Below are 115,343 nucleotides of genomic sequence, written 5' to 3' on the forward strand. Positions count from 1 at the left end.
ACCCGATCCGCCGTGTTCACCGACGCGCACGGCGTCGCCCACCCGAGCCAGCCGAACTACCTCGCCCTGTTCTCGGGCTCGACCCAGGGCGTCACCGACGACCACTGCCCGGTCCGGGCCGGCGGGGCGCCGAACCTCGCCCAGCAGTTGCAGGCGGCCGGGCACACCTTCGCGGGCTACTCCGAGGACCTTCCCGCCGCCGGATACCGCGGCTGCTCGCGCGGGCGGTACGCCGCCAAGCACAATCCCTGGGCCGACTTCGACACCGTCGCCGACGCGGCCAACCAGCCCTTCACCGCGTGGCCCGCCGACCCGGCGAAGCTGCCCACCGTCGCGTTCGTGATCCCGAACCTGTGCGACGACATGCACGACTGCGGGGTCGCGACCGGCGACGCCTGGGCGCGCGAGCACCTCGACCCCTACGTGCGGTGGGCCGAGGCGAACGACAGCTGGCTGATCGTGACGTTCGACGAGGACGACGGCGGCAGCGGTAACCAGATCCTGACCCTCGTCGCCGGGGCGGGCATCACCCCCGGCAACCGCTCGGGCCGGGTCGACCACTACTCGGTCCTGCGGACCATCGAGGACCGGTACGGGCTGGCCCCGCTGGGCGGCGCGGCCGCGGCGACCCCGTTGCCGCTGGGGCGCTGAAGGCTCAGCCGCCAGACTTGCCGGCCCGCGCGCCGGGGCCGCCCTCGACCGTGATCGGGCCGGGCTCGAGGCTCCGGCAGGCGGTGTCGGCCCGGCGCCAGGCCGGGTCGTCGTCGGGCGGCACGGTGGCGGGCCGGAACACCCCGTCGCCGCCGGGATCGGGCCAGTCGGGCAGGCCGTTGTCGCGCACGCACGCGGCCCAGGCGCGCAGCTTCGCCATCTCCGCGACGCTCAGCGGGCGCTCGGTGCGGGCCGGGATGGCGCCGATCCGGGCGAACTGCTCCTGGCACTCGGCGGCCGGCTGCTTGACGAGGCCGTTGACGGAGGCGGGGAAGCCCCACCGGCCGTCGGTCTCGACCGGGTCGGGGAAGTCTGGGAAGCCGTTGGCGCGCATGCACGCCGCGGCCGCGGCGTAGACGTCCCGGTCCGGCGCGGCCGGCTCCGGGGTGCCGGAGCCGCAGCCGGCCAGGCCCATGATCCCCGCGCTCGCCGCGGCGAGCAGGCGCATACGCATGCCCCAACGGTCGGCCCCGGGCGTCCTCGGCGCTTCCCCCGAAGGATGCCCGGCCCCGACCCGAATTCGGGGGAGGTGCGGTGACAGGGCGTGGACGGCCGTGAGTATACCGAGTATGCTACCGGGCATGATATCGAGTGGAGTGGCGCGATGAGCATCCGATATGCCCTGCTGGCGCTGCTGAAGGAGGGCCCGAAATACGGGCTGCAGCTGCGCGAGGAGTTCGAGGCGCGCACCGGCGAGGTGTGGCCGCTCAACGTCGGGCAGGTCTACACGACCCTGCAGCGGCTGGAGCGCGACGGGCTCGTCGAGTCCGACGACGACGCCGAGCCCGGCCCGCAGAAGGGGTTCCAGATCACCGCGGCCGGGGCCGACGAGCTGGCCGTCTGGCTGAGGACGCCGCCCGACCTCGCGTCGCCGCCCCGCGACGAGCTCGTCATCAAGATCCTGATCGCGGTGCGGCTGCCGGGGGTCGATGTGCACGAGGTGATCCAGGAGCACCGGCGGTACATCGTGGAGCTGATGCAGCAGTGGACCCGCCTCAAGGAGGAGGAGGGCGAGCTCGACCTGGGCCTCGCGCTCGTCGTGGACGCCGAGCTGTTCCGCCTCGACTCGGTCGTGCGCTGGCTCGACACCGCCGACGGCCGGCTCAAGCGGGCCGCGCTCGACCCGCCGGCCCCGGCCCGCGCCACGGGCCCGCAGATCCGCCGCCGCGCGGGGGTGCGGCGATGAGCGGGGTGCTGGAGCTGCGCGCGGTGTCGAAGACCTATGTGGACGGTGCCGACGAGGTGCACGCGCTGCGCGACGTCGACCTGACCGTCGAGCCCGGCCGGATGGTCGCGGTCATGGGGCCGAGCGGCTCGGGCAAGAGCACCCTGCTGACCATCGCGGGCGCGCTGGAGTCGCCGAGCGCCGGCGAGGTGCTCATCGCGGGGCAGCCGCTCTCGGCGATGTCCCGCCACGACCGGGCCCGGCTGCGGCGGCGCGCGATCGGGTACGTCTTCCAGGACTTCAATCTCCTGCCCGGCCTCACCGCCGCCGAGAACGTGGCCCTCCCGCTCGAGCTCGACGGCCTGAAGGCGGCCAAGGCGCGGGCGGCCGGCCTGCGCGCCCTGGACGAGCTGGGCCTGGCCGACCGGGCGGAGCGCTTCCCCGACCAGCTCTCCGGCGGCGAGCGGCAGCGGGTGGCGATCGCCCGGGCGGTCGTCGGCGATCGGCGCCTGCTGCTGGCCGACGAGCCGACCGGCGCGCTGGACACGGCCAACGGCGAGGCCGTCATGCGCCTGATGCTGGCCGCCTGCAAGCGCGGGCTGGCCGCGGTGATGGTGACCCACGACGCCCAGCTGGCCTCGTGGGCCGACCGGGTCGTGTTCATCCGCGACGGCGCCGTGGTCGACCGCACGGCCCCGCGCCCGGGCCCGGACTCGCTGCTGACCGGCGAGGCGGCCCGGTGAGCGCCGCCGTCGCGCAACGCCCGCTGGTGCTCGGCTCCGGCCACGGCGGCCTGCCCGCGCGGCGCGCCGTCGCACGCTGGGCGTGGCGGCTGTTCCGGCGCGAGTGGCGGCAGCAGGCGATCGTCCTGGCGCTGCTGGTGGTCGCGGTCGCCGCCACCACCGTCGGGCTCGCCGTCGCCGCCAACGCCCCGACCGAGGCGGGCACCTTCGGCACCGCCGACCACCTGATCGCCCTCGACGGCACCGACCCGCAACTGGCGGCCGGCCTCGCCGAGCTGCGCACCTCGTTCGGGACCGTCGACGTCATCGAGCACGGCAAGAAGCTCCCGCTGCCCGGCTCGGCCAACGGCTTCGACGTGCGCGCCCAGGACCCGCACGGGCCCTTCGGCGCCCCGATGCTGCGCCTGACCCAGGGCCGCTGGCCGCAGGGCCCCGGCGAGATCGCGCTCACCGGGCGCGTGGCGGCGGCGCTCGGCCTGGGCGTCGGCGGCGCCTGGAACCAGGACGGGCGGCCGCGGACGGTCGTGGGCCTCGTCGAGAACCCGCTCGACCTGCGCGACGCGTTCGCCCTCGTCGCGCCCGGGCAGGCGGCCGCGGTCGACCGCGTCGACGTGCTCATCCGGGCCTCGGCCGACGAGTTCCGGGCCCGGCCGAGGCCGAGCGGGTCGACGCAGGTCCGCTCCGCAGATGCCTCCGCGAGCGCCGTGGTGCTCGTGCTCGCCACGATCGGGCTGGTGTTCGTCGGCCTGCTCGCGGTGGCCGGGTTCACCGTGATGGCCCAGCGGCGGCTGCGGGCGCTCGGCCTGCTCGGCGCGATGGGCGCGAGCCACCGGCACATCCGGCTCGTGCTGCTCGCCAACGGCGCGGTCGTCGGCGGCGTCGGCGCGGTCGCGGGCGCCGCCGCGGGGACGGTTGCGTGGGTCGCGCTGGGCCCGCTGCTGGAGTCGCCGCTCGGGCACCGCATCGACCGGTTCGCCGTACCGTGGCCGACGATGCTCGTCGCCGTGCTGCTGGCGACGATCACCGCCGTCGTCGCCGCGTGGTGGCCGGCCCGGGCGGCCGCCCGCATGCCGGTCGTGGCCGCGCTCAGCGCGCGTCCGGCGGCGCCGCGCCCGGCCCACCGCTTCGCGGCCCTCGGGGGCGTCCTGCTGGCGGCGGGGACGGCCGCGCTGGCCCTGGCCCAGCAGACCAGGGCGCCCTTCATCATCGGCGGCGTTCTCGCCACCGCGGTCGCGCTGCTGCTGCTCGCCCCGGCCGGGGTCGCGATCGTCGGCCGGCTCGCGCGGCGCGCGCCCCTGGCGCCCCGGCTGGCCATGCGCGACCTGGCCCGGCACCGGTCCCGCTCCGGCGCGGCGCTGGCCGCGATCGCGCTGGCCGTGGGCATCGCCGCCGTCGTCACTCTGGGCGCCGCCGTCACCGTCGCCCGGGCCGCCGCCCCGACCGGCGGCAACCTGCCCGCCGACCAGCTCGCCGTGTGGGTGTCCCCGGAGGCGATGGCCGGCCCGGTCCCGACGCTTCCCCAAGAACAGTTCGATGCGGTACGGACCGAGGTGGCCACGATCGCCGCCGACGCACACGCCACCGCCGTCGCGCTGACCGGCGCCGTGGACCCGAACCAGCCGCTGGAGCGCAACGGCCGCCAGCCCGCGGTGTACGCGAAGCCGCACGCACCCGGCCCCGGCCAGCCCGGCGACGTGATGTACAACAGCCGCGACATGATCGGCCTGTTCGTCGCGATGCCGGAGCTCCTCACGCACTTCGGCATCGACCCCGCGAGCGTCCACGCCGACACCGATCTGCTCCTCGGGCGCGACAGCATCGACGGGTACGACCTCATCCCCGGCCGCAACGCGCGGTGGCAACCGGTCCAGCAGCACGTGACGCTGCCCGCCTACGGCTCCCTGCCGAGCGTCCTCATCACCGAGCACGGCCTGGCCCGGCTGCACCTGACGCCGATCCCGGTGGGCTGGCTGGTCGACGCGCCCGCCGCCCTGACCGCGGCCCAGATCGAGCACGCCCAGCGCTCCGCGGCCGCCGCCGGCGTCAGCGTCGAGTCCCGCCCGACCGGCGCGGACCAGGCCCGGCTCGCCGGCTGGTTCACCGGGGCCGGGATCGCGGTCGCCCTCGGCGTGCTCGCGATGACCGTCGGGCTCATCCGCAGCGAGACGGCCCGGGACCAGCGCACGCTGATCGCGACCGGCGCCCGCAGCGGCACCCGGCGCGCGCTCACCGCCGCGACCGCCGGGGCGCTCGCCCTCGCCGGGGCCGTCATCGGCACGGCGTGCGCCTACGTGTCGATGCTCGCCTGGTACCACCGGGAGGCGCACTGGCTCGCGCATCCGCCGGTGCTCAACCTCGTGGCGCTGCTCGTGGGCCTGCCGGTCGTCGCCTACCTCGGCGGCTGGCTGCTGGCCGGTCGCGAGGCCCGCGGCATCGCCCGGCGGCCGCTGGAGTGACCGGCGTGCTGCTTATGGGCCGTCGCCGCCCGGTGGGGAGCCGGAGGGCTGTGGCCGGACGGAATCGCGCGGACGCGGGCGCAGCACGATGCCGAGCACGGTCAGGACGGAGCCCGCGAGCAGCCAGCCGCCGAGCACGTCCGTGGGCCAGTGCGCGGCGAGCGCCACGCGGCTGATGCCGACCAGCCCCGCCCACAGCCCGGCGACGGCGGCCAGCACGGCGCGGGCCCGGCCGCTGGGCAGCAGCGGCCACAGCAGCACGACGAGGATGCCCGCCGCGATGGTCGCCGAGGTCGTGTGGCCGGACGGGAACGCCCAGCCCGCGGCGGCGGTGAGCCGCTCGGGCGGGCGGGGGCGGTGCACGAGGGTCAGTACCGTCAGACGCAGCACGGTCGCGGTGGCCGCCGCGGCGAGCAGGAACACGACGCCGGCCCGGTCGCGGCGCCACACCGCGAACGCGACGGCGAGCAGCAGCGCCGGGAGCAGGACCCGCTGGTCGGCGCTGTGCGTGATGGCCGACATGACCGCCCGCCACACGTGGTGCGACCGCGCGAAGCGCAGGGCCGCGTCGCTGAGCGCGGTGTCGAGGCGCAGCAGCGGCCCGAAGCGCACGGCGACGAGGGCGGTCAGCGCGGCGAATCCCAGCGGCAGGACGACGGCCACGACCCGGCGGTCAGCCGCCATGCGGGTCCAGCCGGTAGCCGACGCCGCGGACGGTCTGGATCGCGCAGCGCCCGTACGCGTGGTCGATCTTCTTGCGCAGGTAGCCGACGTAGACCTCGACGATGTTCAGATCGCCCTCGAACCCGGCGTCCCACACGTTCTCCAGGATGGCGGTCTTGGACACCACGTCGCCGGCCCGCCGCAGCAGGAACTCCAGCAGCGCGAACTCGCGCGGCGTCACCTGGATCGGGTCGTCCCCGCGGCCCACCCGGCGGCGGGCCGGGTCCAGGTGCAGGTCGCCGGCGGTGAGCACGACGGGCCGCTGGGGCGCGCCGCGGCGGATCAGCGCCCGCAACCGCGCGGTCAGCACCACGAACGGGAACGGCTTGGTGAGGTAGTCGTCGGCCCCGAGGTCGAGGGCGTCGGCCAGGTCGTACTCGCCGTCCTTCGCGGTCAGCATGAGGATCGGCGTCCACACCTCCCGCCGCCGCAGCTCCCGGCACACCTCGTAGCCGTTGAGCCCGGGCAGCATGATGTCGAGCACGATCGCGTCGTAGGCGCCGTTCGGCGACTCGGTCGCCGCCCACAGCCCGTCGATGCCGGTGAAGGTCAGGTCGGTCGTGAACCCCTCGACGGCCAGCCCGTCACGAATCGTCTCGGCCAGCCCGACCTCGTCTTCCACCAGCAACAGCCGCATGGATTCACCTCCCACCGCACAGCCTCACACGGTGCACCTGAATGCATCCTGAAAGGCACCTACATAGTGTAGGAGTGAAAATTGGTCATTCGTGTTACCGGGTGCGCCGCGCGGCGTAGACCACGTTCACGGCCCACGCCCCGCTGCCGGGCAGGCGGCAGGCGAGGGCGTCCAGCGGCGCGGCGGCCCGGCGCAGCAGGGGCCGCTCGTACCAGCCGGGCGTCAGCATCGAGAACCCGCGCCGCGCCACGATCGTGAACCCGTGCCGGTGCAGCAGCGCCCTCCACCTGGGCGTGCGACAGCTCCGCGAACCATCGCCGGCCCCGGTGCCGGCGCGCCCGCAGGTGCCGCAGTGAGCGCCGGTTGCCGTGGTTCTCGACGATCAGCAGCCCGGACCCGGCGCTCGGCAGCGCCGCCGCGGCGAACGCCAGGGCCCGCTCGCGCACGTCGTCGTCGACGTTGAGCAGCAGCCGGAACATCGTCACCAGCGCCGGGCCGTCGCTCGCCGCCGGCTCCGGGACCGGGCCGCCGGTCGCCACCACGTGCAGGCCCGCGTCCGTGCCCAGCTCGGCGGCCTTGGCCAGCATCTGCGGCGAGGTGTCGTAGCCGTGCGCCCGCCGGACCAGGCCGTGCAGGTTGCGGATCGCCCGGCCGGTGCCGCAGGCGAAGTCGTGCTGCGTCAAACGCGCGTCCGGGAACATGCGGCGGATCAGCCCGCGCAGGAAGGCCCGCTGCCGCCGGTTGACCCGCGAGGCGTAGCTTCCCGGCGCATATGTGACGTGTTCGTACTTGTCGACGGACCCGGCATTCCGGAACGCATTCGCGTAATTGTCATCCACCATTCTGCTTCAACGCCGGTGACTTTTCCCGAGTGACGGCCGGGGTGGCGCCGGGCCGGTGTATAACCCGGGTGTATGTACTCGGTGTATATCCGTGGTGTATGGTCGTCGGCATGAGCGTTCCTCTCACGCTGCTGGGCCTCCTGGAGCGCCAGCCGAGCCATGGTTACGACCTCAAGCGCGACTACGACACGTTCTTCGGCCGCGGCCGTCCGCTGCCCTTCGGCCAGGTGTATTCGACCCTCGGCCGCCTCGCCCGCGACGGCAAGGTCGTGATCAGCGAGGTCGAGGCGGGGGAGGGGCCCGAGCGGAAGCGCTACGTCATCACCGACCTCGGCGCCACCGAGGTCGACGCGTGGCTGACCCAGCCGGTCGAGCCCGAGCCGCACCTGCAGACGGTGCTGTTCGCCAAGGTGATGCTGTCGCTGATGCTGGAGCGGCCCGCCGCGGAGTATCTCGACACCCAGCGCGGCGCGCACCTCAAGCGGATGCGGGAGCTGCACGAGATCAAGAAGGGCAACGACCTCATCGAGGCGATGCTCGCCGACCACGGCCTGTTCCACCTCGAGGCCGACCTGCGCTGGATCGAGCTCACCGTGGCCCGCCTGGACCACCTGGCCGGGCTGGTGCGCCGATGAGCGCCGTGATCGAGGCCCGCGACATCGAGCTGTCCTTCGGCGAGACCGCGGCGCTGCGCGGGGCCACGTTCGACGCGGGGCCGGGCGAGATCGTCGCCGTCATGGGGCCGTCCGGCTCCGGCAAGACCACGCTGCTGCACTGCCTCGCCGGGATCCTGGTGCCGAGCGCCGGCGAGGTCCGCTTCGACGGGCAGCGCATCGACGGGCTCAACGAGCACCAGCGCAGCACGCTGCGCCGGGAGCGCTTCGGGTTCGTGTTCCAGTTCGGGCAGCTGGTGCCGGAGCTGACCGTCGAGGAGAACGTCGCCCTGCCACTGCTGCTCGGCGGGTCGCGGCGCGGCGAGGCCCTGCGCGAGGCGCGCAGATGGCTGGACCGGCTCGGCCTCGCCGGGATGGAGGGGCGCCGGTCGGGGGAGCTGTCGGGTGGTCAGGCCCAGCGCGTCGCGCTGGCACGGGGAATGATCAACCGGCCGCGGGTGCTGTTCGCCGATGAGCCCACCGGCTCCCTCGACTCGCTCACCGGCGAGCAGGTCATGGACCTCATGGTGGCGGCGGCGCGGGAGCACGGCACGACCGTCGTGCTCGTCACCCACGAGCCGAGGGTCGCCGTCTACGCGGACCGCGAGGTGATCGTCCGGGACGGTCGCGTGCACGCCCTGGCCGCGTCGTGATCCGGTTCGGTCTGCGCCTGGCCCTCGCCAACGGGCGCGAGGCGCTGCTGCGGTTCGTGGTCATCGCCGTCGCCGTCGCGCTCGGCACCGGGCTGCTGCTGGCCACCACCGCCGGCGTCCGCGCGCTCGACGCCCAGGTCGGCCGGGGCGCCTGGCTACGCGGCCAGCAGGCTCCCGGCGGGCCCGCGGCGGACCCGGTCGTCTGGGCCGGCCGCGAGGACTTCTTCGGCGGCAAGTCGATCTGGCGCATCGACGTCGGCCTCAAGGGCGCCAACCCGCCGGCCGTGCCGGGCATCCCGCGGCTGCCGGCCCCGGGGCAGTACTACGTCTCGCCGGCCCTGCACGACCTCATCGCCACGCACCCGGCCGACCAGCTCGCCGCGCGCTTCCCGGGGCACGAGGCCGGCATCATCGACGAGAACGCGCTGGAGTCGCCGGACTCGCTCGTCGCCGTCATCGGCCGCACCCCGGGCGAGGTCGGCGGCATCCCGAGAGCTCACGAGGTCACCGCGGTGTCCACGTCGCCGCAGAAGATCCCGACCGCCGCCATGGACCTGGTGCTGTCCGTCGTCGCCGGGGGCCTGCTCTTCCCGCTGCTCGTCTTCGTCGGTACGGCCACGCGCCTGTCGGCCACCCGCCGGGAACAGCGGTTCGCGGCCATGCGGCTCATCGGCGCCACACCGCGCCAGGTGACCCAGCTCGCCGCAGTCGAGTCCGGCGCGGCCGCCGTGGCCGGCACGATCGCGGGCTTCGCGCTGTTCCCGGCGCTGCGGGCGGCCATGGCGGCGGTGCCGCTCACGACCGAGCGGTTCTTCCCCGCCGATCTCTCGCCCGGCCTGCCCATCGCCGTGCTCGTCGCGCTCGGCGTCCCGCTCGGGGCGATCGCCGCGGCCGCGCTCGCCATGCGCCGGGTCCGGATCTCGCCGCTGGGCGTCGCCCGCCAGGTGACCCCGAAGCCGCCGCGCGCGTGGCGGTTGATCCCCGTCGTCGCGGGGCTCGTGGAGCTGGCGTACTTCGTCGGCCGTAAGCCCGAAACCTCCAGCGGACAGACCGCCGCCTTCCTGCCGGGCTTCCTGATCACCATGGTCGGCCTCGTGATCGCCGGCCCGTGGATCACCATGGTGGGCGCCCGGCTGATGGCCCGCCACGCCCGCCGGCTGCCCACGCTGGTGGCGGCGCGGCGGCTCGCCGACAACCCGCAGGCCGCGTTCCGCGCGATCAGCGGCGTCATGCTCGCCCTGTTCGTCGTCAGCGTCGCGACCGGCGTCATCACCACGATGCACTTCGAGCGCGGCGTGCGCTACGGCGACCTCGCGGCGGTGACGCTTGAGCAGCACCTCGGACCGGAGGGCACCCTCCCGGACGACGTGTCCGACCGGCTGCGCCACGTCCAGGGCGTGACCTTCGCCCTCGTGCTGCACGACAACCCCGACGACGGACCGGCCAGCCCCTCCAGCATCGTCGCGTGCGCCGATCTCGCCCGGATCCCGCAGTACGGCACGTGCGCCCCCGGCGCCGAGTACGCCCAGATCTGGAGCAACCTCGTCGGCTTCGACCGCACGCGCACCGGCACGGGCACGGCGACCGTCTGGCCGACGGCCCCCGTCACCGCCGCGCAGGTCACGGCGCTCCCGCTCGACAGCGTCGTCGTCGGCCTCGACGGCAGCGCCGCCGCCCACGAACGGGCCCGCACCGCGATGGGGCTGGCCTACCCGGACTACGAGGTCCCGGCGCTCACCGACCTCGAGCGGGGCAGCAACTCCCGCACCCAGATGGCGCTGTTCCAGCGCCTGGCCGACGTCATCATGCTCTTCAGCCTGCCGATCGCGGGCTGCAGCCTGGCGGTGAGCGTCGCCGCCGGCATCGCCGACCGCAAGCGCCCCTTCAGCCTGCTGCGCCTCACCGGCGTCCCGCTGCGCGCCCTGCGCCGCGTCGTCGCCCTCGAGTCCGCGGTGCCGCTGCTGGCGGTCGCGGTGCTGGCCGCGGTCACCGGGTTCGCCGCGGCCCAGCTGTTCCTCCGCGCGCAGATGGGCTACACCCTGGCCGCGCCGGACTGGTCCTACTACGCGCTGGCCGGGCTGGGCCTGGCCGTCTCACTGGCCATCATCGCCGCGACCCTGCCGCTGCTGTCGCGCATCACCGGACCGGAGACCGCCCGCAATGAATGACCTGTCCCGCCGGCTCGACGGTTCGAGCCGCGCCTTCCCCGAGGGCTGGTCGACCCCGCGACCGGCTCACCGGACGCCCTGCGCAACCGCCGGCGCATCACCGACCTGCTCGCGTGACCCGCTCCGGGCGGGACCGGGGCGCCAGGTCGTGACCAATGCGAACGCGAGCAGCAGCTCGGCGATGTCGCCGGCGTAGTACATGAGCGCGGCCCCGCCGTGCCGCTGGGCGGCGGGCACCGCCGCGCCGGGCAGGAACAGCCCGGCGTAGAGGAGCTGGGCCAGGCTCGCGTGCACGGCGATCGCGACGCCGAGCACGACGAGCCGGAGGCGGACCGAGGGGCGGAGGGGCGCCAGGTCCGGGCCGGCGATGACCCAGGTGAACAGGCATCCGGCGAGCAGCATGTGGGCGTGGACGAGCTGGTGCAGGCTGGGCTCGCGCGTGGTGGCGGCGTAGAGCGGGGTGCCGTAAAGCACGATCAGGCCGCCGGAGGTGACCGTCAGCGCCGTCCACGGGCTGCCCAGGAGCCGGACCGGGCGGGTGCGCAGCAGCCGGGTGAGCCGCCGGCCGGTCGGGGCGGGCACGGTGCGCAGCAGCAGCGTCCCCGGCGCGCCGAGGACCAGGCCGAGCGGGGCGAGCATGCCGGTGAGCAGGTGCTGCAGCACGTGCGTGCGGAAGTCGCCGGGCGGCCACGGCGATACGGCCGGGTCCAGGCCGGCCGCCAGCAGGCCGGCGCCGGTCAGGAAGAGTGCCGAACGCCACCAGGGCCAATGGCGGCGGCCGAGGCTCGCCATGGCGTCGTAGCCGACCGCGCCGGCGAGGACCAGGACGGGCAGCAGGCCGACGGCGGGATGGGCGTGGCTCACCGGGCGCGGTCTTCCGGCCGGGCCGAGTGCTGCAGCAGCCAGCCGGCGGCGACCAGGACGGCGCCGAGCGCGAGGAAGCCCAGATCCCACCAGCGCTGGTCGGGGCCGCCGTGGACGTGGTGGATGCCCAGGATCTGATGGTCGACCGTGCCCTCGACGAGGTTGAAGCCGCCCCACCCGACCAGCATCCAGCCCCACAGGGTGCGCGAACCCCACACCCGCGCGCGTCCGGCCGCGATCCGGGAGTACAGCAGGGCGAGGCCGATCAGCACGGCCAGCCAGGTGCAGGTGTGGAACAGGCCGTCCCACAGTGTGTTCACCCGCAGGCCCGCGAGCGTGTCGGCCGGATACCTGGTGGTGCTGCTGAGCATGTGGTGCCACTGCAGCAGCTGGTGCAGCAGAATGCCGTCGACGAACCCGCCGAGGCCGGCGCCGAGCACGACGCCGGGTAGCACGATGCCGCGATCCGCCCGGGTGGCGTCCGTCTGCGTACCCGTCATGGCGACGCGAACTACCCACCGCCCGGCACCTGACACAACCGCCTCCGGGCCCGCACCGGTCGCGCCGGTGCGGGCCTTCGCGGGTCAGGTCCTGCGCAGAGCGTCCCGGATCTTGTCGAAGACGGCGATCGGGGGACCGGCGAGCAGGTTCACCGCCGCCGACTCACCCGCGGCCGGGTGCGGCCGGGTCGGCGCGACCTTCTCGGCGGCCTCGAACACCGAGGCCATCCGTTGCAGCTTGTCCGGCTCGACGGTGCGCCGCAGCTGCTCGAACTCCTCGACTTCCTCGCTGGCGGCGTGCTCGCTGACGTCGGCCGCGAACGCGCCGAGCCGCTCGTCGAACCCCGGGTGGTCGACGCCCAGGTCGTACAGTTCCGACAGGACCTGCTTGGCCTCGGACTCCTCGCGGAGCCGGGCGTCGACGACCTGGTCGCCGCGGTCACCCAGCGCCCGGCGGGCCTCCGGGTGCACGATCTGCTCCTCAGCGCTCTCGTGCACGGCGAGCAGCCGGACCAGGTCGAAGAACAGCGTCCGCTTCTGGTCGCCCTGCGCGCTGGCGACCCGGTTGAACAGCGCCTTGATCTCGACGTGCTGGTTCATCAGGACGTCGACGACGTCCCGGTGCTGAGTCTGGGTCACGCGCCACCTCCTTCGTCTCCGCAGCCGACTACCCGCCGCCCCGGCCGCCTAACAACCCCGGGACGTGGGTGGATCACGGCACGGCGGTGACGATCTGCTCGGCGAGCGACTGCCACTGGGCGTAGGCGTCCGGGAACGCCGACACCTGGACCGTCTGCGCCGCCACGGTGATCGCCATCTGCTGCCAGCCGGAGACGTCCACGAGCGCGTTGTAGAAGCGGCGCGCGGACTCCGCCGGGTTCATCAGCTCCGTGACGGTGCCCCAGTTCGGCCGCTGCTGGAACAGCCCGACGGAGTCGTGGTCGCTGCCCACGCCCTCGTTGGGCAGGTTGAGCGACTCGGGAACGTTGGAGTTGGCGAGGTTGTGCAGGTGGCTCTCCTGCAGCGCGGTGGAGATGGCCACGACGAACGCGCGGCTGGGCAGGCCCATCTGCTGTCCGGTGCGGATGATCGTCACGGCGTTGTTCATCTCGGCCTGGGTCAGCTCGCCGACCGCGGCGATGACCGCCGGCGTCGGCGCGGCGGTCGTCGGCGCGGCGGTGGCCGTGCTCGGCGGCTGTGCCGTGGTGCCCGCCGTCGACGGCTTCGCCGGGGCGCTGGCCGCCGCCGACGGTTGCCGGCTGGGCGTGTCGCCGGTGCGTGCCTCGCCGCGGGATGCGCGGTTCTCGGCGTCGGCCGCCCGGTCGTCGGCGCGCTGGGTCGCCGACTCGTTCTGCGCCACGGCCAGCGCGCTTGGGCCGTGTGAGTTGAACAACAGCAGCGCGCCGATGACGGCGAACGCTACGACGGCGGCCGCGGAGTACAGGGCGATGCCCCGGCGGACCGGGAGGCGCCGGCCGGACGGTTCCTGCCGCCGGTGCCGCCCGGTGGTCTCATCGGCCGGCACGGGCGCACCTCGTCCGGAGCGAACGGTTCAGATTGTCGGGATGGTTGGGTTTGTTCGGGTGCTGCACGGAAACCTCGACAGGGTTCGACTCCGGGCCGGGGGGTCCGGTGCGGAGCAAGGGAATGCGCAATCGACCGTCCACTCGGGACAGTGGCGGTCGGGGCGTTGCGGTGGGGGCGGGGTCCGGGGCCGGAGGGTCAGCCGATGTGGCGATCCGGGCGCGCCGGCGGGTCCGCTGGGCGATGGGCCGAGGTATGGCTCCGCGAGAGGGCGTGCATGTACTGCTCCTTCCGGTGCCGCCTACCGGGTTAGCTGACGGATTCGGGCGGGAGGATCGCCCTACCGCGCGGCGCGTGGCCACGCGGATTCACCCCAGTGATGCTTGGGTCCCCGGCTCGTTCGAGTACGACTCGGCGGGCCGCCGCGCCGTCACCGGAACGGTGACGATCACTCGCGGCGAGCCTCATGACCATAGCGGCTTCTCAAGCGCAGGTGAACCCCTCGATCGGAAGTGCCGAGATGCGGCGTGCACCCCGGCCACCTGCGACTTTGCTCAGGAAACGGCGCCGATCGAAGGGAAGTTGATCGATGTATGCGTCAGACGGCCTGCACCACCGGCACCACGTCGGGGGCCTCGCGGCGGATCCGCTCGGCCGTGCGGTCGTCGGGCTGGGTCTGGGAGGCCCGCTCCGCCTCCACGCGCAGCCGGTAGCTGTCCACCTCGCGATCGACCTGCTCGGCGGTCCAGCCGAGCGCGTCGGCCATCAGCATGGCCACGGGGCGAACCGCCGTCATGCCCCGGTCGAACGTCTCGATCGAGATGCGCGTGCGGCGGGTGAGCACGTCCTCGACGTGCCGGGCGCCCTCGGCCAGCACGGCGTAGCGCACCTCCGCCATCAGGTAGTCGTCGGCGCCGGGCACCGGCCGCGCCAGGTGCGGGTCGGCGGCGAGCAGCTCCAGCACCTCGCGGACGAGGCTACCGTAGCGGCCGAGGAGGTGCTCGATCCGGGCGACGTGCAGGCCGCTGCCGGTCGCGAGCGCGGCGCGCTGGTTCCACAGGGCCGCGAAGCCGTCCGCGCCGACGAGCGGGGTCTGGTCGGTGCACGATGGGGGTACCGCCCTGTCCAGCCCGTGTACCGCGGCGTCCACGGCATCGGCGGCCATCACGCGGTACGTGGTGTACTTGCCGCCCGCGACCGCGACGAGCCCGGGCACCGGCGTGACGACAAGGTGCTCGCGGGACAGCTTGGAGGTGGGCTCCGACTCCCCGGCCAGCAGCGGGCGCAGGCCGGCGTAGACGCCCTCGACGTCGTCGTGGCGCAGCGGCGTGGCGAGGACCTGGTTGATCTCGCTCAGCAGGTAGTCGATGTCGGTGCGGGTCGCGGCCGGATGCGCCTTGTCCAGGGTCCAGTCGGTGTCGGTGGTGCCGACGATCCAGTGCCGGCCCCACGGGATGACGAACAGCACGCTCGTCGCGGTGCGCAGGATCATCCCGGTGGAGGAGCGGATCCGGTCGCGGGGCACGACCAGGTGGATGCCCTTGGAGGCGCGGACGTGGAACTGGCCGCGCTCGCCGATCATCGCCTGGGTGTCGTCGGTCCAGGCCCCGGTCGCGTTGACGACCTGCCGCGCGCGCACCTCGAACTCGCGGTCGTGCTCCAGGTCGCGCACCCGCACGCCGGTGATCCGGCCGCCCTCGCGCAGGAAGCCGATGACCTGCGCGCGGGACAGCACGTGCGCGCCGTAGGCGGCGGCGGTGCGGGCCACGAACAGGGTGTGCCGGGCGTCGTCGACCTGCGCGTCCCAGTACTGCACGGCGCCGACGAAGCTCTCCGGGCGCAGCGCGGGGCAGGCCCGCAGCGCGGCGCGGCGGCTCAGCTGGCGGTGGCGCGGAAGGGCGCCTCGTTCGCGCCCGGCCATGGTGTCGTACAGCGTGACGCCCGCGCCGACGTAGCCCCGCTCCCACACGTGGTGGGTGAGCGGGTAGAGGAACGGGACCGGCCTGACCAGGTGCGGGGCCAGGCGCCGCAGCAGCAGGCCGCGCTCGCGCAAAGCCTCGCGCACCAGCCGGAAGTCGAGCATCTCCAGGTAGCGAAGGCCGCCGTGGACGAGCTTGCTCGACCGGCTCGAGGTGCCGCTGGCGAAGTCGCGCATCTCCAGCAGCCCGGTGGTCAGGCCGCGGGTGACGGCGTCGAGGGCGCAGCCGGCCCCGACCACGCCGCCGCCGATGACGACGACGTCGAGCTCGGTGCCGGTCAGGGCCGCGACGGCCTCGTCCCGGGCGGTCGGTGACATGGTGCCGGTGTCGTACACGCTCAGGCCCCGATCTCGATCCAGTCCATGGTCCGCCGGACGGCGTCGTGCCAGTGCCGGTAGCCCTCGGCCCGCTGCTGCGGCGACCAGGTGGGCTCCCAGCGGTGCGATTCCTGCCAGTGGGCCCGCAGCTCCTGCGTGTCGCTCCAGAAGCCGGACGCGAGCCCGGCGGCGTAGGCGGCGCCCAGCGCGGTGGTCTCGGCGACCACGGGTCGGCTCACCGGCACGCCGAGGATGTCGGCCTGCAGCTGCATGCACAGGTCGTTGGCGGTGACGCCGCCGTCGACCTTGAGCACGTCGAGGGCCACCCCGGAGTCCTGCTGCATCGCCTCGACGACGTCGCGGGACTGGTAGCAGATCGCCTCCAGGGTGGCGCGGGCGAGATGGGCGTCGGTGTCGTACTGCGACAGCCCGACGATCGCGCCGCGCGCGTCGGCCCGCCAGTAGGGCGCGAAGAGGCCGGAGAAGGCGGGCACGAAGTACATGCCGCCGTTGTCGGCCACCCGGGCCGCGAGGGTCTCGCTCTCGGCCGCGGTGCCGATGATGTGCAGCCGGTCGCGCAGCCACTGCACGGCCGCGCCGGTGACGGCGATCGAGCCCTCGAGCGCGTAGACCGGCGGTTCGGAGCCGAACTGGTACGCGACCGTGGTGAGCAGCCCATGCCGCGAGCGCACCGGTTCGGTGCCGGTGTTGAGCAGCAGGAAGTTGCCGGTGCCGTACGTGTTCTTGGCCTCGCCGGGCGCGAAGCAGACCTGCCCGACGACGGCCGCGTGCTGGTCGCCGAGCGCCGCGGTGAGCGGGATCCCGTCCGCCGTGCGGCCGAAGACGGCGGGGTCGCACGACGGGTGGATGCGCGGCAGCATCGCGCGCGGCACCCCGAAGCAGGCCAGCAGCTCGTCGTCCCAGTCCAGCGTCTCCAGGTCCATCAGCATGGTGCGGCTGGCGTTGGTCACGTCGGTCGCGTGGACCCGGCCGCCGGTGAGGTTCCACAGCAGCCAGGTGTCCATGGTGCCGAAGAGCGCGTCGCCGCGTTCGGCCGCCGCCCGGGCGCCGTCGACGTGCTCGAGGATCCACTGCAGCTTGCCGCCGGAGAAGTACGTGGCCGGGCGCAGGCCGCTCTTGCGCCGGACGAGCTCGCCGCGCCCGTCGCGGTCGAGGGCCTCGGCGATGCTGTCCGTGCGGGTGTCCTGCCAGACGATCGCGTTGCCCAGCGGCGTGCCGGTACGCCGGTCCCACACCACCGTGGTCTCGCGCTGGTTGGTGAGGCCGAGAGCGCGGATGCGGTACCCCTGGAAGGCCTTGCCCGCGACGAGGAGCGCGTTGCGCCGGATCTCGTCCGGGTCGTGCTCCACCCAGCCGGCCCGCGGCAGGATCTGGCGGTGCTCGACCTGGTGCTGGGCCACGACCGCGCCGTCGTGGTCGAACACCATCGCCCGGGTGCTCGTGGTGCCCTGGTCGATCGCCCCGATGTAGTCAGCCACTGCTGATGTCCACCCTTCCCGGCTCGCGCCGCCGGACCGGCAGGTAGCGCCCGATGGCGAGCCGGTACGCCCAGGCACCGAGGATCCCGCCGGCGATCGGGGCGACGATCGGCACCCAGAAGTACGGATAACCGGTCTGGTCCTCGAACGCGCCGCCGTAGCCGGTGAGGAACGACGCGACCCGCGGCCCGAAGTCGCGCGCCGGGTTGATGGCGTATCCGGCGGCCGAGCCCCAGGCCATGCCGATCACCACGACGATGAGCCCCACGAGCAGCGGCGCCAGGTTGGCCCGCGGCGCGTTGTTGCGGGCGTCGGTCACGGCCATGATGAGAAACAGCAGGATCGCCGTGCCGATGATCTGGTCGAGGAACGCGTTGCGCACGTCGACCGGCAGGGTGCCGTTGCCCGGCAGGGTCGAGAACACGATCTGCGTCTTGATGGTGTGCCGCGGGTCGGCGGCGTGCAGGATCGACCCGTAGTTCCAGCGCACCAACAGGGCACCGGCGAACGCGCCGAGGGTCTGGGCCGCGGAGTAGGGCAGCACCTTGCGCCACTCGAAGCCGCCGAACACCGCGTACGCCACGCTCACGGCGGGGTTGAGGTGCCCGCCGCTGAGACGCCCGGCGACGTACACCCCGAACGTCACGCCGAGGCCCCACGACCACGCGATGCTGTCGTGTCCGCCCAGCCCGCCGGCGATGACCTGCGCGACGGCGCCGCATCCGAAGAGGATGAGGACCATCGTCCCGGCGAACTCCGCCGCCAGCTCCCCGGCCAGCCCGCTCTCGCGCAACCAGCGCACCGCAGCCATGCGCCGCGGACTACCCCGCTGCACCGGGCCTACACCACGCCGACACCGGTGTGCCGAACCCCGCACCGGGGGCCTACAGCGCCGGGGTCGTCCAGATCGGGAACCAGCGGCTCAGGTCCGACTCGACCGGAAGCTCGCCGCCGAGCTGCGCGCGGACCTGGAGCTCCAGGGCGTTGTCGCGGGACTGCGCCCCGGAGGGCGCGAACGGGTAGAAGGTGCCGCGCTTGAACAGGTAGACCAGGCCGAGCCGGCGGCCGTCGGCGCCGGTGAAGCCGGTGACGGTGCACAGCAGGCTGGGGCCGTAGCCGGCGTCGGCGAGGGTGCTGTTCACCGCGTGCAGGTCGGTGACCAGGCCGGCCAGGTCGTCGCGGTCGCGCCGGCCGGCGATCCAGGTGTAGCCGTACTCGTCTCGGCTGGTGGCCACCCGCGCGGCCTGGTCGGCGGTGAGCAGCGACAGGGCCTCGGACTCGGCCCGGGCGGCGGCCGGGCCCTCGGCCGTCTTGAAGCAGACGGCGCCGACACCGGTCGGCTCGAGGTCGAGGGCCGCCTGCAGGGTGGTGGCCGCGGCCGGCACCGCGAACAGGGCGTCGAGGTCGGGCTGGACCGGTCTGGTGCGCCCCAGCAGCGCGTCGAGGAATCTCATGCCTCCGGTGCCGCCCTCTCGAGTTCGGTCGAGATCTCGGCCAGCTGGTCCAGGCGCCGCTGCAGGGTCGGATGCGTGGAGAGCAGGGTCGCCAGGCTCGGCCGGGCCCCGACCGCGGGGGTGAAGAAGAACGCGTTGAACGCCTGCGCGGTGCGCAGGTCGCGGGTCGGGATGCGGGCCATCTCGCCGGTCACCTTCGTCAGCGCGGAGGCGAGCACCGAGGGCCGGCCGGTCAGCGTCGCGCCGGCGCGGTCCGCGGCCAGCTCCCGATAGCGCGACAGGGCACGGATCAGCAGGAAGCTCAGCGTGTACACCACCGCGGAGACGGCCATCACCAGTACCAGCAACAGGTATGTCTGGTTGTCTCCGCGCCGGCGGCCGCCGAAGAGCTGCGAGTAGAACATGAAGCGGGTGACCATGCCGGCCACGACGCCGAGGAACGCGGCGAGCGTCATGACCGCCACGTCTCGGTGGGCGATGTGGGACAGCTCGTGGGCCAGCACCCCCTCCAGCTCGTCGGTGTCGAGCCGGCGCATCAGGCCGGTGGTCACGCACACCACCGCGCGGTCGGTGTTGCGGCCGGTGGCGAACGCGTTGGGCAGGTCGGTGTCGGCGACGGCGACGCGCGGCTTGGGCATGTCGGCCGCGGCGCACAGCCGGTCGATGACGCCGTGCAGGCGCGGCTGCTGCTGCGGGTCGACGATCCGGGCGCCCATGCCGGCCAGGGCGATGCGGTCGGAGCACCAGTACTGCACGGCCATTACACCGCCCGCGATGACCACGATCGCCACCCACGAGCGCAAGAGGGTCACGAGGACGGCGATGAAGGCCACGTACACCAGCCCGAGCAGGAACACGGTCAGCGCCATGCGCGCGGTCAGGCGGCGGTCGGGGCGGAATCGGGTACGCATCGGGTGCTCCTCAGCCCGGGATGAGGCCCTCGTCGCCCAGCAGCGCGGCCACGTCGGCCAAGTCACTGTCGGGTGCGGGCAGGACCAGCCCCGAGGCGGTCAGCTCGTCGTCGGGCACGCCGGTGCCGCGCGCCCGGACGGCGGCGAGCAGGTCGCCCAGCCGGTCGTGGAACGCGGCCCGGTCGCCGGTGTCGACGGCCGTCTGCACCGCGGCGTCGAGCTCGTTGAGCTCGACCAGCGCGGACTCCGGCACGCGGTACTGGCCCTCGCCGAGAATTCTGATGATCATCGCCGGGCCTCCTCGTCCGACGGCCCCGCCTCAACCGCGCGGGGCTGCGGTCCGCTGCCGACGGCCGGCACCGACCGGCCCGCCTTGAGCGCGGCGAGCTCGCGGTCGACGCCCTGGTCCCCGCGCGCCGCGTCGAGGGCGGCCTGCAGGTCGTCGCGGCCGGCGGTCGTCGCGGTGGCGTCCTGCAGCGCGCCGGAGGTGAGCAGCTCGTCGATCGCGCCGGCGCGGGCCTGCATCTGCGCCGTACGGTCCTCGGCGCGCTGCACCGCCATGCCGACGTCGCCCATCTCCTCGGAGATGCCCGAGACCGCCTCGCCGACGCGGCTCTGCGCCTCGGCCGCGGTGTAGGTGGCCTTGATGGTCTCCTTGCGCGTGCGGAACGCCTCCACCCGCGCCTGCAGCCGGGTGGCGGCCGTGGTGAGCTTGGCCTCCTCGCCGGTGAGCGCGTCGCGCTGGGCGCCGATCTCACCCATCTGGGTGGCGACGGCGGCCCGGCGCGTGAGGGCCTCGCGGGCGAGGTCGTCGCGGCCCATGTCGACCGCCTCGGCGGCCTGACCCTGTAGCCGGTCGGCGGCCTGCTGCAGCTGGGCCAGTTGCAGGTCGAGGCGTTTGCGGCTGGTGGCGACGTCGGCCACGCCGCGGCGCACCTTCGTCAGCATCTCGAGCTGGCGTTCGTAGGAGTAGTCGAGCACCTCGCGCGGGTCCTCGGCCCGGTCGAGGGCCTTGTTGGCCTTGATCCGGAACAGATCGGCCAGGCGGCGGGAAATACTCACGGCACCCGTCCTTTCCTCTCGATGCCGTTCGGCCCGGTCGCACGCCGCGCTCCGCGGGCGGGACGACGGTGCGACCCCATGTGCGACCCCATCTCCAATCTTGCTTCGCCGCCGGCGCCGATCGGCCCCGGTTTCGGTGCCACCGCCGCGGGTAGCGGCCCGTCCCGATCGTTCCCGGCCATGTGGAGGAGTGCATGAGCAGACGGCTCCTGGCGGTGAGCGTGTCCGCGGCCGCCGTCGTGCTGCACGCGGGCCCCGCGGTGACGGCGCTGCCGCCGGTCCGCCGGCACCTGCCGGCGCTGAACGGCGCCGGTCGGCCCGGCACCGTCGCGCTCACCCTGGACGACGGCCCGGACCCGCGTTCCACCCCGCACTTCCTCCGGTCGCTGGCCCGGCTGGGCATCCCCGCCACCTTCTTCGTGCTCGGCGGCATGGCGGCGAGGTCGCCCGGCCTGCTGCGCCGCATCCACGAGGAGGGGCACGAGATCGGCGTGCACGGCTGGACCCACCGCAGTCACCTTCGGATGAGCCCGGGCCGCGTGCACGGCGAGCTCGCCCGCACGGCCGAGCTGATTCTCGGCGCCTGCGGAGCCCCGCCCCGGTGGTTCCGCCCACCGTACGGCGTGCTGTCCGCCGGAAGCCTCGTCGCGGCCGCCCGGCTCGGCCTGCGCCCGGTGCTCTGGAGCGCCTGGGGCCGCGACTGGGAGGCGGGCGCCACCACCGCCACCGTGCTGGCCCACCTGCGCGCCGGCGGCATCAGGGGCGGCGCCACCCTGCTGCTGCACGACAGCGACTGCGCGGCGGTGCCCGGCTCCTGGGGCTCGGCCCTCGGCGCGCTGACGTCGATCGTCGGCGACGGCGAGCGGCAGGGGCTGCGATTCGCCCGCATGAGCGACCACCTCCGGTGGGGTGAGCGACGGCCGGGCGTGCCGGATGCCGGACCGCCACCAGGAACTGCCGCGAAGGTTACGAGCGCGGATCGCGGGTAGCGCGCCGCCATGCGCGGCATGACGACCCAGACGGCGCTGCCTGACGGGCCCTTGGCACCGCAGCAGCGGGCCGGCGGCGAGAACTTCCCGGTGGCGCTTCGCATTCTTCCCAGGGCGACACGCGAGCACCTGCTGGCCCTGTACCGCTACGCGCGGTTCGTCGACGACCTGGGCGACGAGCCGGTGCCGGGCCTGAGCGCCCGGGCCCGCACGGCGGCGCTGGACGCGTTCGAGGCCGAGGTCCACGAGCTGTACGACGGGCGTGCGGTCCGGCACCCGGTGCTGCGCGGGCTCGCCCCGACGGTGTCCGCGTGCCGGCTGCCCGCCGGGCCGCTGCTGCGCCTGATCGAGGCCAACCGGGTCGACCAGACGGTGAACCGCTACGAGACCGTCGGGCAGCTCATCGAGTACTGCTCGCTGTCCGCCGACCCGGTCGGCGAGCTCGTCCTGCACGTGTTCGGGCGGCCCGAGCCGGCCCTGATCGCGCTGTCGAACCGCGTCTGCACCGCGCTGCAGGTCATCGAGCACCTCCAGGACATCGCCGAGGATCACCGGCGCGGGCGGGTGTACCTGCCCGCGGCCGACCTCGACCGGTTCGGCGTGACGGAGGCCGGCCTGGCCGCGGCCACGGCGAGCGGAGCGCTGCGCGCGCTCGTGCGGTTCGAGGCCGGCCGCGCCCGGGCATGGCTCGACGCCGGGACGCCGCTGGTCGAGGCGCTGCACGGCTGGGCGCGGGTGGCGGTCGCCGGATACCTCGCCGGCGGCCTCGCCACGCTGCGGGCCCTGAGGCGCAGCGGCTACGACCCGCTGCCCGGTCCGCCCCGGCCCCGCCGGCGCGACATCGCGAGATCCTGGCTGGGCGTGATGATCAGGAGCGCCGGGTGAGCGCGACCGGTCCCCTCGCGGCGGCCTACCGGCACTGCGAGGAGATCACGCGCCGGGAGGCGCGCAACTTCTCCTACGGCATCCGGCTGCTACCGAGGGACCGGCGGCGCGCGCTGTCCGCGGTGTACGCCACCGCCCGCCGCATCGACGACATCGGCGACGGGGTCCTGCCGCCGGACGAGCGGCTGGGCCGGCTCGACGAGGTCCGCGACGCGCTGCACCGGCTGCCGGAGACGGCCGGGCACGACCCGGTGCTGCTGGCCCTGCACGACGCCGCCCGGCGGCTGCCCATCCCGCTGTCGGCCTTCGACGAGCTCATCGACGGCTGCGCGGCCGACGTGCGCGGCACCACCTACGCGACGATGGACGACCTGCTGTGGTACTGCCGCTGCGTGGCCGGCTCCGTCGGGCGCCTGTCGCTGGGCGTCTTCGGCACCGGCGCACCGCCGCGGGCCGCCGCGCTCGCCGACGCGCTGGGCATCGCGCTGCAGCTGACCAACATCCTGCGCGACCTGCGCGAGGATCGACTGGCCGGCCGGGTGTACCTGCCCAAGGACGACCTGGACCGCTTCGGCTGCAACCTGGAGCCCGACGGCGACGGCTTCGCCGACCCGCCCGAGCGCTTCGCCGCGCTCGTGCGCTTCGAGGCCGAACGGGCCGAGCGGTGGTACGAGACCGGCCTGCGGCTGCTGCCGATGCTGGACGCCCGCAGCGCCGCCTGCACCGCCGCGATGGCCGGCATCTACCGCCGGCTGCTGGCCCGCATCGCCGAGGACCCGCTGGCCGTCACCCGCACCCGGCTGTCCCTTTCCCCCGGCGCGAAGGCCATGGTCGCGGCCCGGGCCCTCGCGCTGCGGTCGGCCTGATGGCGACGCCATCGAACACACCATCAGCCCCGGTCGCCGGCCGTGACGTGTGCGTCGTCGGCGGCGGGCTCGCGGGCATCACCGCCGCGACGCTGCTCGCCGACGCCGGTGCCCGGGTGACGCTGGTCGAGCGGCGCACCGAGCTCGGCGGGGCGACGTACTCCATCGACCACGACGGTCTCGTCGTGGACACCGGGCAGCACGTGTTCCTGCGCTGCTACGAGCGATACCGGGCCCTCCTGGACCGCCTCGGCAGCGCGGACCTGGCCCGGATACAGCCGCGCTTCCGGGTCCCGGTCCTCTCGCACGGGCGGGCCCCGCACGTGCTGGCCCGCACGCCGGGGCTGCCCGCCCCGGCCCACCTGCTGCCGGCCCTGGCCCGCTACCGCCTGCTCGACGCCCGCGAGCGCCTGCGCGCGATCGGCGCGGCCGGCGCGCTGCGCACGGTGGACCCGGACGACGCGGCCACCGACCAGCGGTCCTTCGGCCAATGGCTGGCCGAGCACGGCCAGGGTTCCCGGGCGGTGCGCCGGCTGTGGGACCTGATCACCATCGCCGCGCTCAACACGCCCGCGCAGGACGCGTCACTCGCGCTGGCCGCCCGGGTGTTCCGGACCGGGCTGCTGGAGCGCGCCGGCGCCGGCGACATCGGGCGCCCGCTCGTGCCGCTGGCCGACCTGCACGGCCGTCCCGCACACCGGCTGCTGACCGGGCTCGGCGTGCGGGTCGCCACCGGCAGCCGGGCCGAGCGGATCCGGCCGGACGGCACCGGGTTCCGGGTCGTGACCGGCGGCACAGGCGGCCGCGCGGCCCAGGACGAGATCCTCGCCGACGCGGTCGTGCTGGCCGTTCCGCCGCAGGCCGCCGCGCGGCTGGTGCCGCCCGCAGCGGGCGCCGCCCGGGACGACTGGGACCGGCTGGGCAGCTCCCCGATCGTGAACGTCCACCTGCGCTACGACTCGGCCGTCACCCGCCTGCCGTTCGCCGCGGCCGTCGAGTCCCCGGCCCAGTGGATCTTCGACCGTACGCCGGCGTCGATGTCCGGCGAGCAGTACCTGGTGGTGTCGATCTCCGCCGCGGACGACACCATCGCGGCCCCGGCCGCGCGCCTGACCGCCGTCTGCGCCGACGCCGTCGCCGGGCTCCTGCCCGCGGCGCGCTCGGCGCGGCTGCTGGACGCGTTCGTCACCCGCGAGCCGCGGGCGACGTTCCGGCAGGCTCCCGGGACCCGTGCGCTGCGGCCCGGCGCGGCGACCCGCGTGCCCGGCCTCGTCCTGGCCGGAGCGTGGACCGACACCGGGTGGCCGGACACGATGGAGGGTGCGGTCCGAAGCGGTCACCGCGCCGCCGACGTCGTGCTCGCCCACCTGGCTTCTGCCGACCGAACCCTGGAGGGCACACGTTGACCATCGCACCCGTCGGCTTCCTCGACCAGGTTCCCGCCCTGGTCGAGCCGCGGATCAGGGAGCTCCTGGGCCGCCTCGATCCCCGCAACCAGCGGGTCACTGCCTACCACATGGGCTACTGCGAGGCCGACGGCTCGCCGTCCGCCGCGGGCGGCAAGGGTATCCGCCCCGCCCTGGCCCTGCTGTCGGCCCGCGCCGCGGGTCATCCGCCCGAGCGGGGCGTCGCCGCCGCGGCGGCCGTCGAGCTCGCGCACAACTTCTCGCTGCTGCACGACGACGTCATGGACCAGGACGCGGTACGCCGGCACCGGCCGACGGCCTGGGCGGTCTTCGGCGTCCCCGCCGCGATCCTCGCCGGCGACGCCCTCATGCTGCTCGCGCGCGACGAGCTCAGCGGCGACACCCGGCCGGGCACCGTGCGGGCGGCCCGGCGGCTGGACGCCGACGTCCACCGGCTCATCGCCGGCCAGGTCGCCGACCTGGAGTTCGAACGGCGCGACGACGTCACCCTCGCGGAGTGCCTCGCGATGAGCGCGGACAAGACCGCGGCGCTGATGTCGTGCGCCTGCGCGCTGGGGGCACTGCTGTGCGACGCCCCCGCGGCCGTGACCGAGGCCCTGACGCGCCTCGGCACGCACCTGGGCATGAGCTTCCAGCTCGTCGACGACGAGCTCGGCGTCTGGGGCGAGCCGGCGCGCACCGGCAAGCCGGTCGGGTCCGATCTGCGTTCCCGCAAGAAGTCGGTGCCGGTCGTGCACGCGCTCACGTCCGGCACCGCCGCGGGCGAGGCGCTGCGGGAGCTGTACGCGTCGAACGGCGACCTGCACGACGCCGACCTGCGCACCGCCACCGGGCTGCTGGAGGAGGCCGGCTCGCGCGACTGGGTGCGGCAGGAGGCCGACCGCCACCTGCGCCACGCGCTCGCCGAGCTCGACGCGCTCGGCCTGCCCGCGGACGTGCACGACGACCTGGCGGACCTCGCCCGCCTCGTGACGGGACGCAACCACTGATGGCCGGGGTACCGACGCGGGCACCCGCGCGCGACGAGCTCACCGACCGGCTCCGCGACGGCCTGGAGCGGGCGACCGATCACCTGCGTGCCGGGCAGGACGCCGCCGGCTGGTGGAAGGGCGAGCTCGAGACCAACGTGACGATCGAGGCCGAGGACCTGATGCTGCGCCGGTTCCTCGGGATCCGCGACGAGCGCCTGACCGCGCAGACGGCCCGCTGGATCCGCTCCCGGCAGCTCGACGACGGGGCCTGGGCGACGTACCACGGCGGCCCGGGCGACCTGTCCACCACCATCGAGGCGTACACGGCGCTGCGCCTGGCCGGCGACGCGCCCGAGGCACCGCACATGACGGCGGCCGCCGCGTTCGTCCGCGACCGGGGCGGCATCGAGCGCAGCCGGGTGTTCACCCGCATCTGGCTGGCGCTGTTCGGCGAGTGGCCCTGGCGGCGGGTGCCCGCCGTCCCGCCCGAGCTCGTCCTGCTGCCGGCGTGGATGCCCTTCAACGTGTACGACTTCGCGTGCTGGGCCCGCCAGACCATCGTGCCGCTGTCGATCGTGCGGGCGCTGCGGCCCGTGCGCTCGCTGGGCTTCTCGCTGCCGGAGCTGCGCACGGGACTGCACCCGCCGCCACCGCCGCCGCTGACGCGCCGATCCGGCTGGCTGCACCGCCTCGACCTCGCCGCCCGCGGCTACGAGCGCGTCGCCGCCGGGCCGCTGCGCCGCCACGCGCTGCGCCGCGCCGCCGAGTGGATCATCGCCCGGCAGGAGGCCGACGGCTCCTGGGGCGGCATCCAGCCGCCGTGGGTGTACTCGCTCATCGCCCTGCACGCGCTCGGCTACCCCGTGACGCACCCGGTGCTGCGAGCGGGCCTGGTCGGGCTGGAGCGGTACACCGTGCGCGAGGAGACGCACGGCGGGACCGTGCGCCGCCTCGAGGCGTGCCAGTCGCCGGTGTGGGACACCGCGCTCGCGGTCACGGCCCTGGCCGACGCCGGGCTGCCGGCCGACGATCCCGCGATGGTGCGGGCCGGGAACTGGCTCGCCGCGGAGGAGATCACCGCGCGGGGCGACTGGGCCGTCCGCCGCGCGCACGTCCCGCCGAGCGGGTGGGCGTTCGAGTTCGACAACGACGGATACCCCGACACCGACGACACCGCCGAGGTGATCCTCGCGCTGCGGCGGACCCCGCTGCGGGGCCATGCCGTGCTGCACCGGGCGACCCGCTGGCTGGTCGGCATGCAGTCGCGCGACGGCGGCTGGGGCGCCTTCGACGCCGACAACGACCGCACGCTTGTGGCCGACCTGCCGTTCTGCGACTTCGGCGAGGTCATCGACCCGCCCAGCGCCGACGTCACCGCGCACATCGTCGAGGCGCTGTGCGCCCAGGGCCTGACGGACTCGCCCGCCACCCGCCGGGGCGTGCGGTGGCTGCTGCGGGCGCAGGAGACGGACGGCTCCTGGTTCGGCCGGTGGGGCGCCAACCACGTGTATGGCGTCGGCTGCGTCGTGCCCGCGTTGACCGCCGCCGGCGTCGCGCCCGGGCACTCCTCGATCCGCCGCGCCGTGCGGTGGCTGCGGGAGCACCAGAACGACGACGGCGGCTGGGGCGAGGACATGCGCTCCTACCGCGACGCGGCCATGCGCGGAAACGGGGCCTCCACCGCCTCGCAGACGGCCTGGGCCCTGCTGGCGCTGCACGCCACCGGCGAGCACCACACGCCCGCGGCGCGCCGGGCACTGGCCTGGCTGCTCGACACCCAGCGCCCCGACGGCACCTGGGACGAGCCGCACTACACCGGCACCGGCTTCCCGGGCGACTTCTACATCAACTACCACCTGTACCGGCTGGTGTTCCCGGTCAGCGCCCTGGGCCGCATCCTGCGCGACAGCGCCGAGGAGGAGCGATGAGCACACCGGCCCGGACCCGCGCGGACGGCGACTGGCTGCTGTGCGCGCCGATGCGCACGGAAGCCGCGGCGCTGCGCCGGGGCCGGCCCGGTCCGCTCGGCACCGTCCTGCACACCGGGGCGGGGCGCCGCCGCTCCGTTCGGGCCGCCGGCTCGTCCGCCGTGACGGGTGCCCGAGCGCTCGCCGTGGCCGGCGTCGGGGGCGGGCTGGACGCGGCCCTCGAGCCCGGCGACGTCGTCGTGGCCACCGAGGTCCGCGCCGCCGTCCGGACCGGAGCCGCGGCGCCGCCCGTGACCGTGCTCCCCGCGGCCGTCCTGCTCGCGGGGACGCTGCGCCGCCAGGGACTCACCGTGCGCGCCGGCCCGGTGCTCAGCACCGACCGGCTCGCCCTGGGCGCGGCGCGCAACCGCCTCGCCGGCACCGGCGCGCTGACGGTGGACCTGGAGTCGGCGTGGCTGCTCGCCGCGGCCGAGGACCGGCCCGCCGCCTGCGTGCGGGTCGTCGCCGACACCGATGCGGTGCTCCGGCCGGGCACCGTGGGGCGGCTGCGCACGGCGCTGGCGGCCCTGCCGGCCGTCGCCGCCGGGCTGCGGGAGTGGGCGGCGGCCACCACGGTCCGCCGGGTCGTGCTCGCCGCGCCCCGCTCGTTCTGCGCCGGCGTGGAGCGCGCCATCCTCGTCGTGGAGCGGGCCCTGGAGCAGTACGGGCCGCCGGTGTACGTCCGCAAGCAGATCGTGCACAACACGCACGTGGTCGCCGACCTGTCCCGGCGGGGCGCGATCTTCGTCGACGAGGTCGACGAGGTGCCGGAGGGCGCGATGACGGTGTTCTCCGCGCACGGCGTCTCGCCCGCGGTCCGCTCCGCGGCCGCCGACCGGCACCTGCCGACGATCGACGCCACCTGCCCGCTCGTGACGAAGGTCCACAGTGAGGCCCGGCGCTTCGCCGAGCACGGCGACACCGTGCTGCTCATCGGCCATGCCGGGCACGAGGAGACCGACGGCGTGCTCGGCGAGGCGCCCGAGCGGGTCCGCCTCGTCCAGGACGTCGCCGACGCCGAGCGGGTGCGCGTCGACGACCCGGGGCGGGTGTCCTATCTGGTCCAGACGACCCTCGCCGTCGACGACGTCGCCGACGTCCTCGCGGTCCTTCGGGCGCGCTTCCCCGACCTGGCCGCGCCGCCGTCCGACGACATCTGCTACGCCACGACGAACCGCCAGCGTGCGGTGGCCGAGATCGCGGACGCCTGCGACGCCGTGCTCGTCGTCGGCTCCGTCAACTCCTCGAACTCCAAGCGCCTCGTCGAGGTCGCCGAGCGCACGGGGACGCCCGCGTACCTGATCGACGGCGCGGGCGGCATCGACCTGCGGTGGCTGGCCGGCGTGCGCAGCGTCGGCGTGTCCGCCGGTGCCTCGGCCCCGCCCGCCGTCGTCGACGAAGTGATCGCCGCGCTGTCGGGGCTCGGCGCCCGGACGGTGCGGGAACACACCGCCGTGCTCGAAGACGTCCGTTTCATGCTGCCCAAGGAGGTACGGCAATGAGCATCCCGCTGCGGCAACGGCTGCGCATCGGCCGGTATCTGCTGTCCCAGAAGCTGCACCACCGCGAGAAGTTTCCCCTGCTGGTCGAGTTGGAGCCGCTGTTCGCCTGCAATCTCAAGTGCGCCGGGTGCGGCAAGATCGAGCACCCGGCCGACGTGCTGCGCCAGCGCATGCCGGTCGAGCAGGCGCTGGCCGCGATCGACGAGTGCGGCGCGCCGATGGTCTCCATCGCCGGCGGCGAGCCGCTCATGCACCCGCAGATCGACGTCATCACCGCCGAGCTCCTACGGCGCAAGAAGTACGTGTTCCTGTGCACCAACGCCCTGCTGCTGCCGAAGAAGCTCGACAAGTTCCGGCCGTCGCCGTACTTCGCGTTCACCGTCCACATCGACGGCCTCCGCGAGCGCCACGACGCCTCGGTGTGCAAGGAGGGCGTCTTCGACGAGGCCGTGGCGGCCGTGCGGGAGGCGCAGCGGCGCGGGTTCCGGGTCACGACCAACACCACGTTCTTCAACACCGACACCCCGCAGACCGTCATCGAGGTCCTCGACCACCTCAACGACGAGCTCGGGATCGACGAGATGATGATCTCCCCGGCGTACGCCTACGAGAAGGCCCCGGACCAGGAGCACTTCCTCGGCGTGGAGCAGACCCGTGAGCTGTTCGCCAAGGCGTTCGCCGACGGCCGGCGCCGGCGCTGGCGGCTGAGCCACTCGCCGCTGTTCCTCGACTTCCTCGAGGGCCGCATCGATTTCCCGTGCACCGCCTGGGCCGTGCCGTCGTACTCGCTGTTCGGGTGGCAGCGGCCCTGCTACCTGATGGCCGACGGGTACGTGCGCACCTACCGCGAACTGGTGGAGACCACCGACTGGGAGCAGTACGGGCGGGGCCGTGACCCGCGCTGCGCCAACTGCATGGCCCACTGCGGCTACGAGCCCACGGCCGTGCTGGCGACGATGGCGTCGCTGCGGCAGTCGATCCGCGCCCTGCGCTCCGGGTAGCCTCAGCCGAACCGGGCGGCCAGCCGGCGATACAGCCCGGGGGCCGCCCCGCGCACCGCGACGGGCAGACGCAGCCAGCCCGGCGCGTAGCGCTCCGCACCGCCGGCCGCGATCGCCCCGACCAGCAGGTCCGCGACCCGCTCCACGGGCAGCGGCCGCGGGCGGCGCCGCTCGTACGGCCGCCCGCGGCGCTGGAAGAACTCCGTCTGCACGACCCCCGGCACGAGCACGCCGATCCCGACGCCCGTGCCTCGCGTCTCCAGCCGGAGGCTCTCGGCGAACGCGTCCAGCCCCGCCTTGCTCGCCGAGTAGACCGCCTCGCCGGCCACGCCCGTGCGCCCGGCGATCGACGTCACGAACATCACGTGCCCGTCCCCGCGGTCGCGCATCCCCGGCAGCAGGGCCCGGGTGAGCCGCATCGGCGCGACCAGGTTGACCGCGACCAGCCGCTCGATGTCGGCGGGCGCCATCTCGCCGAACGGCCCGGCCCAGCCCACGCCCGCGTTGTTGACGAGGATGTCCACGCCGCCGCCGAGCCGGTCCGCCTCGGCCGCCAGCCGCTCGACCGCACCAGGTTCCGCGAGGTCGCCGCTCACCGCGAGGCCGCCGGTGCGCTCGGCCAGGGCCGACAGCCGGCCGCGGTCCCGGCCGTGCAGGACCAGCCGCGCGCCCGCGCCGGCCAGCCGCAGCGCCGTGGCCTCGCCGATGCCCGACGAGGCGCCGGTGACCAGCGCGACCCGGTTCGCGATCCGCATCGGACCACCCCTTCCCGCCCGCCTCCGCGGGCGGGCCGAGCGTTAGAACCAGGCGTGGTGCGGTAGTGCGCCTGGCGTGTCCACTCTCGAGTCTGCTGCGCCGCGCGCCGACCTGCGCCGCCGCGTCGTGGTGATCTCGGCCAGCGTCGGCGCCGGCCACGACGGCACGACCCGCGAGCTGGCCGAGCGGCTGCGCGCGCGGGGCCTGCGGGTCGACTGCCTCGACGTCACCGACGTCTTCCCGTGGCGACTCGGGCGGCTGCTGCGCGGCTCGTACCACAGCCTGCTGCTGCGCCTGCCGTGGATCTACGACGGGCTGTTCGCGATCGCCCGCCGGTTCCGCGGCGCCGCGCCGATCACGCGCGCCCTGCTGCGCCCGGTGCGCGCGCGGATGCGCCGGGCGCTGCCCGCCGACGCCGACGTGGTCGTGTCGACCTATCCGATCGCCAGCCAGCTGCTCGGGCCGCTGCGCCGCGACGGGCACCTCGCCGCGCCGGTGGTCACCTACGTGACCGACTTCGCCGCGCACCCGATCTGGCTCTCTCCGGGCGTCGACGTGCACTACGTGGCGCACGAGACGAGCCGTGCGCAGGCGCTCGCCCACGCGGCGGCCGGCGTGCGCGTGGCGGGCCGGGTGGTGTCGGCCCGGTGCGCCCCGGCGTCCGCGGCGCAGCAGCGGCGCGCCCGGGAGCGCTTCGGCCTGCCGCCGGACGCCCCGCTCGCGCTGGTGGTCGCCGGTGCGTGGGGGGTCGGCGAGGTCGCCGCGACGGCGGCCGACATCGCCCGGACGGGCGCCGCGATCCCGGTCACGGTCTGCGGGCGCAACGAGGCGCTGCGCAGCCGGATGCTGCTGGCCGGGACCGGGCCCGTCCTGGGCTGGGTGGACGACATGCCGGAGCTGCTGCGCGCCGCCGACGTGCTCGTGGAGAACGGCGGCGGCCTCACCGCGCTCGAGGCCATGGCGTGCGGGCTGCCCGTGCTCACGTACCGTCCGCTGCCCGGCCACGGCCGGGCGAGCGCGGCCGCCATGGACGAGGCCGGGGTGAGCACGCTGGTCCGCGGGCGCGACCAGCTCGGGCGGGCGCTCGGCGAGCTCACCGGCGGCGAGCGCGGCCGCCGGGCCCGCGCCGCCGGGCTCGCGCTGTTCGCCGGCGATCCGGCCGCCGGCATCGCCGACCTCGTCGCCGGGTCCGGCCGTCGCGCGCCCGGTGGCGATGACCGCCGCCGGTGACCCCGCCGCCGCCGACAACCTCGTCGCGGTGGTCGCGGCACTGGGATCGGCGGCCGCGTTCGCCGTCAGCGCCGCGCTCGAGCAGAGCGAGGCCAAGCTCGAGAAGCGGGCGCCGCCGCTCGACCCGCGGCTGCTGCTGCGCCTGATCCGCCGGCCCAGATGGCTGCTGGCCTGGGTGCCCGAGACCATCGGCACCGGCCTGCAGGCCCTCGCGCTGAGCTTCGGGCCGCTCATCCTCGTCGAGCCGCTGCTGATCACCGGCCTGTTCCTGGCCATCCCGCTGGCCGCCGCCCTCAACCGGCGCCCCGTCCACCGGCGCGACTACGCCGTGGTGGCGCTCGGCGGGGCCGGCCTGGCCGCGTTCCTGCTCGCGGCCCAGCCCCGCCCCGGCATCGCCCAGCCGTCGGTGGCCGGTTGGCTCGGCGTCGCGCTGTGGGCCGGACCCGTGCTCGCGGTGTGCCTGTTCTTCGCGTGGTGCGCCGGCAACTCGACCCGGGCGGTCCTGCTGGGCGTCGCCAGCGGCCTGCTCTACGGCATCGCCGCCTCCCTGCTCAAGGCGCTGACCGCGGAGCTGTCCTTCGATCCGGCCGCGATCTTCGCCCGGGGGCAGACCTACGCGCTGCTCGTCACCGGTCTGGCCGCGGTGATCCTCAACCAGAACGCGCTGCAGAGCTCGCGCATCGCCGTGCCGCTCATGGCGATCGCCATCGCCGACCCCGCCGTCAGCATCGCGGTCGGCGTCACCGCGTTCCACGAGCAGATCGACACAAGCGGGGTGCGGCCGTGGATCATGGTCTGCGCCGGCCTCGCCATGCTCGCCGCCATGTGGCTGGCCAGCACCACCCAGTCGGACATCCGCCAGTCCCCGCCGCCGAGCCGGAACAACGGGGCCCGCTGACGGCCGGGCGCGGCGCCGTCCGGGCGTGTTGCTGTCTCACAATTGCTGTCTCACACCCGCCACTTGGCTGGCCGACGTCCGGCTCGCGGCCACACTGGGCGACGTGGCGCTCACCTGTACGGTGCTGGTCCGGGACGTCAACGGCCTGCCGATCGCCAACGCCCTGGTGACCCTGGGCGGGGCGAGCGGCGGCACCGACACGGCCGGGCGCTTCAGCACCGTGCTGGCGTCGCCGCCGCCGATCCCGCTGATCGTCGTGGCCCACCCGGCGTACGTGACCGAGCACATCGCCGTCGCCGGGGACCTGCGCACCGAGCCGTGGAACAACGCGCTCGCCCAGCGGTCCGTGGCCGGCGACGACGTCACGTTCACGGTGACGCTGGGCCGGCTCGACACGTGCCCGGTGGTGGAGCTCAACGCCGAGCAGGTCAAGGCCGTGATGCGCCAGCCGGGCCGCGACCCGCACGCGGCGCTGCTGTGGCGGCCGCCCAAGTACCCCGCCGTGCGCGCCTACACCGGCCACTGGAACGACCAGCTCGACTGCTACGTCGCCGAGGAGGATCTGCTGCCCGCGACCCCGGTCGCCGACGGCGCCCGCGGCTGGGCCCAGTTCCGCCACCGGCTCGTGAAGAACCAGGTCGACGCGCTCGGGCGGTTCTACTGGCTGCGGTACCCGGCGCCGCAGACGGACCAGATGCTCACCGTCGCCGTGTTCTCGCCGAACCTCGGGCGCCCCCGGCCGGTGTCGCGGCTGGACTTCGTGCTGTTCTACAGCCCGAACACGAGCTCGTACTCGGCGACCTACCCGTACGGGCTGATCAATCAGGACAGCCCGTTCCAGCAGTACTTCGACCTGGGCAAGAAGTACCTGCTCGACGAGTTCTACTTCGTCGCGCAGCTGCTGGCCCGCCGCAGCCGCGCGATCACGGTCATGCCGATCGTGCACGGCACCGACCTGGGGCCGCTCGTGACGGGCGAGGGCGCGCTGCGGCTGCTGCGCGAGGTGGCCGCGTTCCTGCACCGGCAGTGCCGCACCAGCTCGGCCGGGGTACGCCCGCCCGCCGACAATCCGGACGAGCTGTGCGGGCCGAACCTGCGCTCGCTGGCCCGGGCCGTGTTCAGCACCGACTTCGGGGCCGTGCCCCCGGTCGGGGCGGTCGCCGTGAGCGGGTTCAGCACCGGCATCGCCCCGGTGAAGCAGGTCATGAAGACGTTCCCGGTCACGCAGGGCACGACGCTGTGGGGCGTGCCGTCGACGGGCGGGACGGACGCGCTGCGCGTGTGGAACACGGCGTTCCGGGAGCTGTGGGACCTCGACGGGTTCCACCCGGACACGGGCGGGTGGCCGGCGTACCTGCAATTGCTGCGCACCTGGTTCACCTTCGACGGCACCCGGGTCGTGCGCAGCTACCACTCCTCCGGGCGGGTCCCGCCGGATCCGCTCGTCGACCCCGACCCGGTCTGGAAGGACCTGCGCGGGGCCGGGCTGACGCTCGACCGGCAGCAGACGCCGCCGGGCCGCTGGGCGCGCATCCTGCAGAACGCCCGCTGGACGAGCGTGCGCATGTCGGACTCGTACGTCGACTACGGACCGGGCGACGACCGGCCGGTCTTCCTCGACGCGCACCACACCACGCCCCGGATCGGCTTCTCGCACGCGGCCGGGATCACGGGGATCGGCAAGGTACCGCCGGGGGAATGACAGCGGAGGGGGACCCATGTACACCGTCAGCCTGATCGGCACGACACCATTCCCGCGGATCGCGGGCGGCGGGTTCGCCCTGTGGCGATACCGCGTCGACATCGACCATCCCGCGCACGGCGGCCCGATCGGCCTCGGCTTCGGCACGGCCGTGGACATCCGCGACCCGTCGGCGTTCCCGGACGTGGCCCAGCTGCGCGGCACCCGGCTGCTGCGCCCGGGCGGCGAGGCGGCGGCGCTGCAGTTCGTGGTGCACGACGCCGACGACCTGTCCGACGGATCGCTGGAGATCGCCTTCGTCGCGCCGGCCGTGCAGGACCGGTTCACCGCGGCGGCGCTGGTGACGCTGTCGGGCACCGACGCCGAGCACCCGCGCTTCCTGAACTACCGCACCCAGCCCAGCGGGCCGGACAACGTCGTGCAGGCGCTCACCGGCCCGGCGGTCGCCGCCGCGGCGCCGGCCCCACAGCCGGCGGGGGAGCCGGCGGGGGCGGAGCCGAACAAGGGCGTGCTGCCCTACGCCAGCGAGCTGTTCGGGGTGTACCAGCCGCTGGTCGGATGGCGCTCGACGCTGCAGCACGAGCACCTGGCCGAGGCGACGTCGAGCCGGTTCCGCCAGGCGGCCCGGCTCGTGGATCCGGCGATGTTCGAGCCGCCGGCGCCGAGCCCGGCCACGCCGCCGGCCGAGCCGCGGGGGCCGGTGGTGCGCCTCGCCCCCGAGCAGGAGGACGAGCGCACCGTGGCGATCAATCTCCGCGAGGGGCTGGTGCTCGACCCGGGCATCCGGCCGGGGACCGCACCGGCTCCGGCTCCGGCGCCCGTGCGCGAGGAGGGGGCGGCCGGGGCGTTGCTGCAGTACCTGCGCCGGACGTCGCCCCAGACGGTCCAGCAGATGCTGACGCCGAAGGTGCCGGCCTGGCAGCGGGTGCTCGCCGCGGCCACGTGGTTCGCCGAGGACCACCCGGCCCGCTCGGCGTTCCTGTCGCCGATCGGTCTGCTGCACATGTTCCGCGAGTACTTCTTCGAGATCGGCACGTTCCTCGGCCCGCCGGTCGGGCACGTGTGGATCAGCCCCGGCGGCCAGGTCGAGCTCGTCGAGGTCAACACCCGCCGGCAACTCGTCGAGCGCACCGTCGAGCAGTCCGTCGAGACCACCACGAAGACCGAGGTGGCGCAGACCGACCAGGACGAGCTGTCCGACGCGGTGAAGGTCGAGAACGCCAACGACACCCGCCTCGGCGTGACCGCGAGCGCGAGCGGCGGCGTGGCCGGCATCTTCCAGGCCAGCGGCAGCGGCAGCTTCAACCTCGACAGCTCCCGCAAGCAGGCCCAGGAGCAGACCCACAAGCGGATGCGGGAGCAGAGCTCAAAGCTGTCCAGCGAGGTCCGCCAGAACTACAAGACGACGTTTCGCACCGTCACCGAGACCACCGACACGTCCAGCCGCCGGTACCTGCTGCAGAACACCACCGACAGGCTCGTCAGCTACCAGCTGAGCCGCAAGATGCGCAAGGTGGCGGTGCAGGTCCAGGATCTCGGTGAGCAGCTGTGCTGGCAGCTCTACATCGACAACCCCGGCGACCCGCTGGGCCTGGGCGAATTCGTGCACGCCACCTCCTCGGCCCTGGACCCGGGCGTCAAGGTCCCCGACTACAAGCCCTACCCGGCCAACATCGAGAAGACGCACTCGCTCGCGATCCCGTTCATCCTGTACCAGGGCGCCGACGACGAGGCCGAGAACACCTACGAGCTCTCGGGCGACAACGCCGACCACGGCATCTTCAAGCCCGACGCCGGCAAGGACGACATCATCCAGTTCAAGTTCGAGTTCAAGTGCCCGCCGCCGCCGGCCGGGTTCGTGCTGAACGGCATCAGCAGCCTCGACTTCCACGGCGCCCAGGTCAACTTCAACGTCGACCCGCCGGACGTGAAGAACAACAGCTTCGTCGTGCACCTCACCCACGCGAGCTTCGGCGGCCGGCCGGCGATCCCGTTCGACGCCAACCTGGTGTACGCGCCCACACCCGAGGCCCGCGCCGCGATCGACCGCGCCAACGCGGACCTCAAGACCGCCTACGACGACGAGGTGGCGCTGAAGAAGGAGCAGCTGTTCTACGACACGCTGCGCAGCCGGCTCAAGCTGGTGAGCCAGGTCCGGCCGCGGCCCCAGGAGGATCTGCGGGCCGAGGAGCGCAGCATCGTCTACCGCTCGCTCATCAAGCGGCTGTACGGCAACGAGAACGGCTGGAGCAACGAGGACTATCACGTGGCGTCGGAGCTGATCCGGTACCTGTTCGACGTCGACTCGATGCTGTACTTCGTCGCCCCCGACTGGTGGCGCCCGCGCGAGCAGCGCCTGGCCACCAAGGACGACCAGGGGGAGCTGCAGCCGACCATCATCGCCGAGCCTGCGCTCAGCGACCGGGTCGCGGGGATCGGCAAGGGCCGCCCGCGGGTCATCCCCGGGCACCGGCCGTACTACCTCATCACCGAGGAGACCGCGCCCGCGCCGCAGGGCGCCTCGCTGGGCTGGCTGATCCAGCTCGACGGCGACGTGCACCGCAACGCGTTCCTGAACTCGCCCTGGGTCAAGGCGGTGCTGCCGATCCGGCCGGGCCGCGAGCGCGAGGCGATGGCGTGGCTGCGCCGTCCCGAGGTCGCGGGCAGCGACGGGCTGGACGAGCCCTATCCGTTCGATGCCACCCAGGATCCGCCGGAGTACCGCGGGCAGAGCATCGGCCAGGTGCTGCTGCTCATCGCCGACCGCATCCGCGCCGAGCACGAGGCCTCCCTGACCCCGGTCCCGGCCGACCCCGGCCGCGTCGGCAGCGCGCTGACCCTGCCCACCGAGACCGTGTTCAGCAAGGGCTTCGACCCGCTGGAGGGCGGCATCAAGTTCGGCGCGGCACCGTTCGCCGTGTTCAGCCAGTGGATGGAGATCCTGCCCACCGACCAGGTCGTCGCCACCGAGTACACCGTGCCCTAGCGGATCGCTCAGCCGACCCCGGCGAGCTCGCTGGTGCAGTGCGGGCACCGCTGCGCGCCCGTCGGCAGGTCGGCGAGCTTGCAGCGCGGGCACTGCTTGGTCGGCGGCGGGTCGCCGAAGACGGTCTGGCCGCGGTGGCTCATGTACGCCCGGTACGGCACGACGATCAGGAAGTAGATGACCGCCATGAAGATGATGAAGTAGATGAGTGCGCCGACGAAGGCGCCGACGTCGATGCGCTGACCGTTGATCGTCCAGCCGAGGCCCTTCCCGGCCGTCCCCCCGCCCCCGATCGCGCCGATCAGCGGCGTGATGATGCTGTCGGTGAACGCCTTGATCAAGGTGCTGAACGCCAGCGCGACGACCAGGCCGACCGCGACGACGATCAGGTCGCCCTGCATGAGAAAGTTCTTGAAGCCCTTCAACATCTCGCAATCCCCTGCGGTGAAGCGGGCCGCTGTGCCCCCGGTCGCCCCATGCAACCATCGCGCGGGCCGGGCGGGGGCGGGAGCGCGGCCACGTCACCTCGCGTGCGCCCCGGGGATCACCCCGGTGCCCGGTCCGGCGGGCCGGGCACCGGTCGACGCTGTCAGCTCGCGGGCGCCGGGCCGGACGGCTCCGGGGAACCCTTCATGCCACCGCCGTGCATGGTGTGCATCAGGATGTAGGTGGCGGAATACGTCGCCGAAGAGCCCGTGCCCTGGACCGTGCCGGCCACGAAGACGGCCGATCCCATGCCGATCTGCCCGGACTGCAGGCCGGTGCGCATCGACACCACCTTGGTGTCCGATCCCACGCTCCAGGTGCGGGTGAAGCCGTCGGACGACTGCACGGTCACGTTGGACCCGCTCACCTGGCTCACGGTGCCGTGCTGGATGGCCACGCGGACCTGCCCCTGCTCGGTCTGCACCGTGCCCTCGCCGTGCAGCACGCCATGGAGCCCGTGCATGCCGCCGCCCGGCTGTTGCTGTGGCGGCGCCGTCTGGGTTGTGCCTGGGCCGGGAGCACCCGGGCTCGGCTGCTGGGCGGACGCGGCCACCGGGACACCGGTTGCGATGGCGGTTGCGGCGGTCGCGGCCATGATTACTCGCCGTATGCGATACATGATCCCTCCTTCGCTCACCTCACTTCGGGCCTGCTACCAACCGGGCCAGCCGACGTAACCCGACCAGGGCGAGAAATTCGCGCTTCGCCCTCGCGCGTCACCCTCCGCGGACCTGGCAGCGTCGGCGCGCAGCGCCCAGCGGTGTCTGGCGGGAGCGACGGTCCGCACCACGGCGGACCCGAGTCATGTTCTGGCACTGCTCGTTGCGTCACGGGACTCCGAGATCAGCACGGGCGTCGCGTCGACGGCCAGGCGGAGGCGGCCGCCGTCGACCGTCACCTCGTGCCGGTCGCCGAACGCGTCGACCGCTTCCGCGCCGCCGTCCCACGGCCAGGTGGCGGCGGCGGGCGGCTCGTCCTCGCCGGAGAACGTGTCGCGCCGTTGCCACAGGACGAGCAGCGGGCCTCGTGCGGGCCGCTCGATGCGGAACGCGTACAGCTCGGGCTGGTCGGGCGCATCGAGGCGGGTGACCCGGGTGGCGCCGTTGAGGTGCGCGGCGAGCAGGGCGAACGTGTTCGCGGCGGGGTGCCGCACCGCGAGCGTGGTGCCCTCGTAGTCGAGCAGGGCGAGCTTGCCGGTGAGCAGGTGCATCATCTGCAGGTGGTCGGGGGTGCCGGGCACCTCGGGCGCCAGGCACCAGTACGCCATGCGGCGCACGCCGCAGGACAGCGCCAGCAGGGTGCGCATGACCAGCTGCCGGGCCGCGATCCGGTGCCGTCTGGCCTCCAGCGCGGGCGCACAGCCGGCCATCAGCATCCGCAGCTCGGCGGGCAGCTCCGGCATCCGGGCATACAGCGCGCGCATGGCCCGTCGCTCCGGCGTCTCCTGGGCCATCCGGGCGCGCAGCTCGCCGGTGTCCTGGGTGTCCAGGGTCGCGGCGGTCATCACCTGGTGCAGCGCCGCCTCGACCGCCGGGAACTCGAACAGCATGGGGCCGCCGTGCTCGCCGGCCACGATCTCGGTGCCCTCGCCGGCGATGGCGCGGGCCTGGGCGATGTCGTCGGGCACCCGGTGCGGGTCGCCGTAGAGGTTGACGCTGAACAGGTCGAACGCGTCGCGCCCGGTGCGGCAGACCTCGTCGAAGAACTGCCGCTGGGGGCTGCCGGGCGGACTGGACAGCACGTCGTACCCACAGCCGCCGAGCACGACCTCGGCGCGGGGGTCGGCGTCCCTGACCGCGGCGTGCATGGCGCGCAGCTGGGTCACGTATTCGGCGGCAGTGCCGGCCCAGGTCAGCCCGATGTTGCTGGGTTCGTTGTCGCACTGCCACATCCGGACGCGGCCGCCGCAGCGATGGACCAGCCGCCGGATGAACTCACCGTAGGCGGCGGGGTCACGCGCGGGCGACGGGGGCAGGAAGTCCGTCGGCGTCCGGGTCGCCCAGCGGGAGCTGGACACGACCGTGATCCAGACCTCCTCGTCGCCGTTGAGCTGCCGCATCAGCGCGTCGACGGTGTCCCAGGTGTACTCGCCGGGGCGCGGCTCGACCTGCCCCCAGTAGACGTACGCCCGGACCAATCCGGCGCCCACGGCCCGCGCCTGCGGTCCGAACTCGGTCGGCGGCCCGAACAGCCCGTAGCTGACGCCGCGCACGACTCCGAGTCTCATGTCGCCTCCTCGTATATGTCGTATACGCGAATGTACCCCGTATACTTTTGCTGTGTCGATCACGATCTGGAACCAGCCCCCGCCACCGCCCCGGCAGCGCGCGCTCGGCCGCCCCGAGATCGTGGCGGCGGCCATCGCGGTCGCCGACGAGTCCGGCGCGGCCGGCCTGACCATGAAGGGCGTCGCCGCGCGGCTGGGCGCCTACACCCCGATGGCGCTGTACCGTTACGTGCACAGCAAGGACGGCCTGGTCGACCTGATGCTCGACGCGGCCGCCGCGCAGGTGCCGGTGCCCGCCCGGCCGGGCCCGGACTGGCGCGCCGACCTGGAGCGCATCGCCAACGACACGCACGCGATGATCGGCCGGCACGGCTGGTACGCCGAGCTCGTGCACACACGCCCCCCGGCCGGCCCGCACCAGATGCGCCGCCTGGAGTTCATGCTCGCCGTCCTCGTCGGCCAGGGCGCCGGCGTCGCGGACGCGATGACCTGGACGGCGCTCATCGACCGGCACGTGTTCGGCGCCAGCCGCCAGGAGGCCGAGGAGTCCCACGCGGAGCAGCGCGCCGGGCTGACCGACCCGCGCCAGCAGCACGCCGCGTTCGCCGAGATCCGTGACCTCGTCGTCGGGTACGGCGACCTGCCGCACCTCACCGAGTGGCTGGCCGCACCGACCGGACCGGACCCTCAGGCGCAGTTCGCCCTCGGCCTCAGGTACCTGCTCGACGGCATCGCCGCGGATCTGCGGTACCGCGTCCGGAGCACCGCATAACCGCCGGATCGCCGGGTAGCGTGCCGCCGTGAACGAACGGACGAGCGAGCCACGCGTCGGGATCACCCCGAACCTGTTCGGAATCGCGTACGGCCTGACCGGCCTCGCCGGCTGCTGGGGCTACGCCGCGATGCTGCAGTTCGCGCCCGCGCTCGTCTCCGACGCCCTGTGCGTGCTGGCGGCCGCGGTCTGGCTGACGCTGCTCGTGGGCTACGTCATGCAGGTGTCGCGGCGGCCGGGCGGCTGGGGCGCGGAGTTGGCCGACCCGGTGCTGGGGCCCTTCGTCTCGTTGATTCCGATCGTCGGCATGCTGCTGGCCATCGGCCTGATGCGCCACGATCGCGCGGCGGGGCAGTGGCTGTTCGGGGTGTTCGTCATCCTCACGATCGCGCTGGCCGGGTGGATGGTCGGCCAATGGATCGCCGGCGGCCTCGTCCTGGACAAGCTGCACCCCGGATACGTGCTGCCGACCGTCGCCGGGGCACTCATCGCCACCATCGGCGCGAGCCTCGCCGGCTGGACCGACCTCGCCCGCGTGTTCTTCGGCCTCGGTCTCGTATCGTGGATCGTCATCGAGTCGATGGTGCTGGCCCGGCTGTTCTTCCGGCCCCCGCTTCCCCCGCAGCTGCAACCCACCCTCGCGATCGCGTCGGCGCCGCCCGCCCTCGCCGGCCTGGCGTACCTGGCCACCACGCACGGCAAGGTCGACGCCATGGCCTTCGGGCTCGCCGGCTACACGCTGCTGGCCGTGCTGGTCCAGCTCCGGCTCATCAGCGTGTACCGCCACCTGCGCTTCACCTCCGGATTCTGGGCGTACGCCTTCCCCTACGCGGCGGTCGCCACGTTCACGCTGCACTGGATCGCCTACGCCCACCCGCCGGGGTACCGGATCTGGGCCTGGGTCGTCATCCTCGCGATCACCGCGTTCGTCGTCGCCCTCGCGGCCGAGACGACCGCGGCCCTCGCCCGGCACCGGTTCCTGCCGCAGCTGCCCTGAGCGCCGCCGGGGTTCAGTGCCGGCAGCCCGCCGCCGCGTTGCCGACGGTGCTGAAGAAGTCCCAGGTCACCTGCGCGGCCGACGGGGTGAGGTCGTCGCCCGCCGGCCAGTCGTGGCTGCCGCCCTGGTAGACGGCGAGCCGCACGCACCGCCCGGTGCCGCAGCCAGACCACGTGCTCGTGGTCAGGCTGCCCTGCGCCCGGATGGTCGGGGTGGCGGGGCAACGGTTCGCCCGGCGGTACTGCTCCACCTGCCCGTCGACGGTCGGCTGGGTGTAGCCGTCGACGGTGCGGGGAGGTCCGCCGGGGCCGATGGTCAGCTCCGGGTCGCCGGTCGCGGCGATCTCGAGCAGCGACACCGGAGCCGGATCGGGGCACGGCATGGAGCCGACGGCCGCGTAGGACGCGACGGCCGCGAAGTGCCGGGGCGCCGCGCAGGCCATGCGCAGGGCCATCTTGCCGCCGTTGCTGTACCCGACCAGGAACACCCGGCCGGAGTCGGCGTCGGTCTGGGTGTCGAGCACCTTGTCCACGACGGCGGTGAGGAAGGCGACGTCGTCGACCCCGGCGGCCCGGGCGGGGCCGCAGCAGGAGCCGGCGTTCCAGGACTGGCCGACCCCGGTGGGGTACACCAGAATCGCCGGCCCGGTCACGTCGGCGAACCCGCTGCGCTTCTGCTCGTACTCCGGCGTGACGCAGCAGCCGTGCAGGTCGACGAGCACCGGCAGCCGGGCCTCACCGGGCGCCCACGGGCGGGCCAGCAGGTAGCTGCGGGGGAGTCCGTCCACGACGATCGGGACGGTCGCCTGCGTCCACCTGACGGGCGGTCCCGGCGATGTTCGGACGGCCGGCGAGCGCGAGGAGGTCAGGGCCAGACACGTGACCGTGACGAGCGCCGCCGCGGCGTTCAGCCGTCGCCTCCGTCCGGTCAGTACTGCAGCCTCGGGTCGTCGTACTGCTTGAACTCCAGCACGTTGTTGGACGGGTCGACGAGGAAGATGGTGCGGTGCTGCTCGGCGGTGCCCTCGAACCGTGTCGCGGGGCCGGACAGGACGCGCAGCTTGCGGTGCTCGACCAGCTGGAGCAGCCGGTCGAAGTCCTCGGTGCGGGCGAACGTGACCCCGAAGTGCCGGGGATACTCGACGGGCTGGGCGGCCACGGCGTCGGCGTCGAGGTGACAGACGAGCTGGTCGCCGAAGAAGTCGAACGTGACGCGGTCGTCGTAGCGGCGGGCCAGCTTGGCGCCGAGGCCGAAGACGTAGAACCGCACCGCCTCGTCGAGATCGTGGGTGGGCACCGCGACGTGGAAGGCGTCGTGTGTGGATCGCATGGGATGGTCTCCTCGACGGTGTCAGGGAACGGGTGGGATCAGGCGCCGGAGGACGGGCTCGACGGGATCGTGGCCACGTGCAGCAGCGTGTCGCCCCGCAGCCCGCGGCGCAGCGTCTCCGCCCCGAGAACGTCGGACGAGGCGACGTTGCCGAGATTGACGTCCGGGCCCAGGGCGGTGATGAGCTCCACCTGCAGCGTCTTGGTCGGCGCCTCGAACATCACCTGCGCCGTGGGGAGGTTGTCGATCACCGCGTCCAGGACGTCCCTGCGCAGGTGCCCGTCGGGCCGGGCGATGCCGCTGAGGCCGCTCTCCCGGGCCTCGGTGACGACCATCATGGCGCCGGCGTCGAGGTCCTCGCCCATCGCGTCGACCCACTGGGCCGGGGTGAGCCGCGCCGAGCGGTCGGCGTCCTTGTACCCGACCTCGGACAGCACGGGGCGGTACTGCGACATGCGCCGCACGTGTTCGGCCTTGGCGCGCTGGTCCAGCGGAATGGTGCCGTTGGACACCTCGATGTGGGTCGCGCCGGTACGCCGGACCAGCTGGAGGTACTCGTCCAGCCGCCCGGTCCACAGCTGGTGCTCGAACAGCGTGCCGCCGAAGTAGAACCCGATCGCGGCCTCCCGCAGCACCCCGGCCTTGCGATCGAGGTCCCGGGTGACCAGCGCCGTGCCCCAGCCGAACTTGACCAGGTCGATGTAGTCGCCGTGGCTGGTGACGAGGTCGGTGAAGGCGGCGGTGGGCAGCCCGCCGTCGATCACCATCGTGATGCCGGGTGACGTTCGCATCGCATCCTCCTGAAGGGTCATTCCCGGGTACCGCGCCGAGCTCGGCCGGTCAGCGCCAGGCTCAGCGGCGTGCGCAGCGTCACCGCCACCGCCGACCAGCACGCCAGGTAGATCAATGGGACGACGGCCGTCGCAGCCCCGGTGACGAGCGGGCCGGGCTGGCGCTGGGCCACGGCGGCCAGGCCCGAGGCCGCAACCACCGCCAGCAGACCCTGCAACAGCAACGGGTGAGCCAGGTAGACCCCGAACGAGGCGTCCGAGGCCGAGCGCACCAGCCGCCGGCCCGGTGCACCCCGGCGCTGCCAGGCGGCGCCGCACGCCAGGAACGCCCACGCGACCGCGACGCTCTCCACCACGACGACGGGCTGGAACACGGCGCCCGCGACCAACGGGGGCTGCCGCAGGACCGACGCGCGCACGAAGAAGACCACGACGCCCGCGGCGACGGCGAGCGCGCATCCGGCGAACACCCACGACATCCGCTCGAGGGTCCACCGCATGAGCGCCTCCGCGTGCCAGGCCGCGACGCCGCCGGCCACGACGAACCCGAGGTAGCTGGGCAGGTACGCGCTGGGGTCGCCGAGCCCGGGCACCGATCCGCGCTGCACGGCGGTGTAGCAGCCGGCCTGGTAGACGGCCGCGGCGGCCAGCAGCCAGCCGTGCCGGCCGCGGGTGGCCCGAAGCAGGCGGCGCAGCAGCGGGAACACGAGGTACAGCTGCATGGTCACCAGCAGGAAGTACAGGTGATAGCGGGCGCCGCCGGTCAGCAGGTCGCGCACGAGCCCCGGCAGCAACCGGCCCGCCGGCCACAGCGGCCCGCCGCCGGCGACGTAGTACACCGCGGTCCACACCACGTACGGCACGCCGATCAGCAGGTAGCGCCGGCGCCAGAACGCCCACCAGCTCGACGGCGCGCGAGCGCGGCGGCTGTAGACGAGCACGAACGCGGTGAGCAGGAAGAAGACCTCGCGGCTGACGTGCAGGACGATGAGCGGCGCACCGTTGGACAGCCCCACCCCGCCGGGCTGCTGCGCGAGCACGTGGACGGCGATGACGAGCCCGACGGTGAGCACCCGGACGACATCGAGCGCGTCGAGGTGGGCGGATGCGCGTGCCCGCTCGTGCCGGGCCAGCGTGGCGGCGCCGGGCGGCGGCCCGCTCACCGGCCGCCGCCCAGGGCCGCCACGTCGGCTCGGAGGGCACGGCGGAGCACCTTGCCCGTGGGGCTGGTCGGCAGCTCGGCGGTGACGGTGATGGCGGCGGGGCACTTGTGGCGCGGCAGCCGCTCGGCGCACAGCCGCCGCAGCTCCTCGACGAGACCCGCCGGCGCGTGGGACGGCCGGAGCATGACGAAGGCGACCGGGACCTGACCGAGCCGCTCGTGCGGCGCGGCGACCACGGCGGCCGAGCCGACCGCGGGATGGCCGAGCAGGACGTGCTCCACCTCCTGCGGGTGAAGCTTCTCCCCGCCCCGGTTGATCACGTCGTCGGCGCGGCCGACCAGGTACACGTAGCCGTCCTCGTCGCGGAACCCCAGATCGCCGGTGGGCAGCCACCCGTTCGCGTCGCGCGCCGACCGGCTCGCCTCCGCCCCGTGCCGCGTCAGCTCCAGATACCGGCGGGTCACCGGCCGGCCGTGCAGCATCACCATGCCCTGCACCCCCGGCGGGACGGGCCGGCCGTCCGGGTCGGCGACCGCGAGCCCGACGCCGACCGGCAGCCCGACGGAGCCGGCTCGCCGGGCGGAGGCGTCGAGCGGGTTGGCGGTGATCTGGCCCGCCGCCTCGGTCATCCCGTACGTGTTCAGCACCGCGACGCCGGTGCGCGTGGTGAACGCGTCGTGCGTCGGGCCGGGCAGCGGCGCCGACGCGCAACGCGCGAAACGCACCCGGGCCAGGGTCGCCTCGGGCGGCGCCGGCTGTGCGGCGAGGGCGTCCAGGATCGCCGGGACGGTGTTGAGCCAGGTGGGTGACCACTGCGCCACCCGCGACCAGTACGCGTCGGGCTCGAAGCGCCCGTCCAGCACCAGCGACGCGCCGCTGACCAGCGCCGCGAGCAGCCCCATCACCTGGGCGTTCACGTGGAACAGCGGCAGCGGGCTGTAGCCGCGCTGGCCCGGCCCGAACCGGTGGTGCCGGGCGACCCGCCGGGCCGCGTGCAGCAGCTGCGCCTCCGACAGGGGAACGCCCTTCGGCTCACCCGTCGTGCCGGACGTGGCCAGCAGCACGGCCGGACGCAGGGCGGCGCCGGCGCTGGGCCGCGCGCCGGTCGGCGGCGCGCCCATCGGCACCGGCGCGGCGCTCCCGGCCACCCAGATCTCCACCCCCGCCCCCGGCGCGGACAGTGGCGCGTCGGTGACGACGACGTCGACCCGCAGCCGGGCGAGGAAGTCCTCCAGCGCCGGCGCCGGCAGCCGGGGATCGACGGGCACCACCGTGAGCCCGGCGGCCAGCCCGCCGAGGTAGGCGGCGGCGAAGCGCAGCGGGTCGGCGACGACCAGGCCGATCCGCGCGCCCGGCGGCACCCGGCGCGCGGCGGTCAGCCCCCGGAGCCGTTCGGCGTACGCGGCCAGGGCCGGCCACGAGACCGAGTGACCGTCCGCGCCGGCGATGAACGCCGGCTCCCGCGGCGGCTCCTGCGCGCGTGCGGCCAGCAGCCGAGTCGCCACCGTCATGCGCCTCGCCTTCCCGTACTTTTCTGTTGGCACACAAGGGTTTCCGGTTCAGTCGGCCCTACCCAGCGACGGGCGGCGCAATCGCCGGACGCCTCACAGCAACCTCACGGCCGGAGGCGGCGGTGCGGAACGGCGGGCTGGCTACCGTGGAACCATGTCCACGGCTCGGCCGCTGCCGACCGCCCGTCGCCTGCTGCGCGGCCGGGACGGGGACCCGATCTGGGCGAGGCCCGCGCTCGCGCTCCTGCTCGTCGTCGCCGCGCTGCTGTACGGCTGGGGGCTCGGCGCGTCCGGGTGGGCCAACGCGTTCTACTCGGCGGCGGCGCAGGCCGGCTCGCTCAGCTGGAAGGCGTGGTTCTTCGGGTCGTTCGACCCCGCCGGGTTCATCACGGTCGACAAGCCCCCGGGCGCGCTGTGGCTCACCGGCCTGTCGGTGCGACTGTTCGGGCTCAACCCGTGGAGCATCCTGCTCCCGCAGGCGCTGGAGGGCGTGGCCACGGTCGCGCTGCTCTTCGCGACCGTGCGCCGCTGGTTCGGGCCGGGCCCGGCGCTGCTGTCCGGGGCGGTGCTCGCCACGACCCCGGTGGCGACGCTCATGTTCCGGTACAACAACCCCGACGCGCTGCTCATGCTGGCCCTCGTCGCCGGCGCGTACGCGATCGTGCGGGCGCTGGAGGACGCGCGCACCGGCTGGGTGGTGCTCGCCGGCGCGTGCGTCGGCTTCGGCTTCCTCACGAAGATGCTGCAGGCCCTGCTGGTCCTGCCCGCGTTCGCCCTCACCTACCTGGTGTTCGCGCCGGCCCCGGCCGGGCGCCGGGTGCGCCAGGTGCTGCTCGGCGGGGCGGCGCTGATCGCGTCCGCAGGCTGGTGGGTGGCGATCGTCGAGCTGACGCCGGCGCGGCACCGCCCGTACATCGGCGGCTCCACCGACAACGACGTCCTGCAGCTGACCCTGGGGTACAACGGCCTCGGCCGGATCACCGGCAACGAGATCGCCGGCAATGAGTTCGCCGGCATTGCCGGGCGGCGCTTCGGCCTCGGCTCCGACGGGCCCGGCTGGGGCCGGATGTTCGACGCCGCGACCGGTGGCCAGATCGCCTGGCTGCTGCCCGCCGCCGCGCTGCTGGCCCTGGCCGGCCTCGCCCTCGCCGCCCGCGGCGCCGCGGCTCCCGAGCGGGCCGGACGGTGGCGGGCCGCCTATGCGCTGTGGGGCGGATGGCTGGTGGTGACCGCGGTGGTCCTCAGCCTGATGCACGGCATCTTCCACCCGTACTACACGCTGGCGCTCGCCCCGGCGGTGGCCGCGCTGGCCGGCATGGGCGCCCACACCCTCTGGCGGCTGCGCTCCGACCGCGCCGGCGCGTCCCTGCTGGCCGCCGTGGTCGCCGCAACCGCCGTCTGGTCCTGCGTGCTCCTCGGGCGCAGCGCCGCCTTCCAGCCGTGGCTGCGCGTGGCGGTCGCGGCGACGGGACTGCTCGCGGCGGCCGCGCTGGTCCTGTCCGGACGCCGGGCTCGGCGGGGCCCGGCGGTGCCGTCGCTCGCGCCGTTCGCCGGGGCCGCCGCCCTCGTCGCCGTCCTCGCCGGCCCGGTGGCGTACTCCCTGCAGACCGTCGCGGCGCCACGGTCCGGGCCGCTCGTCTCGGCGGGGCCGGCGCTGCCCACCACTCGCGCCGGACGGCCCGACGGCATGGACCTGGCGCGACTTTTCGCCGATCGCGCGCCCGACCCGCGGGTCCGCGAGCTGCTGACGCGCGACGCCGCCGCGTGCACGTGGGTCGTGGCGACCGTCGGCTCCCGCGGTGCGGCGACCTACCAGCTGGCCACGGGCCGGCCCGCGATGGCGGTCGGCGGCTTCAGCGGTACCGACCCCGCCCCCACGCTCGCGCAGTTCCAGCGGGACGTCGCCGCCAAGCGGATCCACTACTTCGTCGACGATCCGTTCGCGCGCGCCTTCGCCGGCACCCGCATGCGCGACAGTGCCCGGATCGCGGACTGGGTGCGGCGCGACTACCCGGCGACCACCATCGACGGCGTCACCATCTACGACCTGTCGAAGTAACCACCCGCGGACCGATCGACAGGCGTCCTGCCACATGGCCTATCACGTGGTAAATCTCTGCTATGTGGCCAACATCTACGGCGGCGGCCCGGTCCGCGGCACCCGGACCTACTGGCCGTCTTCCTGTCCATGCAGCGCTTCTTCGTCCGCGGCCTGCTCGCCGGCAGCGTGAAGGATGACCCACTCATGACCGACTTCCCCGGCCAGCGGCGCCGCTGGATCGCCGAGACGGTCCGCGGCCGCGGCGCCGTCACCAGCCGCGAGGTCTGCGTGCGCTTCCGCGTCTCGATCTCCACCGCCATCCGCGACCTCGACGCCGTCGCCCTGCACCTCGGCCACCGGGTCCACGGCGGCCTCGTCCGCGACGCCCTGGTCTGACCCCGCAAGGACCTCGACGGCCGATTGAGTCTCCGATACTCATGAACGCGTATCGGATTACCTCGATGCTGCTCATGCGATAACCCGCTGAGCAGGAGGTACCCGTGCTCCGCCGACCGTTGCTCGTCCTGTCCGCGATCGCCGTCGTCCTGCTCGCCGCGGCCCCCGCCGGGGCCCGGCCCGCCGCGGATTCCGCCGCCGCGTCGGCCGGATGCGGCACGAAGCAGGCCCCGTCCGCCGTGAGCGCCAGCGACTACGAGGCCGTCAACCCGCCGCGCAACGCCGTCGACGGCAACCCGGACACCCGCTGGTCCGGCTACGGCTTCGGCGCCTACCTGCAGCTCGAGCTGCCCGCCCCGGCCACCCTGTGCGCCGTGCAGGTCGCGTGGTTCCGCGGCGACGAGCGCTGGAACGACTACACCGTCTACACCTCGGCGGACGGGGTGAACTACCGCAACGTCAACGCCGGCCGCAGCACCGGCACCACCCGGGCGCCGGAGACCTACGCCTTCACCCCGCACCAGGCGCGCTTCGTGCGGATCGCGTTCTGGCAGAACGCCGAGCAGCACCTGTGGGCCAGCATCACGGAGGCGACGGTGCTCGGCGCCGCCCCGGCCGTCTCGAACGTCGTCGTGGCCGTCGGGGACATCTCGCAGACCTGCGTGGCGGCCACGTGCCCGACGGCCCGCACGGCGGCGCTGAGCGCGCAGATCGACCCGGCCCGCATCCTGGGGCTGGGGGACCAGCAGAACGGCAACGACACCTACGAGGACTTCCTGCGGTACTTCGACAAGACGTGGGGGCCGCTGCGGGGCCGGTTCCATCCCACGCCCGGCAACCACGAGTACGAGGTGGCCGGAGCCGACGGCTACTTCCGCTACTTCGGCGCGGCCGCGAAGCCCCAGGGCACCAGCTGGTACAGCTTCGATCTCGGCAACTGGCACATCGTCTCGCTCAACTCCGAGTTCGACCGCAACGAGGGCGGCGCCCAGCTCGCCTGGCTGCGGGCCGACCTCGCCGCGACCGCCAGGCCGTGCGTCGCCGCCTACTGGCACCGGCCGAAGTTCAGCTCCGGCAGCGAGCACGGCAGCTTCCCCAACGTGAAGCCGTTCTGGGACGCGTTGTACGCCGCCGGCGCCGACGTGATCCTCAACGGCCACGACCACGACTACGAGCGGTTCGCGCCCCAGCGCCCCGACGGCGTCGCGACCCCGGCCGGCATCCGCGAGTTCGTCGTCGGCACCGGCGGTGCGGGTCTGCGCCCGTTCGGTACCACCGTCGCCAACAGCGAGCGGCGCATCGCCGACACGCACGGCGTCCTGCGGCTCGACCTCGGCGCGAACGACTACGCGTGGCGCTTCGTCGACATCGACGGCGCCACGCGGGACCAGGGCGGGCCGGTCGCCTGCCACTGAGCCGGCCGGCCTCTTCGACATCGAGCACCCACACTGAGGAGGTACCCCCGATGACATCACGATGGCGGCCGGTCCGGGCGCTGCTGGCGTGCGCACTGGCCACGGCCGGGCTCGCGCTGGCCGCGCCAGGGTCCCCGGCCCACGCCGACCCGGCCGGTGTGACGAGGACCCTGGACTGGGAGAACCCGGCGGACCGCACGGTGCCACCGCCCGGCTTCTACAAGCAGTCCTGCTGCGGTACCACGTCCACCCGGATCGTCAGCGACGTCAAGCGCGACGGCGGATACGCCGCCCGCTTCGAGCTCAACAAGACCGACACCGCGGTCTCCAACGGCAAGCGCTCCGAGCTGACCCAGCCCGACACCCAGCCGGCCAACGCCGAGCGGTGGTACGGCTTCAGCATCTACCTGCCCGCCTCGTGGGTGTACGACCAGTCGCCCGAGATCGTCAGCCAGTGGCACCAGTGCGACCAGTCCCGGTGCGGCGGCGGCTCCCCGCCACTGGCGCTGAAGACCGAGAAGGGCCACTGGAAGCTCGACATGCCGCTGCGCTCGCAGACGGTGGACCTCGACGCCTACAGCACCGGCACCTGGACCGACTGGGTGTTCCACGTCAAGTGGAGCACCGGCGACTCCGGGCTGCTGGAGATCTGGCGCAACGGCGTGTACAAGTTCGGCTTCACCAACAGCCGCACGCACGCCGACACGCAGGGCTCGCCGTACTTCAAGTTCGGCATCTACAAGTGGGACTGGAACAGCGGCAGCACCCACGCGTCGGACACCACGCAGCGGGTCATGTACTACGACGCGCTGCGCCTGGGCGACCAGCGCGCCACGTTCGCCGACGTCGACCCGGCCCGCTCCGGCGGCGGCCCCTGCAACCGTGCGCAGCCGGTGGTGTCGACGTCGGCGAGCACGTACGAGGACGTCAACCCGCCGCGCAATGCCGTGGACGGGAACCTGTCGACCCGCTGGTCCGGGTACGGCTACGGGGCGTACATGACCGTCGATCTGGGCACCCAGCGCACCATCTGCGGGGCCGGGGTGGCCTGGCACCGTGGTGACGTGCGGTGGAACGACTACACGATCTACACGTCGGTCGACGGCGTGACGTACACGAAAGCCTGGGAGGGGCGTAGCAGCGGTACGACACTGCAGCCCGAGGTCACGACGTTCCCGGCCCGCTCGGCTCGCTACGTGAAGTACGCGTGGTGGAACAACGCCGAGGCCAACGGCTGGGCGAGCATCACCGAAGCGACCGCCCTCAGCGCGTGAGGCGGCCGGCCGGCGGCGGGTCTCACCCGCCGCCGGCGGCCAGCGGGGCGAGCGCGAGCCGCTCGGCGAGGTGCCGGCGGCTGCCGATGGCCAGCTTCGTGTAGGACAGCTGCAGCAGATTGCCCACGGTTCGCACCGAGATGCCGAGCCGCTGGGCGATTTCGCCGTTGCGCAGGCCCGCGGCGGCGAGCTCGCACACCTCCCGCTCGCGGGCGGTCAGCCGCGCGGGGGTCGTCAGCGACGGCAGCCACGGCGGCAAGTGGCCGGCACAGCGCTCGGCCGCCCGTCGCCGGGCCCGTGCGGCCGCCGGCGGCGCGGCCGGGTCGCACGCGGCCGCGGCGGCGGCCTCGAGGGCGAATCCGTGGTAGCCCAGCGCGTCGAAGCGCTCGGCCGCGCGCAGCAGCGGCGCGGTCCGGCCGCGCAGCAGGGCCTCGGCGTGCTCGGCGAACAGCTCGAACAGCGGGCTGTCGCAGCGCCCGGCGATGGTCCGCAGCCGCCGGACCGCCGCCGCGGTGCGGGCCGGGGCCAGCCGGACATGCAGGTACGCGCACTCGACGGCGGTGGTGAGCCGGCCCGCGGCGAGGTACCGCTCGGCCAGCCGGTCGGCGCGGTCGGCGGCGTGGGCGTGCCGGCCGCCGTGGGCCAGGACAAGGACCCGGTCCAGCTCCACCCGGTCGCTCAGGGTGCTGCCCGGGGCCACTTGATCGCCGAGCTCGGCGAGGATCTGCCCGGCCCGGTCGGCCTCGCCGAGCGCGGCCAGGCACACCGCGTACTGCCCGGCGATGAACACCCGCAGCGGGAACGGTGTCCGCTCGTCCGCCAGCGCGTACGCCTCGCGCAGTGCCGGGAGGGCCCGCGCCGGCCGGCCCGACCACCACTCGGCGACCCCGACGGCGTACGCGGCGGGCGCGGCGTCCTCGGTCCGGGAGCCGCGCAGCACCCGCGCGTAGTGCCGCCGGGCCACCGCGAGCCCCTCGCGGAGCCGGCCGGTCAGCACGAGCGCGTGGGTCTGGCAGGTCAGGGCCGCCATGCGTACCGCGGTCCAGGTCGCGGGGGCCGGTCGCGGATCGCGTTCGGCGCACACCTGGCCCGGCCGGCCCCGGAAGGTCAGCTGGTAGGTCCGCAGCGCCTCCCCGACGTCCCGGGTCAGCGGCCCGCCGCCCGAGGCGTCGACCGGTGCCAGGGCCCCGCCGGTGAACAGCGCGACCGCCTGCGCGGCGACCGTGAGCTCCAGCGAGTCGTCGGGCCGGTCCACGTGCCGCCGCGCCCGCTCGACCTCGGCCGCCGCCTCGTCGGTGCGCGACAGTCCCCAGAACAGGTTCAGCGCGCGAGCGGCCGCGGCCCGCGGGTCGTCCGGCCGGTCGAGGCACAGCCGCCGCAGGATCCGCTCGGCGTCGGCGGCCCGGCCCAGCGCCACCAGCGCCTCGGCGCGCAGCAGGGCACCGTCGTGGCCGGGCACGGGCCGGGCCAGCCGGGCGGCGAGCACCGGGCGCCCGGCGCCCAGCGCGGCCCCGGCCGCGGCCAGCAGCGTCTCCGGCGGGACGGGCTCGGCCGCCTCGAGCCGCCACCACGCGCGCACCGGACCGTCGTCGGGCCGATCGTCGTCTTCGGCGTGGGCGGCCCGCACAAGGTCGCGGAAGAGCCGGCGGCGCCGCAGCGAGCCGACCGACGGCAGGACGCCCTCGACCTGCAGCGGGTGCGCCGGGCGCAGGACCGCACCGGCCGTCCGCACGACCTGCCCGGCCCCGACGAGGGCGTCCAGCGCCGCCCCGGCGACCACCGCGCGCAGGACCGCCTCCGGCAGCGGGCCCGCCACCGCCAGGTACTCCAGCACCTCGGCCCCGCCCTCCGGCAGCGGCTCGGCGTCGACCGCCCCCAGGTCGCACCAGCGGCGGGGATCGCCGACCGCACCGCGCCAGGACCACACGTCCCGCACGGCGACGAGCCGGCCGCAGGTGAGCCCGACGCCGACCAGCCGGCGCAGCACGAGCGGGTTGCCCCGCGCCGCCCGCCACAGGCCGCGGACCGTCATCCCGTCGACCGGGCCGCCCAGCGCGGCGGTGAGCAGGGCCGCCGTGGCCGCCAGCGGCAGCGGGCGCAGCGGCAGCTCCGTGATCGGGCGCCCCTGCCACCAGGGCGGGGCGGCAGCGGCGGCGGGCCGGGCCGTGAGCAGCAGGCCCGCGCCGGTCCGCTCCGCCAGGTCGCGCACGAGCGCGGCGTCCGCGGCGCTCAGCCGGTCCGCGTCGTCGACACCGAGCACCGTCGGGCGATCCCCGGCCAGCTCCCGCAGCGCCCGCGCGGCCGCGTCGAGCGACGGTGCCTCGCCGACCCCGGCGTCGGCCAGCAGTGCTGCGACGGCCGGCGGGGCGAGCGGGGAGGCGCCGGCGGCGGTACGGGCGACGAGCGCGCCGCTCGCCCCGCAGCGGTCGAGGACCAGGCGGGCCAGCCGCGACTTGCCGAGCCCGGCCGAGCCGATGACGACGACGGCGTCCGAGCGCCGCAGCAGCGTGACGGCGAGCCGGGCGGTGTCGGCGCGGCCCACGAGCGGCCAGCGCTGCTCGGCCGCGGCCCCGCCGGGTTCCGGGGTCACCGCGGGCTCCCGGCCGATGGGGCTCGGCGGTTGAGTACGGATCGCTCATGACCGATGGCCGATGGAGGAACGACCGTGAATGCGTTCAGCCCACCCGAACGGAGGCCGTAACCATGTCCGTACCCATGTTCAAAACCGCACCCGGCTTGGCCCGGGCGCTGCTCGCGATGACCGCCCTGGCGCTGCTCGCCTCGACCGCGCTCATCGCCGTGGCGGCCCGGCCCGCGGCCGCCGCGGGCCCGATCGGCAACGACGCCGACGGCATCGCCATGATGTACCCGACGAAGGCCGGCGGGCAGGTGTGGCGCCTGGGCTCCAACCCGGCCGGCGACTCGCGGCTCGACGGGCCGGCCCTGCGGCGCAACTCGGACGGCACGTTCAAGGTGACCGAGGCGAACACGCGACTCGGTGTCCTGAGCGCCACCTACGACCACGGCGACGAGAACAGTCTGGTGTGGTCGCAGCCGACGCTGCGCAAGGTGGGGTATCAGCACGACGCGTCCGACTGGCGCGATGTGGAGATCACGGGATACGTACGGCTCAACACGACCTCCGACGCCGATCAGGAGTTCACCTGGTATGCCCGCGGCGCCCGGCACACCGGCAGCGGCGCCACCCCGGAGACCTGCTGGGGCACCGCGTACAAGGCGAACCTGCGCTTCCGCGACGGGGCCACCCGATGGCAGAAGGAGCTGTTCCACGACGGCGGCGACGGCTACGCCAGCCGGCCCTGGCAGAACGCCGGCGCGTCGGTGCAGGGCCGGCTCGTCGGCTTCAAGGCGGTCATGTTCAACACCGCGGCCGGGGTGCGGCTGGAGACGTACCTCGACCGCAACAACACCAACACGTGGACCCAGGTCGCGTCCTACGACGACCAGGGCGGCTGGGCGATCGCTCAGGACAACCGCTGCGGCGGCACCCGCGACGAGGTCGTGCGCTGGGGCGGCCCGATCGCCACGTTCCGGTGGGACCTCGCCCAGGACGTCGACGTGACCCGGCTGAGCATCCGGGAGATCAACCCCGGGGCCACCTGCAACCGCGTGCAGCCGGTGGTGTCGGCGTCGGCGAGCACGTACGAGGATGTGAACCCGCCGCGCAACGCGGTGGACGGGAACCTGTCGACGCGCTGGTCCGGGTACGGCTACGGGGCGTACCTGACCGTCGACCTCGGCACGCAGCGCACCATCTGCGGGGCCGGGGTGGCCTGGCACCGTGGTGACGTGCGCTGGAACGACTACACCATCTACACATCCGTCGACGGCGTGACGTACACCAAGGCGTGGGAGGGGCGCAGCAGTGGTACCACATTGCAGGCCGAGGTGACGACGTTCCCGGGCCGGTCGGCTCGCTACGTGAAGTACGCGTGGTGGAACAACGCCGAGGCCAACGGCTGGGCGAGCATCACCGAAGCGACCGCACTCAGCGCATAAGGACGCGCATAAGGATGGGCTCGCGTCCCGGCCGCTGGTCACCCCACGGCCGCCGGTCGGGACGCGGGCGCGGCCAGCACCCGGGCGAGGCCGTCGCGGCCGGTCACGCCGAGCTTGCGGTACACGCGGTAGAGGTGGTTGCCGACGGTGCGGACCGACAGCCGCAGCCGCTGGGCGATGGCCTCGTTGGGCAGCCCGGCGGCGGCCAGGTCGGCGATCTGACGTTCCCGGACCGTCAGCGCGGCCGGCCGGGCGACGCCCTCAGCCCAGGGCGGCACGAACCCCTCGCACCGCTCGCCGAGCGTCGCGAGCAACGGCCGGAACCGGCTGTCGCGAACCTTCCCCTCCATGCGTACGCCCGACGCCGCGGCCTCCAGCGCCACCGCCGCGTAGCCCCGCCCGGCCAGGTCCTCGCAGGCGGCGGCCAGCCGGTCCACGTCGCGGTGCACCAGCGCGTCGACGTGGTCGGCGAAGACCACGAACAGCGGGCTGTCGGCGCGGTCCGCGGCCTGCCGCAGCGCCGCGGCCACCTCGGCACCCGGCCGCAGCCGACCGGCCAGGTACAGGCTGTCGGCGGCGCTCGTGAGCCGGTCCAGGGCCAGGTACCGCTCGCCGAGCGCCGCCGCGATCCGGGCGCCGCCGGCGGCGTCACCGCGATGGGCCCGGCACCGAGCCTCGGCCATGTCCAGATGCCCGCCGAGCACCGAACCGGACGGCAGCCGCGCGCGCATGTACCGCACCGTCGAGGCGGCCGCCGCGCCGCGGCCGAGCGCGGCCAGGCAGGCGGCGTACTCGCTGAACACGTACGCCTGGATGGGGAACGGGGTGTGCTCGTCGATGAGGGCCCGCGCCTCCCGCAGGTAGGGCAATGCGCGCACGGGCCGCCCGGCCCACACCTCGCAGACCCCCAGCTCCAGCGACAGCATCGCCACCTCCGACGCGGCGCCGCGGGGGAGCGCCGCCCGGTGGTACGCGCGCCCGGTGGACAGGGCGGCCGGCAGCTCGCCGGCCATGGCCAGTGCGTGGACGTGGCAGGCCGCGGCCGCGCCGCGCATCGACGCCCACGCGCGGGGCGCCGCCAGGTCACCGTCGCGGAACCCGGCCACGACCCGGGCCGGGGCGCCGGCGAAGACCGCGGCGTACGCGCGGATCGCGGACGCGGCCCCGGCGACGACGCTGTCGGTCACCCCGTCGGAGAGGGCCCCGTCGCCGCGGCCGTCGCCGAAGACGGACAGCGCCAGCGCGGCCACGCCGAGCCGCGGGTCGGCGCGCTGCTCGGCGGGCAGGGTCCGGCGGGCCCGGTCGACCACCGCCGCGGCCTGCTCCGGGCGACGCAGGCCCCAGAACAGGTTGAGGGCCCGCAGGGCGGCCAGCCCGGCGCGGTCGGCCGGCGGCAGGTGCTCGTGGCCGGCGTCGAGCAGCGCCTCGGCCGCGACCGCGTTGTCCTGCGCGACGAGCGCGCCGGCCAGCACCTCCACCCCGGCCGCACCGGCGCTGCGCGCCAGGGACTCGGCGCGGACCGCGTCGCCGCGGTCGAGGGCGTCCCGCGCGGCGCGCAGGATGTCCGGCACGGGCACCGGCTCCCGGGCCGCCAGGCGCCACAGGACCGAGCGCAGGTGTGCGCCGGGGCCGGGCATGCCGGCGGCGTCGACCGCCGCGGCCAGCCGCCTGTAGACCGCCCGGCGGTCGCGGTCGGAGACGGTGGCGCGCATCAGCTCGCCGTACAACGGGTGGCCGCACCGCACCAGCAGCCCCTGGGCGACGCGGTCGACCCGGATCAGCTGCCGCCGCTCCAGGGCCTCCAGCACCGGCAGCGGGGCCAGCGTCTCCAGCGCGTCGGCGGACATCGGCTCGCCGTGCGCCACGTACCGCAGCGCGGCGCGCTCCTGCGTGTCGAGGCGGCGCAGGACGTCGGCGACGAGGTCGCGCAGGCCCTCGTGGGAGCAGATCGTGCCGTGCCAGCGCCACAGCCCGTCGACCGGGCGCAGCCGGCCCGCGGCGAGCCCGGCGTCGACGAGGTGCCGCAGGAACAGCGGGTTGCCGCGGGTGATCCCGGTGAGCCGGCGCAGGGTGAGCCGGTCGAGCGGGCCGCCGAGCACGGCGCGGATCAGCGCGTCGACGGCCGCCGGTCGCAGCGGCCCGATCGACACCCGCTGCAGCGTCGGGCGGGCCTGCAGCGCCCGCAGCGCCGGGGCGTCCATCGCCTCGGGCCGGGCGGTCACGAGCAGCTTGGCGGGCACGGCGCCGACCAGGTGCTGCACGAGGGCGGTCGACGCGGCGTCGAGGTGCTGGGCGTCGTCGATGTGCAGCAGCACCGGCCGGTCCGCGGCCCGCTGCCGCAGCGCCCGGGTGGCCGCGGCGAACGCGCGGGCCAGCCCGTCGCCGCCCGCGGCCGGCAGCAGCGGGGCCGCCGCGGCGAGCGGCAACCCGTCGGCCGCCTCCCAGCCGGACAGGGTCGACACCAGCATGCCGGCGTCCGTACACCGCCGCGCAACCTCCTGCGCCAGCCGGGACTTGCCGACGCCGGCCTCGCCGGTGAGCAGCACGCCGGCCTCGTCGGACCCGCCGAGCAGCGCGGACAGGTGCTCCACCTCGGTCGATCGGCCCACGAGCGGCCAGTGCACCGCCGGGGTGGCAAGGGTCGTCGCAGTCACCGTGGCTCCCACGCGTGTCGGCGGCGACGCGCGGTCGTGCGACACCATCCGTGCGGTGCCGGGACGTCGCCGCGCCCCTATGCTCACCGCCCCGGCCGACCGGCGCAACTGTAGGGGCGGATTCGTGTTGAGCAATGACTACTCATGCGCGCGGCCCGGGCGGCACCTACGGTCCGCTCGGGAGGCCCTCCGCCCGGCCGGGCCGGCGTCACCGCGCGGGGAGCGCCGGCCGGGGTGCGGCGTGCATCCGCCGGTCGACGATCAGGATCAGCACCGCGGCGGCCACGGCGGCCGCGGCCAGCACGAGCCAGAGCGGCACGCTGCCGCCGACCAGGAACACCGCGATCGGCGGGCCGATGGTGTTGCCGACCTGGAACACCGCCCACGCCGCGCCGGAGGAGCGGCCGAGGGCGCCCTTCGGGGCGATCCGCTCGACGAGCGTGTAGAACGCGGGGCTGTACGCGCACTCGCCCAGCGCGAACGTGACCATCATGACGGCCAGGAGCGCGACCTGGGGGCCGCCGGTGAGCGCTCCGGCGGTGTAGCCCAGCAGCCAGGCCACCGCCCACATCAGTCCCATGGTGATCAGGGCCCGGGTCTTGTGCACCCGCTCGACCCAGCGGGACACCGGCAGCTGCCCGATCAGGACCACGGCCGTGGCGACGGCGTAGAGACCGCCGACCAGCGTGGTGGAGCCGGACATCTCGGTGCGGACGATCAGCGGCACGCCGCTCTCCACCTGGGCCAGCCCGAAGGTGACCAGCAGCAGCTGCGCGACGAGCAGGAGGACGTAGTTGAGGCCCGGCCGGAACCGCACGAGCCGCGCCCGGTCCTCCGCCGCGTCGCCGTCCGGTCGCGGCAGCGGCACGCGGAGGAGGATGATCAGCGCGTACACCGCGCAGCTGACCCCGTTCGCCGCGCACATCCACCGATAGCTCGCGGCGGAGCCGAGCAGCACACCGCCGAGCCCGGCCCCGGCCCCGAGGCCGAGGTTGAGCAGCAGGTAGCGCAGCGACATCGTGCGAACCTTGGCCTCGGCGGTGGCGCTGAGCGCGGTGATGATCGGCACCACGGCCGGCAGGAATGTGCCGGTCCCGACCCCGATGACGAGGACCGCCGCCAGCTCGGCGGCGTAGCCGGACCCGAGCGCGACCAGCAGCCAGCCCGCCGTCTGCACCAGCAGCGCGGCGATCGCCACGACCCGCGGCGAGTGCCGGTCCACGAGCCAGCCCCCGGCGACCGACATCGGCACGGCCGCACCGGCCAGGATGAGCAGCAGCAGCGCTATCGCTCCGGCGGACAACCCGCGGAACTGGCTGAGATAGATGGCCAGAAATGGATAGCACAGCCCGGTGCCGACCGCGGACACGCCGTACCCGGCGACGAACCACCATGCCGGAGCGCTGAGCCGCCGTGCCGCTCCTTCGGTCCGATCAACGCGCATGCCAGCCCCTCCCGTGTCGCCTTGCCGGCAGTGTCGAAGATGCCCTCGCCGCCGGAGCGGGTCAACGGCTTCGGCGCGACAGGGCAATCCGCGCCCGCGGGCCCGACCGGCGTGCAACGATCTTGAAATGGCCGCGGCCGCGGCCGCCCGGCGGTGGACCTGTCACAACGGCGCCGGCCCGCCGTGGTCGCGGCGGCGGCCGGCGGGGCGGTGGGACACCGTCAATGGCCTCGGGAAACGCGCCGCCGAGCGCGGCGCAACAGTCCGGTAACTTGATGTTGACGATGCCGAGACAAGCGGCTAGCTTACCTGCTAGGCGGCTGTCGAAGCGCTTCGACAGATGCTTCGGAACGTTGTGAACAAGACGGAGCTGACATGAAGCGAATCATGGCAACGGCCGCCGCGGCGGCCTTACTTCTGACCGGGTGCGGTGGCGGCGGGAACCAGGGCGCGGACGCCCCGGCGAACTCGTCCAAGGACGTCGTCATCGGGTGGATCTCGCCCGACGCGACCTCGTCCACCCGGTGGGACACGCAGGACCGGCCCGCGTTCGAAAAGGCCGTCCAGACGCTGGCGCCGGGCGCAAAGGTCATCGCCAGCACCGCCCCCAACGACCAGGCGATGCTGCAGCAGGCGGAGTCGGCGATCACCCAGGGCGCCAAGGTCCTGGTGATCAACCCGATCACCGCCGAGGGGGCGCTCCCGGTCGTCGACCTGGCGAAACGCGAGCACGTCGCCGTGATCTCCTACGAGGGGCTGATCGCCAAGGCGCACCTCGACGGGTACATCACCTTCAACAACCTCGAGGTCGGTCGCCTGCAGGCGAAGTACATCGTCGACCACGCCAGCCCCGGGGCCAACATCGCGGTCATGAACGGCGCCCAGGTGTGCGAGGCGTGCATCGCGTTCAAGAAGGGCGCGCACGAGGTCTTCGACCCGGCGGTCCAGTCCGGCAAGATCAAGATCGGCTACGAGGCGGACACCCCCAACTGGGAGGCGACCAAGGCCCAGGCCCAGACCGACCAGGCGCTGACCAAGCTCGGCGACAAGGTCGACGGCATCCTCGCCGCCAACGACGGACTGGCCGGCGGCGTCATCGCCTCGCTGAAGTCTCGCCAGCTCAACGGCAAGGTCGTCGTCACGGGCCAGGACGCCACGGTCGCGGGGCTGCAGGAGATCCTGCTGGGCAACCAGACCATGACCGTCTACAAGGACCTGCACAAGCAGGCGCAGGCCGCCGCCAAGGCCGCCGTGGCGCTGGCGATGGGCAAGCCGAACGAGACGGGCCTGACCGACACCTACGACAACGGCGGCAACGCGGTTCCCGCCCTGTTCCTGCAGCCCATGGCGGTGGACCGCGCGAACATCAAGCAGGTGTTCGACGACGGCTTCGTCACCAAGGCCCAGATCTGCACCGGCGACGTTGCGAGCAAGTGTGACTTCTGAGCGCAGCCGCGGCTCCGGCTCCGACCTGCGCCTGGAGATGCACGGCATCCGCAAGAGCTTCGGCAGCGTCGACGCGCTGCGCGGGGTCGACCTCGAAGTGCGGCCGGGCGAGATCATGGCGCTGGTCGGTGACAACGGCGCGGGCAAGTCGACGCTCGTCAAGACCCTGTCCGGGGCGCAGCCCGCCGACGCGGGGACCATCCGGGTCGACGGCGAGCCGGTCAGCATCACCAGCCCGCAGGACGCCGTCCGGGCCGGGATCGAGACGGTCTACCAGGACCTCGCGCTGTGCGACAACCTCGACGTCGTGGCCAACCTGTACCTGGGTCGCGAGCTGCGCAGCCCGCGGCAGGGGCTGTTCGGGCGGTTCCTCGCGCGGGGTCGGATGAGCCACCACGCGCGGCAGGTGCTCGACGAACTGGCGGTGACCCTGCCGGCGTTGAGCACCCCGGTCGCCGCGCTCTCGGGCGGCCAGCGCCAGGCGATCGCGGTCGGCCGTGCGGTGCTGTGGGGGTCGAAGGTCGTCGTCCTCGACGAGCCGACGGCGGCCCTCGGCGTGCAGCAGACCGCCACCGTCTACCGGCTCATCCGCACGCTGAGCGAGCGCGGTGTCTCGGTGGTCCTGATCTCGCACAACATGGTCGACGTGTTCGAGCTCGCCGACCGGATCACCGTGCTGCGTCTGGGCGAGGGGGCCGGGGTCTTCACCCCGGCCGAGTCGACCCCACAGGACGTGATCGCGGCGATCACCGGCGGCAACGTGGTGCCTCTCGGGGGGAAACGAGCATGAGTACCGAGGTGTCGATCGCACCGTCCGCGGCGCGATCCCGTGCGCGCCTGACCAGGTTCAGCGGCGATCTCGGCCCCTGGCCGGTGCTCGTCGGCCTGGTGTGCATCGCCGTGGGCTTCCAGGCGGCGAACTCGGCGTTCCTGACGCCCCGCAACCTGTCCAACCTGATCCTGCAGACCGGCACCCTGGTGGTGCTGACGCTCGGCATCATGCTCGTCCTGCTGATCGGCGAGATCGACCTGTCGATCGGCGCGGTCAGCGGCGTCACGGCCTGCGTCATGGGCATCATGTCGGCGTTGCACGGCTGGCCCGCGTGGGCGGCGATCGCGCTCGCGATCGCCCTGGGGGCCCTGATCGGGCTCGTCCAGAGCTCCTGGATCGTGGCCTTCAAGGCGCCGTCGTTCATCGTGACGCTCGCCGGCATGCTCGTCTGGCAGGGGGCGCAGCTGATCCTGCTCTCCGACCAGAACGGCCAGCTGCGCATCGAGGACTCGGTGATCACCAGCATCGCCTCGAACTACCTGCCCCGGCCGGTGGGGTGGACCCTGACAATGCTCGTCGCCCTGGCCGGCGCGGGATGGGTCGTCGTGCGCCGGTACCTGTCCCAGCGGGCCGGGTACGGCACGAACTCCCTCGCGGCGGACCTGGGCCGGGTGCTGGCCATCGTCGCGGCGCCGATCGTGGTGATGCTCGTCCTCGACAGCTACCTCGGCGTGCCGTACATGCTGGTGGCCGTCCTGGCCGTCACCGTGACCCTGGCCGTCGTCACCGGGTTCACGGTGTTCGGCCGGCACATCTACGCCGTCGGCGGCAACGCGGAGGCGGCCCGGCGCACCGGAGTCCGCGTCGGTTCCCTGCGGATCACCGTGTTCGTGATCGCCTCCGCCCTGGCCGCCTTCGCCGGCATCCTGGAGGCCTCGCGCGGGTTCGCCGTGTCCGTCAACTCCGGCGGTGGCAATGCCGCGCTCAACGCGATCGCGGCCGCGGTCATCGGCGGCACCAGCCTGTTCGGCGGGCGGGGCCGGGTCGTCGGCGCGCTGCTGGGCGCGCTGGTCATCAGCAGCGTTCAGAACGGGCTCGCCCTCATCGGCCAGACGGCGGCGACCCAGATCATCGCGACGGGGCTGATCCTGCTCGCCGCCGTGACGCTCGACATGAGCGCGCGCCGCAAGAACAAGGGGACACGGACGTGACGATGCCGGAGCACTCGAACAGCGTCGGCCCGGAAGCCCTGGCGGCACTGCCCGCGGACTTCCGGTGGGGCAGCGCCACGGCCGCCTACCAGGTGGAGGGCGCCGCCCGGGAGGACGGCCGCGGCCAGTCCATCTGGGACACGTTCAGCCACACGCCGGGCCGCACGTTCAACGGCGACACCGGGGACGTCGCGGCGGACCACTACCACCGGTACCCCGAGGACGTGCGGCTCATGGCCGACTTCGGGCTGAACGCCTACCGGTTCTCGATCTCGTGGCCGCGGATCCTCCCGCAGGGCCGGGGTACGGTGAACCAGGCCGGGCTCGACCACTACGACCGGGTCGTGGACACCCTGCTCGAACACGGCATCGAGCCGATGGTGACGCTCTTCCACTGGGACCTGCCGCAGGCCCTGGAGGACGAGGGCGGCTGGTTCAACCGCGACACCGCGCACCACTTCGCCGACTACGCCCAGGTGGTACTCGAGCGCCTGGCCGACCGGGTCCCGCTGTGGCTGACCCACAACGAACCCTGGACCGTCATCGGGCAGGGCTACTCGCGGGGGCTGCACGCGCCCGGCTACCGCGACTACCACAAGGCCGGAACCGCTATCCACCACATGCTGCTCGGGCACGGGGAGGCCGTGCAGCGCTTCCGGGCCCTGGCGCCGGGCTCCGCGCAGGTGGGCATCACGCTGTCCATGGCGGTGGTCCGGCCGTGGTCGGACGCGCCCGCCGATGTCGCGGCGGCCCGGCTCCTGGACGGCGAGCAGAACCGCGTGTACCTGGACCCGCTCCTGCGCGGGTCCTACCCGCAGGACCTCGACCAGCTCTTCCCGACGCTGTCCGACCCGGCGGTGGTCCGCGAGGCCGACCTGGAGGTCATCGGCACCGGGATCGACTTCCTCGGGGTGAACTACTACCTCAACCACATCGTGAAGGCCGATCCGGCGGTGCCGGTGCTCGGCGCCCGGCTCATCGACCCGCCCGGCCCGATGATGAGCGCCGGCATCGCGGCGAAGCCGGCCGGCCTGTACGACTGCCTCACCCGGGTCCACCGCGAGTACCGTGAGCTGCCGATGTACGTCACCGAGGTCGGCGCCTCGGTGCACGACTACGTCGACCCGGACGGCAGGGTGAAGGACCAGCCCCGCATCGACTACCTGCGCACGTGCGTGGAGTCGATCGCGCGGGCGGTCGGCGAGGGGGCCGACGTGCGCGGCCTCTACGTCTGGTCGCTGCTGGACAACCTGGAGTGGGATCTGGGCTACTCGATCCGGTTCGGGCTGTTCTACGTCGACTACCGAACCCAGGAGCGCGTGCCCAAGGACAGCGCGTACTGGTACCGCCAGGTCATCGCGGAGCACACGGCCGGCGAGGGCCCCCGGTAGTGGTCACCATCGCCGACGTCGCTCGGCACGCGGGGGTGTCGGTCAGCACGGTCAGCTACACGCTGTCCGGCAAGCGGCCGATCTCGGCGTCGACGCGCGAGCGGATCGCCCGCAGCGTCGCCGAGCTCGGCTACCGTCCCAACGCCACGGCGCAGGCCCTGGCCAGCAAGCGGACCAACACCCTCGCCCTGATGGCGCCGTTGCGCGCGGACAACAACGTCCCGGTCATCATGCAGTTCGTCGCCGGGATCGCCGCGGCGGCCCGGGACCACGACCACGACATCCTCCTGCTGACCCAGAGCGAGGGCGTGGAAGGGGTACGCCGGGTCAGGGAGACGGCGCTGGTCGACGCGGTGATCGTGATGGACATCGAGGCCGACGACGCCCGCCTGCCGGTGCTGCGAGCGCTGGGCCTGCCGGCCGTGCTCATCGGCACGACGCAGAAGGCCGGCGGCCTGGTCTGGGTCGACCTCGACTTCGCCCGGGCCGCCGAGGCCTGCGTCGAGCACCTGGTCGAACTCGGGCACGGTTCGGTCCTCATGCTCGGGTCACCCGGCGCCGTGTACGAGCGCCGCAGCGGCTATGCCCTGGCGTTCGCGGCCGGCTTCGAGTCCGCCGTCCGGCGGCACGGCATCGACGGCCGGTGGTGCCCCAGCGAGCCGGCGTACCAGGCCGCGAGCGCGCTCCTCGAACGGGAACTGGCGAAGCGGCCGCGGCCGACGGCCCTCGTCGTGCACAACGAGGGCATCCTCGGGGCGGTCCTCGGCACGCTGCGCCGCCTCGACCTGCGGGTGCCCGAGGACATCTCCGTGGTGGCGCTCTGCCCGGAGCAGACGGCGGTCAACCAGGTCGTCGAGCTGACCGGGGTCGCCGTCCCGGCCGAGCAGATCGGCCGGGCCGCCGTCGAGATGGTCCTGCGGCAGGTCGACGGCGACGGCACCGCGCAGACCCGACTCATCGCCCCCGAGCTCACGATCCGGCAGAGCACGGCGGCGCGCCATGCGTAACCCTCCCACCCCGACGACTTCTTGGGACAGATCGCGATGAAGTTCAACGACGGCTACTGGCTGCTGCGCGAGGGCGTCACGGCGCGGTACGCGACCGACGCGCTGGACGTGCGCACCGGCGAGGCCACCGCCTCGATCGCGGTGCTGACCAAACGCAACGAGCACCGCGGCTCCGTGCTCAACACGCCCACGATCACGGTGGAGCTCTCCGCGCCCGCCCCGGACGTGGTGCGCGTGCGGGCCAGCCACCGCGCGGTGCTCGAACGCCCGTCGGTGCGGTTCGAGATCTCGCCGGCCCCGGTCGAGGTGCGCGTCGAACGCGACGACGCGGCGGTCCGGCTGACCGCCGGCGACCTCAGCGTCGAGGCGGCGGCCGCCGGGCCGTGGGGGCTGCGGTTCCTCGGCGCCGGTACCCCGCTGACGTCCTCGGGCTTCAAGTCGCTGGCCTCGATGACCGATGCCGCCGCCGGCGACTTCATGATCGAGCGCCTGACGCTGCCGGTGGGGGCCAACGTCTACGGGTTCGGAGAGCGCTTCACGCCCTTCGTCAAGAACGGGCAGGTCGTCGACAGCTGGAACCAGGACGGCGGGACCGCCAGCGAACAGGCGTACAAGTCGGTCCCCTTCTTCCTGACCGACGCCGGCTTCGGGGTCTTCGTCAACTCGCCGGCGCGGGTCTCGTTCGAGGTGGCGTCCGAGATCGTCTCCGCCGTGCAGTTCTCGACCCCCGGCCCGCAGCTCGAGTACCTGGTGATCTACGGCCCGACACCGGCGGAGATCCTGCGCAAGTACACGGCGCTGACCGGCCGCCCCGCCCTGCCGCCGCGGTGGTCGTTCGGCCTGTGGCTGTCGACCTCGTTCACCACCGACTACGACGAGGCGACGGTCACGCACTTCGTCGAGGGCATGGCGCAGCGGGACCTGCCCCTGAGCGTGATCCATTTCGACTGCTACTGGATGCGCGCCCTGCACTGGTGCGACTTCGAGTGGGACCGGCGGGTGTTCCCGGAGCCGGACAAGATGCTGCGCCGGCTCGGCGACCGGGGGCTGCGGCGCAGCGTCTGGATCAACCCGTACCTCGGCCAGCGCTCGCCCGTGTTCGAGGAGGCCGCCGCGGCCGGCTATCTGCTGCGCCGCCCGGACGGCACCGTGTGGCAGTCGGACCTGTGGGTCGCGGGCATGGGCATCGTCGACTTCACCAATCCGGCCGCGCGCGAATGGTTCGCGGGCAAGATCCGGACGCTGCTCGAGTCCGGGGTGGACGCCGTGAAGACCGACTTCGGCGAGCGGATCCCCACGGACGTGGTGTGGTTCGACGGGTCGGACCCGCAGCTCATGCACAACTACTATCCGTTGCTGTACAACCAGACGGTCTTCGACGAGGTGCGCCGGCACCGGGGCGAGGGCGAGGCCGTGCTCTTCGCCCGCTCCGCCACCGTCGGCAGCCAGCAGTTCCCCGTGCACTGGGGCGGCGACTGCGAGTCGACGTACACCGCGATGGCCGACTCGCTGCGCGGCGGGCTCTCCCTCGGCCTGGGCGGCTTCGGCTTCTGGAGCCACGACATCGGCGGATTCGAGGGCACGCCGTCCGCCGCGCTCTTCAAGCGCTGGGTGGCATTCGGTCTGCTCTCCTCGCATTCGCGGCTGCACGGCTCGGAGTCGTACCGGGTGCCGTGGGCGTTCGACGAGGAGGCGGTCACCGTCACCCGGCAGTTCGCGCAGCTCAAGAATGCCCTCATGCCCTATCTGTGGGCGGCGGCCGTGGACGCGCACCGGCGCGGGATACCGGTCATGCGAGCGATGCTGCTCGAGTTCCCGCAGGATCGCACGTCGTCGTTCCTCGATCGGCAGTACATGCTCGGCCCGGACCTGCTCGTCGCGCCGGTCTTCAGCGACGAGGGAGACGTCGAGTTCTACCTGCCCGGCGGGGCGTGGACCAGCTACCTCGACGGCACCACGGTGAGCGGGCCCGGCTGGGTCCGGCAGCGGCACGACTTCTCGTCGCTTCCCCTGCTGGTGCGGCCCGGATCGGTGATCGCCCTCGGCGCACGCACCGACCGGCCCGACTACGACGACGCGCTCGCCCCGGTGTTCGAGGTGTTCGGGATGGCCGACGGCGACCGGCGCGTCGCCACGCTCTTCGACGCGGCCGGCGAGGAGCGTGTGGTCGTCGACGTGACCCGGACGGGATCGCAGCTGCAAGCGGTCGTGACCCGCGGGCTGGAGCACCTGACCGAGGGCTGGACCGTGTGCTGGGTCACCGGGCCGCGCGGCCCGCGGCGAGGGCCCCGCGTGTCCGGCTCCGCCACCGAGCACACCCTGACCCTGGCCCTGGACTGAGCAACCGTCAGCCGCCGGCCCACGGATCTGACGGTCCGTGGGCCGGCGGCTGACGGCATGTCACGTCCTGATCGGACAGTGCGGGCAACGCCGCGTTGCGTAGTTGCGCGGAGAGCAGTTCTTCCGGCTAGCAGGTGTTTGCAGGGCCTGTGGCCTTGCGTAACGTCATTGATCGCTCGACCCGGTTCGTGCCCACAACAGGTGGCGCCGGGACGGGCCCGCTGAGTCGTGCCATGCACGAGCCGGGGACCCACCGCACGTCTGGGGTGAATCCGTGGGCCGAGTGCCCGCGGTAGGGCGACCTTCGCGCCCGAATCCGTCAGCTAACCCGGTAAGCGGATGCGTAAGGGAGATTCGCCTGTGCACAGCCGCAACCCCAGCTGCAGCCAATCTCGCCCGGAGCGTGCGCGCCCGGGTCTGCGTCGATCATCGGCGGCCGAGCGCTAACCACACGTAGGGCGGACCGCCGCCGCGCGGCGCCGACTGCGCTGCGGGCGAGCCGGGACGCGTTGCTCCGCGCTGCCACGCCGTGTTGCGGTGGCCGGCCCATGCGGCCTGCCCCGAGCGCCGTGCTGCGCGCACAACCCCCGATGCTCAACCCTGATCGATCGCCCCTGCGCGGGGTGTTGAGGAGAGTCGCAATGCATGCTGAACCCGTACGTGAGCAGGCCGGCCGCATCCGAGGCATGCGCCGGGTGCGAGCGGTCGCGATCTCGGGCGCGCTGCTCGCCGCGACCGCCGCGGCCGTCAGCGCGTGTGGCCAGGCCGCCGACACGTCGTCGGCCCCCGCTGCCGCGGTGGGTGCGCCGGCGGGCGGGCTTGATGCCGCCCGGGCCGTGCCCGACCCGTCCGCTCCGGCGCCGACGCAGTCGACGCCGGCGGCCCCCGCGGCCCCCGCGGAGAAGGTGCTCGCCTATGACTTCCAGTTGCAGCCCAACTTCTACTACTGCGGCCCGGCGGCCACCCGGATCGCGCTGACGGCGGCGGGTCACGCCATCACCCAGGACCGGGCCGCGTCGATGCTGGGCACCACCACGAACGGGACGAACTCGGCCCTGGACACCACCCGGGTGCTCAACAGCGTGATCGGCGACGGCAAGACGGTGTACCGGACCAGGGAGATCCCGGCCTACCCGGCGACGTCGGCGCAGGCGAAGCAGCTGCAGGCCGACGTGGTGTCCACCATCAGCAGCGGGCGGGCGGTCGTCGCCAACATCGCCGGGCACCTCACGGACAACGCCGGTGTCTTCCACTCCTACGAAGGCGGGCATTACCTCACCGTCGTGGGATACCAGGACGGTGGCAGCACGGTGAAGATCGCCGATCCGGCCAACCCCCGGGGCGACGGCACCTACTGGGTCAGCGCCCCGAAGCTGGCCGACTGGATCTCCCAGCGGGGCTACTCGTATTGATGTTTCCGACCGCGAACGTTCACCGGGGGCTCATTGAGCCCGACGCCGAGTACATGACATAGATGAAGGCCGACGTGCCGGGGTGGCGCGCTCCGGGTTGGAGGCCTTCACATGACAGCTCTGCGTCTCGCGCGTGGACGGCGATCGTCCGCGGCGGCGGTCGCGCTCGCCATCGCCGGCGCCGTGGCACTCGCGGCGCCGGCGGTGAGCTTCGCCGCCACGCCGGGCGACAGTCTGCCCTTCGCGTCGGCGGTGTTCCGGGCCACCCACAACAGCTACTCGGGCAACGTCGGTGGGAGCAGGGGCTCGATCACCGCTCAGCTCGACAGCGGCGTGCGCTTCGTCGAGTTCGACGTCCACGACAACGGGTACGCGACGAACCACGACTACTCGATCGGGCACAACGGCCCCGGCGACGCGGTCGACCACACCGGCAACCCGGCCTCCAACCTGCTGCGCGACTGGCTGCAGAGCGTCTCGGCGTGGTCCGCGGCGCACCCGTCGCACGCGCCGCTGGTGGTGATGCTCGACCTCAAGGACGACCTGACCGACAACCCGTCGTTCGCGGCCGGGAACCTGTCCGCGCTCAACCAGGAGCTGCGCGACGTGTTCGGGTCGCGGCTGCTGATGGCCAAGGACGTGCCGGGGGCGCTGGGGACGATCGGGTCGCTGCGCGGCCGGGTCCTGACGCTGCTGTCCGGCGACGCCGGGAGCCGCACCGAATACCGCCGCGATGCCGGCTTCCACCCGGCGGTCGCCATCAACGCGCGCGGCCAGGTCGTCGAGGTGCACGACTCGGGATCCGGCGCGCTCTGGTACTGGACCGGCACCTACGGCGCCGACGGCCGGATCACCTGGCTGCGTCACGGCCGCTACGACTCCGGGACGACCCCGGCGGTCGCACTCAGCGACAACGGCCAGCTGGTCGAGGTGCACAAGTCGCAGACCGCCGACACCCTCTGGTACCACGTCGGGACGATCGGCGACGACGGCGACATCACCTGGTCGCCCAGCCGTCAGTACGACACCGGCGTCCTGCCGACGATCCGGTTCACCGGCGGCGGCACCACCGTTCGGGAGGTCCACCGCAGCCAGTCCAGCAGCCAGAACTGGAACTGGACCGGCACGCTCAGCGCCGGCGCGATGACGGTCGCGTGGAGCGGCAACGGCAAGACCTCGGACGCCCTGTTCGACACGGCGACCGCGACGGCCGGCGGCGCCCGGGTCTCGGTGCGCACCGGCGCCGACGGTGCCGCCCCCGCGCAGACGCTGCTGTACTCGACCGGCCTCGTGAGCACCGAGCGGATCCGGTACGTCCAGACCGCATTCGACGAGTTCCAGGCCGGGGACGCCGCCGTCCTGCAGGAGGGTGCCCTGTTCTACGCCTCGACCGCGAGCAACAGCGCCTTCATCACCGCGGCCCGGCAGGGTGGGCACATCGTCCGCGGCTGGGACTTCGACAGCGCGAGCTACGCGACGAACCCGCCGGCCAACTATCCGGCGACGAATCACCCGTCGGACGGCTGGTACACCACGCTGCTCACCCAGTCGGGCGCGGTCTCGTAGGCAGTCGGGCGGTCGGCGCCGGGTTTCTCCTGGACGGGCGGGGGTAGCTCGGTGCCGACGGTGGTGAGCGTGCCGCTCCGCCTTACGGCCAGTCGCAGCCGCTCGCCTTACGGCCAGTCGCAGCGAGGAGGACGCCATGACAAGCCTTCCCAAGCGTGACCCGGCGAAGGACCACCTGCTGAGCCCGGGAAACGCGGCACTCGTGATCATCGACTACCAGCCGCCGCAGATCTACACGGTACGGTCCATGAACACCGGGCGGATGCTCAACAACATGGTCGCGCTCGCGCGCCTCGCCCGGGTGTTCAATGTGCCGACCGTGCTGTCGACCGTGAACGTGAAGTCGGGCGTGAACCCGGACACGGTTCCGCAGCTGAAGAACGAGCTCGCCGACATTCCCTCGTACGACCGGACGCAGATCAACGCGTGGGAGGACAAGGAGTTCCTCGACGCGGTGAAGGCCACGGGGCGCCGGAAGCTGATCATGTGCGCGCTGTGGACCGAGGCGTGCCTGCTGTTCCCGAGCCTCGACGCGCTCAACGAGGGGTACCAGGTCTTCCCGGTCGTCGACGCGCTCGGTGGCACGACGATCGAGTCGCACAAGAATGCGCTGGAGCGCATCAACCACGCCGGGGCGCAGCCCACGACGTGGAACTCGGTCGCGTGTGAGCTCCAGCGGGACTGGGCCCGCACCGAGACGGTGGAGGGCTTCCTGCAGACCGTCATCGACCAGAACGAGGACTGGGGCTGGTACGAGGAGATGCGCGGGCGCGGCAAGCGGCTGCAGACTCCGGTTCCTGTCTAGCCCACCGCCGGTCGGCAGCCGCAGCCGCCCGCGCCGCCGCAGCTCGCGGCGGCTGCGGCGGCGCGCCGGGCGCTGCGGCGCCGGTGCAGCCACCACAGGCCGAGCCCGGTCGCGGCGAGGCCGGCGGAGACGGCGAGGAGCGTCTTCTGCAGGATCGCGGCGCCTGCCGTGGTGAGCACGCCGGTGGCGACGAGCAGCGGCAGGGCGCAGCAGGCGGCGCAGGCGATCGCGGCGAGGACCCCGCTGACCTTGGACCGCAGCGGCGGTCCGTCGTCCACCGGCGGCTGCTCGTGGCGGGCGGGCGCGGGCCGCAGGGGCAGGCTCATGCGAGGTCTCCGTCGAGGTCGGGGCGGGTGCCGATGGTCAGCATCGGCATCGGGCAGTCGGCGCAGGTGCAGTTGGTGAGGGAGTCGCAGCGGGCGTCGACGACCTCCGTCAAAGCGGTGCGGATCGCGGTGAGGTCGGCGATCTTCGCGTCCACCTCGGCGATCTTGTCGATGGCGCGCTGGCGCAGGTCGGGGGTCGGGTGCCGGCGGCCGGTGTCGAGGAGTTCGGCGACCTCGTCGAGGGTGAAGCCGAGCCGTTGCGCGGCCTTGATGACCTGGAGCAGGGCGACGGTGCCGGGCGGGTAGAGCCGGTGCCCGCCCAGGGAGCGGTCGGGCGGGGCGAGCAGGCCACGGCGCTCGTAGTACCGCAGGGTCTGGATGTTCACCCCGGCCTGCCCGGCGACCTCGCCGGAGCGCAGCCCGGCCCGTCCTTCGGGTTCGGGGAGGCTGGTCACGATGTCGGGCCGGACGCGCGTGCGGTGAGCGCGGCGAGGACGCCGGTGTGGGCGGCGGGAACCTCGACGTCGAGGACGAGCGCCTCGCCGTCCTCGGCGGGCTGCGGGGTGACCGTGAAGGTGAAGAACGAGCAGCAGGCGGTCTCGCGGGTGGTGAGGTCCCGCACGGTGGCCTCGAGGCCGGCGGGGCCGGTGAGGTGCATCCGGGCGTGGGTGGGGCTCAGGGTGGTGACCGTGCGGGCCGAGGTGCTGAACAGGGCGTCGAACTCGGCCAGGCGCAGCGGCCGGTCGGCGGCCGGCAGGGTGCAGGCGTCGGGTATGTCGAAGGTCATCGCAGCTCCTTGCGGTGGTGGACTTCGACGATAAGCCTGTACCCGGGTACCGGATGCAAGTCCGCGCTATGGGGTCAGGAGCGCGGCGGCGACCTCGTCGAGGCGGGCCGCTCGGGAGGCCTTGACGAGCACCACGTCGTCGGCGGTCAGGTGCTCGCGCAGCCAGTCCACGGCCGCGTCGTTGCCGGACAGCGGCACCGCCCGTGCGCCGGCGCCGGCGGCCAGCGGCCGGGCGGCCTCGCCGATCGTGAGGACCACGTCGGCCCGGGCCGCGGCGTACTCCCCGACGGCGCGGTGCTCGGCCGCGCTGTCGTCGCCGAGCTCGAGCATCTCGCCGAGCACGGCGATGCGGCGCCGGCCGTCGATGGCCGCGAGCGCGTCGAGGGCGGCGCGGGCCGAGTCGGGGTTGGCGTTGAAGGAGTCGTTGAGCAGCGTCGCGCCGCCGTCGAGCTCGTGCGGCTCCATGCGCCACTTCGACAGCGAGGCGGTGGCCAGTGCGGCCGCGGCCGCTTCGAGGGGTACGCCGGCCGCCAGTCCCGCCGCCGCGGCCGCTGCCGCGTTGCGTGCCTGGTGCGCGCCGACGAGCGGCAGCGTGACGGCCGCGGCGGCCTCGGTGCTCGCCAGGGTGAAGGACGGGCGGCCGCGGCGGTCCAGCGTGAGGCCGAGCACGCGGACGTCGGCGTGCTCGGCTCGGCCGAAGGTCAGCACCGGGCCGCCGGTGCACGAGCGCATGGCGGCCACGCGGGGATCGTCGGCGTTGAGCACGGCGGTGCCGCCGGGTGCCAGCCCCCGCACCAGCTCGCTCTTGGCCCGGGCGATAGCCTCGCGCTCGCCGAACGAGCCGAGGTGGGCCTGGCCGACGTTGAGCACGACGGCGATGTCCGGCGCGGCCAGCCCGGCGAGCTCGGCGATGTCGCCGACGCGGCGGGCTCCCATCTCGAGGACGAGGAATCGGGTGGCCGCATCGGCGCGCAGCATGGTGATGGGCACGCCGAGTTCGTTGTTGAGCGAGCCGGTCGTGGCGACCGTCGGCGCGGCGGCCGCCAGCACGGCCGCGAGCAGGTCCTTGGTGCTGGTCTTGCCCTGGGAGCCGGTCAGCCCGGCGACGGCCAGCCCCTGGGAGCCGGTCAGCCCGGCGACGGCCAGCCCCTGGGAGCCGGTCAGCCCGGCGACGGTCGGCCGGGCGCGCAGGCGGGACACGACGTGGGCGGCGAGCGCCTGCAGCGCGGCCTGGGTGTCCCGGGCGACGACGGTGGGCAGGGCTGTCGGCCGGGAGCCGAGCACGGCCACGGCCCCGGACCGGCCGGCCTGGCCGGCGTAGTCGTGGCCGTCGGCATGCTCGCCGGCGAAGGCGACGAAGAGGCCGCCGGGTTCGGCCTGCCGGCCGTCGAGCACGGCCGGCGCGGTCACGGTCACGGTGTCGTCGCCCTCGACCGTGCCGCCGACGATCGCGGCGATGTCGCCGATGCTGAGCGCAATCATGCCGCTGAGCCAACGCGGGGCGGTGTTGTCAGGACGTATCCGATTTTCGATACGCCCGCGACATGTGGTGCCGGGTACTGGAAGCTGGGGCGGGGTGACCATCCGCGGGCCTGGCAGCGACGGCGCGCCAGCGCCGAGCGGTGTCTGGCGGGAGCGACGGTCCGCACCACGGCGGACCCGAGTCATGATTTGCCGCTACGAAGGTGGTACCGCGGGCCGGCTGACGACCCGCGGTACTCCTCGCGTCTTACTTGGTGGGCTTCAGGCAGAGGACGGTGCCCTTCTGGCCCGACTTGCCCTCCCAGTACGCGCTCGTCGCGTCCGCCCACTGCGCGCACACGTCGGTCCCGTCGACCTCGCTCTCGGTCTTGCTCTCGACCCGGCCGAGCACGACGAAGTTCGCGTCGCTGCTGTCGCACTTGACGATCGCCAGCTCGTTCTCGCCCTTCTGGTGCAGGCAGTCGCCGACCTTGGCGTTGAGCGCGGCGTCACGGCTGACGTACCAGCCGATGCCGGCCAGCACGACCAGGACGATGAGCGAGATCACCAGGCGCGGGATCTTGATGCCCTTCTTGGCCGGCTGCGGTGCCAGGGGCTGCTGCAGGGGCGCCTGCTCCTGCGGCGGCTGCTGCTGCGGGGGTGTGGTCATGGTGTTGGTGCCTCCCGTGTAATTGCGTACCGGGTAGGGGTACCGGGTCCGAGCCGGATCGTCCAGGAGTTGTCGGGTTTGTTACTTGTGATCTTGATCGCTTACCCGTAACTCCCGGCGGTGCGGGCGTTCCGCGCGCTTTGGGCCGTGCCGCGCGGGGCGGCGTCCGGGCGTACGTAGCGGGCGTTCGTGGCGGCGAAGGTGACGGCTTGGTTGCCGACGGTGTCGGGCGTGGTCGCGTAGACCTTCTGCTACCACGCCGTCGGGCAGCACGCGCCCGAGCCGTCCCCGACTGGACCGCGATGCGCTCCGGCGTGGCGGATCCGGACCTGCTGGTGGCCTGGCGCGCCGCCACCGAGGCGCTGCGCGAAACCGTGCTCGCCGTCGCGTGGCGGGTGGCGATGTTCGCCGATGCCGACCTGTGGACGACCGGCCCGCCGTGCGCGGTCACCGGCCCCGTCCGACGCCGGCGCGCTGGCGGAGGCGTGGGTGCGGCCGCGGAAGCCCTCGGTGTGCTGCGCCGACGTGTGGTTTTCTGCCGCGGCCGCACGGCAGAAATACGCCGGGTTTCCTTGCCGAACTCTTACAAACAAAGCATTGACGAAGCCAGATGGCTGCCTCTTATCGTAAACAAAACTTCCTGTCTGGCGGCTGTGGCGGCGGCGCGCCGGGCCCTTCAGGACGGTTGGAGACAAGCATGTCCTTGCAAGTACCGCCGCTGCGCAGGTTCACGAGAGCCGTGGCCGTCGTCAGCCTGCTGACCGCCGGGGCCGTCATGCCCGGCACCGCCGCGCACGCGGCGATCCCGGCCCCGCCCGCGGGCTTCACCCAGGTGTGGGCCAGCGACTTCGACGGCGCGGCCAACACCGGCGTCGACACCGGCGTCTGGCAGTACGACACCGGACCCGGCAGCAGCTTCGGCACCGGCGAGATCGAGACCATGACCAACAGCACGCAGAACGTGTACCGCGACGGCAGCGGGCACCTGATCATCAAGGCCAGGCACGCGGGCACCAACCCGGCCACCGGCTGGACCTCCGGGCGGATCGAGACCAAGGCCACCTTCGGCGCCGGGGCGGGCGGCGTGCTGCTGGTCAAGGCCGCGATCTGGCAGCCGGACGTGACGACCGCCAACGGCGCCGGCTACTGGCCCGCCTTCTGGATGCTCGGCTCGACGCTACACACCGGCACGCCGTGGCCCACCTCCGGCGAGATCGACATCATGGAGGACGTCAACGGGCGCAGCTCCGTCTTCGGCACCCTGCACTGCGGCACGAACCCGGGCGGGCCGTGCAACGAGTCGACCGGGATCGGCAGCGGTGAGCGCGCCTGCAATGGTTGTCAGACCGGCTATCACGTGTACGCCGTGCAGGTCGACCGCTCGGTCAAGCCGGAGCAGATCCGCTGGTACCGCGACGGCACCAACTACTTCACCGTCAACGCGAACCAGGTCCCAGCCGCGACCTGGACGAACGCGGTCGACCACCCGTTCTTCATCATCTTCGACCTGGCCATCGGCGGCGGCTTCCCGGGCGCGTTCGGCGGCGGCCCCAACGCGGCCACGGCCGGCGGCCACGCCATGAAGATCGACTACGTCGCCGTCTACCGGAAGTAGGGCCGAGAATGTCCCGCATCACCGCGCTCGTCTGCGCCGCGTTCGCGCCGGGCGGGCAGTACCAGAACTACTTCAAGGCCTACACGTCGTCGCTGGGCTACAACGTCTCCACGGCCGACGTCTTCGGCTGCGCGGGCTCGCTGGCGTCGAACGCGGCCCTGTGCGGCGCGCTGAACCGGCACGTCGCCCAGCTCCCGCAGGCCCAGTGGGGCGACACGAGCAAGTTCTACCAGAGCGCGCCGGCCAACTACTACGCCCGCTTCTGGCACAACCGCGCCGTCGGTGGCAAGGCGTACGGCTTCCCGTACGACGACGCCGCCAACCAGTCCAGCTACATCGCGCTGAACAACCCCCAGTACATGCTCATCGCCGCCGGCTGGTAGCCCCGTGCGGCCCGCCCGGCCCCGCGACGGGCCGGGCGGGCCGCATCGCGCGTTGACATGTGACCTTTTGGTCACCTATCTTCGGGGCATGGCTGAAGTCGGACGACCGCTGCTCCTCGCCGGCGCCGTCGCCGGACCGCTGTTCGTGACCGGCGTGCTCGCGCAGGCGTACACCCGGCAGGGCTTCGACCCCGCCCGGCACCCGCTGAGCTCGCTCGCGCTCGGCGACCTCGGCTGGGTGATGATCGCCAACTTCGTGATCTGCGGAGTCCTCGCCCTGCTCGGCGCGGCCGGGCTGCGGCGGGCGCTCGCCCCGGGCCGCGCGAGCACCTGGGGACCCCGGCTCGTCGGGGCGGGGGGAGCGGCCTGGATCGTCGCGGGCGTCTTCCCGCCCGACCCGATCAACGGCTTCCCCGCCGGCGCCGAGAACACCGCGACCTGGCACGGCGCCGTGCACTCGATCGCGCCCGCGCTGGCCGGGATCGCGGGCATCATCGGGTACGTCATCTTCGCCCGTCGCTTTGCCGGCGAGCGCGAGCGCGGCTGGGCGGCATGGACGATCGCGGCGCTGGTCGCGGCGGTCGCCGGCAACGTGCTCGCCGCGGCCGCGAGCGACTTCCGCGCGGCCCTGCTCGGCCAGGCGGTCGGCGCCGCGTGGACGACCTCGCTCTACGCCCGGCTGCTGCTGAACGCACCGCGCCTGGTGCCGGCCGCGCCGTAGCTGCGCCGGACCAGCGCGACGGCCTCCCAGCCGAGCAGGCCGGCGAGCGCCACCAGCACGCCGGCGCCCGTCACCATCAGCCGGGCATCGGCCGGGTGGGCGGTGGTGCCCGCGGCGAAGACCCGCAGCGTCGCCGGGGAGTGCGGACTCACCTCGCGCACGGTGCCCCGGACCTCGCCGTCGCCGAGGTTCCAGGTGGCCTGGCAGGAGATGTGGGACACCTCCTGCCGCATGTCGTCGACGCAGTCGCTCAGAGACGCGGTGGTGAGCGATCCGCCGCGCAGGTATTCGCCGAGGCTGCCGCGCGGATAGAGCAGCGAGGCCGCGCAGATGACCAGAAAGCCCATCAGGAGCCATCGAAACAAGGCGATCATGTCGAGCCCCTCCAGGATCGGCGCCACTGCCCCTCACAACGCCCCGACGCATCGATCGGGTTGTCTTCCGAAAAATTGATGGTCTCGACATCGTTTCTTGCGAAGATGCGTCCGAACCTTGCGCTCGATCGAGACCGTTCGCTACCGTACGGGCCGCGACAACCGGCACCGCGGGGGTGTGTGAGGTGAGGTTTCAGCTGCTCGGGCTCATCCGGGTGTGGCGTGGAGGCGACCCGCTGCCCATCGGCCCGGCCAAGCAGCGCAGCCTCGTCGCCGCCCTGCTGCTCGAACCCAACCGGATCGTCCCGCTCGACCGGCTCGTCGGCATGATCTGGGACGGCGAGCCGCCCGCCTCCGCCGTCGCCAACGTGCGCACGTACGCCTCCCGGCTGCGCCGCACCCTCGTCGATGACACCGGCGAGGCGCGGCTCACCGGTCACGTCCCCGGCTACCGCCTCGCCGTCGGCGACGACGAGCTCGATCTCACCGCCTTCCGCCAGCTCGCCGCCGACGGCCGCGCAGCCCTCGCCGTCGGCGACCCGGGCCGCGCCGCCGGCTTGCTCGGCCGGGCCGTCGGGCTCTGGAAGGGCGCCGCGGGCGAGGACCTCGAGCGCTCGCCCGGCCTCGACCGCTGCCTCGGCCCCCTCGAAGAGCAGCGGCTCGTCGCCGTCGAGGACTGGATCGAGGCCAAGCAGCGCCTCGGCGACACCATCGGGCTCGTCACCGACCTGCGGCACCTGCTCGACGAGCACCCGCTGCGCGAGCGGCTCTGGGCCCAGCTCGTCCTCGCCCTCTACCGCACCGGCGACGTGGCGGGCGCGCTCGGCGCGTTCGGCGAGGCCCGGCACTGCTTCTCCGAGCGCCTCGGCGTCGACCTCGGCCCGCAGCTGACCGGGCTGCACCAGGCCGTCCTCCGGCGCGATCCGGCCCTGGAGGCCCGTCCCGCCGCCGTTTCCGCCTTGGTACCGCGAGAGCTCCCCGCCGACACCCGCCTGCTCGTCGGCCGCGACCGTGAGCAGGCGACCATGGCCGAGGCCGTCCTGCGCTCCGACGGCCCGGTCTTCATCGCGGTCCACGGCGACGCGGGGATCGGCAAGTCGGCCCTGGCCGTGCGCGTCGCCACGCGGCTGGGCCGGCACTTCCCCGACGGGCAGCTCTACGTCGACCTGCACGGCTCCGATCCCGGCCGGGCCGTGCGCCGCCCCGCCGACGTGCTTGCCCAGTGCCTGCGCTCCCTCGGCGTGCCCGGCGCGCAGGTGCCCGCGGCCGAGGAGGAGGCCGCCGCGCGGTACCGCACCGTCGCCGCCAACCGCCGCCTGCTCGTCGTGCTCGAGGACGCCGCCGACGAGGCCCAGGTCCGCCCGCTGCTCACCGCCACGGCCGGCAGCGCGGTCATCATCACCAGCCGGCGCCGCCTCGCCGTGCACGACCGCACCGTCCACATCGGACTCGGCCCGCTCACCGTCGCCGACTCCGTCGAGGTGCTGGCCGGCCTCGGCGGCCCCGGCCGCGACGGGCCCCTGCTGCTGCGATTAGCGCGCAGCTGCGACGGCTCCCCGCTCGCCCTGCGCCGCGCCGCCACCGGCTAACCCTCCCGTTTCACCGTACAACGCGGGGCGGGGCTTGCGGCAAGACCCCCGGAAGGGCGCAAAATCGCAGCTCGAATGGGGGTGTGGTCATGCGTGTGATCCTGTCGACGTACGACTCGCGCGGGGGCGTCGAGCCGTTGGCGGCACTGGCGCTGCAGCTGCAAGCGCTCGGAAGCGAGGCCGTGGTGTGCGCGCCGCCGGACTGTGCCGAGCGACTCGCCGAGCTCGGCGTGCCGCTGGTCGCGATCGGCAAGCCGACCCGGGAGGTCGTGCACGGCTCCGGCGTGCCGGACGTCGACCAGCTCGCGGCGGACTTCATCGGCGTGCAGTTCGACCAGCTCGCCGAGGCCGCGCGGGGCGGCGACGCGATCGTGACGAGCGGCCTGCTGCCGGTCGTGGCCGGGGCGCAGTCGGTCGCCGAACTGCTCGGCGTGCCGGCGGTGAACGTGAGCTACTGCCCGATCTTCCTGCCGTCGCCGCATCACCGGCCGCTGCCGCTGCCGGGCCGCCCGGTGCCGGCCGACGTGACCGATCCGGAGGCGCTGGACGCGCTCGACATCGCGAACTACAACGGGTTCATCCGTGCACCGCTGAATCGGTATCGGGCCGAGGCCGGGCTGCCGCCGGTGGCCAGCGTGCGCGAGTTCGTGCGGACCGCGAGGCCGTGGCTGGCCGCGGATCCGGTGCTCGCCCCGTGGCCGGGCGGCCGCGTCGACGTGGTGCAGAGCGGCGCCTGGTTCGTGTCGGACGAGCGGCCACTGTCGCCGGAGCTGGAGGCGTTCCTGGACGCGGGCCCGGCGCCGGTGTACCTCAGCTTCGGCAGCATGCCCGCGCCGGAGGGCTTCGCCGCGCGGGCGGTCGACGCGATCCGCGCGCGGGGTCATCGGGTGATCCTCGGGCGGGGCTGGGCCGAGCTGGACGCCGAGGACTGCTGCGTCGTGGGCGAGGTGAACCAGCAGGCGCTGTTCCGGCGGGTGGCGGCCGCGATCCACCACGGCGGCGCGGGCACGACGACGACGGCGACCAGGGCGGGCGTGCCGCAGGTCGTGGTGCCGCAGTGGTCCGACCAGCCGTACTTCGCGGGGCGGGTCGCTGCGCTGGGTATCGGGGCCTCGGCGACCGCCGAGTCGCTGCCGACGGCGCTGGAGGTGGCACTGGAGGTGGCACTGCGCCCCGAGACGCGCACGCGCGCGGCCGCCGTGGCCGCCACGGTCCGCACCGATGGCGCGGCCGTGGCGGCCCGGCGGCTGCTGGAGCTGGCGGGCTAGCAGCTGTACGTGCAGTTGGTGACGCAGCCGCCCGGGCCGACCAGGTTGCAGCAGGTGCGGGTACGCCAGTAGCCGCCGCTGCACGGGCCGGAGTAGTGGTACGGAACGGTCGAGCAACCGGTGCACGCCGCCGCGTTGACGCTGGGCACGAACCGGCTGACGATGCGGTCGGCGAGCTTGCCGAGCTGTCGCATGGCTCCTCCTTCGGTTGATGGTGCGGCGGGGACGGTAACGCCCGTCGATACATCGCCCATACGGCCCGCCGCGGCGGCGCGTGTATCGGGCGTGTATCGGCGCCGGTTACCGTCCCCGCCGTCGAAGGGAGCGATCGTGGCGATTCTCTGGGCGGCCGTGGCCGTGGTCGGTGTGCTGTGCCTGCTCGATCTGCTGTTCACCGTCGGCGTGATCCGGCGGCTGCGGGAGCACACCGAGCTGCTGGCCCAGCTCAAGGCCGCGTTGCCGGCGATGCCGCCGCTCGCCGCGCCCGGCACGCGCGTCGCGGACGTCGGGGTGCCGGCCGCGATCGTCGGCTTCTTCTCGCCCGGCTGCGGCCCGTGCGCCAAGCTGCTGCCGGAGTTTGTCTCGCACGTGGCCGGCGAGTCGGTGCTCGCCGTCGTGGTCGGCGACGGGCCGGAGGCCGAGGGCATGGTGGCCGCGCTGGAGCCGGTCGCGCGGGTGATCCGCGAGGACCACGGCGGGACGGTCGCGGCGGCGTTCGGGGTGTCGTCGTTCCCGTCGCTGTTCGCGCTGGACGGCGAGCGCACCATCACGGCCAGCGGCCACGACCTGCTCGCGCTGCGGGAGCCGGTCGCGGCCGGCCACCGGTGACCGGGCTGGTCGTCGCCGGGCTGGCGGCGGCCGCGGGGCTGGTCTGGCTGCGGCGCGCGTTCCTGGTGGTGACGGTGACCGGGCGGAGCATGTCGCCGACGTTCGAGCCCGGCGACCGGGTGCTGCTGCGCCGGGGCCGCGCGCGCACCGGCGACGTGGTGGTGGTCGGGCCGGGCAACCTGGTGATCAAGCGGCTCGCGGCGGTGGCCGGTGATCCGGTGCCGCGCCACGAGGTTCCGGCGCTCGCGCTGGTGGTGGAGTCGACGGTACCGCCCGGCAAGATGGTCCTGCTCGGCGACGCGCTCGAAAGCTCGGACTCGCGCCAGCTCGGCTACTTCGACGCCGACCGCATCGTGGGGCGCGCGGTGCGCCGCCTGCCCCGCCGGTGAGCGTGCTCGGGCTGTACGTGCGGGCGGCCCCCGGGCCGGTCGCGGCGCGCCTGGTCGCGCTGGTGCTGCTGGGGCTCGCGCCGGCCGCGACCGCGTGGTGCACGAAGCTGCTGCTGGACCGGCCCGCCTGGCCGCCGGCGCTGGCGCTGGCCGGCATCGGCGCGGTGGTGGCGGTGGCGGGGCAGGCGAGCGCGTACGCCGACACGGAGATCGGCCGCCGGGTCACGCTGCTCACCCAGGACCGGCTGTTCGCGGCGGTGACCGCGCCCGCGGGCATCGCCGAGCTGGAGGACCCGGCGTTCCAGGATCGGCTGCGGCTGGCGCAGATGGCCGGGCAGTCCGGGCCGCAGCAGCTCGCCGCGGCCGTGCTCGGCATCGCCCAGTCCGCCCTGAGCGGGGCCGGGCTGCTGGCGGCGCTGGTCGCGGTGTCGCCGGTCGCGGCCGGGCTGGTGCTGGCCGCCGCGGTTCCGAGCCTGTTCGCCCAGCTGCGGCTCGGCCGGCGGCGCACGGAGATGACGGTGCGGATCACGCCGTACACCCGCCGGCAGTTGTTCTATGCGATGCTGCTGCTGGACGTGCGCGCGGCGAAGGAGATCCGGCTCTTCGGCCTCGGCGGCTTCTTTCGCGGCCGGATGCTGGGCGAGCTGCGCGCGGCCCAGGGTGACGAGCGGCGGGTGGACCGGGCGGCCGTGCGCGTGGACGGGGGCCTGTCGCTGCTGACCGCCGCGGCCTGCGGGTCGCGCTGCTGTGGACGGTGTCGCGCATCGGCGACCGCAGCGGCAGCGTCGGCGACATCGGCGTGCTCGTCGCCGCGGTGGCGGGCGTGCAGGGCACCCTGACCGCGATCGTCGCCCAGATCGCGTCGGCCGCGCAGATGCGCACCCTGTTCCGGTCGTACGCGCAGATCGTGTCGGCCGCGGCGCCCCCGGCCGCCCTCGCGCCGGCGCCTCCGCTGCGCACCGGCATCGAACTGCGCGACGTGTGGTTCCGCTACCACCCGGACCACGACTGGATCCTGCGCGGCGTCGACCTGACGATCCCGGCCGGCCGCTCGGTGGCGCTGGTGGGGCTGAACGGCGCCGGGAAGTCGACGCTGATCAAGCTGCTGTGCCGCCTCTACGAGCCCACGCGCGGCACCATCGCCTGGGACGGCGCGCCGGTGTCCACTATGGACATCCGGCCCCGCGTCGGCGTCGTGTTCCAGGACTTCATGAGCTATGAGCTGTCGGCGGCGGACAACATCGCGGTCGGCGACCTGTCGGCGGACGGGCCGCGGCGGCACGCGGCGGCCTCGGCGGCCGGGATCGGCGCGACGCTGGCGGGGCTTCCCCAGGGGTACGACACCCTGCTGACGCGCATGTTCGGCGCCGAGGACGGGGCGGGCGTGGTGCTGTCCGGCGGCCAGTGGCAGCGCGTGGCGATCGCCCGCGCGGTGGTGCGCGCCGACGCCGACCTGCTGATCCTGGACGAGCCGTCCGCGGGGCTGGACGCGCAGGCCGAGGCGGACGTGCAGCGCAGCCTGGCCGCGCTGCGCTCGGGCCGCGGGAGCCTGTTGATCTCGCACCGGCTCAGCACCGTGCGCTTCGCCGATCACATCGCCGTGCTGGACGACGGCCGCATCGCCGAGCAGGGCACGCACGAGGAGCTGATGGCGCAGGACGGCCGCTATGCGCGCCTGTTCCGCCTCCAGGCCGACGGTTATCAGCTCACCCCGGATCGATTCACCCCGGAGTGATCATTCGATAGAGGGTAATCTATACACCGGACATGGTTGCGCCGGACGCGGGCGCGGTTCGTACAGTAGCATCGCGGGTTGTGAATTGCGTGACCTCGTGATCGCGTCGCGTAATCGAAACTCGTATCTGGGAGGACATTGCATGCGAGTCAGCGGGACCTTCAGCGTCAAGAGCTTCGTCCCCACGACGGTGGCACCCGACCCTCCGATCGAGACCGCGCTGCCCGTCGGCGTGGCGCTGATGGAGAAGCACTACGAGGGTGAAATCAGCGGGCGATCCGCGACGCTGTTCACGTCCGCGTTCGACCAGGCGTCCGGCGCCGGGACGTACGTGGCCATGGAGTCGTTCGAGGGCAGCGTGGACGGCCGCGCCGGCGCGTTCAACTTCGTGCACTCCGCGTCGACGTCGGGCTCGGACCGCACCGGGGAGTTCTTCACCATCGTGGCCGGCAGCGGCACCGCGGACCTGGCCGGCATCTCCGGCGGCGGCGGGATGACCGTGGACGGCGACGGCACGCACCGCGTGTGGCTCGAGTACGAGCTGCCCTAACCGTCATGCCGGTGGTGCGCATCGCCGTCGAGGCGGGCAAGAAGAAGACGTTCGCGGTGGCCCTGGACTGGCCCGGCTGGGCCCGGGCCGCCGCGGGCGAGGAGGCGGCCGTCGCCGCGCTGGCCGACTACGCCGAGCGGTTCCGGCCGGTGGCCGCGGCGGCGGGGCTGGCGTTCCCGGCCGAGGCCGACCTGACGTACCAGATCGTGCAGCGGTGGCCCGGCTCGGGCAACACCGACTTCGGGGTGCCGGCCGCCGTCGGCGACGAGGACCGGGCGGCGGTCGACGCCGGGCTCGCCGAGCGGCACGTGGCGCTGCTGACGGCGGCGTGGGGGCTGCTCGACGAGCAGGCCGAGGCGTCGCCGGAGGAGCTGCGCAAGGGGCCCCGCGGCGGCGGGCGCGACCGGGACGTCATGGTCGGGCACGTGTTGAGCTCCGAGGCGGTGTACGCGCGCAAGATCGGAATCAAGCACCCCGAGCCGCAGCCGGGCGAGACCGAGGCGATCGAGTCGCTGCGGGCGGCCGTGCTGGAGGTGCTGGGCAAGCCGAGCGGCGAGGTCGCATCCGGAGCCAAGGGATGGCCGCCGCGGTACGCCGCTCGCCGCTTCGTCTGGCACGTCCTGGATCACCTGTGGGAGATGCAAGACCGGTCGGAGTAGGGATCTTCACTCATTCGGGTGAGGACGACGGCAGGCTGTATTCGAAGGTGTAGTCGTGGTGCCCGTCGACGACGGTGATCGTCATACGGCCGGCGATGCCGGTCAGGTCGCCGGTTCCGGTGTCGGGCACCACGGTCACCTCGAGGGTCGCGTCGCCGCGGTCCATCAGGCCGGTGTGGCGCAGCACGAAGCTGCCCGCTCGGCCCCGCACGGCGCCGACGACCCGCTCGAGGCCGACGTAGGCGGCCGACCCGGGGACCGCCGAGACGGCCTTGATCAGCTCGACGCGGCTGGTGCCCTCGATGCCGCCGCGGAACACCTTGTGCCCGGTGGCGTGCATGAGGCGGGCGCCTTCGGCCTCGTCGTAGGGGCGATCCTGCGAGGTGATGTCGAAGGTACCGCTGACGTGCTCGGCCATGCGTGGAACTCCTTCGGCGTCTCAGCGGCCGGCCAGCATGGCCTGCAACTGGGGAGTGTAGAGCTCGGTGGGGGAGCGCAGGCCCGCGACCGCGTCGAAGTACACCTGGGTCAGCTCCTCGCTGCGCCCGACCGCGGCGAGCAGGGCCTTGCGCTGCTCGCGGGCCGCGGCCTGGGCCACCAGCAGCGTGCCCTGGTACGACTCGGTCAGCCGCCGGTCCCGCTCGGCGGCGTAGTCGGCCAATGCAGCGTCCAATGCCTCGTCCAATGCCCCGTCCGGCGCCGCGGGCGAGCCGAGCGCCGGCGCCACCCGCTCGGCCAGCAGCTGAGCCTGCAGGAACGCGTCGCCGATGCCGCGGGCGGTCAGCGAGTCCTTGTGGTGCCCCGCGTCGCCGGTGAGGGCCCATCCGGGTCCGTGCGCCCGGCGGAAGAAGTTCTGCTGGTCCCCGGTGCCCTGCAGCGTCTCCAGCTGCGTGGCGCCGCCCAGGCGGGCGAAGAGCCCGGGCGCGTTGGTGCGCACGTTGTCGAGGTAGTGCCGCTGCGCGTCGTGGCGGACCTCCTCGAAGCGGTCCTGCGGGTAGTACGCCGACACCAGCACGGCGTCGTTGGTCGGCACGGCGGACACCCAGCCGGTCGGCCCCTCGTAGAGCTCGAAGTCGGCCGGGAAGCGGCTCCAGATCGCGTAGTACGCGCACGTCAGCCGCGGGTGCTCGACGACCTTCTCCGCCCCGGCGAGCTCGGCCACGCTCGAGCGCATCCCGTCCGCGCCGACCACCAGCCGGGCCTGTACCCGCACGGGCTCGGCGTCGGGGTCGTCGCTGCGGCGGTACTCCACGCCGGTGACCCGCTCGCCGTCGCGCAGCAGCGCCGTGACCCGGCACCGTTGGCGCAGCTCCGCCCCGGCCGCGACGGCGGCGTCGGCGAGGATGGCGTCCAGCACGAACCGGCGCGGCGCGTACGCGGCCCGCTCGCCGTCGACCGGGCTGGCGCAGCCGGCGAGCCGCACGTCGCCGAGTTCGTACACGACCCGCTCCAGCGGCGGGCAGCCGGAGTCGCGGACCGCGTCCAGCAGGCCCCAGCGGCGCAGCAGCGCGACGCCCGGCTGCTGGATGTAGAGGGTCGAGAGCTTGTCCGACGGCAGCGTGCCCCGCTCCAGCAGCAGCACCCGCCGGCCGGCGCGGGCCAGCAGCATCGCCACCGGCGCGCCCGCGCAGCGCGCGCCGACGACCACGACGTCATACATGTACACCTCCGGATGTGACGGCCCGTCTGCCGTCGCGCAGCACGTGCTTGAGGACCTTGCCGGTGATCCCGCGGGGCAGCCGCTCGTGCCGCTCGACCCGCCACGGCGGCGCGTCGGCCGGCAGGTGCCCGGCCACCACCTCGGCGACGCCCTCGGGGCCGTCGACGGCGTGGCCGGGCGCGAGGACCACGGCGATGCGCAGCCACGGCGCCCCGTCGGCGTCCGTGCCGCCGTAGGCCGTCGCCTCCACCACGCCCGGGTGCTCGTAGGCGGCGTGCTCGACCTCCAATGTGGACAGCCAGCCGGACGGCGTCGGCAGCGCGTCGGCCGCCCGGTCGATCAGCTCCAGCCGGCCGTCGGCGGCGAGCCGGCCCAGGTCGCGCGTGCGCGTCCAGCCGTCGGCGTGGATCTCGCGGTTGCGCGCCTCGTCGAGGTACAGGCGTTTCGGGGCCTGGCAGCGAAGCCAGATCTCGCCGGTCGGCACGGGCTCCCCGCCGGGGCCGGCGACGCGCAGCTCGGTGCCCGGCCCGGGCCGGCCCACGCAGAGCGGGCGGTCCGGGTCGTAGGTGTTGAGCACGACCGCGGGCGCCGCCTCGCCCTGCGCGTAGGCGGTGCTGATGAGCAGGCCCGGCATCATCGCGGCGAGCCGGCGGGCGACCGCGGGCGGCAGCGCCGCGGAGGCGAGCGCGAGGCGCCGCACGCGGCTGAGGTCGTACCGCTCGTGGACGCGCGCGTTGGCCAGCCGGATCGCCGTCCACGGGGTGAGCATGAGCGACACGACGCCGAACCGCGCCGTCAGCGCCGCCATGAGCTCGACGTCGTCGACCGGGCAGATGACCACGGCCGAGGTGGTGGTCAGCGCGAGCATGCCGACGGTGCTGGCGCTGGAGGGCGTGCCCAGCGGCATCGGCGCCAGCAGCGGCGCGGAGCCGTCGAAGGAGGCCAGCGCGGCCGGCCCGCGGCCGTAGGTGAGCGCGCCGTGCGGGTTGGTGAACGCCTTCGGCCGTCCGGTCGTGCCGGAGGTGTAGAGGATGTCGGCGATGTCGTGCGGAGCGACGGCGACGGTCGGGGCGAACCCGGTGCCGGCGGCGGCGAGCCCGGCGACCGTGTGGACGGTGACGCCGGCGGGCGGCGCGACCCCGGCGCCGACGACGGCCTCGCCCGCCCCGCACTCGCCCAGCCGGTCGGCGAGGTCCGCGGCGCCCAGCGTCGCGGGCAGGTGCACGGCGGTCGCGCCGGTCTTGAGCACGCCGGCGTAGGCGATCGCGTAGTCGGTCCAGTCCATCCCGCCGAACAGCAGGGCGATGCGGTCGCCGCGGCCGTGCCCGCGCCGGGCGAGCGCGGCGGCGACCCGGTCGGAGCGGCGATCCCATTCCGCGTACGACGGACCGGGCTCGGCGCCGACGGTGAAGGGCACCCGGTCGCCGTGCTCCCGGGCGCGCAGCCGTAGCAGATCCGGGGCCATGGGGGAGTAGTCGGAAGCGTCCGCCATGCGGTGACCGTAAGCCCGCTCACGCGTCCGCCGCTGCTCCAAAGTGAGCAGCGGCGGACGCTGGTTCGGCTCGGGTCAGGCTTCGGCGAGGGTCAGCCGCCGCAGCGGTACAGGCCGATCTCCGGCTTCTGCGGGGCCTTGGCGCCGTACTCGGTCGGCGGCACCACCGTGCAGTGGTCCTTCACCCACGCCCGCAGCGCGTCGGTGTTGGGGTTGGGCAGCAGCTTGCCCAGCACGCTGGCGTCACCGAAGTACACGTACGTCAGCTCCTTGCGCGCCACCAGCCCGCTGAGCTCGTCGGTGCTGGGGGTGTACGCCCGCCCCGACAGCCCCGCCATCGGCAGCACCGGCGCCTTCTCGGCCAGGATCAGCGGCAGCGCCTGGATTTCCGGGTAGATCGCGGCCAGGTACTTCTCGCCGTGCTGCTGCGCGCGCAGGTACTCCAGCAGCGAGCGCTGTGCCGGGGTGAGCTCGGTGGTGGTGCCGAAGATCGGCCGGATCTGCTGCAGCACCTTGCGCATCGCGTCGGCGTCCTTGCCCTTGGGCAGGAACCCGACGCCGCGCACCGGGCCGGCGGTGGCCTCGCTGACGGTCCCGCGGTAGGTCGGCGAGATGACCGAGCCCGACCACACCACGGGCGGCAGCAGGATCGCCACGAGCCCGGCGATGAACGCGTAGCGGCTCAGGCCGCCACCCTGCCCGCCCCGCGCGGCGGCGAGGGCGAGCAGCACCACGGCGATGAGCCCGACGACGATGACGACCTCGGCCAGGCCCGGCAGGAACTCGCTGTAGGACAGGGTGAAGTACGCGCCCCAGGCGACGGTCAGCGCGAGCACCACCGGCAGTGCCCACGCGCGCCGACCGCCGGCGTTGAACTCGCGCCACATCAGCACGAGGCCGTAGGCGGCCAGCGCCGCGATCGGCGGGGCCAGCGCGGCCACGTAGGCGGTGTGCGCGAGGGTGCCGAAGCTCAGCGCGAGCGCGGTGACGATCAGCCACAGGCCCCACATCACCAGGCCGGCGCGGATCTTGTCGGTGCGCTCGCCGCGCTTGACGCCCCAGAGGAACCCGAGCACCAGCCCGGCCAGGGCCACCGGGTACATCCAGCCGATCTGCGAGCCGAGGCTGCTCCAGAACAGCTTCTCCGGGCTGCCCTCGATCTCGGCGTACCCGCCCAGCAGCGGCACGATCGCGCCGGGCACGTGGATGCTGTCGCCCATGCGGCTGAAGCCGTTGAACCCGAACACCTGGGAGAAGACGTTGTCGTTGGTCGTGCCGTCCAGGTACGGCCGGCTGTCCTTCGGCACGATCAGGCTGATGATCATCCAGAACATCGACGCGACCACCATGACCGCGCCCGCGATACCGATGTTGGCCCAGCGCCGCCCGGCGGTGACCGGCGCGGCGAGCAGGTAGGCCACCGCGAACGCCGGCAGCACCAGCCACGACTGCAGCATTTTGGCCTGGAACGCCAGGCCCACCCACGCCGCGCAGAAGATCAGCCAGCCGAGGCTGCCGGAGTCGACCGCGCGCTGGTAGCCGTAGGCGGCCACGACGAGGCAGCACAGCAGCGCCGCGTCCTCGATCTGGTTGCCGAACAGGGCCGCGGTCACGGGCGTGAACGCGAAGAGGCCCGCCGCGAGCAACCCCGCGTGCAGTCCGGCCCAGCGGCGCACCATGGCGTAGATCAGCACGACGCTGATCACGCCCTCGACGGCCTGGGGCAGGACCAGCGCCCACGGGTGGAAGCCGAAGATCGCCGCGGAGATCGCCTGCGGCCACAGATAGCCGGGCAGCTTGTCCAGCCCGACCCAGCCGTTGGGGTCCACCGCGCCGAAGAAGAAGTTCTCGAAGCTCTGGGTCATGCTGCGGACCATCGGCCCATGGATCGGCTTGAACTCGCTGCCGCGCATCTGCCACAGGTACAGGAATGCGGCGCACGCGACGATGACCAGCAGGACGGGGCGCGCCCATGCGGGGTCGTTTTCGGGGGCCTTCCACAGCTCACTGACGCTTCTGCGTTGCCGAGGCACCCGTGTAACGGTCTGCTCACCAGTGTCGGTCGATGTCTGCATGATTGTGATTACCGCGCACGGATGTCATTGGTCAAGAGAAGTTCCATCGAACGGGAGTTGACTAGGGGATTCGTCAACCCGCGACAGTGCTCAATATTGAGCAGACTCCCGGAGTGCCCTGTGCTAGGGCCGTGAACATTGCGCTGATGCTCACTATGGGGCAGACGCAAGGCCGCCTATTGATTGACGCTGGTCGAGGTATGCGCCATTTGCTCATTGATCATTCCGCGGTGCCGGCCGCGCCCGGTCGGTGCGACACAGATTGGAGCCGTCATGGGCGACACCGCGGCCGGTGCGCCGGTCGACTACCCCGAGGGATTCCGCACTGACCCCTACCCGGCCTACGCCACGATGCGCGAGGGCGGCGCCGCCTGCCACGTCAGAGAGCCCAACGGCCTGCACCACTGGCTGGTGGTGCGCTACGACAGTGCCCGCGACGTGCTGGCCGACAACACGTCCTTCTCCAAGGACCCCCGGCGGTTCTGGGACCAGCTGCGCGAGGCGGGCTACGTCACCGCCGAGCAGCCCGACGAGAACGACTACATCTTCCACCTGATCAACACCGACCCGCCCGACCACACCCGGCTGCGCTCGCTGGTCTCCAAGGCGTTCACCGTGCGCCGGGTCGAGCGGCTGCGGCCGATGATCGAGCGGATCGCCCACGCGGCCATCGACGCGTTCGCCGAGCGTGGCGAGGCCGACCTCATCCGGGAGTACGCGCACCCGGTGCCCGCCACGGTGATCTGCGAGCTGCTCGGCGTGCCGCACGGCCACCGCGACGACTTCCGGCTGTGGTCCACGGCCATGCTGACCGGGCCCGAGGTCACCGACGCGCCGATGACCCGCCAGGAGGGCAACCGGCGCATGCGCGAGTTCCTCACCGAGCTGCTGGAGCGCAAGGCCGCGACGGTCGACGCCGCGCTGCCCCCCGAGGAGCAGCCGGACCTGCTCTCCGCGCTCATCGTCGCCCGCGACGGCGACAGCCGGCTCTCCCAGCGCGAGCTGCTGGCGATGTCCGAGCTGCTGCTCGGCGCCGGCCAGGAGCCCACCGTCAACCTCATCGCCAACGGCACCCTGGCCCTGCTCGGCGCGCCCGACCAGCGCAAACTGCTGGCCGAGCGGCCCGAGCTCATCACCGGCGCGGTCGAGGAGTTCCTGCGCATCGACGCGCCGGTGCACCAGGCCACGCTGCGCGTCGCCGTGCGCGACGTCGACCTCGACGGCGTGCGGGTGCCGGCCGGCAGCGTCGTGACCGTGGCGCTCGGCGCGGCCGGGCGCGACCCGGCCCGCTTCAGCGCCCCCGAGCAGCTCGACATCGGCCGCGCCGGCCCGGCCCACCTGGCCTTCGGCCACGGCATCCACTACTGCGTCGGCGCCCCGCTGGCCCGCCTCGAGGGCCAGGTCGCCATCGACGCGCTCATGCGGCGGCTGGGCGACCTCGCCCTGGCCGTGCCCGCCGACGCGCTGCGCTGGCGGGAGACCCGCATCATGCGCGGCGTGGCCGCGCTGCCCGTCACGTTCACCCCCGTCGCGAAGACTGGAGAGCCAGCATGACCACGGACATCCGCCCGCCGACGGCGGACGTGCCCACCGCCGCCGCCCAGGCGCCCCTGCCACCCGGGCAGGTCCTGCACTCGGCCAACTGCGGCCTGATCATCCACCGGGTCGGGCAGTTGCAGTACGAGTTCGCCGCCGAGGGCCGCCAGTTCGGCCATGACGTGCTGGCCTACCTCAACACCGCGCAGGCCGGGGCGATCACCACCTTCCTGTACGAGGAGGTGCTGGGCACGCGCGACCGGCTGCACTGGTACATCCACCTGAAGTCGCCGCACGACTACCAGCGGGTGCTGGAGATGGTCGACCACGACCGGGACTTCCAGGACATCTCCGAGCGCGACCGGCTCGAGGACAAGGGCCACGGCAACTGGGAGCGCATGTTCGTGCAGGGCAGCATCCAGGAGCGGATCTTCTGCCCCCAGCACGGCCAGACACACACCGGCGACGACTTCGACCCGAAAGAGCTGTTCGTGCCGCCGGCGCGCAACCAGACGGCCCAGCCGCGCGAGCTCCAGCTCCACACCGCCGGCTGCGGCGCGCTGCTGCACCGCACCGCGGAGGTCCGCTACGACGTGCGCGAGCCGGCCCGCGACTTCGCCGCGGCCTGGCAGGAGCGGCTCAACCTGGCGCTGCCCGGCGTCGTCACCTCGTTCCTGTACGAGGAGACGTTCGGCAAGCAGGACCGCATCCACTGGCTGATCCACCTGCGCTCGCTCGCCGACTACCCGGCGCTGCGCGCGGCCGCCGACACGCCGGAGGCCGAGGAGCTGCTGCGCCGCGACTGGGTGCCGGCCTCGCGCGGCGGCGGCTCGTGGGCCTCGATGTTCATCCCCGGCACCATCCACGACACGGTGCTGGTGCCCTACGTCGGCGGCGTGAGCCCCAAGCTGCCGCTCTGACCCGTGGTGAGGAGTTTTCCGTGACCGTGACGCACGACGCGGCGGTACTGTCCGCCCAGCACCAGACCAGCGTTGCCCCCGACAAGATCCTGCACTCGGCCAACGCCGGCGTCATCGTCGAGCGCGTCGGGCAGCTGCGCGGCGAGTTCCGCTCGGAGGGCCGCCAGTTCGCCCGCGAGCTGGCCGAGTACATGAACACCAACTACGCCGGCCTGGTCACCGTGTTCCTCTACGAGGAGACCTTCGGCACCAAGGACCTGCTGCACTGGTTCATCCACCTCAAGTCGTTCGACGCCTACGACACGCTGCTGCGCATGGGCACCCGGGACGAGGGCTGGCGCGACCTGATCCTGCGCCACCGCATCCCGGCCGAGCGCGGCGGGGGCGGCTGGGAGCGCATGTTCCTCGACGCCGGGCTGAGCGAGACGGTGCTGCTGCCGCAGTTCACCGGGATGTACGGCACCGGCGACGCGTCCCCGCCGGCCCCCGGTGACCGGCTCGGCGGGGCCGCCGTCGTGCCGCCCGCGCAGCACCAGACCAAGCTGGCGCCGGAGGAGATCCTGCACTCGGCCAACGCCGGGATCGTCATCCACCGCTACGGCCAGCTACGCTACGGCCTGCGCGCCGAGGGCCGGCAGTTCGCCCGCGACGTCGCCGAGATGATCAACGAGCAGCAGCGCGGCGAGGTCACCGTCTTCCTCTACGAGGAGGCCTTCGGCCGCTCCGACCGGATCCACTGGCTGCTGCACCTCAGGTCGCTGAGCTCCTACTACGCGATGATCGACATGCGCGCGTTCATGAAGCCCGAGGTGCTCGACGTCTACACCCGCGAGCGCATCGCGCCGGAGAAGGGCGGCGGCACCTGGGACCGGATGTTCATCGACGCCACCCTGACCGACATCGCGCTCACCCCGCAGCACTGGGGGATGCACGCCACCGCGGGCGCCAAGTCGTCCTGACACAGCCCGGCAAGGTGCCCCGGGGCCGCTCGGCCCCGGGGCACCGTCGTGTCACCAGGTCACCGGCAGCGCGTGGACGCCGTGCACGCTCATGTCGTCGCGGAACGGGATCTCCTCCAGCGGCACGGCCAGGCGCGCCCCCGGCAGCCGGCGCAGCACGGCCGGCAGCGCGATCTGCAGCTCGAGGTTGGCCAGCGTCCCGCCCAGGCACTGGTGCAGGCCGTGGCCGAACGCGACGTGCTGGTGGGCATTCGGCCGGTCGAAGTCGACGGTGTCGGGATCCGGGAAGACCGAGTCGTCCCGGTTGGCCGCCGGCAGCGAGATGATCACGCCGTCACCGGCCCGGATCAGCGTGTCGCCGATGGCCACGTCCTCGGTCGCGACGCGCGGGACGCCGTCCTTGAGCACGGAGTGGTACCGCAGCAGCTCCTCCACCGCCCGCGGGACCACGGCCGCGTCGGCGAGCATCGCCGCGCGCAGGTGGTCGTGGGTGAGCAGGGTGAGCAGGCTCAGGGCCAGCATGTTGGCCGTCGTCTCGTGACCCGCGACGAGCAGCAGCCACGCCATCGTGACCACGTCGTCGTGGCTGAGCCGGCCCTCGCGGACCTGCCGGCGCACGAGGTCGCCGATGAGGTCGTCGCCGGGGTCGCGCTCCTTGGCCGCGACCAGGTCGTCGAGGTACGCGTACACCTCGGCCCGGGCGGTGCGGGACTGCTCCGCCGTCGCGTCGCGCGCCACGATCGCCGTGGCCGTGCGGTCCTGGAAGAACGCGTGGTCGGTGTAGGGCACGCCGAGCAGGTGGCAGATCATCTGCGTGGGCACCGGGAGGGCGAAGTCGCGCACGAGGTCCGCCGGCGGCCCCTTGTGCACGATCTGGTCGAGCAGGTCGGCGACGACCGTCTCGATCTCGGCCCGGCGCAGCTCGACCGAGCGGGTGGAGAACGGCTGGGCGACCATCCGGCGCAGCACGCCGTGTTCGGGCTCGTCCATCCGGCTGAAGCTGCGCCGCCCGGCCCGCTCGGCGCCGACCAGCAGGCCGGGGCTGAGCCGCGGGAAGCTCGGGTTCGTCGCGTCGGCGCTGAAGCGGCGGTCCTGCAGGACCTGCCGGGCCAGGTCGTGGCGGGTGACGAGCCACGCCTCGTCGTCGTTCCACAGGCGGACCCGGGCGACCGGCCGCTCGCGGCGCAGGTCGCCCAGCTGCTGTGGCGGGTCGAGCGGGCACTCGCGGCGCCCCGGGAGCGCGGGGGGCTGGGACATGGCGATCCTCTCTGGCTCGGCCGGTCGGTCGCCACGCAGGCGGCTGGGCCCGTCGGGATGCCGGAGCGCTCAGGCCCCGTCGCGGGCGGCGGCCGCGGGGCGGCCGGCGGCTTGATCGGTGGGGCCGGGCGCGGGGTCCGACTGTGGTACCTCGCGCAGGAACAGGCTGGCAACCGCGGCCGCGACGGCGATGACCGCGGCGACCAGGAACACGGTGTGCAGGGCGTCGGCGACGCCGAGGCGAACGGCGCCCACGATGGCGTCGTAGAGACCCGGGCGGTCCGGGGGCAGGGTCTCGCGCATCCGGGCCAGCGCCGCGGGGTCCAGCGCGCTGTGCGGGTCGCCGTCGGCGAGGCCGCCGGGCAGTGCCACCCCGGGCGGCAGCCCGACGGTGGCGAGCCGCTCGGAGACCTTCCCGGCCAGCCCGGCCGACAGTACGGCGCCGAGCACCGCCACCGAGACCGGGCCGGACATGACCCGCCAGAACTGGATCTGGCTGGTGCCGGCCCCGAGGTGGCTGCGCTTGACCGCGTTCTGCACGACCGAGGTGGTCAGCGGCAGCAGCACGCCCATGCCCAGGCCGACGAGGACCATCGCCACCGTCGCCGGGCCGCCGCCGGCGCCCGGGCGGGTGTAGGCCAGGATCGCCAGCGCGGCGGCGAGCCCCAACAGCGCGCCGGTGGCCAGGTAGCGGTACCGCGGCACTCGCGACAGCAGCCGGCCGGTGAGGGTGCTGGTGACGATCAGGCCGAGCATCAGCGGCGCGAGCAGCGTGCCCGAGCGGGTCGGGCTCTGCCCGAGCACGCCCTGGAACAGCAGGGGGGCGAAGTACACCGCGGCCATCATGCCGAACGTGGACAGGAACGCGATGACGATGGCGACGGTGAACGGGTTGCTGCGGAACAGCCCGAAAGGCACCAGCGGCTGGGCCACGACCCGGGTCTCGACCAGGTAGAAGCCGACCAGCACGGCGGCGCCGCCGAGCATGAGCACCCAGGCCGTGGCCGACGGGTGCCCGGGCGCGGTCCCGGCCAGGGACAACCCGATGAGCAGCGGGGTCAGCCCCGCGGCCAGCAGCGCCGAGCCCAGCAGGTCCAGGTCGCGCCAGGTGGTGTGGCCGGTCACCCGCGGCAGCGACAGGGCGAAGGCGAGCGCGATCAGGCCCAGCGGGACGTTGATGTAGAAGACCCAGCGCCAGCCGAACTGGTCGGTGACGAAGCCGCCGGCCAGCGGCCCGAGGACCGAGCTGACACCGAAGACGCTGCTGGCCACGCCCTGGATGCGGGCCCGCTCGGAGGGCCGGTAGAGATCGCCCAGCACGGTGTAGACCGTGGCGATGAGCATGCCTGCGAAGACACCCTGCAGGGCCCGCGCGGCGACCAGCCAGCCCATGCCGGGCGCGGCGCCGCACAGCCCCGACGAGGCCATGAAGCCCACGATCCCGGCGATCAGGAACGGCTTGCGCCCGAGCAGGTCGCCGAGCTTGCCGGCGATCGGCACGGCCACGGCGCAGGACATCAGGTAGGCGGTGCCGACCCACGCGTACAGCTGCAGCCCGTGCAGCTCCGCGGCGACCCGGGGCAGGATCGCCCCGATGGCCTGGTCCAGCGAGGCCAGGGCGAGGGCCAGCAGGGCGCTGGCCGTGCCCAGGGCGCGCCGGCGGGCCGGCAGCGGCTCGGCGGCGGGGGGCGTGTCGGTCGGCATGCGTCGTCCTGTCGTCGTGCGATGCGTGCGCGCGGAAATCGGGGCCACGCGGGATCGCGCGGCCCCGTCCGATCGTTCTTCCGGCAATTTCCGCGACAATGGCGGCCGTATCGCCCGAGGATACCCACGGTGCATTCACGCGCACAACGTGAACGCCCCTCGCGGGTCGGGCGATCAGCCCTCGACCTCGTCCCAGTTGCGCATTCCGCCCTCGGATCCGGAAATCTGCCGCCAGATCAGGCCGTCCTTGAGGACGTATGCGCCGAAGCCGATCTCTTCGACGCCTTTCACGCTCATCACGCCGCGCATCAGGATGGTGTCGTCGGTGTGCGTGTATTCGAGCATCTCCAGATACTGCATGTTCATGTCCATGTAGCCCTGGATCATGCCGCGGATCTCGTCGCGGCCGGTCAGAATGTCCTGGAAGCGCACGACCATCGCCTCCGGGTGGTAGCACTGCATGAGCCCGTCCAGGTCACCCTTGGCCAGGTACTCCGCCTGCTTGAGGAAGATCGGGTGCATCTGCACCATGTTCTGGGTCATCGGCCCCTCCTCGGTCCGCGAGTTTGCCATTGAACGCCGTCCATGCTCCGGTGCCGGTCGCGGATCTGTCTGCGCACTCTTGAGCGTCCGCACCGATGCCACGACGAACCGGCACGGGCTGGACTGGTGCCCGTGCGGGCATCGGGTGCGCCGCGGCGGCAGGTCGTGGGCCCGGACGTCGACCTCGTAGCGCTCGTCACCGGCCGTCAGGCGGACCCGGTGCCCGCCGGTGCCGTCGCGGGCCACGCCGTGCAGCGTCACGTCCGCCCAGTCGTAGCCGCCGGTCGCCCGGTGCAGGTGCGCCTCGGCGGCCTGGGCGGCGCGGGGCCAGCCGGTCCGGCCGCGAAACCAGCGCGGCTCGACCCGCCCCTGCTCGCACGCGGCCACCACGGCCGGGACCGCGGCCGGGGTGAGCCGGCCGTACAGCGCCCCGTCCGGCAGGCACAGCAGGTTGCCCGCGAATCGGCAGCCGCCCAGGTGGCTGGTCTGCCAGAGCCGGTCGCCGACCAGCCGGCGCACCGCCTCGGCCACGGGTCGCCCCAGCCGCGCGCAGCAGGCGTCGACGGCGCCCTGCACGCACGCCAGGTACAGCGGCCGGGTCCACGCCTCGCCCAGGTCGGGCACCCCGCCCGCGGCCAGCGCGGCCAGCGCCGCCCGGGCGCCGGGCCGCAGCAGGTCGGCCGGCTCCCGCACCAGCAGCCGGCGCAGTGTGGCGCGGCCGGCGAGGAACACCGTCCGGCGCTCGGCGGGGCGAACCCGGCCCGGCCGGCGGATCAGCTGCAGGCGCAGTCCGAGGCGCCCGAGCTCGGCGCGCAACGCGGCCGGCACCAGCGGGCTCTGTGCGGCGGGCCGGCGGCCGAGCGGGCCGGGCTGCTCGAGCAGCACCCATCCGGCCGCGGGCCCGGCCGTGGCGCACAGCGGCTCGCCGCAGGCGCTGGACACCTCGCTGCACGCTCGGCGCGGCAGGCTGAAGTCGTCCATCGCCGCATGCTCACCCGGCCGGCAGTCGGCGTCTACTCAGGAATGCTCATTCGCAAATATCAATGCCATCGTGTTTCTCCTGCGCAGATTTGAGCAGACGACGGCAATAGCGCTTCGTAGCGTGGCGGTGTGACGACCGTTGGCATCGAGGCTATCAACGCGTACACCGGCCCCGCGTCGCTGGACGTGCGGCAGCTGTTCGAGGCCCGGGGACTGGACCTGCGCCGCTTCGGCAACCTCCTGATGACGCGAAAATCGGTGAACCTGCCGTGCGAGGATCCGGTCACCAATGCGGTCAACGCGGCCAAGCCGATCGTCGACGCGCTGCCCCCGGACGCCCGCGAGCGGGTGGAGCTGGTGATCGTCGGCACCGAGTCGGGCCTGGACTTCGGCAAGCCGATCAGCACGTACGTCCACGAGGCGCTGGGCCTGAGCCGGCGGTGCCGCTCGTTCGAGACCAAGCACGCCTGCTACGGCGGCACGGCGGCGCTGCAGATGGCGGCCGGGTTCGTCGCCACCCACCCCGACCCGCAGGTGCGCGCCCTCGTCATCGCCGCCGACGCGGCCAGCGTCGCGGCCCGCAACACCTACTGGGAGCCGTCGCAGGGCGCGGGCGCCGTCGCGCTCGTGGTCAGCCGCCGGCCCGACATCCTCGCCCTGGACGCCGGTGCCAACGGTTACTACAGCCACGAGGTGATGGACACGCTGCGCCCGCGCCCGGACCTGGAGGCGGGCGACTCGGACCTGTCGCTGCTGTCGTACATGCACTGCCTGGAGCAGTCCTACCAGCACTACACCGAGCGGGTCGTCGGCGCCGACATCATGACCACGTTCGACTACCTGGTGCTGCACACGCCGTTCGCCGGCATGGTCCGCAGCGCCCACCGCCAGCTGCTGCGCAAGCTCAAGCGCATGTCGCCCGAGCGGATCGAGGCCGACTTCCAGGCCCGGGTGATGCCGTCGCTGCGTTACTGCACCGAGGTCGGCAACGTCTACTCCGCGGCGCTGTACCTCGCGCTGTGCGCCCTGCTCGATCACGGCGACTTCGACCGGCCCAGACGCATCGGCCTGTACTCCTACGGCTCCGGCTGCGCCTCGGAGTTCTACAGCGGCGTGGTGGCCGAGGGCGCCGCCGCCCGGCTCGCCGCCCTCGACCTGCCCGGCCGGATCGCCGCACGGCACCCGCTGACCATCGCGGAGTACGAAACCGTCTCCGACGACAGCCTGCACCGCATGTGCGGGGTGCGCGACCACGTCTTCGACGTCGGTGGATACGAGCACATCTACAAGACCCAGATGGAGGGGCGCGGGCTGCTCGTGCTCGGCGAGATCCGCGACTTCCACCGGAGGTACCGGTGGAGCTGACCGCACCCAACGGCACCCTGCGCCTGCGCGGCGAGGGCGCGGTGCTCACCGTCACGCTGGACCGGCCCCGCGAGCAGAACAGCATCACGCCCGGGCTGATGGCCGACCTGCACGGCGCGCTCGACCGCGCCGAGGCCGACCCCGGCTGCCGCGTCGTGGTGCTGCGGGCCGAGGGCTCGGCGTTCTGCAGCGGCATGGACCTGCACGCGGCCGCCGCGGGCACCGACGACCTGGCGGCACACGGCGGCGAGCGTTTCCTGGGCCTGCTCAAGCGGCTCACCACCGTCGAGCGGATCGTGGTGTCCTGTGTGGATGGTCGCGCCTCCGGCGGCGGGGTCGGGATCGTGGCCGCCAGCGACCTCGTGCACGCCACGCCGGCCAGCCAGTTCGGGCTGCCCGAGGCGCTGTGGGGGCTGCTGCCGTGCTGTGTGTTGCCGTACCTCATCCGCCGAGTCGGCTTCCAGCGCGCCTACGCGATGACCCTGTCGACGCTGCCGGTCGGGGCCGCCGACGCGGCCCGGTGCGGTCTCGTCGACGAGCTGGCCGAGGATCCCGAGCCGGCCCTGCGGCGGCTGCTCGTGCGCGCCACGAAGCTCGACGGCACGACGATCGGCGACCTCAAGCGGTACTTCCGCCGCATGTGGATCGTCTCGGAGGAGATGGAGGCCGACGCCGTGCGCGAGTTCGGCCGTCTCATGCACTCGCCGGTGGCCCGGGAGCGCATCACCGCGTTCGCCAGCGGCGCGCGGATGCCCTGGGACCGGTGAGCCGCGCCTATCCGACGGAACCTGCTGAAGGAGGCATCGTGCGGGCATGGCTGTTTCCCGGCCAGGGATCGCAGCGGCGGGGCATGGGGGCCGACGTGCTCGACCACCGGCCCGACCTGCTGGCCGAGGCGGGCGAGATCCTCGGCTACGACGTGCGCGAGCTGTGTCTGAGCGATCCGGACAACCGGCTGCGTGACACCCGCTACGCCCAGCCGGCGCTGTTCATCGTCAACGCGCTGCACTGCCTGGAGCGCCGCGAGCGCGAGGCCGAGCCGGACTTCCTCGCCGGGCACAGCCTGGGGGAGTACGACGCGCTCTTCGCCGCCGGCTGCTTCGACTTCGCCACCGGCGTGCGGCTGGTCCAGCGCCGCGGCGAGCTCATGGCCCAGGCCGCCGCGGGCGGCATGCTCGCCGTCGTCGGGCTCGCCGCCGACCGGGTGGCCGCGCTGCTGCGCGAGGCCGGCCCTGATGGCGCGGACGGCGCGGAGGGTGTGGACGTGGCCAACCACAACAGCGACGAGCAGATCGTGCTCTCCGGTCCCCGGGAGCGCCTCGACGCCCTGGTCGCGCCGGTGCGCGCGGCCGGTGGGCGGGCGGTGCCGCTCAACGTCAGCGCGCCGTTCCACTCCCGCTACATGCGCGACGTGGCGCGGGAGTTCGGCGCGTTCCTCGACGGCTTCGCGTTCGCCGCGCCCCGGATTCCGGTCGTGGCCAACGTGACCGCCCGGCCCTACCCGGCCGGCGAGATCGCGAAGCTGCTGCGCGAGCAGGTCGCGAGCCCGGTGCGGTGGTGGGACACGATGCTGTTCCTGCGCTCCCGCGGCGTCGGCGAGGCGGCGGAGGTGGGGCCCGGCGCCGTGCTGTCCGGTCTGTGGCGAACCGCCGCCGCGATCACGCCGCCCGACCCGGCGGCAGGCCTGGGCAGCCGGGGGTTCCGCGACGACTACGGCGTGCGGTACGCCTACGCCGCTGGCTCGATGTACCAGGGCATCGCCTCCACCGCCCTCGTCATCCGCATGGCGAAGGCGGGCCTGATCGGGTTCTTCGGCGCCGGCGGACTGCGGCTCGACGAGATCGAGGACGCGCTGCGGGAGCTCAGCACCGCGCTCGGCCGCGGAGGGCGGTTCGGCATGAACCTGCTCTACGGCCTCGACGACGGCGCCCGCGAGGACGCCACCGTCGGGCTGTACCTCGACCACGGCGTGCGCTTCGTCGAGGCGGCCGGGTACACCCAGGTGACCGCCCCGGTGGTGCGTTTCCGGTTCTCGGGCGCGCACCGCGACGCCGCCGGCCGGCCGGTCGCGGTGCGCCACGTGCTGGCCAAGGTGTCGCGGCCCGAGGTCGCCGAGGCGTTCCTGAGTCCTCCGGCCGAGCCGCTGCTGCGCAAGCTGGTGGAGGCCGGGCGGCTCACCGAGGACGAGGGGGCCGTGGCGCGGGAGCTGCCGGTCAGCGGCGACCTGTGCGTCGAGTCGGACTCCGGCGGGCACACCGACGCCGGGGTCGCGCTGACCCTTGTGCCCTCCATCGTGCGGCTGCGCGACCGGACCGCGCGGCAGTACGGGTATCCGGCGCCGGTGCGTGTCGGCGCGGCCGGCGGGCTGGGCTCGCCCGAGGCGGTCGCGGCCGCATTCGTGCTCGGCGCCGACTTCGTCGTGACCGGGTCGGTGAACCAGTGCACGCCCGAGTCCGGCGCGGCGGCCGCGGTGAAGGACCTGCTGGCCGGGCTGGACGTGGCCGACACCACGTACGCACCGGCCGGGGACATGTTCGAGCTCGGCGCGCGGGTGCAGGTGGTGCGGCGCGGCACGCTGTTCGCGGCCCGGGCCAACAAGCTCTACCAGCTCTACCGGCAGTACGACGCGCTGGAGGCCCTGGACGCCGCAGAGCTGGCCACCGTGGAGCGGTACTTCGGCCGCACCGTCGAGGAGGTGTGGAAGGAGACGGCGGACTACCTGGCCCGCACCCGCCCGGACGAGCTCGCCCGCGCCGAGCGCAACCCACGCCAGCGCATGGCGCTGGTCTTCCGCTGGTACTTCGTGCACTCGACCCGCATGGCCGCGGCCGCCGACGGCGAGCAGCGGGCGAACTACCAGATCCACTGCGGCCCGGCGATGGGTGCGTTCAACCGGTTCGTCGCCGGGACGCCGCTGGAGGACTGGCGGCAGCGCCACGTCGACGTCGTCGCGGAGCGGCTGATGCAAGGGGCCGCGGCGTGGCTGGAGGGCTTCTGCGCAAATGTGAGCAGCCACGATGCAGCGGGAACGCTACGATAGAAGTGACGATCATCGATGTATACGGAGTGCGGAGATGAAGTTCGCGACCACGAGGGGGCATGATGCGTGAGGATGGCGCCGCCTGCCTGCACGAGGTGTTCCGCCGCCGGGCCGAGCAGGATCCGGGCCGCACGGCGGTCGTCGCGCCGGACGGCCGGCTGACCTACGGGGAGCTCGCCGAGCGGGCGGGCCGGGTCGCGGCCCGGCTGCGGGAGGCCGGCATCGGCCCGGACATGACCGTCGGTCTCGCGGCCCGCCGCGGCACCGGCCTGATCGCCGGGCTGCTGGGCATCCTGGAGGCCGGCGCGGCGTACCTGTCACTCGACCCGGACTACCCCGCGGCGCGCCTGCGCTACCTGCTCGAGGACAGCAAGGTGGCGGTGGTCGTCGCCGACGACGCCGCCGCGCTGCCCGGCGACGCCCCGGTGCAGGTGGTACCGCTGGATTCGGAGACGGCACCCGGGCCCGCCCCCGCGGACGCGCTGGGCTGCGACGGCGACCGGCTCGCCTATGTCATCTACACGTCCGGCTCGACCGGGGCGCCCAAGGGCGTGCAGGTCGAGCACCACAGCGTGCTGCGGCTGTTCGAGCAGACCCGGTCCTGGTTCGGCTACGGGCCCGACGATGTCTGGACGATGGTCCACTCGGCGAGCTTCGACTTCTCGGTCTGGGAGCTCTGGGGCGCGCTGCTGCACGGCGGCACGCTGGTCGTGGTGCCGACCGAGGCGACCCGCAGCCCGCAGCTGTTCCGCGAGCTGCTCGCCCGCGAGCGGGTGTCGGTGCTCAGCGCCACGCCGTCGATGTTCCGCCAGCTGATGGCCGACGCCACCGAGCTGCCGCCGTCGCTGCGCTGCGTGGTCTTCGGCGGCGAGCGCCTCGACCCGGCGCTGCTGCGTCCCTGGATCGAGCGTTTCGGTGACGCCCGGCCCGAGCTGGTCAACATGTACGGCATCACCGAGACCTGCGTGCACGTCACCTACCGGCGCATGCGCCGCGCCGACCTCGACCGCCCCGGCGCCAGCCCGATCGGCGTGCCGATCCCGGACCTGCGTGTGCACGTGCTGGACGGCGACGGCCGGCCCGTCGCGGACGGCATCGCCGGCGAGCTGTACGTCGGCGGCCCCGGCGTCGCCCGCGGCTACCTCGACCGCCCGGAGCTGACCGCCGAGCGGTTCGTGACGCTCTCGGTCGACGGCGCCGCGCCCGAGCGGCTGTACCGCTCCGGCGACCTCGTCGTGCGCGAGGACGGCGAGTTGTACTACGCCGGCCGCGCCGACGACCAGTTCAAGGTGCGCGGCTTCCGCGTCGAGCCGGGCGAGATCGAGGCGTGCCTCGCCGCCGACCCGCGCGTCGGTGCCGTCGCCGTGCTCCCGCACGACTTCGGCGACGGCGACCTGCGCCTGGTCGCCCACGTCGTCCCGGCCGCCGGAGCCGGCGTCGACCCGCTGGACGGGGCGCTCGCCGCGCGGGCGCGGGCCGAGCTGCCGGTCCACCTGCGCCCGGCCGAGTACCGGGTGCTGGACCGGCTGCCACTGACCCCGTCGGGCAAGACCGACCGCGCCGCGCTGGCCGCCTACGACCCGCGCGCCGCCGCCGCGGCCCCCGCGGCGCCCGACGGCGACGTACTCGCCGTGGTCGGCTCGCTCGCCGGCGCGGTGCTCGGCCGGGAGCGGGTGAACCCCGACTCCGACCTGTTCGACATCGGCGCCACGTCGCTGGCCTTCATCAGGATCATCGCCGAGGTGAACCGCCGCTTCGGCACCGAGCTCAACGGCAGCGAGCTCGGCGTCGCCACGCTGCGGCGGATCGCCACCTGCGTCAAGGAGCAGTCATGACCATCGCTGACGAGACCCACCGCTTCGCGCTGAGCGCGGAGGAACTGGCGAGCTTCCGCGAGCGCGGATACTTCGGCCCGTTCAAGGTCTACGAGATCGAGCAGATGCGCGAGCGGTGGCGGCGCGAGCGGCTCGCGCTCATGGACCGCTCGGCCGCCGTCTACCAGGACGAGGCGGCGACGTCAGGCAACACCAACATCGCCAACTACGACCGGCACCTGGACATGGCGTTCCTCGCCGAGCACATCATGCGCCCGCAGATCACCGACCGCGTGGCCAGCGTGCTCGGGCCGGACGTGCTGTGCTGGCGCACGGAGTTCTTCCCGAAGTACCCCGGCGACGAGGGCACCGACTGGCACCAGGCCGACACGTTCGCGAACGCCTCCGGCACGCCGCAGATCCTCTGGCCGGACGAGGCCAAGGACTTCGGCGGCACGATCACCGTGTGGACCGCCTTCACCGAGGCCAACGAGGAGAACGGCTGCCTGCAGTTCATCCCCGGTTCACACCAGCAGATGAACTACGACGAGACCAAGCGGATGCACTACGACCCGGCGGGGATCAACGCGCGGGACAAGGAGGGCGTGCGCCGCGGCTTCTTCGGCTACGACTACCGGGAGCTGCAGGTCGACCCGGACTGGAAACCCGACGAGTCCAAGGCCGTGTCGATGGTGATGCGCCCGGGCGAGGCGATCATGTTCTGGTCGACGCTCATGCACGCCTCCCACCCGCACGCCGGCCGCACCGACGAAATGCGGCTGGGCTTCGCCGCGCGGTATGTGCCGACATCGGTAAGAGTGTATCCGGACACCGATGCCATCGAGGAGTACGGCGGCCGGGTCTCGCTCGATCGCTACGGGGTGGTGCTGGTGCGGGGCGACGATCGCTTCGGCCACAACCGCCTCACCGACCGCACGACCCGGGGGCATGAGTTCCGGCGCGACTGAACGCGCTTGCGGAAAGGAACGGCACGGCAACGGCGACGGGCCGGCGCACTGCGCCGGCGGTGGAGGTCAGAGGCGATGGGAGCCGGATCCATCGAGGCGGTGGCGCGGCTCACCGAGCGCGTGCTGAGTGTGCGGCCGCTCGCGGGCGTCTTGAGCCCGCCGGTCGCCGTGGCGAGCGCCGCGGCCGGCCCGGACGAGCTCGACACGACCGGGCGCCTGCTCGGCTGTGTGGCCGACCGGGTCGGCGCCGGGGCGTTCCGGCTGCTCGGCGCCGGCGAGGCGGCCCCGGACGTCTTCGCCGGGGTCGTCGGGCGCCGCCTCGACCTCTCGGCCGCCTGGCTGCGTGACGCCGCCGCGGACCCGCCCGAGCCACCCGCCGTCGCGGCCGCCGCCGCCGACGTGCTGGCCCGCAGCTTCGGCGCCGCCTGCCGGCGCGCCGAGCTCGTCCGGCCCGACGGCGCGCGGCTGACCGCGTACGCCGCCGGCGACCCCGCCGCCCCGGCCGTCGTGCTCGCCTCGGCCTGCGGCATGCCGGTCGAGCTGAGCGAGCACTGGGTGCGCCGGCTCCAGCGGAGCCATCACGTCGTCACCTGGGAGAGCCGCTGGCTGTTCGGCCCCGGGGTGAGCGAACCCGAGGACGGCCCCGCCTCCGACGTCGCCGCGCAGGCCGCCGACCTGATCGCGGTGATGGACCACTTCGGCGTCGACCGCGCGCACCTGATGGGGCTGTGCGGCGGCGCGGTGATCGCCCTGGACGCCGCGGTGCGGTGGCCGGGCCGCTTCACCTCCATGAGCCTGTGGCACGGCGACTTTGAGCTCGGCCCGGTCGCCCCCAAGACCGATCACCAGCGCAACCTGCAGGCCCTGCTGGACATGGCCCGTCAGGGGCGTGCCGGATCGGCCGCCGTGCACCGGGTGCTCAGCAACTCGCTCGTCGAGCAGCTGCCCGAGGACATGGCGCACCTGGTCATCTACCCGTATGCGACGGGCGAGCTGTGGTACCGCTACAGCCTGCTCAACGGCGCCATCATGGCCACCGACGTGCGCGGGCACCTGCCCCGAATAGCCCTGCCCACGCTCGTGGTGACCAGCACCGACGACACGACCGCCCACCCCGACGGCTCCATCGCGGTCGCCCGCGGCCTCGACGAGGTGACGCTGCACATCGCCCCGCACGGCGATCACATCTCGCTCTTCCGCGGACCCGCGGAGCTGATCGATCTGGCCCTGGACTTCGCGCAGCGGAACCGGCCGTGACCCGCGCCGCCGCGACCCTCGCGTGTCATCGGGCGCCGCGATGCCGCGGCGTCGGGATGCTCGGCTCCAGTGCCGGCCGGCATGGGTGGTCCCCACGGACCAGCCCCTGCCGGCCGCTCTGTTTGTGGGGCGCGCCGATCGGCTGCGCGGATCTGCGCCGCGGACCTCCCTCTAGCACGACGTGACACGCATCGCCAGGTGTTGATTCGCGCTACGTCAGCGTAGTGTTACGCTTCGTGCCCGGACGGCCGGGCCGCCATGCTGTGCGGTCGAGTCCGGTGCCGTTGCTCGGTTTCGAAACGAGTGTGGGCTTGGGGGCTCCGTGTCAATCGGCAATCATGACGCCATGCCGGAGATGTTCGGTAAGAAGCTGCGGGAATTCGTGGAAAACAGTCCCGCAAGCGTCTCCAAGGTGACGATCGAAAAGGGCGACAACCTCTACAACTACGGCAACAGCGACGGCAACGTCTATCTTCTCGAGTCCGGCCTGATGAAGACGGTCATATATGCCAAGGACGGCAAGAAGTGCCTGCTGTCCATCTGCACCCCGGGCGACTCGCTCGGCGAGCTCGCGATGTTCCTCCCGTGCTGCACCGAGACCGCCTCGGCGATGAAGCGCTCGGTGGTGTGGCAGATCCCGGTCGTGCGCTTCCTTGAGGCCCTCGCCGACGACGCGCTGGTCGAGGGCCTGATGCGGCACCTCGCGCAGCGGGTGGCCGAGCAGCAGCAGATCATCGCCAACCTGGTGATGATGGATTCGGAGCGCCGCCTCGGCGCGACCCTGCTCAGCCTGGCCCGCAAGCTCGGCCGGGTCCACGGCTCGCACTTACTCATCGACGACCGCATCACGCAGGACGACCTGTCCGGAATGGTCGGCACGACCCGGTCGCGGGTGGGGTTCTTTCTCAAGCGGTTCCGCGCGGCCGGCCTCGTCGACCTGTCGCCGCAGGCGTTTCTCGCGGTCCACGAGCCGTCCATGGCCGCCTACGTGGAGGCCGGCGTCTGAAAACGGCTGCCGACCCTGCTCAGTTCTGAGCAGGAATGTTCCTCGGCGACGTTTAGCATCGATATTGCAATAGCGACGATCGTAAATCTCTTCACGCGCCGATGAACCGGCGTGCGGCTGCGGCCGTGCGCCGGACGGCGGCGCGCGCCCGTTTGGGGGAGACGATGACCCACGACGAGCGGTACGCCGACCTGGTCCGCACCACGCTTGCCGGCCTGCCCGGCGGCCCTCGGGCGGAGGACGACCAGCCGCTGCGCGACCACGGGCTCAGCTCGCTGCTGGCGGTGCGGCTGGTGCTGGAGCTCGGCGCGCGGCTCGGGGCCGACGTGCCGATCGAGTGGATCACCGGCGGCACCACGGTCCGGGGCCTGGCCGGCCGCCTCGCCGCGCTCGCGCCCGGCTACGACCCGTCCCGCGACCGCGGCGACGATCAGCCCGTCGGGCCCGCCGCGGATGACGGCCTCCCCCTCACCCCGATCCAGCAGGCGTACCTCATCGGCGCCGACCCCGACCTGGGCACCGACCCGGTCGGCTGCCAGCTGTACCGCGAGTTCACCGTCGCCGGCCTGGACCCGGACGCGGCGGTCGCGGCCTGGCACCGGGTCGTCGCCGCGCACGACACCCTGCGGCTGCGCGTCGGCGACGACTGGCGCCAGCGCGTCGCACCGGCCGCCACGCCGGCTGCGGTCCCCGTGCACGACCTCTCGGCCGCCGGCCCCGCCGAGTTCGCCGCGCACCTCGGGCGGGTCCGCGCCCGGCTGACCGCCCGCACGTTCGGCCCCGGCGGCGAGGACCGCTGGGCGCTGGAGGTGAGCCGCGGCCCCGGCGGCGCCGGCGTGCTGCATCTCGTCATCGACGGCCTGATCATCGACGGCCGCGGCCTGGACCTGGTGCTCGCCCACTGGTGGCGGGCGTACGGCGAGCCCGGCCACGACTTCGGCGGCGGCCCACTCACGCTGGAGCACTGCCTGCGCACCCTCGCCGCGGACACCGGCACTCGCGACGCGGACCTGGCCTACTGGCGGGACCGCCTGCCCGCGGTGCTGCGCGCCCCGGCGGTGCTCGGCGGTGAGCCGCCCGCCGGCCCGCTGCCCCGCGGCGTCCTGCAGGCCGCCCTCACCCCCGCCCAGTGGCGCCGGCTGCGCGAGCACGCCGTCGCCCTCGACGTGTCGCCGACCGCGCTGGTCCTCACCGTCTTCACCGACACCCTCACCCGCCACGGCGCCCGGGACCCCTACGCGCTCGTGCTGACCGCCAGCGACCGGATGCGCCTGCCCGCCGCGGCCGACGCGGTGCCCGGTCCGTTCACCTCCACCGTCGTCTTCGCGGTCGAGCCCGCCTCCGGCCCCTTCGAGGAGACCGCCGCCGCCCTGCACGCCGCGCTCTGGCGCGATCTCGGCCACGCCCGGACCAGCGGGGTCGAGGCCCTGCGCGACCGGCACGCCGGCGGCGACGGCCCCCTGCCCGTCGTCTTCACCAGCCTGCTCGACCTGCCCACCGCCGACGTGCGCACCAGCTTCGCCGCGTACACCACCCACCGCTCCAGCCGCACCTCCGGCGTCGCGCTGGATCACCAGATGTGGGAGCAGGACGGCGCGCTGCGCATCCACTGGGACGTGGCACCGGCCCGATTCGCGGCCGGCACCCCGCAGACGCTGCTCGCCTCGTTCACCAACGCCCTGCGGGCCCTCGCCGCGGACGACGCCGCGCGCGACGAGCAACGCCCCCTCAACGAGCTGCAGAAAGCCTATTTCGTACCGCGGGTGAGCGGCCCGGCACCATGGGACGGCTGCCAGGTCTACCACAGCTTCACCGTCGACGCCCTCGACCTCGACCTTGACCCAGCCCGGCTGGAGGCGGCCTGGCAGCGCATGATCGAGGCCCACGACGTGCTGCGCTCGCGGCTGTGCTACGACGGCACCCTGCGCGTGCGGGCCACAGCCGGTGACGGCTGGCACATCCCGGTCATCGAGCTCGACCCCGGCACCGAGGCGGCGGAGCTGGCCCGCATCCGCGACGAGATGGCCGGCACCGCGTTCCCGCTCGACCGATGGCCCCAGTTCGACCTGCGGGTGACCCGCACCGCCGGGGACGGCGGGCCCCGGTGGGTCGTGCACTGCGGCATCGACCTGACCATCGCCGACGGCATCAGCATCCACCGCATGCTGCGCGAGCTGTTCCGCCTCGCCGCCGACCCAGCCGCCGCCCCGCGCGTCGCCCAGGCCTGGGCCGCGCTCGAGCGCCACCGCGAGGCCGAGTACCCGCCGCCGGCCCGCGACGCCGCCCGCGCCTACTGGCGGGAGCGCTTCGCCGGCATGCCGCCCGGACCCCGGCTCGCCCAGGACCCGGACCGGCACCGGCAGCGGCGCACCGGCCGGCTGACCGGCTGGCGGGCGCTGCGCGAGCGGGCCGAGGCCGAAGGGTACGGCGCCGACCCGCTGCTGCTGGCGATCCTCGTCCAGGCGCTCACGACGGTCTTCGACGAGGATTTCGCGCTGCCGGCCGTCCGGTGGACACCGCACGACGAGCCGTACCGCCCCGGCGAGCACACCGGCCTGAGCTGGATCGCCCGCGGCCCGCGAGCGCTGCCCGTCGCCGAGCGCGCGGCGCTGATCCGGCGGCAGTACGTGCGCGACGCCGCGGGCGACGCGGTCAGCGGCCTGGAGGAGCTGCGGCGGGTGGTCATGGCCCAGCGCCGCGGCGGCGACTACGGCTTCCCGATCGTGTACACCGGGCTGCTCGAGCTCACCGAGGAGCGCCTGCCCGACGGCGTCGCCGCCGGGCCCTGGATGACGTACACGCCGGACGTGTCCCTGGACTGCATCGCCGCCGAGGACGGCGACGAGCTCCTCTACTTCTGGGACGCCGTACCCGGCGACTTCCCGCCGGGCACGCTGGACGAGGCCTTCGCGTCCTACGAGCGACTGCTGCGCGAACCCTTCGTGGCCGAGCCCACCGCGGACGCCCCCTCGCCGGCCTGGAACGACACGGCCGTCGCGCACCCGCCGCCCGAGCCGGCCCACCTGCGCTTCGAGCGGCAGGCCCGGGCGCGCCCGCACGACGTGGCGTTGCGCTCCCGCGGCGGCACGACGACCTTCGGCGAGCTCGACCGCCGGGCCAACGGCATCGCCGCCCGGCTGCGTGCGCTCGGCGCCGGCCCTGGCACCTTCGTGGCGATCCGGGCCCGGCGCGGCCCCGGCATGATCGCCGCGGTGCTCGGCGTCGCCAAGACCGGCGCGGCCTACGTGCCCGTCGACCCGGCCCTGCCCGAGGCCCGCGCGCACGTCATGCTCGCCGACGCCGGCGCCCGGATCGTGCTGAGCTCCGGCGGCGCCGCCCAGTGGGAGCCGCCCGCCGGCATCGCGGTCGTCGATGCCGACGCGGTGCCCGGGTCCGACGCCGGCCCCGAGTGGCGCGGCACGCCCGACGACCCGGCGTACGTCATCTTCACCTCCGGCAGCACCGGCACCCCGAAGGGCGTCCTGGTCGCCCACCGGGCCCTGGACAACCTGCTGCACTGGGCCGCCCGCGCCTACCCCACCGGCCCCGGCGACGTCGGCCTGCAGGTCACGTCGCTCGGCTTCGACCTGTCCGTCTACGACATCTTCGGGCTGCTCGGCAGCGGCGCCGGGCTCTACGTCGCCGACGCCGAACAGCAGAAGGACCCGGCCCTGCTGCTCGACGTCCTGCTCACCGAGCCGGTGACGTTCTGGAACTCGGCACCGACCACACTCGCGCAGCTGATGCCGCTGCTGCCCGGCCCCGACCCCGCCCACCCCGGCACCGGGACCCTGCGGCTGGTCTTCCTCTCCGGCGACTACACCCCGCTGACGCTGCCCGACGCGCTGCGGGCCGTGTTCACCCGGGCCCGCATCATCAGCCTCGGCGGCGCGACCGAGGCGACGGTGTGGTCCAACCACTTCCCGATCGAGGACGTCGACCCGGCCTGGCGCAGCATCCCCTACGGCCGGCCGATCGACAACTGCCGGTACTACATCCTCGACGAGGCTCGCCGCCCCTGCCCGGTCGGCGTCGAGGGCGACCTGTACATCGCCGGCGTCTGCCTGGCCGAGGGTTACGTCAACCGGCCCGACCTGACGGCCGAGCGCTTCGTCGAGGACCCGTTCGCGAGCCCCGCCGGGCAGCGGATGTACGCCACCGGCGACCGCGCCGCCTACCGCCCCGACGGCGTCATCGTCTTCCTCGGCCGCGCCGACACGCAGGTGAAGATCCGCGGGTTCCGGGTCGAGCCGGGCGAGATCGAGCACTGCCTGCGCCGCCACCCGGCGGTCGCGGACGCGGTCGTGGTGCCCCGGCCCGACCCGGCCGGCGACCGCAAGCTCGTCGCGTACATCGTTCCGGCCGGCCCGTTGCCGCCGACCCGCGAGCTGCGCGCGTTCGCCGCGCAGACGCTGCCCGACTACATGGTGCCGAACGCGGTCGTCGCCATTCCCGCGTTCCCGGCGACCGCCAACGGCAAGCTGGACCGCGACGCCCTGCCGTGGCCGCCGCCCCCGTCGCCCATCGTCGACGGTGCTGTCATCGCCCCCGTTGCCGCGGCCCCGCCCCGGCCCCCGGCTCCCGCTCCTGTTCCCGCTTCTGTTTCTGCTGCGGTGGTGGAGCCGGCGGCGGACCAGCGGCTCACCGAGGAGCTGGCCGCGATCCTCGCCGGACTGCTCGGTCAGGCGTCGGTCGACGCGGAGCAGGACCTGTGGGACCAGGGCGCGACGTCGTTCACGATGGTCCAGGTCGCGGCGGAGCTGCGGCGGCGCTACGACCGCCGGGTGCCGGTCAACGTGCTGCTGGCCGAGCCGACGGTCGCCGCGATGGCGCGCCACCTGGCCTCCACCGGCGCCCGGCCAATGTCTCCGGCCCCGGCTCCGGTCCCGGCTGCGGTGTCCCCGGCCTCGGTCTCGGCTGCGGTGTCCCCGGCCTCGGTCCCGGCCGCGGCTGTGGTGTCCCCGGCCTCGGCCGTGGCGCCCTCGTCGCCAGCGCCGTCCGCCGAGCCGCCCGAACCTGTCGCGCCGCCCACCCCGCCCGAAGGTCCCTCACCGTCCAGTGTGGACGTCTTCTCCGCGGACGAGCAGGCCGCGTTCAAGGCGGCCGGATGGGGACAACGCCCCGCCGGGCCGGACGACGTCCTCGTGCCCCTCAGCGCCGCGGCCCCCGCGGCCGAGCACTTCCGGTGGCGCGGCACCCGCCGCACGTTCGCCGCCGGGCCGGTTCCGCGCGCCGCGTTCGACGGGCTGCTCGGCCTGCTCGGAGCCGACCCCGGCGACGGGCAGCGCCGGCTGTACCCATCGGCCGGCGACACCTACGCGGTGCAGGTCTACGTCCGGGTCCGCCCCGACGCCGTGCAGGGCGTCCCGGCCGGCCTGTACTACCTGCGGGCCCAGGAGCGCGCCCTGCAGCTGGTGAACCCGGCGCCCGACATCCCGCGCGGCATCCACTTCTTCTACAACCGGCCCGTCTTCGACACCGCGTCCTTCGAGGTGTACCTCATCGGGCAGTCGCGCGGCATCGAGCCCGTCTACGGCCCGGACGCCGACGGGTACCTGCGTCTGGAGGCCGGTTACCTCGGCGAGCTGCTCATGCTCGGGCAGGCTGCGTTCGGGCTCGGCCTGTGCCCGATCGGCGGCCTGGCCTTCGACCGCATCCGCGCGCAGTTCGCCCTCGACGACGGCCACCGCTTCCTGCACGCGTTCCTCGGCGGCCCGGCCGGGCACGACCCCGCGACGCCCGGCGCCGTGCCCGCCTTCGCGCCGCCCGCCGTGCCGACCGTGCCCGCCGTGCCGACCGTGCCCGCCGTGCCGACCGTGCCCGCTGCGTCCGCCGTGCGGGACGTGCGGGACGTGGCGATCGTGGGTCTGTCCGGGCGCTACCCCGACGCCCCCGACCTCGACCGGCTCTGGCAGAACCTGGCGGCCGGGCGGCGCAGCGTCGCCCCACCACCGCCCGGGCGGGCCGGTGACATCGGCTCGGCGCTGCCCGGCGCGTACCTCGACGACATCGACCGCTTCGACAGCCTGCTGTTCCACATCGCCCCGGCCGAGGCGCGCGAGCTCGACCCGCAGCTGCGCCTGGCGCTGGAGGTAGCGTGGGAGTGCCTGGAGAACGCCGGGTACACGCCGGAGGGGCTGCGCGCCGCCGCACCCCGCGTGGGCGTCTACGCCGCCGTCATGTGGCAGGACTACCAGCACGTCGGCGCGGCCGGATGGACGGACGGCGGCACGGCCCGGGTCTCCGGCGTCGCCGCGGACATCCCCAGCCGCATCTCCCACTGCCTCGGGCTGCGCGGCCCGAGCATCGCGGTGAACACCTCCTGCTCGTCCTCGCTCACCGCGCTGCACCTCGCGGCCACGGCCCTGCGCTCCGGCGAGTGCGACGCCGCCCTGGTCGTGGCGGTCAACCTGATCGCGCACCCGTACCACGCCGCCGTCCTGCGCGGCCTCGACCTCGTCTCCACCAGCGGGGTCGCGGGCGCGTTCGACGCGGCGGCCGGCGGCTGGTCGCCCGGCGAGGGCGCGGGCGCGGTCCTGCTGCGGCCCGACGCCGCGGCCGTCAGCGACGGCGATCACCGCTGGGGCGTGCTCGAGGCCACCTGGGCCGGGCACGCGGGCGGCGGCAACCGCTTCCTCGCCCCGAACGTCGCCGCGCTCACCCGCTCGCTGCGCGAGACCCTCGCCGCCGCCGGGCGGGAGCCGGCCGACATCGGCTACGTCGAGTGCGCCGCCGGCGGCTCCGGCATCGCCGACGCCGCCGAGATCCAGGCCCTCGACGCCGTGCTCGGCGGCCGCGGGGGCACCGTGCCCATCGGCACCGTGAAGGCCAACATCGGCCACCTCGAGGCCGCCTCCGGCCTGGCCCAGCTGACCAAGGTGCTGCTGCAGTTCCGCCACG

98 protein-coding genes and 2 riboswitches (2 of these 100 cut by a window edge) are annotated in these 115,343 nt (G+C 73.9%); of the genes, 57 read left to right on the top strand and 41 right to left on the bottom strand.

Annotated elements, in window-relative coordinates; all coding sequences use genetic code 11:
- Window positions 1-651: the 3' portion of an alkaline phosphatase family protein gene (locus tag ABT369_RS06105; protein ID WP_350610587.1), read on the top strand. Its footprint begins 195 nt before the window's first position; only the last 651 of its 846 coding nucleotides appear in the window; its start codon lies off the left edge, out of view; the stop codon is at window positions 649-651.
- A 4-nt stretch (window positions 652-655) separates the two neighbouring features.
- Here ABT369_RS06105 and ABT369_RS06110 read toward each other — a convergent pair whose 3' ends face one another.
- Window positions 656-1,165 (bottom strand): hypothetical protein, encoded by a 510-nt coding sequence (locus ABT369_RS06110; protein ID WP_350610588.1) that lies wholly within the window; start codon window positions 1,163-1,165, stop codon window positions 656-658.
- A gap of 150 nt (window positions 1,166-1,315) precedes the next feature.
- Between ABT369_RS06110 and ABT369_RS06115 the strand changes: the two genes are divergently transcribed.
- The 3 genes from ABT369_RS06115 to ABT369_RS06125 are packed head-to-tail and all read left to right on the top strand — an operon-like array spanning window position 1,316 to window position 5,075.
- Window positions 1,316-1,897 (top strand): helix-turn-helix transcriptional regulator, encoded by a 582-nt coding sequence (locus ABT369_RS06115; protein ID WP_350610589.1) that lies wholly within the window; start codon window positions 1,316-1,318, stop codon window positions 1,895-1,897.
- Complete coding sequence (locus tag ABT369_RS06120) at window positions 1,894-2,619, top strand: ABC transporter ATP-binding protein (protein ID WP_350610590.1); 726 nt, start codon at window positions 1,894-1,896, stop codon at window positions 2,617-2,619. The genes ABT369_RS06115 and ABT369_RS06120 overlap by 4 nt, the downstream gene beginning before the upstream one ends.
- Window positions 2,616-5,075 (top strand): FtsX-like permease family protein, encoded by a 2,460-nt coding sequence (locus ABT369_RS06125; RefSeq protein WP_350610591.1) that lies wholly within the window; start codon window positions 2,616-2,618, stop codon window positions 5,073-5,075. The genes ABT369_RS06120 and ABT369_RS06125 overlap by 4 nt, the downstream gene beginning before the upstream one ends.
- 12 nt (window positions 5,076-5,087) lie before the next feature.
- Here the strand turns inward: ABT369_RS06125 and ABT369_RS06130 are convergent, their stop codons facing one another.
- The 3 genes from ABT369_RS06130 to ABT369_RS06140 are packed head-to-tail and all read right to left on the bottom strand — an operon-like array spanning window position 5,088 to window position 7,277.
- Complete coding sequence (locus tag ABT369_RS06130) at window positions 5,088-5,759, bottom strand: phosphatase PAP2 family protein (RefSeq protein WP_350610592.1); 672 nt, start codon at window positions 5,757-5,759, stop codon at window positions 5,088-5,090.
- Entirely contained in the window at window positions 5,749-6,435 is a 687-nt protein-coding gene (locus ABT369_RS06135) for a response regulator transcription factor (protein ID WP_350610593.1), read from the bottom strand. The genes ABT369_RS06130 and ABT369_RS06135 overlap by 11 nt, the downstream gene beginning before the upstream one ends.
- Before the next feature lie 59 nt (window positions 6,436-6,494).
- Complete coding sequence (locus tag ABT369_RS06140) at window positions 6,495-7,277, bottom strand: class I SAM-dependent methyltransferase (RefSeq protein WP_350610594.1); 783 nt, start codon at window positions 7,275-7,277, stop codon at window positions 6,495-6,497.
- A gap of 110 nt (window positions 7,278-7,387) precedes the next feature.
- On the opposite strand from ABT369_RS06140, the gene ABT369_RS06145 reads away from it, so the two are divergent.
- The 3 genes from ABT369_RS06145 to ABT369_RS06155 are packed head-to-tail and all read left to right on the top strand — an operon-like array spanning window position 7,388 to window position 10,751.
- Window positions 7,388-7,912, top strand: a complete 525-nt coding sequence (locus ABT369_RS06145) for a PadR family transcriptional regulator (RefSeq protein ID WP_350610595.1) — start codon at window positions 7,388-7,390, stop codon at window positions 7,910-7,912.
- Window positions 7,909-8,583 carry an ABC transporter ATP-binding protein gene (locus tag ABT369_RS06150; protein WP_350610596.1) on the top strand — a complete coding sequence of 225 codons (675 nt, stop codon included), beginning with the start codon at window positions 7,909-7,911 and terminating at the stop codon, window positions 8,581-8,583. The genes ABT369_RS06145 and ABT369_RS06150 overlap by 4 nt, the downstream gene beginning before the upstream one ends.
- Complete coding sequence (locus ABT369_RS06155) at window positions 8,580-10,751, top strand: ABC transporter permease (RefSeq protein ID WP_350610597.1); 2,172 nt, start codon at window positions 8,580-8,582, stop codon at window positions 10,749-10,751. The genes ABT369_RS06150 and ABT369_RS06155 overlap by 4 nt, the downstream gene beginning before the upstream one ends.
- 66 nt (window positions 10,752-10,817) lie before the next feature.
- Here the strand turns inward: ABT369_RS06155 and ABT369_RS06160 are convergent, their stop codons facing one another.
- The 11 genes from ABT369_RS06160 to ABT369_RS06210 all read right to left on the bottom strand — a co-directional run bounded on the left by ABT369_RS06160 (window position 10,818) and on the right by ABT369_RS06210 (window position 20,861).
- Complete coding sequence (locus tag ABT369_RS06160; RefSeq protein WP_350610598.1) at window positions 10,818-11,615, bottom strand: cytochrome c oxidase assembly protein; 798 nt, start codon at window positions 11,613-11,615, stop codon at window positions 10,818-10,820.
- Window positions 11,612-12,115, bottom strand: a complete 504-nt coding sequence (locus tag ABT369_RS06165) for a DUF2243 domain-containing protein (RefSeq protein ID WP_350610599.1) — start codon at window positions 12,113-12,115, stop codon at window positions 11,612-11,614. Before ABT369_RS06165 ends, ABT369_RS06160 begins: the two co-directional genes overlap by 4 nt.
- 84 nt (window positions 12,116-12,199) lie before the next feature.
- Window positions 12,200-12,754, bottom strand: a complete 555-nt coding sequence (locus ABT369_RS06170) for a hemerythrin domain-containing protein (protein ID WP_350610600.1) — start codon at window positions 12,752-12,754, stop codon at window positions 12,200-12,202.
- A 73-nt stretch (window positions 12,755-12,827) separates the two neighbouring features.
- Window positions 12,828-13,640, bottom strand: a complete 813-nt coding sequence (locus tag ABT369_RS06175) for a hypothetical protein (protein ID WP_350610601.1) — start codon at window positions 13,638-13,640, stop codon at window positions 12,828-12,830.
- A 282-nt stretch (window positions 13,641-13,922) separates the two neighbouring features.
- A riboswitch (cyclic di-AMP (ydaO/yuaA leader) is annotated at window positions 13,923-14,066 on the bottom strand.
- Between the two features lie 171 nt (window positions 14,067-14,237).
- Window positions 14,238-15,935, bottom strand: coding sequence for a glycerol-3-phosphate dehydrogenase/oxidase (locus ABT369_RS06180; protein WP_350610602.1), 1,698 nt, complete (start codon window positions 15,933-15,935; stop codon window positions 14,238-14,240).
- A gap of 20 nt (window positions 15,936-15,955) precedes the next feature.
- Window positions 15,956-17,434, bottom strand: coding sequence for a glycerol kinase GlpK (gene glpK / locus ABT369_RS06185; RefSeq protein WP_350610603.1), 1,479 nt, complete (start codon window positions 17,432-17,434; stop codon window positions 15,956-15,958).
- Window positions 17,427-18,245 (bottom strand): MIP/aquaporin family protein, encoded by an 819-nt coding sequence (locus tag ABT369_RS06190; protein WP_350610604.1) that lies wholly within the window; start codon window positions 18,243-18,245, stop codon window positions 17,427-17,429. Before ABT369_RS06190 ends, glpK begins: the two co-directional genes overlap by 8 nt.
- 73 nt (window positions 18,246-18,318) lie before the next feature.
- Window positions 18,319-18,888: a PspA-associated protein PspAB gene (gene pspAB / locus ABT369_RS06195; protein ID WP_350610605.1), complete on the bottom strand. Its 570-nt coding sequence runs from the start codon at window positions 18,886-18,888 to the stop codon at window positions 18,319-18,321.
- Entirely contained in the window at window positions 18,885-19,799 is a 915-nt protein-coding gene (gene htpX, locus ABT369_RS06200; RefSeq protein ID WP_350610606.1) for a zinc metalloprotease HtpX, read from the bottom strand. The genes pspAB and htpX overlap by 4 nt, the downstream gene beginning before the upstream one ends.
- Window positions 19,800-19,809: 10 nt before the next feature.
- On the bottom strand, window positions 19,810-20,088 hold the full coding sequence (gene pspAA, locus ABT369_RS06205; RefSeq protein WP_350610607.1) for a PspA-associated protein PspAA: 279 nt from the start codon (window positions 20,086-20,088) through the stop codon (window positions 19,810-19,812).
- A complete protein-coding gene (locus tag ABT369_RS06210; RefSeq protein WP_350610608.1) occupies window positions 20,085-20,861 on the bottom strand; it encodes a PspA/IM30 family protein in 777 nt (258 codons plus the stop codon). The genes pspAA and ABT369_RS06210 overlap by 4 nt, the downstream gene beginning before the upstream one ends.
- A gap of 194 nt (window positions 20,862-21,055) precedes the next feature.
- Between ABT369_RS06210 and ABT369_RS06215 the strand changes: the two genes are divergently transcribed.
- Genes ABT369_RS06215 through hpnH form a run of 8 tightly spaced genes read left to right on the top strand, consistent with a single transcriptional unit; the run spans window position 21,056 to window position 30,469 of the window.
- Window positions 21,056-21,850 (top strand): polysaccharide deacetylase family protein, encoded by a 795-nt coding sequence (locus ABT369_RS06215; protein ID WP_350610609.1) that lies wholly within the window; start codon window positions 21,056-21,058, stop codon window positions 21,848-21,850.
- A gap of 18 nt (window positions 21,851-21,868) precedes the next feature.
- On the top strand, window positions 21,869-22,735 hold the full coding sequence (gene hpnC, locus ABT369_RS06220; protein ID WP_350610610.1) for a squalene synthase HpnC: 867 nt from the start codon (window positions 21,869-21,871) through the stop codon (window positions 22,733-22,735).
- Window positions 22,732-23,601, top strand: coding sequence for a presqualene diphosphate synthase HpnD (hpnD, locus tag ABT369_RS06225; protein WP_350610611.1), 870 nt, complete (start codon window positions 22,732-22,734; stop codon window positions 23,599-23,601). The genes hpnC and hpnD overlap by 4 nt, the downstream gene beginning before the upstream one ends.
- Window positions 23,601-25,007 (top strand): hydroxysqualene dehydroxylase HpnE, encoded by a 1,407-nt coding sequence (hpnE, locus tag ABT369_RS06230; protein WP_350610612.1) that lies wholly within the window; start codon window positions 23,601-23,603, stop codon window positions 25,005-25,007. The genes hpnD and hpnE overlap by 1 nt, the downstream gene beginning before the upstream one ends.
- On the top strand, window positions 25,004-26,017 hold the full coding sequence (locus ABT369_RS06235; RefSeq protein ID WP_350610613.1) for a polyprenyl synthetase family protein: 1,014 nt from the start codon (window positions 25,004-25,006) through the stop codon (window positions 26,015-26,017). The genes hpnE and ABT369_RS06235 overlap by 4 nt, the downstream gene beginning before the upstream one ends.
- Window positions 26,017-27,927 (top strand): squalene--hopene cyclase, encoded by a 1,911-nt coding sequence (gene shc, locus ABT369_RS06240; protein WP_350610614.1) that lies wholly within the window; start codon window positions 26,017-26,019, stop codon window positions 27,925-27,927. Before ABT369_RS06235 ends, shc begins: the two co-directional genes overlap by 1 nt.
- Window positions 27,928-27,977: 50 nt before the next feature.
- On the top strand, window positions 27,978-29,468 hold the full coding sequence (locus ABT369_RS06245; RefSeq protein WP_502891710.1) for a 4-hydroxy-3-methylbut-2-enyl diphosphate reductase: 1,491 nt from the start codon (window positions 27,978-27,980) through the stop codon (window positions 29,466-29,468).
- A complete protein-coding gene (gene hpnH / locus ABT369_RS06250) occupies window positions 29,465-30,469 on the top strand; it encodes an adenosyl-hopene transferase HpnH (RefSeq protein ID WP_350610616.1) in 1,005 nt (334 codons plus the stop codon). The genes ABT369_RS06245 and hpnH overlap by 4 nt, the downstream gene beginning before the upstream one ends.
- A 2-nt stretch (window positions 30,470-30,471) precedes the next feature.
- Here the strand turns inward: hpnH and ABT369_RS06255 are convergent, their stop codons facing one another.
- Window positions 30,472-31,224 (bottom strand): SDR family NAD(P)-dependent oxidoreductase, encoded by a 753-nt coding sequence (locus ABT369_RS06255; RefSeq protein ID WP_350610617.1) that lies wholly within the window; start codon window positions 31,222-31,224, stop codon window positions 30,472-30,474.
- A 76-nt stretch (window positions 31,225-31,300) separates the two neighbouring features.
- On the opposite strand from ABT369_RS06255, the gene ABT369_RS06260 reads away from it, so the two are divergent.
- The 4 genes from ABT369_RS06260 (at window position 31,301) to ABT369_RS06275 (ending at window position 38,041) form a co-directional block, all read left to right on the top strand.
- Window positions 31,301-32,455 (top strand): MGDG synthase family glycosyltransferase, encoded by a 1,155-nt coding sequence (locus tag ABT369_RS06260; protein WP_350610618.1) that lies wholly within the window; start codon window positions 31,301-31,303, stop codon window positions 32,453-32,455.
- On the top strand, window positions 32,439-33,353 hold the full coding sequence (locus ABT369_RS06265; RefSeq protein WP_350610619.1) for a DMT family transporter: 915 nt from the start codon (window positions 32,439-32,441) through the stop codon (window positions 33,351-33,353). The genes ABT369_RS06260 and ABT369_RS06265 overlap by 17 nt, the downstream gene beginning before the upstream one ends.
- A 103-nt stretch (window positions 33,354-33,456) precedes the next feature.
- Window positions 33,457-35,055: a hypothetical protein gene (locus ABT369_RS06270; RefSeq protein ID WP_350610620.1), complete on the top strand. Its 1,599-nt coding sequence runs from the start codon at window positions 33,457-33,459 to the stop codon at window positions 35,053-35,055.
- 16 nt (window positions 35,056-35,071) lie between these two features.
- Entirely contained in the window at window positions 35,072-38,041 is a 2,970-nt protein-coding gene (locus tag ABT369_RS06275) for a hypothetical protein (protein ID WP_350610621.1), read from the top strand.
- 8 nt (window positions 38,042-38,049) lie between these two features.
- On the opposite strand, the gene ABT369_RS06280 is transcribed toward ABT369_RS06275, so the two are convergent.
- The 3 genes from ABT369_RS06280 to ABT369_RS06290 all read right to left on the bottom strand — a co-directional run bounded on the left by ABT369_RS06280 (window position 38,050) and on the right by ABT369_RS06290 (window position 40,754).
- Window positions 38,050-38,469: an MscL family protein gene (locus ABT369_RS06280; protein WP_350610622.1), complete on the bottom strand. Its 420-nt coding sequence runs from the start codon at window positions 38,467-38,469 to the stop codon at window positions 38,050-38,052.
- 161 nt (window positions 38,470-38,630) lie between these two features.
- The gene (locus ABT369_RS06285; RefSeq protein WP_350610623.1) at window positions 38,631-38,990 is read right to left on the bottom strand and encodes a hypothetical protein; all 360 of its coding nucleotides are present in this window, start codon (window positions 38,988-38,990) and stop codon (window positions 38,631-38,633) included.
- Between the two features lie 339 nt (window positions 38,991-39,329).
- On the bottom strand, window positions 39,330-40,754 hold the full coding sequence (locus ABT369_RS06290) for a hypothetical protein (protein ID WP_350610624.1): 1,425 nt from the start codon (window positions 40,752-40,754) through the stop codon (window positions 39,330-39,332).
- Between the two features lie 52 nt (window positions 40,755-40,806).
- Between ABT369_RS06290 and ABT369_RS06295 the strand changes: the two genes are divergently transcribed.
- Both ABT369_RS06295 and ABT369_RS06300 read left to right on the top strand, forming a co-directional pair.
- Complete coding sequence (locus tag ABT369_RS06295; protein WP_350610625.1) at window positions 40,807-41,526, top strand: TetR/AcrR family transcriptional regulator C-terminal domain-containing protein; 720 nt, start codon at window positions 40,807-40,809, stop codon at window positions 41,524-41,526.
- Window positions 41,527-41,554: 28 nt separating this feature from the next.
- Complete coding sequence (locus ABT369_RS06300; protein ID WP_350610626.1) at window positions 41,555-42,523, top strand: SLAC1 family transporter; 969 nt, start codon at window positions 41,555-41,557, stop codon at window positions 42,521-42,523.
- A 13-nt stretch (window positions 42,524-42,536) separates the two neighbouring features.
- Here ABT369_RS06300 and ABT369_RS06305 read toward each other — a convergent pair whose 3' ends face one another.
- From ABT369_RS06305 to ABT369_RS06325, 5 genes are all read right to left on the bottom strand, one after another.
- Window positions 42,537-43,310, bottom strand: a complete 774-nt coding sequence (locus ABT369_RS06305) for a CE1 family esterase (RefSeq protein WP_350610627.1) — start codon at window positions 43,308-43,310, stop codon at window positions 42,537-42,539.
- Between the two features lie 140 nt (window positions 43,311-43,450).
- The gene (locus tag ABT369_RS06310) at window positions 43,451-43,852 is read right to left on the bottom strand and encodes a VOC family protein (protein WP_350610628.1); all 402 of its coding nucleotides are present in this window, start codon (window positions 43,850-43,852) and stop codon (window positions 43,451-43,453) included.
- 38 nt (window positions 43,853-43,890) lie between these two features.
- Window positions 43,891-44,643, bottom strand: a complete 753-nt coding sequence (locus ABT369_RS06315; protein WP_350610629.1) for a phosphosulfolactate synthase — start codon at window positions 44,641-44,643, stop codon at window positions 43,891-43,893.
- A gap of 17 nt (window positions 44,644-44,660) precedes the next feature.
- The gene (locus ABT369_RS06320) at window positions 44,661-45,806 is read right to left on the bottom strand and encodes an acyltransferase (RefSeq protein WP_350610630.1); all 1,146 of its coding nucleotides are present in this window, start codon (window positions 45,804-45,806) and stop codon (window positions 44,661-44,663) included.
- On the bottom strand, window positions 45,803-47,317 hold the full coding sequence (locus tag ABT369_RS06325; RefSeq protein WP_350610631.1) for a class I adenylate-forming enzyme family protein: 1,515 nt from the start codon (window positions 47,315-47,317) through the stop codon (window positions 45,803-45,805). Before ABT369_RS06325 ends, ABT369_RS06320 begins: the two co-directional genes overlap by 4 nt.
- Before the next feature lie 154 nt (window positions 47,318-47,471).
- On the opposite strand from ABT369_RS06325, the gene ABT369_RS06330 reads away from it, so the two are divergent.
- The 4 genes from ABT369_RS06330 (at window position 47,472) to ABT369_RS06345 (ending at window position 52,443) form a co-directional block, all read left to right on the top strand.
- Window positions 47,472-49,376 (top strand): ArnT family glycosyltransferase, encoded by a 1,905-nt coding sequence (locus ABT369_RS06330; protein ID WP_350610632.1) that lies wholly within the window; start codon window positions 47,472-47,474, stop codon window positions 49,374-49,376.
- Window positions 49,377-49,505: 129 nt separating this feature from the next.
- Window positions 49,506-49,754, top strand: a complete 249-nt coding sequence (locus tag ABT369_RS06335) for a DeoR family transcriptional regulator (protein WP_350610633.1) — start codon at window positions 49,506-49,508, stop codon at window positions 49,752-49,754.
- Between the two features lie 104 nt (window positions 49,755-49,858).
- Window positions 49,859-51,169 carry a discoidin domain-containing protein gene (locus ABT369_RS06340; protein WP_350610634.1) on the top strand — a complete coding sequence of 437 codons (1,311 nt, stop codon included), beginning with the start codon at window positions 49,859-49,861 and terminating at the stop codon, window positions 51,167-51,169.
- A gap of 50 nt (window positions 51,170-51,219) precedes the next feature.
- The gene (locus ABT369_RS06345) at window positions 51,220-52,443 is read left to right on the top strand and encodes a heparin lyase I family protein (protein ID WP_350610635.1); all 1,224 of its coding nucleotides are present in this window, start codon (window positions 51,220-51,222) and stop codon (window positions 52,441-52,443) included.
- A 22-nt stretch (window positions 52,444-52,465) separates the two neighbouring features.
- On the opposite strand, the gene ABT369_RS06350 is transcribed toward ABT369_RS06345, so the two are convergent.
- Window positions 52,466-55,033, bottom strand: a complete 2,568-nt coding sequence (locus tag ABT369_RS06350; RefSeq protein ID WP_350610636.1) for a helix-turn-helix transcriptional regulator — start codon at window positions 55,031-55,033, stop codon at window positions 52,466-52,468.
- Between the two features lie 125 nt (window positions 55,034-55,158).
- Here ABT369_RS06350 and ABT369_RS06355 point away from each other — a divergent pair, with 125 nt between their 5' ends.
- Window positions 55,159-56,463 carry a discoidin domain-containing protein gene (locus ABT369_RS06355; RefSeq protein WP_350610637.1) on the top strand — a complete coding sequence of 435 codons (1,305 nt, stop codon included), beginning with the start codon at window positions 55,159-55,161 and terminating at the stop codon, window positions 56,461-56,463.
- A gap of 38 nt (window positions 56,464-56,501) precedes the next feature.
- On the opposite strand, the gene ABT369_RS06360 is transcribed toward ABT369_RS06355, so the two are convergent.
- Window positions 56,502-59,117, bottom strand: coding sequence for an AAA family ATPase (locus ABT369_RS06360; RefSeq protein ID WP_350610638.1), 2,616 nt, complete (start codon window positions 59,115-59,117; stop codon window positions 56,502-56,504).
- 208 nt (window positions 59,118-59,325) lie between these two features.
- Window positions 59,326-60,561, bottom strand: a complete 1,236-nt coding sequence (locus ABT369_RS06365; RefSeq protein WP_350610639.1) for an MFS transporter — start codon at window positions 60,559-60,561, stop codon at window positions 59,326-59,328.
- 375 nt (window positions 60,562-60,936) lie between these two features.
- Between ABT369_RS06365 and ABT369_RS06370 the strand changes: the two genes are divergently transcribed.
- From ABT369_RS06370 to ABT369_RS06410, 9 genes are all read left to right on the top strand, one after another.
- Window positions 60,937-62,007, top strand: coding sequence for a sugar ABC transporter substrate-binding protein (locus ABT369_RS06370; RefSeq protein ID WP_350610640.1), 1,071 nt, complete (start codon window positions 60,937-60,939; stop codon window positions 62,005-62,007).
- Complete coding sequence (locus tag ABT369_RS06375; RefSeq protein ID WP_350610641.1) at window positions 61,997-62,797, top strand: ATP-binding cassette domain-containing protein; 801 nt, start codon at window positions 61,997-61,999, stop codon at window positions 62,795-62,797. Before ABT369_RS06370 ends, ABT369_RS06375 begins: the two co-directional genes overlap by 11 nt.
- On the top strand, window positions 62,794-63,990 hold the full coding sequence (locus ABT369_RS06380; RefSeq protein WP_350610642.1) for a sugar ABC transporter permease: 1,197 nt from the start codon (window positions 62,794-62,796) through the stop codon (window positions 63,988-63,990). Before ABT369_RS06375 ends, ABT369_RS06380 begins: the two co-directional genes overlap by 4 nt.
- A gap of 2 nt (window positions 63,991-63,992) precedes the next feature.
- Window positions 63,993-65,381 (top strand): GH1 family beta-glucosidase, encoded by a 1,389-nt coding sequence (locus ABT369_RS06385; protein WP_502891711.1) that lies wholly within the window; start codon window positions 63,993-63,995, stop codon window positions 65,379-65,381.
- The gene (locus tag ABT369_RS06390; RefSeq protein ID WP_350610643.1) at window positions 65,381-66,388 is read left to right on the top strand and encodes a LacI family DNA-binding transcriptional regulator; all 1,008 of its coding nucleotides are present in this window, start codon (window positions 65,381-65,383) and stop codon (window positions 66,386-66,388) included. Before ABT369_RS06385 ends, ABT369_RS06390 begins: the two co-directional genes overlap by 1 nt.
- A gap of 36 nt (window positions 66,389-66,424) precedes the next feature.
- Window positions 66,425-68,728 (top strand): alpha-xylosidase, encoded by a 2,304-nt coding sequence (yicI, locus tag ABT369_RS06395; RefSeq protein WP_350610644.1) that lies wholly within the window; start codon window positions 66,425-66,427, stop codon window positions 68,726-68,728.
- A 209-nt stretch (window positions 68,729-68,937) separates the two neighbouring features.
- A riboswitch (cyclic di-AMP (ydaO/yuaA leader) is annotated at window positions 68,938-69,081 on the top strand.
- 288 nt (window positions 69,082-69,369) lie between these two features.
- Window positions 69,370-70,140, top strand: coding sequence for a C39 family peptidase (locus ABT369_RS06400; protein ID WP_350610645.1), 771 nt, complete (start codon window positions 69,370-69,372; stop codon window positions 70,138-70,140).
- 111 nt (window positions 70,141-70,251) lie between these two features.
- On the top strand, window positions 70,252-71,706 hold the full coding sequence (locus ABT369_RS06405) for a Ca2+-dependent phosphoinositide-specific phospholipase C (protein ID WP_350610646.1): 1,455 nt from the start codon (window positions 70,252-70,254) through the stop codon (window positions 71,704-71,706).
- 136 nt (window positions 71,707-71,842) lie between these two features.
- Complete coding sequence (locus tag ABT369_RS06410) at window positions 71,843-72,511, top strand: hydrolase (RefSeq protein ID WP_350610647.1); 669 nt, start codon at window positions 71,843-71,845, stop codon at window positions 72,509-72,511.
- Here the strand turns inward: ABT369_RS06410 and merT are convergent.
- From merT to ABT369_RS06435, 5 genes are all read right to left on the bottom strand, one after another.
- Window positions 72,508-72,837 carry a mercuric ion transporter MerT gene (merT, locus tag ABT369_RS06415; protein ID WP_350610648.1) on the bottom strand — a complete coding sequence of 110 codons (330 nt, stop codon included), beginning with the start codon at window positions 72,835-72,837 and terminating at the stop codon, window positions 72,508-72,510. The two genes, ABT369_RS06410 and merT, sit on opposite strands and share 4 nt — an antisense overlap.
- Window positions 72,834-73,292: a MerR family transcriptional regulator gene (locus ABT369_RS06420; RefSeq protein ID WP_350610649.1), complete on the bottom strand. Its 459-nt coding sequence runs from the start codon at window positions 73,290-73,292 to the stop codon at window positions 72,834-72,836. Before ABT369_RS06420 ends, merT begins: the two co-directional genes overlap by 4 nt.
- Complete coding sequence (locus tag ABT369_RS06425; protein ID WP_350610650.1) at window positions 73,289-73,624, bottom strand: hypothetical protein; 336 nt, start codon at window positions 73,622-73,624, stop codon at window positions 73,289-73,291. The genes ABT369_RS06420 and ABT369_RS06425 overlap by 4 nt, the downstream gene beginning before the upstream one ends.
- A gap of 66 nt (window positions 73,625-73,690) precedes the next feature.
- Window positions 73,691-75,106 (bottom strand): UDP-N-acetylmuramoyl-tripeptide--D-alanyl-D-alanine ligase, encoded by a 1,416-nt coding sequence (locus ABT369_RS06430; RefSeq protein ID WP_350610651.1) that lies wholly within the window; start codon window positions 75,104-75,106, stop codon window positions 73,691-73,693.
- Window positions 75,107-75,353: 247 nt separating this feature from the next.
- The gene (locus tag ABT369_RS06435; protein ID WP_350610652.1) at window positions 75,354-75,755 is read right to left on the bottom strand and encodes an LppU/SCO3897 family protein; all 402 of its coding nucleotides are present in this window, start codon (window positions 75,753-75,755) and stop codon (window positions 75,354-75,356) included.
- A 697-nt stretch (window positions 75,756-76,452) separates the two neighbouring features.
- On the opposite strand from ABT369_RS06435, the gene ABT369_RS06440 reads away from it, so the two are divergent.
- The 3 genes from ABT369_RS06440 to ABT369_RS06450 all read left to right on the top strand — a co-directional run bounded on the left by ABT369_RS06440 (window position 76,453) and on the right by ABT369_RS06450 (window position 78,474).
- Window positions 76,453-77,370, top strand: coding sequence for a glycoside hydrolase family 16 protein (locus ABT369_RS06440; protein WP_350610653.1), 918 nt, complete (start codon window positions 76,453-76,455; stop codon window positions 77,368-77,370).
- Window positions 77,371-77,378: 8 nt separating this feature from the next.
- Window positions 77,379-77,753, top strand: a complete 375-nt coding sequence (locus ABT369_RS06445; protein ID WP_350610654.1) for a beta-1,3-glucanase family protein — start codon at window positions 77,379-77,381, stop codon at window positions 77,751-77,753.
- Window positions 77,754-77,841: 88 nt separating this feature from the next.
- Window positions 77,842-78,474: a DUF998 domain-containing protein gene (locus ABT369_RS06450; protein WP_350610655.1), complete on the top strand. Its 633-nt coding sequence runs from the start codon at window positions 77,842-77,844 to the stop codon at window positions 78,472-78,474.
- Here ABT369_RS06450 and ABT369_RS06455 read toward each other — a convergent pair.
- A complete protein-coding gene (locus ABT369_RS06455) occupies window positions 78,423-78,875 on the bottom strand; it encodes a hypothetical protein (RefSeq protein WP_350610656.1) in 453 nt (150 codons plus the stop codon). The genes ABT369_RS06450 and ABT369_RS06455 overlap by 52 nt on opposite strands.
- A 158-nt stretch (window positions 78,876-79,033) precedes the next feature.
- On the opposite strand from ABT369_RS06455, the gene ABT369_RS06460 reads away from it, so the two are divergent.
- Window positions 79,034-80,437: an AfsR/SARP family transcriptional regulator gene (locus ABT369_RS06460; RefSeq protein ID WP_350610657.1), complete on the top strand. Its 1,404-nt coding sequence runs from the start codon at window positions 79,034-79,036 to the stop codon at window positions 80,435-80,437.
- Window positions 80,438-80,526: 89 nt separating this feature from the next.
- A complete protein-coding gene (locus ABT369_RS06465; RefSeq protein ID WP_350610658.1) occupies window positions 80,527-81,705 on the top strand; it encodes a glycosyltransferase in 1,179 nt (392 codons plus the stop codon).
- On the opposite strand, the gene ABT369_RS06470 is transcribed toward ABT369_RS06465, so the two are convergent.
- Window positions 81,702-81,899: a hypothetical protein gene (locus tag ABT369_RS06470; protein ID WP_350610659.1), complete on the bottom strand. Its 198-nt coding sequence runs from the start codon at window positions 81,897-81,899 to the stop codon at window positions 81,702-81,704. The genes ABT369_RS06465 and ABT369_RS06470 overlap by 4 nt on opposite strands.
- Window positions 81,900-82,035: 136 nt before the next feature.
- Here ABT369_RS06470 and ABT369_RS06475 point away from each other — a divergent pair, with 136 nt between their 5' ends.
- From ABT369_RS06475 to ABT369_RS06500, 6 genes are all read left to right on the top strand, one after another.
- A complete protein-coding gene (locus tag ABT369_RS06475; protein ID WP_350610660.1) occupies window positions 82,036-82,533 on the top strand; it encodes a TlpA family protein disulfide reductase in 498 nt (165 codons plus the stop codon).
- On the top strand, window positions 82,530-82,922 hold the full coding sequence (locus ABT369_RS06480) for a S26 family signal peptidase (RefSeq protein ID WP_350610661.1): 393 nt from the start codon (window positions 82,530-82,532) through the stop codon (window positions 82,920-82,922). Before ABT369_RS06475 ends, ABT369_RS06480 begins: the two co-directional genes overlap by 4 nt.
- Window positions 82,919-83,761 (top strand): ABC transporter ATP-binding protein, encoded by an 843-nt coding sequence (locus ABT369_RS06485; protein WP_350610662.1) that lies wholly within the window; start codon window positions 82,919-82,921, stop codon window positions 83,759-83,761. Before ABT369_RS06480 ends, ABT369_RS06485 begins: the two co-directional genes overlap by 4 nt.
- Window positions 83,677-84,657, top strand: coding sequence for an ABC transporter ATP-binding protein (locus tag ABT369_RS06490; protein WP_350610663.1), 981 nt, complete (start codon window positions 83,677-83,679; stop codon window positions 84,655-84,657). Before ABT369_RS06485 ends, ABT369_RS06490 begins: the two co-directional genes overlap by 85 nt.
- A gap of 142 nt (window positions 84,658-84,799) precedes the next feature.
- Complete coding sequence (locus ABT369_RS06495; protein WP_350610664.1) at window positions 84,800-85,207, top strand: DUF3224 domain-containing protein; 408 nt, start codon at window positions 84,800-84,802, stop codon at window positions 85,205-85,207.
- Window positions 85,208-85,212: 5 nt separating this feature from the next.
- Window positions 85,213-85,866, top strand: a complete 654-nt coding sequence (locus ABT369_RS06500) for a hypothetical protein (RefSeq protein WP_350610665.1) — start codon at window positions 85,213-85,215, stop codon at window positions 85,864-85,866.
- Window positions 85,867-85,876: 10 nt separating this feature from the next.
- On the opposite strand, the gene ABT369_RS06505 is transcribed toward ABT369_RS06500, so the two are convergent.
- The 4 genes from ABT369_RS06505 to ABT369_RS06520 all read right to left on the bottom strand — a co-directional run bounded on the left by ABT369_RS06505 (window position 85,877) and on the right by ABT369_RS06520 (window position 91,051).
- A complete protein-coding gene (locus ABT369_RS06505) occupies window positions 85,877-86,284 on the bottom strand; it encodes a DUF3224 domain-containing protein (protein WP_350610666.1) in 408 nt (135 codons plus the stop codon).
- Window positions 86,285-86,305: 21 nt separating this feature from the next.
- Entirely contained in the window at window positions 86,306-87,526 is a 1,221-nt protein-coding gene (locus ABT369_RS06510) for an NAD(P)/FAD-dependent oxidoreductase (protein ID WP_350610667.1), read from the bottom strand.
- Window positions 87,519-89,018, bottom strand: a complete 1,500-nt coding sequence (locus ABT369_RS06515; protein WP_350610668.1) for a class I adenylate-forming enzyme family protein — start codon at window positions 89,016-89,018, stop codon at window positions 87,519-87,521. Before ABT369_RS06515 ends, ABT369_RS06510 begins: the two co-directional genes overlap by 8 nt.
- Before the next feature lie 92 nt (window positions 89,019-89,110).
- A complete protein-coding gene (locus ABT369_RS06520) occupies window positions 89,111-91,051 on the bottom strand; it encodes an ArnT family glycosyltransferase (protein WP_350610669.1) in 1,941 nt (646 codons plus the stop codon).
- A 315-nt stretch (window positions 91,052-91,366) separates the two neighbouring features.
- Between ABT369_RS06520 and ABT369_RS06525 the strand changes: the two genes are divergently transcribed.
- The 3 genes from ABT369_RS06525 to ABT369_RS06535 are packed head-to-tail and all read left to right on the top strand — an operon-like array spanning window position 91,367 to window position 94,508.
- A complete protein-coding gene (locus tag ABT369_RS06525; protein WP_350610670.1) occupies window positions 91,367-92,647 on the top strand; it encodes a cytochrome P450 family protein in 1,281 nt (426 codons plus the stop codon).
- Entirely contained in the window at window positions 92,644-93,549 is a 906-nt protein-coding gene (locus ABT369_RS06530) for a DUF6039 family protein (protein WP_350610671.1), read from the top strand. Before ABT369_RS06525 ends, ABT369_RS06530 begins: the two co-directional genes overlap by 4 nt.
- A gap of 20 nt (window positions 93,550-93,569) precedes the next feature.
- Window positions 93,570-94,508, top strand: a complete 939-nt coding sequence (locus tag ABT369_RS06535; RefSeq protein ID WP_350610672.1) for a DUF6039 family protein — start codon at window positions 93,570-93,572, stop codon at window positions 94,506-94,508.
- Window positions 94,509-94,559: 51 nt separating this feature from the next.
- Here the strand turns inward: ABT369_RS06535 and ABT369_RS06540 are convergent, their stop codons facing one another.
- The 3 genes from ABT369_RS06540 to ABT369_RS06550 all read right to left on the bottom strand — a co-directional run bounded on the left by ABT369_RS06540 (window position 94,560) and on the right by ABT369_RS06550 (window position 98,993).
- A complete protein-coding gene (locus ABT369_RS06540; RefSeq protein WP_350610673.1) occupies window positions 94,560-95,765 on the bottom strand; it encodes a cytochrome P450 in 1,206 nt (401 codons plus the stop codon).
- 69 nt (window positions 95,766-95,834) lie between these two features.
- On the bottom strand, window positions 95,835-97,469 hold the full coding sequence (locus tag ABT369_RS06545) for an MDR family MFS transporter (RefSeq protein ID WP_350610674.1): 1,635 nt from the start codon (window positions 97,467-97,469) through the stop codon (window positions 95,835-95,837).
- Window positions 97,470-97,643: 174 nt separating this feature from the next.
- On the bottom strand, window positions 97,644-98,993 hold the full coding sequence (locus ABT369_RS06550) for a sucrase ferredoxin (RefSeq protein ID WP_350610675.1): 1,350 nt from the start codon (window positions 98,991-98,993) through the stop codon (window positions 97,644-97,646).
- 129 nt (window positions 98,994-99,122) lie between these two features.
- On the opposite strand from ABT369_RS06550, the gene ABT369_RS06555 reads away from it, so the two are divergent.
- From ABT369_RS06555 to ABT369_RS06590, 8 genes are all read left to right on the top strand, one after another.
- The gene (locus ABT369_RS06555; protein ID WP_350610676.1) at window positions 99,123-100,358 is read left to right on the top strand and encodes a hydroxymethylglutaryl-CoA synthase family protein; all 1,236 of its coding nucleotides are present in this window, start codon (window positions 99,123-99,125) and stop codon (window positions 100,356-100,358) included.
- A complete protein-coding gene (locus tag ABT369_RS06560) occupies window positions 100,349-101,125 on the top strand; it encodes an enoyl-CoA hydratase-related protein (RefSeq protein WP_350610677.1) in 777 nt (258 codons plus the stop codon). The genes ABT369_RS06555 and ABT369_RS06560 overlap by 10 nt, the downstream gene beginning before the upstream one ends.
- A gap of 38 nt (window positions 101,126-101,163) precedes the next feature.
- Window positions 101,164-103,398: an ACP S-malonyltransferase gene (gene fabD, locus ABT369_RS06565; RefSeq protein WP_350610678.1), complete on the top strand. Its 2,235-nt coding sequence runs from the start codon at window positions 101,164-101,166 to the stop codon at window positions 103,396-103,398.
- 59 nt (window positions 103,399-103,457) lie between these two features.
- Window positions 103,458-105,233 (top strand): amino acid adenylation domain-containing protein, encoded by a 1,776-nt coding sequence (locus ABT369_RS06570; RefSeq protein ID WP_350610679.1) that lies wholly within the window; start codon window positions 103,458-103,460, stop codon window positions 105,231-105,233.
- Complete coding sequence (locus ABT369_RS06575) at window positions 105,230-106,180, top strand: chlorinating enzyme (RefSeq protein ID WP_350610680.1); 951 nt, start codon at window positions 105,230-105,232, stop codon at window positions 106,178-106,180. Before ABT369_RS06570 ends, ABT369_RS06575 begins: the two co-directional genes overlap by 4 nt.
- A 75-nt stretch (window positions 106,181-106,255) precedes the next feature.
- Window positions 106,256-107,437, top strand: a complete 1,182-nt coding sequence (locus ABT369_RS06580) for an alpha/beta fold hydrolase (protein WP_350610681.1) — start codon at window positions 106,256-106,258, stop codon at window positions 107,435-107,437.
- A gap of 346 nt (window positions 107,438-107,783) precedes the next feature.
- Complete coding sequence (locus ABT369_RS06585) at window positions 107,784-108,443, top strand: Crp/Fnr family transcriptional regulator (RefSeq protein ID WP_350610682.1); 660 nt, start codon at window positions 107,784-107,786, stop codon at window positions 108,441-108,443.
- A 164-nt stretch (window positions 108,444-108,607) separates the two neighbouring features.
- Window positions 108,608-115,343 carry the 5' portion of an amino acid adenylation domain-containing protein gene (locus ABT369_RS06590; RefSeq protein WP_350610683.1) on the top strand. The gene runs 5,762 nt beyond the window's last position, so the window shows 6,736 of its 12,498 coding nt (coding positions 1-6,736); its start codon is at window positions 108,608-108,610; its stop codon lies beyond the right edge, outside the window.

The organism is Dactylosporangium sp. NPDC000244, from assembly GCF_040300725.1.
Classification (GTDB): Bacteria; Actinomycetota; Actinomycetes; order Mycobacteriales; family Micromonosporaceae; genus Dactylosporangium.

Coding starts and splice junctions, on each gene's coding strand:
- ABT369_RS06330 (WP_350610632.1), top strand. CDS start 47,472: ATGTCCACGGCTCGGCCGCTGCCGACCGCCCGTCGCCTGCTGCGCGGC.
- hpnE (WP_350610612.1), top strand. CDS start 23,601: ATGGCGACGCCATCGAACACACCATCAGCCCCGGTCGCCGGCCGTGAC.
- ABT369_RS06550 (WP_350610675.1), bottom strand. CDS start 98,993: ATGGACGACTTCAGCCTGCCGCGCCGAGCGTGCAGCGAGGTGTCCAGC.
- ABT369_RS06470 (WP_350610659.1), bottom strand. CDS start 81,899: ATGCGACAGCTCGGCAAGCTCGCCGACCGCATCGTCAGCCGGTTCGTG.
- ABT369_RS06505 (WP_350610666.1), bottom strand. CDS start 86,284: ATGGCCGAGCACGTCAGCGGTACCTTCGACATCACCTCGCAGGATCGC.
- ABT369_RS06405 (WP_350610646.1), top strand. CDS start 70,252: ATGACAGCTCTGCGTCTCGCGCGTGGACGGCGATCGTCCGCGGCGGCG.
- ABT369_RS06265 (WP_350610619.1), top strand. CDS start 32,439: ATGACCGCCGCCGGTGACCCCGCCGCCGCCGACAACCTCGTCGCGGTG.
- ABT369_RS06145 (WP_350610595.1), top strand. CDS start 7,388: ATGAGCGTTCCTCTCACGCTGCTGGGCCTCCTGGAGCGCCAGCCGAGC.
- ABT369_RS06465 (WP_350610658.1), top strand. CDS start 80,527: ATGCGTGTGATCCTGTCGACGTACGACTCGCGCGGGGGCGTCGAGCCG.
- ABT369_RS06525 (WP_350610670.1), top strand. CDS start 91,367: ATGGGCGACACCGCGGCCGGTGCGCCGGTCGACTACCCCGAGGGATTC.
- ABT369_RS06500 (WP_350610665.1), top strand. CDS start 85,213: ATGCCGGTGGTGCGCATCGCCGTCGAGGCGGGCAAGAAGAAGACGTTC.
- ABT369_RS06435 (WP_350610652.1), bottom strand. CDS start 75,755: ATGACCACACCCCCGCAGCAGCAGCCGCCGCAGGAGCAGGCGCCCCTG.
- ABT369_RS06515 (WP_350610668.1), bottom strand. CDS start 89,018: ATGGCGGACGCTTCCGACTACTCCCCCATGGCCCCGGATCTGCTACGG.
- ABT369_RS06190 (WP_350610604.1), bottom strand. CDS start 18,245: ATGGCTGCGGTGCGCTGGTTGCGCGAGAGCGGGCTGGCCGGGGAGCTG.
- ABT369_RS06215 (WP_350610609.1), top strand. CDS start 21,056: ATGAGCAGACGGCTCCTGGCGGTGAGCGTGTCCGCGGCCGCCGTCGTG.
- ABT369_RS06140 (WP_350610594.1), bottom strand. CDS start 7,277: ATGGTGGATGACAATTACGCGAATGCGTTCCGGAATGCCGGGTCCGTC.
- ABT369_RS06165 (WP_350610599.1), bottom strand. CDS start 12,115: ATGACGGGTACGCAGACGGACGCCACCCGGGCGGATCGCGGCATCGTG.
- yicI (WP_350610644.1), top strand. CDS start 66,425: ATGAAGTTCAACGACGGCTACTGGCTGCTGCGCGAGGGCGTCACGGCG.
- ABT369_RS06540 (WP_350610673.1), bottom strand. CDS start 95,765: ATGTCCCAGCCCCCCGCGCTCCCGGGGCGCCGCGAGTGCCCGCTCGAC.
- ABT369_RS06400 (WP_350610645.1), top strand. CDS start 69,370: ATGCATGCTGAACCCGTACGTGAGCAGGCCGGCCGCATCCGAGGCATG.
- pspAA (WP_350610607.1), bottom strand. CDS start 20,088: ATGATCATCAGAATTCTCGGCGAGGGCCAGTACCGCGTGCCGGAGTCC.
- ABT369_RS06290 (WP_350610624.1), bottom strand. CDS start 40,754: ATGAGACTCGGAGTCGTGCGCGGCGTCAGCTACGGGCTGTTCGGGCCG.
- ABT369_RS06365 (WP_350610639.1), bottom strand. CDS start 60,561: ATGCGCGTTGATCGGACCGAAGGAGCGGCACGGCGGCTCAGCGCTCCG.
- merT (WP_350610648.1), bottom strand. CDS start 72,837: ATGAGCCTGCCCCTGCGGCCCGCGCCCGCCCGCCACGAGCAGCCGCCG.
- shc (WP_350610614.1), top strand. CDS start 26,017: ATGGCCGGGGTACCGACGCGGGCACCCGCGCGCGACGAGCTCACCGAC.
- ABT369_RS06255 (WP_350610617.1), bottom strand. CDS start 31,224: ATGCGGATCGCGAACCGGGTCGCGCTGGTCACCGGCGCCTCGTCGGGC.
- pspAB (WP_350610605.1), bottom strand. CDS start 18,888: ATGAGATTCCTCGACGCGCTGCTGGGGCGCACCAGACCGGTCCAGCCC.
- ABT369_RS06385 (WP_502891711.1), top strand. CDS start 63,993: ATGCCGGAGCACTCGAACAGCGTCGGCCCGGAAGCCCTGGCGGCACTG.
- htpX (WP_350610606.1), bottom strand. CDS start 19,799: ATGCGTACCCGATTCCGCCCCGACCGCCGCCTGACCGCGCGCATGGCG.
- ABT369_RS06570 (WP_350610679.1), top strand. CDS start 103,458: ATGATGCGTGAGGATGGCGCCGCCTGCCTGCACGAGGTGTTCCGCCGC.
- ABT369_RS06580 (WP_350610681.1), top strand. CDS start 106,256: ATGGGAGCCGGATCCATCGAGGCGGTGGCGCGGCTCACCGAGCGCGTG.
- ABT369_RS06445 (WP_350610654.1), top strand. CDS start 77,379: ATGTCCCGCATCACCGCGCTCGTCTGCGCCGCGTTCGCGCCGGGCGGG.
- ABT369_RS06585 (WP_350610682.1), top strand. CDS start 107,784: ATGCCGGAGATGTTCGGTAAGAAGCTGCGGGAATTCGTGGAAAACAGT.
- ABT369_RS06575 (WP_350610680.1), top strand. CDS start 105,230: ATGACCATCGCTGACGAGACCCACCGCTTCGCGCTGAGCGCGGAGGAA.
- ABT369_RS06110 (WP_350610588.1), bottom strand. CDS start 1,165: ATGCGTATGCGCCTGCTCGCCGCGGCGAGCGCGGGGATCATGGGCCTG.
- ABT369_RS06355 (WP_350610637.1), top strand. CDS start 55,159: ATGTTCAAAACCGCACCCGGCTTGGCCCGGGCGCTGCTCGCGATGACC.
- ABT369_RS06335 (WP_350610633.1), top strand. CDS start 49,506: ATGCAGCGCTTCTTCGTCCGCGGCCTGCTCGCCGGCAGCGTGAAGGAT.
- ABT369_RS06245 (WP_502891710.1), top strand. CDS start 27,978: ATGCGCACGGAAGCCGCGGCGCTGCGCCGGGGCCGGCCCGGTCCGCTC.
- ABT369_RS06310 (WP_350610628.1), bottom strand. CDS start 43,852: ATGCGATCCACACACGACGCCTTCCACGTCGCGGTGCCCACCCACGAT.
- ABT369_RS06345 (WP_350610635.1), top strand. CDS start 51,220: ATGACATCACGATGGCGGCCGGTCCGGGCGCTGCTGGCGTGCGCACTG.
- ABT369_RS06325 (WP_350610631.1), bottom strand. CDS start 47,317: ATGACGGTGGCGACTCGGCTGCTGGCCGCACGCGCGCAGGAGCCGCCG.
- ABT369_RS06275 (WP_350610621.1), top strand. CDS start 35,072: ATGTACACCGTCAGCCTGATCGGCACGACACCATTCCCGCGGATCGCG.
- ABT369_RS06120 (WP_350610590.1), top strand. CDS start 1,894: ATGAGCGGGGTGCTGGAGCTGCGCGCGGTGTCGAAGACCTATGTGGAC.
- ABT369_RS06150 (WP_350610596.1), top strand. CDS start 7,909: ATGAGCGCCGTGATCGAGGCCCGCGACATCGAGCTGTCCTTCGGCGAG.
- ABT369_RS06285 (WP_350610623.1), bottom strand. CDS start 38,990: ATGCACGGGCTCCATGGCGTGCTGCACGGCGAGGGCACGGTGCAGACC.
- ABT369_RS06510 (WP_350610667.1), bottom strand. CDS start 87,526: ATGTATGACGTCGTGGTCGTCGGCGCGCGCTGCGCGGGCGCGCCGGTG.
- ABT369_RS06545 (WP_350610674.1), bottom strand. CDS start 97,469: ATGCCGACCGACACGCCCCCCGCCGCCGAGCCGCTGCCGGCCCGCCGG.
- ABT369_RS06530 (WP_350610671.1), top strand. CDS start 92,644: ATGACCACGGACATCCGCCCGCCGACGGCGGACGTGCCCACCGCCGCC.
- ABT369_RS06370 (WP_350610640.1), top strand. CDS start 60,937: ATGAAGCGAATCATGGCAACGGCCGCCGCGGCGGCCTTACTTCTGACC.
- ABT369_RS06135 (WP_350610593.1), bottom strand. CDS start 6,435: ATGCGGCTGTTGCTGGTGGAAGACGAGGTCGGGCTGGCCGAGACGATT.
- ABT369_RS06440 (WP_350610653.1), top strand. CDS start 76,453: ATGTCCTTGCAAGTACCGCCGCTGCGCAGGTTCACGAGAGCCGTGGCC.
- ABT369_RS06495 (WP_350610664.1), top strand. CDS start 84,800: ATGCGAGTCAGCGGGACCTTCAGCGTCAAGAGCTTCGTCCCCACGACG.
- hpnH (WP_350610616.1), top strand. CDS start 29,465: ATGAGCATCCCGCTGCGGCAACGGCTGCGCATCGGCCGGTATCTGCTG.
- ABT369_RS06410 (WP_350610647.1), top strand. CDS start 71,843: ATGACAAGCCTTCCCAAGCGTGACCCGGCGAAGGACCACCTGCTGAGC.
- ABT369_RS06425 (WP_350610650.1), bottom strand. CDS start 73,624: ATGACCTTCGACATACCCGACGCCTGCACCCTGCCGGCCGCCGACCGG.
- hpnC (WP_350610610.1), top strand. CDS start 21,869: ATGACGACCCAGACGGCGCTGCCTGACGGGCCCTTGGCACCGCAGCAG.
- ABT369_RS06115 (WP_350610589.1), top strand. CDS start 1,316: ATGAGCATCCGATATGCCCTGCTGGCGCTGCTGAAGGAGGGCCCGAAA.
- ABT369_RS06315 (WP_350610629.1), bottom strand. CDS start 44,643: ATGCGAACGTCACCCGGCATCACGATGGTGATCGACGGCGGGCTGCCC.
- ABT369_RS06430 (WP_350610651.1), bottom strand. CDS start 75,106: ATGATTGCGCTCAGCATCGGCGACATCGCCGCGATCGTCGGCGGCACG.
- ABT369_RS06380 (WP_350610642.1), top strand. CDS start 62,794: ATGAGTACCGAGGTGTCGATCGCACCGTCCGCGGCGCGATCCCGTGCG.
- ABT369_RS06180 (WP_350610602.1), bottom strand. CDS start 15,935: ATGTCACCGACCGCCCGGGACGAGGCCGTCGCGGCCCTGACCGGCACC.
- ABT369_RS06130 (WP_350610592.1), bottom strand. CDS start 5,759: ATGGCGGCTGACCGCCGGGTCGTGGCCGTCGTCCTGCCGCTGGGATTC.
- ABT369_RS06450 (WP_350610655.1), top strand. CDS start 77,842: ATGGCTGAAGTCGGACGACCGCTGCTCCTCGCCGGCGCCGTCGCCGGA.
- ABT369_RS06280 (WP_350610622.1), bottom strand. CDS start 38,469: ATGTTGAAGGGCTTCAAGAACTTTCTCATGCAGGGCGACCTGATCGTC.